This window comes from Actibacterium lipolyticum, assembly GCF_900184935.1.
Lineage (GTDB): Bacteria > Pseudomonadota > Alphaproteobacteria > Rhodobacterales > Rhodobacteraceae > Actibacterium_A > Actibacterium_A lipolyticum.
In genome coordinates this window covers 1-111,288 of the sequence record NZ_FXYE01000002.1, presented here as the reverse complement: position 1 = coordinate 111,288, position 111,288 = coordinate 1, and the positions used below count along the sequence as shown (strand labels likewise).

General features: G+C 58.3%; 112 protein-coding genes and 2 tRNA genes (1 of these 114 only partly in view). 47 read left to right on the top strand and 67 right to left on the bottom strand.

The genetic code is table 11. The annotated features are described in order from the left end of the window. From COL8621_RS09160 to COL8621_RS09150, 3 genes are all read right to left on the bottom strand, one after another. Positions 1 to 252, bottom strand: partial view of a pyruvate dehydrogenase complex E1 component subunit beta gene (locus COL8621_RS09160; protein WP_093967090.1) — the 5' end (the start) only. The gene continues 1,104 nt to the left of window position 1, outside the view; 252 of the gene's 1,356 nt are visible here — the first part of the coding sequence; the start codon lies at positions 250 to 252; its stop codon lies beyond the left edge, outside the window. A gap of 14 nt (positions 253 to 266) precedes the next feature. Continuing rightward, positions 267 to 1,277: a pyruvate dehydrogenase (acetyl-transferring) E1 component subunit alpha gene (pdhA, locus tag COL8621_RS09155; RefSeq protein ID WP_093967089.1), complete on the bottom strand. Its 1,011-nt coding sequence runs from the start codon at positions 1,275 to 1,277 to the stop codon at positions 267 to 269. A gap of 106 nt (positions 1,278 to 1,383) precedes the next feature. Further along, entirely contained in the window at positions 1,384 to 1,686 is a 303-nt protein-coding gene (locus COL8621_RS09150; protein WP_093967088.1) for an FtsB family cell division protein, read from the bottom strand. 167 nt (positions 1,687 to 1,853) lie between these two features. On the opposite strand from COL8621_RS09150, the gene COL8621_RS09145 reads away from it, so the two are divergent. Further along, positions 1,854 to 3,464 (top strand): acyl-CoA dehydrogenase family protein, encoded by a 1,611-nt coding sequence (locus COL8621_RS09145; RefSeq protein ID WP_093967087.1) that lies wholly within the window; start codon positions 1,854 to 1,856, stop codon positions 3,462 to 3,464. Positions 3,465 to 3,522: 58 nt separating this feature from the next. Here the strand turns inward: COL8621_RS09145 and COL8621_RS09140 are convergent, their stop codons facing one another. Together COL8621_RS09140 and COL8621_RS09135 are read right to left on the bottom strand one after the other, a co-directional pair. Further along, positions 3,523 to 4,416 (bottom strand): fructose bisphosphate aldolase, encoded by an 894-nt coding sequence (locus COL8621_RS09140; protein ID WP_093967086.1) that lies wholly within the window; start codon positions 4,414 to 4,416, stop codon positions 3,523 to 3,525. Between the two features lie 140 nt (positions 4,417 to 4,556). After that, a complete protein-coding gene (locus COL8621_RS09135) occupies positions 4,557 to 5,747 on the bottom strand; it encodes a phosphoglycerate kinase (RefSeq protein WP_093967085.1) in 1,191 nt (396 codons plus the stop codon). Between the two features lie 140 nt (positions 5,748 to 5,887). Between COL8621_RS09135 and COL8621_RS09130 the strand changes: the two genes are divergently transcribed. The 3 genes from COL8621_RS09130 (at position 5,888) to COL8621_RS09120 (ending at position 7,980) form a co-directional block, all read left to right on the top strand. Then, positions 5,888 to 6,394, top strand: a complete 507-nt coding sequence (locus COL8621_RS09130) for a peptidylprolyl isomerase (protein ID WP_093967084.1) — start codon at positions 5,888 to 5,890, stop codon at positions 6,392 to 6,394. After that, entirely contained in the window at positions 6,387 to 6,938 is a 552-nt protein-coding gene (locus COL8621_RS09125) for a peptidylprolyl isomerase (RefSeq protein WP_093967083.1), read from the top strand. Before COL8621_RS09130 ends, COL8621_RS09125 begins: the two co-directional genes overlap by 8 nt. A gap of 82 nt (positions 6,939 to 7,020) precedes the next feature. Further along, positions 7,021 to 7,980, top strand: coding sequence for a DUF3179 domain-containing protein (locus COL8621_RS09120; protein WP_093967082.1), 960 nt, complete (start codon positions 7,021 to 7,023; stop codon positions 7,978 to 7,980). A 100-nt stretch (positions 7,981 to 8,080) separates the two neighbouring features. Here the strand turns inward: COL8621_RS09120 and tyrS are convergent, their stop codons facing one another. Next, positions 8,081 to 9,334 carry a tyrosine--tRNA ligase gene (gene tyrS / locus COL8621_RS09115; protein WP_093967081.1) on the bottom strand — a complete coding sequence of 418 codons (1,254 nt, stop codon included), beginning with the start codon at positions 9,332 to 9,334 and terminating at the stop codon, positions 8,081 to 8,083. A gap of 69 nt (positions 9,335 to 9,403) precedes the next feature. Here tyrS and COL8621_RS09110 point away from each other — a divergent pair, with 69 nt between their 5' ends. Then, a complete protein-coding gene (locus COL8621_RS09110) occupies positions 9,404 to 10,507 on the top strand; it encodes an anhydro-N-acetylmuramic acid kinase (RefSeq protein WP_093967080.1) in 1,104 nt (367 codons plus the stop codon). 84 nt (positions 10,508 to 10,591) lie between these two features. On the opposite strand, the gene COL8621_RS09105 is transcribed toward COL8621_RS09110, so the two are convergent. The 6 genes from COL8621_RS09105 to COL8621_RS09080 form a co-directional block, all read right to left on the bottom strand. Beyond that, a complete protein-coding gene (locus COL8621_RS09105; protein WP_093967079.1) occupies positions 10,592 to 11,086 on the bottom strand; it encodes a DUF1097 domain-containing protein in 495 nt (164 codons plus the stop codon). Between the two features lie 178 nt (positions 11,087 to 11,264). Beyond that, complete coding sequence (locus tag COL8621_RS09100) at positions 11,265 to 11,693, bottom strand: cupin domain-containing protein (RefSeq protein WP_093967078.1); 429 nt, start codon at positions 11,691 to 11,693, stop codon at positions 11,265 to 11,267. Between the two features lie 34 nt (positions 11,694 to 11,727). Continuing rightward, complete coding sequence (locus COL8621_RS09095) at positions 11,728 to 12,075, bottom strand: hypothetical protein (protein ID WP_093967077.1); 348 nt, start codon at positions 12,073 to 12,075, stop codon at positions 11,728 to 11,730. 88 nt (positions 12,076 to 12,163) lie between these two features. Beyond that, the gene (locus COL8621_RS09090; RefSeq protein WP_093967076.1) at positions 12,164 to 12,385 is read right to left on the bottom strand and encodes a hypothetical protein; all 222 of its coding nucleotides are present in this window, start codon (positions 12,383 to 12,385) and stop codon (positions 12,164 to 12,166) included. Continuing rightward, entirely contained in the window at positions 12,385 to 13,659 is a 1,275-nt protein-coding gene (gene eno / locus COL8621_RS09085; RefSeq protein WP_093967075.1) for a phosphopyruvate hydratase, read from the bottom strand. Before eno ends, COL8621_RS09090 begins: the two co-directional genes overlap by 1 nt. 42 nt (positions 13,660 to 13,701) lie before the next feature. After that, complete coding sequence (locus COL8621_RS09080; RefSeq protein ID WP_093967074.1) at positions 13,702 to 14,577, bottom strand: DMT family transporter; 876 nt, start codon at positions 14,575 to 14,577, stop codon at positions 13,702 to 13,704. Positions 14,578 to 14,736: 159 nt separating this feature from the next. Between COL8621_RS09080 and COL8621_RS19020 the strand changes: the two genes are divergently transcribed. From COL8621_RS19020 to COL8621_RS09070, 3 genes are all read left to right on the top strand, one after another. Then, on the top strand, positions 14,737 to 15,015 hold the full coding sequence (locus tag COL8621_RS19020) for a hypothetical protein (protein WP_141137866.1): 279 nt from the start codon (positions 14,737 to 14,739) through the stop codon (positions 15,013 to 15,015). A gap of 155 nt (positions 15,016 to 15,170) precedes the next feature. Further along, positions 15,171 to 15,830, top strand: coding sequence for a VPLPA-CTERM sorting domain-containing protein (locus COL8621_RS19015; RefSeq protein ID WP_141137865.1), 660 nt, complete (start codon positions 15,171 to 15,173; stop codon positions 15,828 to 15,830). Positions 15,831 to 15,904: 74 nt separating this feature from the next. After that, entirely contained in the window at positions 15,905 to 18,844 is a 2,940-nt protein-coding gene (locus tag COL8621_RS09070) for an alkaline phosphatase family protein (RefSeq protein WP_093967072.1), read from the top strand. A 412-nt stretch (positions 18,845 to 19,256) separates the two neighbouring features. Here COL8621_RS09070 and COL8621_RS09065 read toward each other — a convergent pair whose 3' ends face one another. From COL8621_RS09065 to COL8621_RS09055, 3 genes are all read right to left on the bottom strand, one after another. Further along, on the bottom strand, positions 19,257 to 19,670 hold the full coding sequence (locus tag COL8621_RS09065; RefSeq protein WP_093967071.1) for a Fur family transcriptional regulator: 414 nt from the start codon (positions 19,668 to 19,670) through the stop codon (positions 19,257 to 19,259). 75 nt (positions 19,671 to 19,745) lie between these two features. After that, the gene (locus COL8621_RS09060; RefSeq protein WP_093967070.1) at positions 19,746 to 20,714 is read right to left on the bottom strand and encodes a zinc transporter ZntB; all 969 of its coding nucleotides are present in this window, start codon (positions 20,712 to 20,714) and stop codon (positions 19,746 to 19,748) included. Between the two features lie 4 nt (positions 20,715 to 20,718). Beyond that, complete coding sequence (locus COL8621_RS09055) at positions 20,719 to 21,987, bottom strand: cation:proton antiporter (protein ID WP_093967069.1); 1,269 nt, start codon at positions 21,985 to 21,987, stop codon at positions 20,719 to 20,721. A 94-nt stretch (positions 21,988 to 22,081) separates the two neighbouring features. On the opposite strand from COL8621_RS09055, the gene COL8621_RS09050 reads away from it, so the two are divergent. Beyond that, positions 22,082 to 22,990: a DMT family transporter gene (locus COL8621_RS09050; RefSeq protein WP_093967068.1), complete on the top strand. Its 909-nt coding sequence runs from the start codon at positions 22,082 to 22,084 to the stop codon at positions 22,988 to 22,990. Here COL8621_RS09050 and COL8621_RS09045 read toward each other — a convergent pair. From COL8621_RS09045 to COL8621_RS09010, 8 genes are all read right to left on the bottom strand, one after another. After that, a complete protein-coding gene (locus tag COL8621_RS09045; RefSeq protein WP_093967067.1) occupies positions 22,969 to 24,408 on the bottom strand; it encodes a protein adenylyltransferase SelO in 1,440 nt (479 codons plus the stop codon). The genes COL8621_RS09050 and COL8621_RS09045 overlap by 22 nt on opposite strands. A gap of 57 nt (positions 24,409 to 24,465) precedes the next feature. After that, positions 24,466 to 24,912 carry a GNAT family N-acetyltransferase gene (locus tag COL8621_RS09040; RefSeq protein ID WP_093967066.1) on the bottom strand — a complete coding sequence of 149 codons (447 nt, stop codon included), beginning with the start codon at positions 24,910 to 24,912 and terminating at the stop codon, positions 24,466 to 24,468. Continuing rightward, positions 24,909 to 25,853, bottom strand: coding sequence for a nucleoside hydrolase (locus tag COL8621_RS09035; RefSeq protein ID WP_093967065.1), 945 nt, complete (start codon positions 25,851 to 25,853; stop codon positions 24,909 to 24,911). Before COL8621_RS09035 ends, COL8621_RS09040 begins: the two co-directional genes overlap by 4 nt. A gap of 76 nt (positions 25,854 to 25,929) precedes the next feature. Beyond that, positions 25,930 to 26,940, bottom strand: coding sequence for a Fe(3+) ABC transporter substrate-binding protein (locus COL8621_RS09030; RefSeq protein ID WP_093967064.1), 1,011 nt, complete (start codon positions 26,938 to 26,940; stop codon positions 25,930 to 25,932). A 76-nt stretch (positions 26,941 to 27,016) separates the two neighbouring features. Next, entirely contained in the window at positions 27,017 to 27,829 is an 813-nt protein-coding gene (gene mazG, locus COL8621_RS09025; protein ID WP_093967063.1) for a nucleoside triphosphate pyrophosphohydrolase, read from the bottom strand. Positions 27,830 to 28,064: 235 nt separating this feature from the next. Then, positions 28,065 to 28,844 (bottom strand): exodeoxyribonuclease III, encoded by a 780-nt coding sequence (gene xth / locus COL8621_RS09020; RefSeq protein ID WP_093967062.1) that lies wholly within the window; start codon positions 28,842 to 28,844, stop codon positions 28,065 to 28,067. Beyond that, positions 28,841 to 29,626: a hypothetical protein gene (locus COL8621_RS09015; protein WP_235823820.1), complete on the bottom strand. Its 786-nt coding sequence runs from the start codon at positions 29,624 to 29,626 to the stop codon at positions 28,841 to 28,843. The genes xth and COL8621_RS09015 overlap by 4 nt, the downstream gene beginning before the upstream one ends. A 68-nt stretch (positions 29,627 to 29,694) precedes the next feature. Beyond that, a complete protein-coding gene (locus COL8621_RS09010) occupies positions 29,695 to 30,879 on the bottom strand; it encodes a BaiN/RdsA family NAD(P)/FAD-dependent oxidoreductase (RefSeq protein ID WP_093967061.1) in 1,185 nt (394 codons plus the stop codon). A gap of 199 nt (positions 30,880 to 31,078) precedes the next feature. Between COL8621_RS09010 and COL8621_RS09005 the strand changes: the two genes are divergently transcribed. Beyond that, on the top strand, positions 31,079 to 31,501 hold the full coding sequence (locus COL8621_RS09005; RefSeq protein ID WP_141137864.1) for a c-type cytochrome: 423 nt from the start codon (positions 31,079 to 31,081) through the stop codon (positions 31,499 to 31,501). A 34-nt stretch (positions 31,502 to 31,535) separates the two neighbouring features. On the opposite strand, the gene COL8621_RS09000 is transcribed toward COL8621_RS09005, so the two are convergent. Further along, on the bottom strand, positions 31,536 to 31,859 hold the full coding sequence (locus COL8621_RS09000; RefSeq protein ID WP_093968492.1) for a HesB/IscA family protein: 324 nt from the start codon (positions 31,857 to 31,859) through the stop codon (positions 31,536 to 31,538). Positions 31,860 to 31,942: 83 nt separating this feature from the next. On the opposite strand from COL8621_RS09000, the gene COL8621_RS08995 reads away from it, so the two are divergent. The 8 genes from COL8621_RS08995 (at position 31,943) to COL8621_RS08960 (ending at position 40,487) form a co-directional block, all read left to right on the top strand. Further along, entirely contained in the window at positions 31,943 to 33,082 is a 1,140-nt protein-coding gene (locus COL8621_RS08995) for a deoxyguanosinetriphosphate triphosphohydrolase (RefSeq protein WP_093968491.1), read from the top strand. Between the two features lie 64 nt (positions 33,083 to 33,146). Continuing rightward, positions 33,147 to 34,973 (top strand): cation:proton antiporter, encoded by a 1,827-nt coding sequence (locus COL8621_RS08990; RefSeq protein WP_093967059.1) that lies wholly within the window; start codon positions 33,147 to 33,149, stop codon positions 34,971 to 34,973. A 51-nt stretch (positions 34,974 to 35,024) separates the two neighbouring features. Beyond that, positions 35,025 to 36,770 carry an arginine--tRNA ligase gene (gene argS, locus COL8621_RS08985; protein WP_093967058.1) on the top strand — a complete coding sequence of 582 codons (1,746 nt, stop codon included), beginning with the start codon at positions 35,025 to 35,027 and terminating at the stop codon, positions 36,768 to 36,770. A gap of 88 nt (positions 36,771 to 36,858) precedes the next feature. Continuing rightward, a complete protein-coding gene (locus COL8621_RS08980) occupies positions 36,859 to 37,824 on the top strand; it encodes an SPOR domain-containing protein (RefSeq protein WP_093968490.1) in 966 nt (321 codons plus the stop codon). Further along, complete coding sequence (nagZ, locus tag COL8621_RS08975) at positions 37,821 to 38,834, top strand: beta-N-acetylhexosaminidase (protein WP_093967057.1); 1,014 nt, start codon at positions 37,821 to 37,823, stop codon at positions 38,832 to 38,834. Before COL8621_RS08980 ends, nagZ begins: the two co-directional genes overlap by 4 nt. Then, complete coding sequence (locus tag COL8621_RS08970; RefSeq protein WP_093967056.1) at positions 38,827 to 39,612, top strand: segregation and condensation protein A; 786 nt, start codon at positions 38,827 to 38,829, stop codon at positions 39,610 to 39,612. The genes nagZ and COL8621_RS08970 overlap by 8 nt, the downstream gene beginning before the upstream one ends. Further along, positions 39,612 to 40,259: an SMC-Scp complex subunit ScpB gene (scpB, locus tag COL8621_RS08965; RefSeq protein WP_093967055.1), complete on the top strand. Its 648-nt coding sequence runs from the start codon at positions 39,612 to 39,614 to the stop codon at positions 40,257 to 40,259. Before COL8621_RS08970 ends, scpB begins: the two co-directional genes overlap by 1 nt. Positions 40,260 to 40,271: 12 nt before the next feature. Further along, positions 40,272 to 40,487, top strand: coding sequence for a hypothetical protein (locus COL8621_RS08960; RefSeq protein ID WP_093967054.1), 216 nt, complete (start codon positions 40,272 to 40,274; stop codon positions 40,485 to 40,487). Positions 40,488 to 40,500: 13 nt separating this feature from the next. Here the strand turns inward: COL8621_RS08960 and COL8621_RS08955 are convergent, their stop codons facing one another. The 8 genes from COL8621_RS08955 to COL8621_RS08920 all read right to left on the bottom strand — a co-directional run bounded on the left by COL8621_RS08955 (position 40,501) and on the right by COL8621_RS08920 (position 45,939). Further along, on the bottom strand, positions 40,501 to 41,586 hold the full coding sequence (locus tag COL8621_RS08955; protein WP_093967053.1) for a 2'-deoxycytidine 5'-triphosphate deaminase: 1,086 nt from the start codon (positions 41,584 to 41,586) through the stop codon (positions 40,501 to 40,503). A 62-nt stretch (positions 41,587 to 41,648) separates the two neighbouring features. Further along, positions 41,649 to 41,725 (bottom strand) — tRNA-Pro (locus tag COL8621_RS08950). 66 nt (positions 41,726 to 41,791) lie between these two features. Beyond that, a complete protein-coding gene (locus COL8621_RS19310) occupies positions 41,792 to 42,517 on the bottom strand; it encodes a MerR family transcriptional regulator (protein ID WP_235823819.1) in 726 nt (241 codons plus the stop codon). Between the two features lie 11 nt (positions 42,518 to 42,528). After that, positions 42,529 to 42,831: an integration host factor subunit alpha gene (gene ihfA, locus COL8621_RS08940; protein WP_093967052.1), complete on the bottom strand. Its 303-nt coding sequence runs from the start codon at positions 42,829 to 42,831 to the stop codon at positions 42,529 to 42,531. Positions 42,832 to 42,928: 97 nt separating this feature from the next. Beyond that, entirely contained in the window at positions 42,929 to 43,900 is a 972-nt protein-coding gene (locus tag COL8621_RS08935) for a beta-ketoacyl-ACP synthase III (RefSeq protein WP_093967051.1), read from the bottom strand. Positions 43,901 to 43,904: 4 nt separating this feature from the next. Next, complete coding sequence (gene plsX, locus COL8621_RS08930) at positions 43,905 to 45,005, bottom strand: phosphate acyltransferase PlsX (protein WP_093967050.1); 1,101 nt, start codon at positions 45,003 to 45,005, stop codon at positions 43,905 to 43,907. A gap of 30 nt (positions 45,006 to 45,035) precedes the next feature. Beyond that, the gene (gene rpmF / locus COL8621_RS08925) at positions 45,036 to 45,242 is read right to left on the bottom strand and encodes a 50S ribosomal protein L32 (RefSeq protein ID WP_093967049.1); all 207 of its coding nucleotides are present in this window, start codon (positions 45,240 to 45,242) and stop codon (positions 45,036 to 45,038) included. A gap of 154 nt (positions 45,243 to 45,396) precedes the next feature. Further along, a complete protein-coding gene (locus COL8621_RS08920; protein WP_093968489.1) occupies positions 45,397 to 45,939 on the bottom strand; it encodes a YceD family protein in 543 nt (180 codons plus the stop codon). Positions 45,940 to 46,019: 80 nt separating this feature from the next. Between COL8621_RS08920 and COL8621_RS08915 the strand changes: the two genes are divergently transcribed. Continuing rightward, positions 46,020 to 46,478 carry an outer membrane protein assembly factor BamE gene (locus tag COL8621_RS08915; protein ID WP_093967048.1) on the top strand — a complete coding sequence of 153 codons (459 nt, stop codon included), beginning with the start codon at positions 46,020 to 46,022 and terminating at the stop codon, positions 46,476 to 46,478. On the opposite strand, the gene msrB is transcribed toward COL8621_RS08915, so the two are convergent. Further along, entirely contained in the window at positions 46,475 to 46,876 is a 402-nt protein-coding gene (msrB, locus tag COL8621_RS08910; protein ID WP_093967047.1) for a peptide-methionine (R)-S-oxide reductase MsrB, read from the bottom strand. The genes COL8621_RS08915 and msrB overlap by 4 nt on opposite strands. A 108-nt stretch (positions 46,877 to 46,984) precedes the next feature. Between msrB and COL8621_RS08905 the strand changes: the two genes are divergently transcribed. After that, on the top strand, positions 46,985 to 47,722 hold the full coding sequence (locus tag COL8621_RS08905) for a GNAT family N-acetyltransferase (RefSeq protein WP_093967046.1): 738 nt from the start codon (positions 46,985 to 46,987) through the stop codon (positions 47,720 to 47,722). 73 nt (positions 47,723 to 47,795) lie between these two features. Here the strand turns inward: COL8621_RS08905 and COL8621_RS08900 are convergent, their stop codons facing one another. Continuing rightward, a complete protein-coding gene (locus COL8621_RS08900) occupies positions 47,796 to 48,620 on the bottom strand; it encodes a hypothetical protein (protein ID WP_093967045.1) in 825 nt (274 codons plus the stop codon). A gap of 365 nt (positions 48,621 to 48,985) precedes the next feature. On the opposite strand from COL8621_RS08900, the gene COL8621_RS08895 reads away from it, so the two are divergent. Both COL8621_RS08895 and COL8621_RS08890 read left to right on the top strand, forming a co-directional pair. Next, on the top strand, positions 48,986 to 50,797 hold the full coding sequence (locus COL8621_RS08895) for an ABC-F family ATP-binding cassette domain-containing protein (RefSeq protein ID WP_093967044.1): 1,812 nt from the start codon (positions 48,986 to 48,988) through the stop codon (positions 50,795 to 50,797). Between the two features lie 24 nt (positions 50,798 to 50,821). Next, the gene (locus tag COL8621_RS08890; RefSeq protein WP_093967043.1) at positions 50,822 to 51,913 is read left to right on the top strand and encodes a CaiB/BaiF CoA transferase family protein; all 1,092 of its coding nucleotides are present in this window, start codon (positions 50,822 to 50,824) and stop codon (positions 51,911 to 51,913) included. Positions 51,914 to 51,917: 4 nt separating this feature from the next. Here COL8621_RS08890 and COL8621_RS08885 read toward each other — a convergent pair whose 3' ends face one another. Then, the gene (locus COL8621_RS08885) at positions 51,918 to 52,784 is read right to left on the bottom strand and encodes a TPM domain-containing protein (RefSeq protein WP_093967042.1); all 867 of its coding nucleotides are present in this window, start codon (positions 52,782 to 52,784) and stop codon (positions 51,918 to 51,920) included. Between the two features lie 302 nt (positions 52,785 to 53,086). Between COL8621_RS08885 and COL8621_RS08880 the strand changes: the two genes are divergently transcribed. Beyond that, a complete protein-coding gene (locus tag COL8621_RS08880) occupies positions 53,087 to 53,683 on the top strand; it encodes an outer membrane protein (RefSeq protein ID WP_093968488.1) in 597 nt (198 codons plus the stop codon). Positions 53,684 to 53,721: 38 nt separating this feature from the next. Here COL8621_RS08880 and COL8621_RS08875 read toward each other — a convergent pair whose 3' ends face one another. Genes COL8621_RS08875 through COL8621_RS08865 form a run of 3 tightly spaced genes read right to left on the bottom strand, consistent with a single transcriptional unit; the run spans position 53,722 to position 56,321 of the window. Continuing rightward, positions 53,722 to 55,104 (bottom strand): pyridoxal phosphate-dependent decarboxylase family protein, encoded by a 1,383-nt coding sequence (locus tag COL8621_RS08875; protein ID WP_093967041.1) that lies wholly within the window; start codon positions 55,102 to 55,104, stop codon positions 53,722 to 53,724. A gap of 32 nt (positions 55,105 to 55,136) precedes the next feature. Then, positions 55,137 to 55,937, bottom strand: a complete 801-nt coding sequence (locus tag COL8621_RS08870; protein WP_093967040.1) for an isocitrate lyase/PEP mutase family protein — start codon at positions 55,935 to 55,937, stop codon at positions 55,137 to 55,139. 42 nt (positions 55,938 to 55,979) lie between these two features. Beyond that, positions 55,980 to 56,321 (bottom strand): MmcQ/YjbR family DNA-binding protein, encoded by a 342-nt coding sequence (locus tag COL8621_RS08865; RefSeq protein ID WP_093967039.1) that lies wholly within the window; start codon positions 56,319 to 56,321, stop codon positions 55,980 to 55,982. A gap of 204 nt (positions 56,322 to 56,525) precedes the next feature. Between COL8621_RS08865 and cysS the strand changes: the two genes are divergently transcribed. The 4 genes from cysS to COL8621_RS08845 all read left to right on the top strand — a co-directional run bounded on the left by cysS (position 56,526) and on the right by COL8621_RS08845 (position 61,156). Further along, positions 56,526 to 57,959 carry a cysteine--tRNA ligase gene (cysS, locus tag COL8621_RS08860; protein ID WP_093967038.1) on the top strand — a complete coding sequence of 478 codons (1,434 nt, stop codon included), beginning with the start codon at positions 56,526 to 56,528 and terminating at the stop codon, positions 57,957 to 57,959. A gap of 100 nt (positions 57,960 to 58,059) precedes the next feature. Continuing rightward, positions 58,060 to 59,679 carry a citramalate synthase gene (cimA, locus tag COL8621_RS08855; RefSeq protein ID WP_093967037.1) on the top strand — a complete coding sequence of 540 codons (1,620 nt, stop codon included), beginning with the start codon at positions 58,060 to 58,062 and terminating at the stop codon, positions 59,677 to 59,679. After that, a complete protein-coding gene (locus COL8621_RS08850; RefSeq protein ID WP_093967036.1) occupies positions 59,676 to 60,392 on the top strand; it encodes a class I SAM-dependent methyltransferase in 717 nt (238 codons plus the stop codon). The genes cimA and COL8621_RS08850 overlap by 4 nt, the downstream gene beginning before the upstream one ends. Next, on the top strand, positions 60,389 to 61,156 hold the full coding sequence (locus tag COL8621_RS08845; RefSeq protein ID WP_093967035.1) for a squalene/phytoene synthase family protein: 768 nt from the start codon (positions 60,389 to 60,391) through the stop codon (positions 61,154 to 61,156). The genes COL8621_RS08850 and COL8621_RS08845 overlap by 4 nt, the downstream gene beginning before the upstream one ends. Positions 61,157 to 61,162: 6 nt before the next feature. Here the strand turns inward: COL8621_RS08845 and COL8621_RS08840 are convergent, their stop codons facing one another. Continuing rightward, the gene (locus COL8621_RS08840; protein ID WP_093967034.1) at positions 61,163 to 62,386 is read right to left on the bottom strand and encodes an MFS transporter; all 1,224 of its coding nucleotides are present in this window, start codon (positions 62,384 to 62,386) and stop codon (positions 61,163 to 61,165) included. A 154-nt stretch (positions 62,387 to 62,540) separates the two neighbouring features. On the opposite strand from COL8621_RS08840, the gene COL8621_RS08835 reads away from it, so the two are divergent. From COL8621_RS08835 to pgi, 6 genes are all read left to right on the top strand, one after another. Continuing rightward, on the top strand, positions 62,541 to 63,170 hold the full coding sequence (locus COL8621_RS08835; protein ID WP_093967033.1) for a DNA-3-methyladenine glycosylase family protein: 630 nt from the start codon (positions 62,541 to 62,543) through the stop codon (positions 63,168 to 63,170). Beyond that, complete coding sequence (locus COL8621_RS08830) at positions 63,167 to 63,844, top strand: alpha/beta hydrolase (RefSeq protein WP_093967032.1); 678 nt, start codon at positions 63,167 to 63,169, stop codon at positions 63,842 to 63,844. The genes COL8621_RS08835 and COL8621_RS08830 overlap by 4 nt, the downstream gene beginning before the upstream one ends. 468 nt (positions 63,845 to 64,312) lie before the next feature. Beyond that, positions 64,313 to 64,897: an HNH endonuclease gene (locus tag COL8621_RS08825; protein ID WP_093967031.1), complete on the top strand. Its 585-nt coding sequence runs from the start codon at positions 64,313 to 64,315 to the stop codon at positions 64,895 to 64,897. Between the two features lie 102 nt (positions 64,898 to 64,999). Continuing rightward, positions 65,000 to 66,454, top strand: coding sequence for a glucose-6-phosphate dehydrogenase (gene zwf, locus COL8621_RS08820; RefSeq protein WP_093967030.1), 1,455 nt, complete (start codon positions 65,000 to 65,002; stop codon positions 66,452 to 66,454). Beyond that, positions 66,451 to 67,122 carry a 6-phosphogluconolactonase gene (gene pgl, locus COL8621_RS08815; RefSeq protein ID WP_093967029.1) on the top strand — a complete coding sequence of 224 codons (672 nt, stop codon included), beginning with the start codon at positions 66,451 to 66,453 and terminating at the stop codon, positions 67,120 to 67,122. The genes zwf and pgl overlap by 4 nt, the downstream gene beginning before the upstream one ends. After that, the gene (gene pgi / locus COL8621_RS08810) at positions 67,123 to 68,733 is read left to right on the top strand and encodes a glucose-6-phosphate isomerase (RefSeq protein ID WP_093967028.1); all 1,611 of its coding nucleotides are present in this window, start codon (positions 67,123 to 67,125) and stop codon (positions 68,731 to 68,733) included. Positions 68,734 to 68,764: 31 nt separating this feature from the next. Here pgi and COL8621_RS08805 read toward each other — a convergent pair. The 5 genes from COL8621_RS08805 to COL8621_RS08785 all read right to left on the bottom strand — a co-directional run bounded on the left by COL8621_RS08805 (position 68,765) and on the right by COL8621_RS08785 (position 73,269). Beyond that, positions 68,765 to 68,838, bottom strand: a tRNA-Gly gene (locus COL8621_RS08805). Between the two features lie 68 nt (positions 68,839 to 68,906). Then, positions 68,907 to 70,940, bottom strand: coding sequence for an ASKHA domain-containing protein (locus COL8621_RS08800; protein ID WP_093967027.1), 2,034 nt, complete (start codon positions 70,938 to 70,940; stop codon positions 68,907 to 68,909). Between the two features lie 89 nt (positions 70,941 to 71,029). Further along, entirely contained in the window at positions 71,030 to 72,010 is a 981-nt protein-coding gene (locus COL8621_RS08795; RefSeq protein WP_093967026.1) for a methyltetrahydrofolate cobalamin methyltransferase, read from the bottom strand. Positions 72,011 to 72,019: 9 nt separating this feature from the next. After that, a complete protein-coding gene (locus COL8621_RS08790) occupies positions 72,020 to 72,946 on the bottom strand; it encodes a methylenetetrahydrofolate reductase (RefSeq protein ID WP_093968487.1) in 927 nt (308 codons plus the stop codon). A gap of 26 nt (positions 72,947 to 72,972) precedes the next feature. Continuing rightward, positions 72,973 to 73,269 (bottom strand): virulence factor, encoded by a 297-nt coding sequence (locus tag COL8621_RS08785; protein ID WP_093967025.1) that lies wholly within the window; start codon positions 73,267 to 73,269, stop codon positions 72,973 to 72,975. Positions 73,270 to 73,514: 245 nt separating this feature from the next. Between COL8621_RS08785 and COL8621_RS08780 the strand changes: the two genes are divergently transcribed. Together COL8621_RS08780 and COL8621_RS08775 are read left to right on the top strand one after the other, a co-directional pair. Further along, a complete protein-coding gene (locus tag COL8621_RS08780; protein ID WP_093967024.1) occupies positions 73,515 to 74,627 on the top strand; it encodes a Ppx/GppA phosphatase family protein in 1,113 nt (370 codons plus the stop codon). Between the two features lie 78 nt (positions 74,628 to 74,705). Then, positions 74,706 to 75,428, top strand: a complete 723-nt coding sequence (locus COL8621_RS08775) for an RlmE family RNA methyltransferase (RefSeq protein WP_093967023.1) — start codon at positions 74,706 to 74,708, stop codon at positions 75,426 to 75,428. Positions 75,429 to 75,483: 55 nt separating this feature from the next. On the opposite strand, the gene COL8621_RS08770 is transcribed toward COL8621_RS08775, so the two are convergent. From COL8621_RS08770 to COL8621_RS08750, 5 genes are all read right to left on the bottom strand, one after another. Then, complete coding sequence (locus tag COL8621_RS08770) at positions 75,484 to 75,939, bottom strand: hypothetical protein (RefSeq protein ID WP_093967022.1); 456 nt, start codon at positions 75,937 to 75,939, stop codon at positions 75,484 to 75,486. A gap of 191 nt (positions 75,940 to 76,130) precedes the next feature. Beyond that, positions 76,131 to 78,206, bottom strand: coding sequence for a DEAD/DEAH box helicase (locus COL8621_RS08765; RefSeq protein WP_235823818.1), 2,076 nt, complete (start codon positions 78,204 to 78,206; stop codon positions 76,131 to 76,133). 214 nt (positions 78,207 to 78,420) lie between these two features. Next, positions 78,421 to 79,959 (bottom strand): tripartite tricarboxylate transporter permease, encoded by a 1,539-nt coding sequence (locus tag COL8621_RS08760; RefSeq protein WP_093967021.1) that lies wholly within the window; start codon positions 79,957 to 79,959, stop codon positions 78,421 to 78,423. 12 nt (positions 79,960 to 79,971) lie between these two features. After that, complete coding sequence (locus COL8621_RS08755; protein ID WP_093967020.1) at positions 79,972 to 80,403, bottom strand: tripartite tricarboxylate transporter TctB family protein; 432 nt, start codon at positions 80,401 to 80,403, stop codon at positions 79,972 to 79,974. Between the two features lie 96 nt (positions 80,404 to 80,499). After that, the gene (locus COL8621_RS08750) at positions 80,500 to 81,492 is read right to left on the bottom strand and encodes a Bug family tripartite tricarboxylate transporter substrate binding protein (RefSeq protein ID WP_093967019.1); all 993 of its coding nucleotides are present in this window, start codon (positions 81,490 to 81,492) and stop codon (positions 80,500 to 80,502) included. A gap of 160 nt (positions 81,493 to 81,652) precedes the next feature. Here COL8621_RS08750 and COL8621_RS08745 point away from each other — a divergent pair, with 160 nt between their 5' ends. From COL8621_RS08745 to cueR, 9 genes are all read left to right on the top strand, one after another. Continuing rightward, complete coding sequence (locus COL8621_RS08745; RefSeq protein WP_093967018.1) at positions 81,653 to 82,324, top strand: response regulator; 672 nt, start codon at positions 81,653 to 81,655, stop codon at positions 82,322 to 82,324. After that, positions 82,317 to 83,705 (top strand): sensor histidine kinase, encoded by a 1,389-nt coding sequence (locus COL8621_RS08740; protein WP_093967017.1) that lies wholly within the window; start codon positions 82,317 to 82,319, stop codon positions 83,703 to 83,705. The genes COL8621_RS08745 and COL8621_RS08740 overlap by 8 nt, the downstream gene beginning before the upstream one ends. Further along, on the top strand, positions 83,705 to 84,760 hold the full coding sequence (locus tag COL8621_RS08735; protein ID WP_306345714.1) for an ABC transporter substrate-binding protein: 1,056 nt from the start codon (positions 83,705 to 83,707) through the stop codon (positions 84,758 to 84,760). Before COL8621_RS08740 ends, COL8621_RS08735 begins: the two co-directional genes overlap by 1 nt. A 220-nt stretch (positions 84,761 to 84,980) precedes the next feature. After that, positions 84,981 to 85,679, top strand: coding sequence for a MotA/TolQ/ExbB proton channel family protein (locus COL8621_RS08730; RefSeq protein WP_093968485.1), 699 nt, complete (start codon positions 84,981 to 84,983; stop codon positions 85,677 to 85,679). Beyond that, a complete protein-coding gene (locus COL8621_RS08725; protein WP_093967015.1) occupies positions 85,679 to 86,056 on the top strand; it encodes an ExbD/TolR family protein in 378 nt (125 codons plus the stop codon). The genes COL8621_RS08730 and COL8621_RS08725 overlap by 1 nt, the downstream gene beginning before the upstream one ends. Before the next feature lie 4 nt (positions 86,057 to 86,060). Continuing rightward, complete coding sequence (locus tag COL8621_RS08720) at positions 86,061 to 86,483, top strand: ExbD/TolR family protein (RefSeq protein ID WP_093967014.1); 423 nt, start codon at positions 86,061 to 86,063, stop codon at positions 86,481 to 86,483. Then, entirely contained in the window at positions 86,480 to 87,364 is an 885-nt protein-coding gene (locus COL8621_RS08715) for an energy transducer TonB family protein (RefSeq protein ID WP_093967013.1), read from the top strand. Before COL8621_RS08720 ends, COL8621_RS08715 begins: the two co-directional genes overlap by 4 nt. 170 nt (positions 87,365 to 87,534) lie before the next feature. Beyond that, the gene (locus tag COL8621_RS08710) at positions 87,535 to 90,039 is read left to right on the top strand and encodes a heavy metal translocating P-type ATPase (protein WP_093967012.1); all 2,505 of its coding nucleotides are present in this window, start codon (positions 87,535 to 87,537) and stop codon (positions 90,037 to 90,039) included. Between the two features lie 12 nt (positions 90,040 to 90,051). After that, positions 90,052 to 90,471, top strand: a complete 420-nt coding sequence (gene cueR / locus COL8621_RS08705) for a Cu(I)-responsive transcriptional regulator (RefSeq protein WP_093967011.1) — start codon at positions 90,052 to 90,054, stop codon at positions 90,469 to 90,471. Between the two features lie 25 nt (positions 90,472 to 90,496). Here cueR and COL8621_RS08700 read toward each other — a convergent pair whose 3' ends face one another. The 7 genes from COL8621_RS08700 to COL8621_RS08670 form a co-directional block, all read right to left on the bottom strand. Then, positions 90,497 to 91,876 (bottom strand): FGGY-family carbohydrate kinase, encoded by a 1,380-nt coding sequence (locus COL8621_RS08700; protein WP_093967010.1) that lies wholly within the window; start codon positions 91,874 to 91,876, stop codon positions 90,497 to 90,499. Further along, positions 91,873 to 92,187 carry an L-rhamnose mutarotase gene (rhaM, locus tag COL8621_RS08695; protein WP_093967009.1) on the bottom strand — a complete coding sequence of 105 codons (315 nt, stop codon included), beginning with the start codon at positions 92,185 to 92,187 and terminating at the stop codon, positions 91,873 to 91,875. Before rhaM ends, COL8621_RS08700 begins: the two co-directional genes overlap by 4 nt. Continuing rightward, the gene (locus COL8621_RS08690; protein WP_093967008.1) at positions 92,187 to 93,173 is read right to left on the bottom strand and encodes an ABC transporter permease; all 987 of its coding nucleotides are present in this window, start codon (positions 93,171 to 93,173) and stop codon (positions 92,187 to 92,189) included. Before COL8621_RS08690 ends, rhaM begins: the two co-directional genes overlap by 1 nt. After that, positions 93,170 to 94,153, bottom strand: coding sequence for an ABC transporter permease (locus COL8621_RS08685; protein WP_093967007.1), 984 nt, complete (start codon positions 94,151 to 94,153; stop codon positions 93,170 to 93,172). Before COL8621_RS08685 ends, COL8621_RS08690 begins: the two co-directional genes overlap by 4 nt. Next, positions 94,150 to 95,700: a sugar ABC transporter ATP-binding protein gene (locus COL8621_RS08680; RefSeq protein ID WP_093967006.1), complete on the bottom strand. Its 1,551-nt coding sequence runs from the start codon at positions 95,698 to 95,700 to the stop codon at positions 94,150 to 94,152. Before COL8621_RS08680 ends, COL8621_RS08685 begins: the two co-directional genes overlap by 4 nt. Before the next feature lie 65 nt (positions 95,701 to 95,765). Beyond that, complete coding sequence (rhaS, locus tag COL8621_RS08675) at positions 95,766 to 96,764, bottom strand: rhamnose ABC transporter substrate-binding protein (protein WP_093967005.1); 999 nt, start codon at positions 96,762 to 96,764, stop codon at positions 95,766 to 95,768. 47 nt (positions 96,765 to 96,811) lie between these two features. Then, a complete protein-coding gene (locus COL8621_RS08670; protein ID WP_093967004.1) occupies positions 96,812 to 97,618 on the bottom strand; it encodes a DeoR/GlpR family DNA-binding transcription regulator in 807 nt (268 codons plus the stop codon). 188 nt (positions 97,619 to 97,806) lie between these two features. Here COL8621_RS08670 and COL8621_RS08665 point away from each other — a divergent pair, with 188 nt between their 5' ends. Next, positions 97,807 to 99,909, top strand: coding sequence for a bifunctional rhamnulose-1-phosphate aldolase/short-chain dehydrogenase (locus COL8621_RS08665; protein ID WP_093967003.1), 2,103 nt, complete (start codon positions 97,807 to 97,809; stop codon positions 99,907 to 99,909). A 22-nt stretch (positions 99,910 to 99,931) separates the two neighbouring features. Continuing rightward, entirely contained in the window at positions 99,932 to 101,173 is a 1,242-nt protein-coding gene (locus COL8621_RS08660; RefSeq protein ID WP_093967002.1) for an L-rhamnose isomerase, read from the top strand. Positions 101,174 to 101,238: 65 nt separating this feature from the next. On the opposite strand, the gene COL8621_RS08655 is transcribed toward COL8621_RS08660, so the two are convergent. From COL8621_RS08655 to mgtE, 4 genes are read right to left on the bottom strand one after another with little or no spacing between them, the layout of a single operon-like run. Next, the gene (locus tag COL8621_RS08655; protein WP_093967001.1) at positions 101,239 to 102,282 is read right to left on the bottom strand and encodes a succinylglutamate desuccinylase/aspartoacylase family protein; all 1,044 of its coding nucleotides are present in this window, start codon (positions 102,280 to 102,282) and stop codon (positions 101,239 to 101,241) included. Then, entirely contained in the window at positions 102,282 to 103,187 is a 906-nt protein-coding gene (rimK, locus tag COL8621_RS08650) for a 30S ribosomal protein S6--L-glutamate ligase (RefSeq protein WP_093967000.1), read from the bottom strand. Before rimK ends, COL8621_RS08655 begins: the two co-directional genes overlap by 1 nt. Positions 103,188 to 103,206: 19 nt before the next feature. Next, on the bottom strand, positions 103,207 to 103,677 hold the full coding sequence (locus tag COL8621_RS08645; protein WP_093966999.1) for an ATP-dependent zinc protease family protein: 471 nt from the start codon (positions 103,675 to 103,677) through the stop codon (positions 103,207 to 103,209). After that, positions 103,677 to 105,044 carry a magnesium transporter gene (mgtE, locus tag COL8621_RS08640; protein ID WP_093966998.1) on the bottom strand — a complete coding sequence of 456 codons (1,368 nt, stop codon included), beginning with the start codon at positions 105,042 to 105,044 and terminating at the stop codon, positions 103,677 to 103,679. The genes COL8621_RS08645 and mgtE overlap by 1 nt, the downstream gene beginning before the upstream one ends. Positions 105,045 to 105,131: 87 nt before the next feature. Here mgtE and COL8621_RS08635 point away from each other — a divergent pair, with 87 nt between their 5' ends. Next, the gene (locus COL8621_RS08635) at positions 105,132 to 105,416 is read left to right on the top strand and encodes a hypothetical protein (protein ID WP_093966997.1); all 285 of its coding nucleotides are present in this window, start codon (positions 105,132 to 105,134) and stop codon (positions 105,414 to 105,416) included. 79 nt (positions 105,417 to 105,495) lie between these two features. On the opposite strand, the gene COL8621_RS08630 is transcribed toward COL8621_RS08635, so the two are convergent. The 7 genes from COL8621_RS08630 to COL8621_RS19135 all read right to left on the bottom strand — a co-directional run. Next, entirely contained in the window at positions 105,496 to 106,041 is a 546-nt protein-coding gene (locus COL8621_RS08630) for a hypothetical protein (protein ID WP_093968484.1), read from the bottom strand. A gap of 50 nt (positions 106,042 to 106,091) precedes the next feature. Beyond that, a complete protein-coding gene (locus COL8621_RS08625) occupies positions 106,092 to 106,535 on the bottom strand; it encodes a c-type cytochrome (RefSeq protein ID WP_093966996.1) in 444 nt (147 codons plus the stop codon). Positions 106,536 to 106,539: 4 nt separating this feature from the next. Further along, positions 106,540 to 106,977, bottom strand: a complete 438-nt coding sequence (locus tag COL8621_RS08620; RefSeq protein WP_093966995.1) for a c-type cytochrome — start codon at positions 106,975 to 106,977, stop codon at positions 106,540 to 106,542. Between the two features lie 47 nt (positions 106,978 to 107,024). Continuing rightward, on the bottom strand, positions 107,025 to 108,416 hold the full coding sequence (locus tag COL8621_RS08615) for a multicopper oxidase family protein (protein ID WP_093966994.1): 1,392 nt from the start codon (positions 108,414 to 108,416) through the stop codon (positions 107,025 to 107,027). A 1-nt stretch (position 108,417) separates the two neighbouring features. Then, a complete protein-coding gene (locus COL8621_RS08610; RefSeq protein ID WP_093966993.1) occupies positions 108,418 to 108,864 on the bottom strand; it encodes a c-type cytochrome in 447 nt (148 codons plus the stop codon). 90 nt (positions 108,865 to 108,954) lie between these two features. Next, positions 108,955 to 109,245 (bottom strand): hypothetical protein, encoded by a 291-nt coding sequence (locus COL8621_RS08605; RefSeq protein WP_093966992.1) that lies wholly within the window; start codon positions 109,243 to 109,245, stop codon positions 108,955 to 108,957. 422 nt (positions 109,246 to 109,667) lie between these two features. Beyond that, positions 109,668 to 111,288, bottom strand: a 1,621-nt coding sequence (locus tag COL8621_RS19135; RefSeq protein WP_207652084.1) for a leucine-rich repeat domain-containing protein, incomplete at its 5' end; no start/stop codon positions are given.

Sequence of the window (111,288 nt, the reverse complement as noted above, 5' to 3'; positions counted from 1 at the left end):
TGCGTCTTCGCCTTCTTCGATCAGCACGGCGATGGCGGTGTTTACCTTCACGCCCTCGGTGCCTTCCGCGATCAGGATCTTGCCGATGATGCCTTCATCAACAGCTTCGAATTCCATCGTGGCTTTGTCGGTTTCAATTTCGGCCAAGATATCGCCGGAGGAGACGGTGTCGCCTTCTTTGACCAGCCATTTTGCAAGTGTGCCTTCCTCCATCGTGGGGGAGAGGGCGGGCATCAGTATTTCGGTTGCCATGTGTTAAATCTCCCTCAGGCTTCTTGCGTCGCCGGTTCGGCGTAGATGTCGGTGTAAAGCTCTTCGAGCGCGGGCTCGGGGCTTTCTTTAGAGAATTCAGCAGCCTCGTTGACGATGGCCTTGATGTCTTTGTCGATGGCCTTCAGGTCGTCTTCGCTGGCGTGTTTGCCGGTCAGGATCAGTTCGCGAACGTGTTCGATCGCGTCCCGCTCTTCCCGCATTTTCTGTACTTCTTCGCGGGTCCGGTATTTCGCCGGGTCCGACATAGAGTGGCCGCGATAGCGATAGGTTTTGATTTCAAGGATATAGGGGCCTTTGCCCGCGCGGCAGTGGGCGACGGCCTTTTCGCCAGCCTCTTTCACGGCCAGCACGTCCATGCCGTCAACTTCTTCACCTTCGATGCCGTATGCTGCACCGCGTTCCCACAGGCTGGGCGATTTGGTGGAGCGTTGGACAGAGGTGCCCATCGCGTATTGGTTATTCTCGATCACGAAAACCACGGGCAGATCCCAGAGTTCCGCCATGTTGTAGGTTTCGTAAACCTGACCTTGGTTTGCCGCACCGTCGCCGAAATAGGCGAAGGTCACGTTGTCGTTGCCTTTGTATTTGTCCGAAAAGGCCAGACCGGCACCGATTGGCACCTGAGCGCCAACGATCCCGTGGCCGCCATAGAAATGCTTCTCTTTCGAGAACATGTGCATGGAGCCGCCTTTACCTTTGGAATACCCGCCTTCGCGGCCCGTCAGTTCGGCCATCACACCCTTGGGGTCCATCCCACAGGCCAGCATGTGGCCGTGATCGCGGTAAGAGGTGACGCGCTTGTCACCTTCTTTAGCGGCGGCTTCCAGCCCAACGACGACAGCTTCTTGGCCGATGTAAAGGTGGCAAAAACCGCCGATAAGGCCCATTCCGTACAGTTGGCCGGCCTTTTCCTCGAATCGCCGGATCAGCAGCATTTCGCGGTAAAAGCCCAGAAGCTCTTCCTTGGAAGTGTTTGGTTTTTTAGTGGTTTTTCGCGTGGCCATGCGGCAGGCTCCCTTTGGTCACGAGCAATAGTTTAATATTAAACTATTCATACCAAAGAGCAGAACGGATTTCGAGCGTAAATTCCGCTGCGGTGCAGCGAAGCCCTTATCGGATAACGATTTCGTCGGAACGGATCATGCCCAGAACGCTACGCGCTTGTTCGTCCAGAAGGTCAAGATCAAGGTAATCATCGGACAGTCGGCGGGTCTTGTTCTGCATCTCATCCAATTGGGCCTGAAGTGCGTCACGCTCTTGTATAAGCGTTCCCGCCTCTGCCTCGACCTGAATGCGGCGGAACAGGCCATAGTCGCCCTGTACAGCCGCAAAGGTAAAATACGTCGCCAGCGTAAACGCGATGGCGAAATATGCGACCACACCAAGGGCCGGGCGTTTGCGGGAACCACTCATAATCACTGCCTCATTACCACCTCTTGTCGGGTGGGTGTCAGCATGATGGCACAAGTGATTCGGCTTGTGAATCCCTTGCGTGCCAAAATTCGTAACAAAATGCCGTTAGGTCGTGATTTTGAAGATGAAATCCTGTGGTTTACTCTTCTCATAAGGGAGGACGTGCCATGACAGACCCGCAAAGCGATCTTGCAACCCATCAAGTGGAAAATCAGCCTGGTGCGCCGGGGGATTTTGATCTTTGGCAGGGCGATACGCCATTGCGGCAGCACATGTTTGGCGAAGCTGCCGGGTTGCCCGGTTTCGGGGCGACTTTGGGCCGTGCTGCGGTGCGAGAGCTGGGGCGGATTGCCAACCGTCAGACCCCTGAATTGGTCACGTTTGATCGCGCGGGGCGACGCGTGGATGAGGTGAGGTTTCACCCAGCGTACCATCAGTTGATGTCGCTGGGATTGGAGGCCGGGTATTCCTCGGTTGCGTGGTCCGGCGCGGCGAACGGGCACAGCGCCCATGCCGCAATGGTTTATATGATGAGTCAGGTTGAGCCGGGCGTGTGTTGCCCGATGACGATGACCTATGCGGCGGTGCCGGCGTTGCAGGCCGATGCGGGGCTGGCCGAACGGTGGCAGCCGAAGCTAACGGCGGCCTCTTACGATCCGCAGGTCGCGCCGCTGAGCGCAAAGAGTTCGGCGACGATGGGCATGGCGATGACCGAAAAGCAGGGCGGGTCGGACGTGCGTGCCAACACCACGCGGGCCGTGCGCGATGGTGACGGTTATCGGTTGAAGGGGCATAAATGGTTCTGTTCGGCGCCTATGTGCGATGGTTTCCTGACACTTGCGCAGACGGACAAGGGGCTGACCTGTTTCGTCGTGCCGCGCTGGTTAGAGGATGGCACCCGCAATTCCATCCATCTGATGCGACTGAAAGATAAGCTGGGCAACCGTGCCAATGCCTCGTCCGAAATCGAATATCACAACGCCTTTGCCGAACGTTTGGGCGACGAAGGGGCAGGGGTGCGCACGATCATTGAAATGGTCCACCATACGCGGCTTGATACCGCGATGGCCCCGGCGGGGTTGATGCGCGCGGCCTTGGTTGAGGCAAAGCACTGGTGCGAAGGGCGGCGTACGTTTCAGCGCCGTTTGATTGACCAACCGTTGATGCGGTCGGTTTTGGCCGACCTGACGCTGGATTGGGAGGGCGCGCTGGCGCTTGGCCTGCGGGTGGCGCGGGCGTTTGACGGAAAGAGGGCTGAGGATCGCGCCTTTGCGCGGATTGCGGTTGCACTGGCCAAGTTCCAATCCAACAAACGCGCGCCAGTCGTGATTTACGAAGCGATGGAGGTGCTGGGCGGCATGGGGTACGTCGAAGATACGCCGCTGCCGTTGCTGTACCGCGAGGCCCCTTTGAATTCGATCTGGGAAGGGTCGGGCAACGTCATCTGCCTTGATATCCTGCGCACATTGGCGCGTGACAGCGCCGCAGTGGACGCGTTGCAGGCAGAGTTGATGGCGGCGACGGGCACGGATGCGCGGTACGACGCGGCGCTGAAGGCGCATCAGGCGCGGTGGCCATCGTTACCAGACGAAGCAGAGGCGCGCTGGTTTGCAGAGCGGTTGGCCGTTTTGCTGACGGCGTCGGTGCTGATCCGCCAAGCGCCGGGCGCGGTGGCTGACGCCTATGTCGCGACCCGCGTGGTCGGAGAGCGTGGGCAGGTCAGCGGAGCAGTGTCTGGGTTAGACACAGAGGCGATCATCGCGCGGCTTAACGCCTAGCAGCAAAAGAAAACGCCCACCGCATTGGGTGGGCGTTGTCGCTTTATCGGCAGGCTGATCAGCCCGCGACGGATGCCGCATAGATGGAGTCGATCGTGCTGGCGAGTGTTGTGTCGAAATCGTTGTCGCTCTGCTGGGCCGAAAGCCCTTCGGTCAACGCACGAGAGAACGAGGCGATGACGCCAGTGTTCTGTGCCAGCAATGTGTTCGCCTCGTCGCGCGAATAACCACCCGACAGCGCCACAACACGCATCACGCGCGGATGATCGACCAGCGATTTATAGCGGTTGGCGACGGTTGGCAGGCTTAGCTTCAACATCACGTTCTGATCGTCGCTTAGCGCGTCCAGTTGCTTGGTGATTACGGCCAGCAGGATCTGTTCAGCCTCGTCTTTGTCGGCGATGGTGATCGTCACTTCGGGTTCGATGATCGGGATCAGGCCGTGCGACAGGATCTGTTTGCCGACCTCGAACTGCTGTTCGACGATGGCGGCGATGCCCGTGGGGTTTGCCGCATCAATGACCGAACGCATCTTGGTGCCGAAGATACCCTTGGCCACCGCACGTTCCAGTGTCGCGTCCAACCCATCGATCGGTTTCATAAGGCGTACGCCGTCTGCCTCATCCGTCAGACCCTTATCAACCTTCAGGAAGGGCACGACGCTGCGCTTTTCCCACAGATAGGTCGCGGCCGGGATGCCGTCGATTTCGGCGTCCATGGTTTTTTCAAATAGGATCGCGCCAACGATCTTGTCGCCGGTAAAGGCCGGAGACTTTACGATCCGCGAACGCATTTCGTGGATTTTGCCGAACATTTCATCATCGTTGGAATATTCGCTTTCCTCGACACCATAGAGGCGCAGCGCCTTGGGGGTCGAGCCTCCGCTTTGGTCCAGCGCGGCGATGAAGCCGTTGCCCGAGCGAACTTGGTCTGCTTGGCTCTTGATAGACATATATAACCCCTCAAATAATATGCATTTCCGTCGTGCGCGGACGCACTTCACGTTGCTTCTAAGCGAGGTCGGAAATTGAAGCAATTATGGTGGCGCTAACTCTGGCGCGGTCTTTTTCAGATCCGCGCCAGAGTATGGGGTTAGTCTTCCAGTGCGGCCACGCCTGGAAGGGTTTTGCCTTCCATCCATTCAAGAAACGCGCCGCCCGCGGTCGAGATATAGCTGAACGCATCTGCGGCGCCCGCGGTGTTCAAGGCCGCGACCGTGTCACCGCCACCGGCAACGGTGATCAATTCACCTGCGGCGGTCAGTTCTGCGGCTTTTTTCGCGGCGGCGTTGGTGGCCGTGTCGAAGGGTGGGATTTCGAACGCGCCAAGTGGGCCGTTCCAGATCAATGTCCTACATTCCTCAAACACGGCTTCGATCCGCGCGACGGTTTCTGGACCTGCGTCAAGGATCATCGCATCGGCAGGGCAGGCATCCGCCGCCACGGTTTCGTTATCAGCCCCGGCTTTAAACTCACGCGCGACAACCACGTCAGACGGAAGCAAGATCGCACAATTGGCAGTGTGCGCCTTTTCCATGATCGCTTTTGCGGTGTCGGTCATGTCGTGTTCTGCCAGTGATTTGCCGACATCAATTCCTTGCGCGGCCAAGAACGTGTTGGCCATGCCGCCGCCGATGACCAGATGATCGACCTTGGTGACAAGGTTGCCCAACAGTTCAAGCTTGGTGGAAACCTTGGCGCCGCCCACAACAGCCACGACCGGGCGCTGCGGTTCGCCAAGTGCGCTTTCCAGCGCCTTAAGCTCCACTTCCATCAATCGGCCCGCAGCGGCAGGAAGCAAATGCGCGATCCCTTCGGTCGAGGCATGCGCGCGATGCGCCGCTGAAAATGCGTCATTCACATAGACATCGCCCAAGGCAGCGAGAGACGCGGCCAGCATGGGTTCATTCTTTTCTTCGCCCGCGTGGAAACGCGTGTTTTCCAACAGCAGGACATCGCCCTGACCCAGCGCGGCAACGGCCTTCTTCGCCGGAAGACCGATGCAATCCTCTGCAAAGCTCACGTCGCGGCCAAGGGCCTCTTCCAAAGCGGGCAGAACAACCTTCAGGCTCATCTCTGGCACGACCTGACCCTTGGGGCGGCCAAAATGCGCCATCAGAACCGGCTTGCCGCCTTTTTGCAGGATGTCCGAAATCGTCGGCACAATGCGTTCGATCCGCGTCGCATCGGTGACCACACCGTTTTCGACGGGCACGTTGATATCCACCCGAACCAGCACGACCTTTCCGGCCAGCTCCATATCGTCCAGCGTTTTCCAGGCCATGATGTCTTCCTCCAATTGGGCTGCTTGCCGCCTATACAACCCGATCACACGCAGGCGTCAACATGTCTAAGGCGCTTCGGCCTTCCCTTCGGCGGGCCTGCGCACTAGGCTCCGCCCAAATTAGACAGAAGGAGCGGCCCATGGCTGATATCAAAGATCCCGAAAACACCATTCTGATGGAACTGAAAGGTGGCACTGTCACCATCGAACTGTTGCCAGATGTTGCCCCCAAACATACCGAGCGGATGAAAGAGCTTGCCCGTTCAGGTGCCTATGACAACGTTGTTTTTCACCGTGTAATTGATGGCTTCATGGCGCAAACCGGCGACGTGGCCAACGGCAACGCTGAAAAAGACTTTAACATCCGCAGCGCTGGCACCGGTGGTTCCGACCTGCCGAACCTGCCTGCTGAATTCTCTAAGCTGCCGCATGACCGTGGCACACTTGGCGCTGCGCGTTCTGCGAACCCAGATTCGGCCAACAGCCAGTTTTTCATCAACTTTAGCGACAACCACTTCCTGAACGGCCAGTACACCGTTTACGGCCGTGTGATTTCCGGCATGGAACATGTCGATGCGATCCTACGCGGCGAGCCGCCCGCGAACCCTGATCGTATGATCAGCGTTAAGGTTGCTGCTGATGCGTAAGCTGGCCCTCGCACTTGCATTGGTGGCCAGCCCCGCGCTGGCGACCGAGATGCAGATCGATGTGGCGGGCGCGGCAAGCGGGACGATCACCATTGATCTGTTCGAAGATGTGGCACCTCAGCATGTGGCACGCCTGACAGAACTGGCAGCCGCAGGGGCCTATGACAACGTGGTGTTTCACCGCGTGATCCCGGGCTTCATGGCGCAAACCGGCGATGTGGAATTCGGCAAGCTGGGCAGTGACATGCGCCTTGCGGGGCGTGGTGGTTCCGAACTGCCCAACCTTCCGGCTGAATTCTCGGACCAGTCGTTTGAGCGTGGCGTGGTCGGCATGGCGCGTTCGGCCAGCCCGGATTCTGCCAACAGCCAGTTCTTCATCATGTTCGCACCAGCACCACACCTGAACGGCCAATACACCGTTGTAGGGGCTGTGACCGAAGGCATGGACGTGGTTGATGCGATCAAAAAAGGCGAAGGCCGCAACGGCGAAGTGTTCGGCGAACCCGACATGATGTCGAAAGTGACCGTGACCGAGGCCGAGTAAACCGGCCTCAAACCCGCGTGAGCGGGGCTATCTTACCGCGGTTCCTCCTGCCATCCTGACACAAGGATAGGGGGAACCGCCAATGCGCATTGTCAGCCTGATTTTATCGCTTTTCCTGATGACGGGCGGGGCCAACGCCGACCCAAGCTTTTGGAAGCACGAATGGCCCCAGACCGATTTTTCGCGCACCTCTGTTGAAAATTGGGTTGAAATCCTGTCCGGCGGCCCTGCGAAAGACGGCATTCCCGCCCTTGATGCGCCGCGCTTCATTGCTGCGAGCCAAGAAACCCGGCTAAGCGCGCGCGAACCCGTTGTTACCGTCAAACTGGGCGAAACCACGCGGGCTTATCCGATCCGCTATCTGACATGGCATGAGATTGTGAATGACACGGTCAACGGGGTACCGGTGGCCGTTACCTTTTGTCCGCTATGCAATTCAGCGATGGTGTTTGACCGGCGCGTGAAGGGCGATGTGCTGGATTTTGGCGTCAGTGGAAAGCTGCGTAATTCGGATATGGTGATGTTTGATCGCCAAAGCGAAAGCTGGTGGCAACAGGCCATCGGCACCGGCATTGTGGGCCATTTCACCGGGGCGGAATTGGTACAATTGCCAAGCTGGATGGAAAGCTGGGCCGAGTATCAGGCCGCGAACCCCGATGGTGTCGTAATGGACGAACCTGATTGGCCGCGATCCTATGGCCGCAACCCCTATGTCGGTTACGACGGTTCTAACCGCCCGTTCCTTTATAGCGGAGAGATGCCGCCGCACGGAATTGCCCCACTTTCCCGCGTTGTGCGGGTTGGTGAACGGGCATGGCCGCTGGAACGGTTAAGCAAAGTAGGCACTTTGCGCGAAGCAGGGGTGACGATCAGCTGGTCCGCGGGCCAAGCCTCGGCATTGGATTCGGCGATCATCGCTAAGGGAAAAGACGTGGGCAACATCCGGGTTCGTGACGGGCAGGGCAAAGACGTGCCCCATGATGTGATGTTCGCCTTTGCCTTTCATGCCTTTTGGCCCGACGGGCAGTGGATGCTGAAATAGCGTGTTTGACCGTGGTGCTGGACGATCATAATTGCGCTTAGCTGAAAACAAATGTGCCGGGCATTGCCCGGCACATTGCGTTTCAAATGTCCGAAGGCAATCAGCCCACCAAGGTTACCAGCGCGTGACGCTTTTTCCCGGCGCTCAGCTTGATCGGCGTTGCAAGTGCTGCGGCGTCAATCATCAGGCCCGCGTTGGTCAGCGGTTCATCATTCATCCGTGCGCCGTTTTCGGTGATCAGGCGCTTTGCCTCTTTCCCCGATTTCGCAAGGCCGGAACGGGTGATCAGCTGCACGATGGAAATGCCATCGCCCAAGTCTTCGGCCGTAAGTTCCAGCGTGGGCAGATCGTCACCGGTGCCGCCTTTTTCAAAGACTTCGCGCGCGGTTGCTTCTGCGGCTTCGGCGGCGGCACGCCCGTGGGCAAGGGCCGTTACCTCATTGGCGAGGATGATCTTCGCCTCGTTGATTTCCGCGCCTTCCAGCGCGCCAAGGCGTTCGCATTCCTCAATCGGAAGCTCGGTGTAAAGCTTCAGGAAACGGCCTACATCAGCGTCTGTCGTGTTGCGCCAGAACTGCCAGAACTCATAGCTGGACAGCATATCTTCGTTCAGCCAAATCGCGCCAGACTGTGATTTGCCCATTTTCTTGCCATCGCTGGTCGTCAGCAGCGGCGAGGTCAGGCCGTAAATCTCATGGTCCAGCACGCGGCGTGTCAGATCGATACCGTTGACGATATTGCCCCACTGGTCCGAACCGCCCATTTGCAGCACACAGCCATAGCGCCGGTTCAGTTCCAGGAAGTCATAGGCCTGAAGGATCATGTAGTTGAACTCTAGGAACGACAGCGATTGTTCCCGGTCCAGGCGCGATTTCACGGATTCAAAGGCCAGCATCCGGTTCACACTGAAATGCCGCCCGATATCGCGCAGAAAATCCAGATAGTTCAGGCCATCCAGCCATTCGGCGTTGTTCAACATCAACGCGCCGTTGGGGGCTTCGGCATAGTCGATGTAGTTTTCGAACACTTTTTTGATGCCATTGATGTTGGCGTCAATCTGGTCAGGTGTCAGCAGCGGGCGTTCATCCGCGCGAAAGCTGGGATCGCCCACTTTGGTTGTGCCGCCGCCCATCAGGGTGATCGGCTTGTGCCCGGTCTTTTGCAGCCAGCGCAGCATCATAATCTGGATCAAACTGCCCACATGCAGCGACTTTGCTGTGGCGTCGAACCCGATATAGGCCGGAACCACGCCTTTGATCAGGGCTTCGTCCAGCCCCTGATAATCGGTGCAGTCGGCCAGAAAGCCACGTTCGATCATCACACGCAGGAAGTCTGATTTTGGGTGGTAAGTCATTCTTGGGCCTTGTCCTGTCTGACAGATTTGGCCAGAGATATATCGGGGGAGACTGTGAAGGGAAAGTCTATGTTGAAGGCAGGGCCTATTAGGGCGCTGGGGGCGATGTCTGGTACGTCTTTGGATGGCGTAGACGCAGCCGTTGTCGAAACTGATGGCGAAGTTATTTTTTCGTTCGGTGAAACTGCTTACAGGCCATATTCTGATGCCGAGCGGGAAGTGATTTCAGCCGCTCTTGGGCAATGGCATGGCGATGAAAATGTTGAAGCCGCAGCCGAGGTCGTTGAAACCGCCCATGCCGAGATTTTATCTGGGTTCGAAGGGGTCGGATTGATCGGCTTTCACGGCCAAACTTTGGCCCACGCGCCGCGCGCGCAGGGCACGCATCAAGCAGGCGATGGCCGCGTGATCGCCGAGGTGCTGGGCTGCCCCGTCGTTTGGGATTTCCGATCGTCCGATGTGGAGATGGGGGGCGAGGGCGCGCCTTTGGCGCCGTTCTTTCACTTTGCCTGTGCCAAATGGATCGGGTCCGAGGTTCCGCTGGTCTTTGTTAACCTTGGCGGTGTGGGGAATATCACTTGGGTCGACCCTTCCAAACGTTCGCCCGACAGTGACGGCGCGCTTGTCGCCTTTGATACGGGCCCGGCCAATGCGCCGCTGAACGACCTTATGCAAACGCGGCTGAAGCGCGACTTTGATGAAGGGGGCGCACTGGCGGGCGAAGGCACGGTTGACGAAGACATCGTGCAGGCGGTTCTGGCGCTGCCGTATTTCTGCAAGCTGCCGCCCAAATCGTTGGATCGGGATGACTTTACCAAGGTGCTTGGCGCGGTTGATGCGCTGGGGGATGCGGACGCGGCGGCGACGTTAACGGCGGTGGCGGCCGCCTGTGTCGCCAGAGGGTTGGAACATTGCCCGCAAGCGCCCGAATCCGTGCTGATCACGGGGGGCGGGCGGCACAACCCGGTCATGATGCGGATGTTGGAAGAACGCGCTGGCCTGCCCGTGTTGCCCGTCGAAGAGGTTGGTCTGGACGGTGACATGCTGGAGGCGCAGGCGTTCGCCTATTTGGCCGTGCGCGTAAAACGCGGCCTTCCGACCAGTTGCCCGGCAACGACAGGTGTTGCGGCGGCTGTTGGTGGCGGCCGTGTCAGCCGCCCAACGGGACTTTAGGTTGCTTAATTGAGTGGGGCGCGCAAATGCGCACCCCACAAGCCTTTGTGTCTATTGCCGCCCAAATGCGGCGGCAGGCAACACCTATTCCGATGCGGCAAGCGCGCCGGCGACTTTTTCGGAAACCAAGCCGAAGATGTTGCCCAAGACAAGCGATGCCAGAACCATACCGGCAGCTGGCACAAGTGCACCAACATCGCCAATCGCGACACCGGTCAGCAAGCAGAACGCGGCCGTCGAGGCATATCCATAGACAGCGGCTGGAATGGTCGAAAGCGCAGGCATATGCGCACCCAGCACCATCACGGCGACGGTCACACCAACAATGCAGGACGTTACGATGACCGATCCGCCAACGGTTGCAACAAGGAACAGTGCGACGGCCGCGACGAGGACACCCCAAACGTGGTTGATGGCTGATTTGGTCAGCCCCTCTGTCTTACCGCCGGTGTGATAAAAGCTTCCCCAGCCAATGAACAAGGCCCAGACCTGAAGCCCGATACTGTTGCCAAGGCACAGCCATGTTGCCACGGCTGCAAGAACACCAATTGAAATAGCTAACGCATTAATAAGGTTCATAATATTTCCTCCCGTTACGTTTAATACGTATCCCGCCCTTGTTGTTTTCCCTTGCGGGTACGCGGCAGGAGGGTAACCGGACACGGCCTTCACCACCTATGCGACGAAGGTTTGTCATCCTTAAGTCGGTATAAAAGTAAGCAATGCTGCTATAAAAATAAGCAGCGTTCGGGCCGCTCTAGGCCGTTGGAATATCAAATCCAGAAGGGGCCATTTTGAACCCCTCGAACTGAAACCCCGGCGAGACTGTGCAGCCGACAAGGGTGTATTCCCCTTGGGTCCGCGCGGCCTGCCAATGGAAAGCGGGAACGATGATCTGGGGTAATTCTGCGCCCAGGACATCCGGGCCAAGGGTCACTTCGCGGGCAGGGCCGGTTTCGGTTTCTGCCAGAGACAGGATCAGCGGCGCGCCTGCATAGAAATGCCAAATCTCGGCTGCATCCACCTGGTGCCAATGGCTGCGCTGGCCCTGTTCCAACAGGTAATAGATCGCCGTGCCAGAGGGGCGCTGCCCTTCTGGGACGTGTTCGGCCCAAGTTTCACGATACCAGCCGCCTTCTGGGTGAGGGCGCAGGTTGAGGTGTGATATGATGGTTTGGGCGGTCATGTGCCGACGCTATCACAGGTCGGCCTCATCGGCATCAGTCTGTTGTTGGCGTTGCACAGTATCTTTCATGCGCGAGCCGAACGGCAGGCCGATGTCCTACCCATCGCGTGGAAAGATGCACGCAAATGTCCTCTCCGATGGGGGCGGCGGGGGTATGCGTTGTTTTGAACCTTGCAGTATTTCCATCCTGAAGGCGCACGATCATGAAATTCTCGGCATAGGTGTCACGGGCGATGAAGCCGTGATTAACGACTGTTGCGCGTTCATAGCCAATGGCCTTTGGTAATGAAAGAACGGTTGAACCGACCCAGATTGCGATGATCGATCCAATTAATAATAGAAGCATAACAAAGGCTTCTTTGCGTGTAGGGATATCTGCCATCAGTCAAAGATGGGCGGCGCGACTGGTGTTTTCAAAGCTTTGGCCGGCGATTTGTTCGCATGTTGCTGTCGCACAACAGTGAGGGGAGCTAGCCATCAACTACATCATCATTGCCTTCGCCATCTTCGTCTAAAAGGCGGTTCATATCCCGCTTTTCTACGGTGGCTGCAAACATGCCAGCCGCCGCGAGTGTCGGAACGACATACACCATCTTATCCGTCAAATAGGCCGCCAGATATGATGGGATTAGAATGATGGCGGCCTTGATACAGGCCACCATCAGGTTTGGTGTAATGCGGTCTTTGAGCATTACTTCAAAATCGAACGGCCAGCGTATTCGGCTGTTTCGCCCAACATCTCTTCGATGCGGATCAGCTGGTTGTACTTCGCCAACCGGTCCGAACGCGACAGAGAGCCGGTTTTGATCTGCCCGCAGTTGGTGGCAACAGCCAGATCGGCAATCGTCGCATCCTCAGTCTCGCCGGAACGGTGGGACATCACGTTGGTGAACCGTGCGCGGTGGGCCATGTCGACGGCTTTCAGCGTTTCGGAAAGAGAGCCGATCTGGTTCACTTTCACCAGCATAGAGTTCGCACAGCCCTTGGCGATACCGTCGGCCAGACGGGCAGGGTTGGTCACGAACAGATCGTCGCCGACCAGCTGGATCTTGTCGCCAAGCGCCTCGGTCAGGGCTTTCCAACCGTCCCAGTCATCTTCGGCCATACCATCTTCGATCGAGATGATCGGGTAATCCGCACACAGCGCCGCAAGATAGGCGACGTTTTCTTCAGAGGTCAGCGTTTTGCCTTCGCCCTTCATCTCGTACTTGCCATCGCGGTAATATTCGGTCGATGCACAGTCGAGCGCCAGATAGATGTCTTCGCCCGGCTTATAGCCCGCTTTTTCGATGGACTTCAGGATGAAATCCAATGCCTCGCGCGAGGAGGAAAGGCCGGGGGCAAAGCCGCCTTCGTCGCCGATGCCGGTGTTGAAACCTGCGGCAGACAGCTCTTTCTTCAGAACGTGGAACACTTCTGCGCCCATGCGGATGGCTTCGCGGATGTCGCGGGCCGAAACCGGCATGATCATGAATTCTTGGATGTCGATTGGGTTGTCGGCATGTTCGCCGCCGTTGATGATGTTCATCATCGGAACCGGCAGAACACGCGCCGAAGTGCCGCCAACATAGCGGAACAGCGGCTGAGCGGTGAAATCAGCGGCAGCCTTTGCAACAGCAAGGGAAACGCCAAGGATCGCGTTTGCGCCCAGGCGGCCTTTGTTGTGGGTGCCGTCCAGTTCGATCATCGCAGCGTCGATGGCCTGCTGTTCAGTGGCGTCAAAGCCAACCAAGGCTTCGGCGATTTCGCCGTTCACGGCGTTGACCGCTTCCAGAACGCCCTTGCCAAGGTAACGGTTCTTGTCACCGTCACGTTTTTCAACGGCTTCGTGTGCGCCGGTCGAGGCACCCGAAGGCACAGCAGCGCGGCCCATGGTGCCGTCTTCAAGGATCACGTCAACCTCGACCGTGGGGTTACCACGGCTGTCAAGAATTTCGCGTCCGATAATATCGATGATGGTGCTCATGGGACCGTCCTGTTTTGCTGAAATGTCGCGGTTACCGACCTTCTAGCGCCCCTTGTTGCGGGATGAAAGAGCCCGCTCGCGTGCGAAGGTATAAAGCCCGGACCCAATGATGACCGCAGCGCCGGCAAGGGTCCATGCATCGGGGCGTTCACCAAAGATGACGATGCCGATGATAAGGGCGAACAAAAGCCGGGTGTAGCGGAAGGGGGTGATCACCGAAACCTCGCCGATGCGCATGGCTTCGACGATGGCATAATACCCTGCAACGCCAAACACCAAGGCACCGCAAAGGCGCAGGCCTGTGATGCCGTCGATTGGCTGCGCCGGAGTCGCGACATACATCATCACCAATCCGATAGGGACAAGCGACAAAAAGCCATAGGCAGACAGTTGCATCGATGTGATGCTGCGCGGGCAGGCGCGTGTTGCCACATCGCGGATGGCCAGCCCGACCACCCCTTGCACGGCAAATAGGGACGCGGGTTCGAACCCATCCAATCCCGGCTGGATGATCAGAAGAACACCCAAGAAGCCCACGCAAATCGCGCTCCATCTGCGCCAGCCGACTTTTTCACCCAAGAACAGCGCAGCCCCCAGTGTGACGGCCAGAGGTGTCGCTTGCAAAATCGCCGACGCACTGGAAAGCGGGGTCAGCGCCACAGCGGTGACAAAGCCCAAGGTTCCGAGGACCTCTCCTAGGTTGCGCAGGATGACCGGCAGGGTCAGAAGGTCGCGCGATAAAAGTCGCGTACCCCGGTGCATTGCCATCAGCGCAAAGATAAGCCCGCCTGCAGCACCCAAAATTGCCAAGATCTGACCGATTGGCAGGGGCCCACTGACATGTTTGACAAACATATCTTCGACCGCGAAGGCCGCCATCGCGGCGACCATCAATAGAATGCCGCGAAAGTTGTCCATGCGCACCTGCCTTTGATTACCCAATCGCCTTAGACCGGCTGCTCAAAAAGCAAAAGGGGCAATCGGAGGGCGGCGAATTTTCCGGGCTTGTGGAGCGCGGCGAAACTTGGCTTTGAGGTGTGCAATTTTTTTTAACCAGATCATCGGGGGCAGGCATCCATGACCCAGACGCTGGGCATCTCTGGTGTAATGTCGCCTTTGCGGGACGAAGCTGCCTTGTGCAGTCGCGGCTTTTGCTCACGCAGCAATTACTCACAACTGCAGCAGGATTATCGCTGCGATGTAGCGCATGTCACCGAAGCAGCCATTGAAAACTGGGATCAGGCTCCAAACTCAAACTGTACTTCGCTGCAGGGACTTCCAACTAGAAGGTTAATCGATCTCTCCGCCGACACCGCATGGATCAGTCAGTCATTGCCCGCAATTTCGATACAATAGCGCTGGAATCGCAGCATTGTGCGCGATGGGCTGTCTCAAATTGAGGAAATCTGCCTGCAAAGTGTCTAATTTCAATCAATAATTTGACTCAATGTGTAAACTCGCGTCTAAATTCCCGAAATAATTTTGTATTTTGGGGAGGGGAACTTTTTAATATGGCACACGCACAATCTTTGACCGCAAAGAAAGTCGCTGTAACTGGCTTTGGTGCAGCACTCGCTAGCATGGGCGCCGCGTCCAGCGCGGATGCCGCTATCGTTGAACTTTCGTTTTCACCAGCATCATTTGGCACTTTTACTTTTCGACGTGTCTCCCCTCAAACAAGTGGTGGCGGCCAAGTCGCGGGATCATTTAGTGTATCCAACTATTTCTTTCAGTCTACAAGCACGTTTAGATTCAGTTACGGCTCCAGAGTATATACCTATTTCAGTTTTACCACGTTTGTAAGTAAAAGGCTCGATGTCCATGGTGGGATGACCTTCGCTGAACTTAACCTTGGCGATGCCGTAGACGGCGCGTTGCTCGACACACGCTCTGTTAACGAGCCTCGAGGTGGAAAAACATACTTTGGCTTCTCGTCTGACGACGGTAAATTCGGCTGGGTCTTGTATGATTTTGGTACCTCATATGATAGCGGCACTAGCTTCGTGACAGGCTACCTTAACAATGTCACGGGCGGCGCGATCAATGTCGGTCAGACTGAGGCGATCAGTGCCGTTCCAGGCCCTGCTGCACTGCCACTGTTGGGCACCGGCCTGTTGGCTATGGGCGCTGCGGGCATCCGTCGTCGCCGGAAAGAACTGCAAGCGGCCTAATTTTCGTGACAGCTGAATGTTATACAAAAAGCGGCATCCTTTTGGGTGCCGTTTTTTATGAAGGAATTAGATGAATGACACAGCGCAACAAGGTGCTTTTGATCGGTTGGGATGCTGCCGACTGGAAGGTGATTAATCCGTTGATGGATGCGGGTTTGATGCCCAACCTGAACGCTTTGGTCAATCGCGGGACTGCTGGCAACCTCGCCACGCTTTCGCCTGTGTTATCGCCGATGCTGTGGAGTTCGATTGCGACGGGCAAGCGCCCGTATAAGCACGGTGTGCATGGGTTCACAGAGCCGACACCGGATGGTAAATCCGTGCGGCCCATCACCTCCTTTGCGCGTAAGACCAATGCGATCTGGAATATCGCGACGCTGCAAGGGCTGAAATCCAATATTGTTGGGTGGTGGCCCAGTAATCCCGCAGAGCCGATTAATGGTGTGATGGTGTCGAACCTGTACCAATCAGCGCCCAAGGACGGCAGCGCTGACTGGCCGATGTTGCCTGGGACTGTGCATCCCGAACGGCTGAACGATGAGTTAGAAGAGCTGCGCTGGCATCCAAACGAGCTGACAGGGCAAGATCTGGCGATGTTCCTGCCGTATGGTGATGAGATTGATCAGGACAAGGATCAACGGATCAAAAGCGTAGCCAGGATCGTGTCCGACGCGACCTCTATTCAAGGAGCGGCAACACATCTGATGGTCACAGAGCCGTGGGATTTTATGGCCGTCTATTTTGATGCCATCGACCACTTTTGCCACGCCTTTATGAAGTACCACCCACCCAAGCAAGATATTGTGTCGGACGCAGATTTTAGACTGTATCACCAAGTGGTCACGGGGGGGTACATTTACCACGACCAGATGCTTGGCCGATTGTTGGAACTGGCGGGTGAAGACACGACCGTCATGTTGATCTCTGATCACGGTTTCCACCCAGATCATTTGCGCCCGCAACAAATGCCGATGGAACCTGCAGGCCCTGCGGTTGAACACCGCGACCAAGGTATCTTTGTGTTGGCGGGCCCTGGCATCAAAACTGATCACCGGATCGACGGGGCCAACCTGCTTGATATCACCCCCACGATCCTGACGTTGCTGGGCTTGCCAGTTGGCGACGACATGGACGGCCGGACGCTGGTACAGGCTTTTGAAGCCGCGCCTGACGTTCGAAGCATCCCAAGCTGGGACGACGTTGCAGGCGACGCGGGCCGTGCGCGCGATGAAATCGAGATGGACGCGGATGAGCAGCGCGAGAACCTCGAACAACTCGTCGCCCTTGGCTATATCGACCGACCTGATGACGACACGACGGTTGCTGTCGCAGACGCCAAGCGAGAGCAGAGCTATAACCTGGCCTTGTCCTACATGGATGCCGGTATGCACCCCAAAGCCGCAGAACTGTTATCCGAATTGTACCGAACCTATCCATTGGAGTTCCGGTTTGGGCTACGGCTTGCGCTGTGCCTTCAGGCATCCGAGCAAATTGATGCCGCGGCGCAAGTGGTCGATCACTTATCGCGCAACTGGCAGCAGGCCGCAAAGCACGCAAGCGCCAGCGTCGAACAGTTCGAGGAGAAGGTCAAAGCGCGCCGTGCCGCACTTGACCCAGATGCAGACAACCTCGACGAAGCGACACGTGTAGAATTGGCAGTCGCAGTAAAAGACGTCGACGATGATGCGCCAGATAAACCGGCGCCTATCTTGATGACCCCACAAGAACGCGATGTTCTTAAGCGTTTGTCAGCCATTGCACATGGCAACCCGGCTATTTTGGAAAATCTATCCGCCAACATTGCACTATCCCGCAGAAATCCGACCTTAGCGATGGAACATTTAGCCCGGGTGCAAGACGGTCAGTTCAAATCGCCTAACTTCTGCATCCAACGCGGGAACGCCTTTCTGAGCCTAGGTGATTTTGACAAAGCCATTAGCAGTTTTGAAGCCGCTCTGGTGTTGGACAGAGAGAGCCCTACGGCATTTTTGGGGTTGTGTCGTGCCTACTTGCGCAACGATGATGCAGATAACGCGTTGCGCTGTGCTAAGACTGCCATTGGCCTCAAGTTTGCATCTGCCCCCGCGCATTACTACGCAGCACTGGCCATGCACAAACAAGGCAAGGCAGCGGATGCTGTGCAGGCGCTGAACGTTGCACTGTCGCAAAATCCCAACTTTCCCGAAGCGCATGTCTTGCTATCTGTGATTTATCGCCGCGTCTTGGGTAACAATGATGCGTCGCTGCTGCACCGCGCACAAGCGCGGGCTATTCGCATGGCGCGGCGCAAGCAAATAGATGAGGCACCCAAGTTAGAGCTTCCTGATCTTCCCGAGATTGATCTGGATGCAGAGCTTCCAAAGTGGCCACTCGATCCCAAGCTAGTGCCAATGCTGCTGAACGTCCCCCAAGACATTGGCGGTTTTGATACAAGCAAGCAGACGATCATTGTCTCTGGGCTGCCACGCTCGGGTACATCGATGGCGATGCAAATGCTCGCCGCAGGTGGCATTCCGATCCTAAGCGATGACACGCGGCCAGCCGACGAGAACAACCCGCTGGGGTATCTGGAATATGAGCCTGTCAAAGGTCTAAGCACCGATAATACGTGGCTGAATAAGGCCGAAGGGAAAGCACTCAAAGTAGTGGCGCCTCTCATGCACCGCATGCCGCAAGGACCCAACTATAAGGTTATTCTGATGCAGCGCGATGTTGGCGAGATTGTAACCTCGCAAACCAGAATGTTGGGGAGGCTGGATAAAACCGGTGCCGACATGAAGGCGGACGCCATGGCAAAGATGTATACCGAACAGCTAGAGCGTCTAGATATTCTGTTCACAGCGCACAATGTGGAGGTTCTACGTTTGCGCCACCGAGATGTCATTGCGGATCCGCTTAACGCGGCGGACCAGATCGCTCAATTCCTTGGTCGAACACTTGATACACCAGTTATGTCAAAGGTCGTCGATCGCTCCCTCTGGAGAGAGCGGTCAGACGCAGAAGCATCCGCTTAGCAATTTCATCAAGTGAAGCCTTTTGAAAGAAACTGCAAAAGCTACAGGCGAAAAGGCTGCGCAGGCCAGCCAAAGCGGCTATAATCTAGGGCTGCCAGAAGATGACCGCTGTAACTGCAAGAAGACGCGGCGGAAGCGAAAGCAGAAAATCCCTGGGCTGGTTTATCCCGCCACTAGCTTCTTGAGCATTGCGTCCAAAATGCGATGCGCATGAATGACTGGTTTTCACGCTGCATTGCGGCGCGCAAAATCACGCTTCTGGAGCAATTTCCGCGGTGCGCGCGCACGCCGCACAGCATTTAAATGCACATCCTAGGCTCCGAGTAGACCTTCTCTGAAACCGTACCCGAGTGGGTCACGTTGACTCCCGGTGCAAAGTAGCATGACATTCGACACAGCGCTAACGGTTCGGTCAGCCCTTTTTCAAAGGCACGCCGTAAAGTTCCAGCTTGTGCCCCTTAAGCTTGTACCCCAGCTTTTCGGCGATCTTTTCCTGAAGCGCCTCAATCTCGGCGTCGACGAATTCGATCACCTCGCCTGAATTCATATCGATCAGGTGGTCGTGGTGTTCCCGCTCTGCATCCTCATACCGGGCACGGCCATCGCCGAATTCCAGCTTGTCCAGAATGCCGGCCTCTTCGAACAGCTTTACGGTGCGATAGACCGTCGCGATCGAAATCTTGGGGTCCACAACCGAGGCGCGGCCATACAGTTCTTCGACGTCTGGGTGATCATCACTGTCTTGCAACACGCGGGCAATGACCCGGCGTTGTTCCGTCATGCGCAGGTTCTTTGCCTCGCAACGAGAGATGATCGTGTCTTTCATAGTCGCCCCTTAGTCGATTGTGCGGCGGGGTTTAAGCGAAGCAAGCCGGTAGTTCCACCATAGATTTAGCCGATGTCACAGCCATTTCAAAACCCGGAATAACGCGAACAATCCGACGCCGATCAGGGCCATGATCATGCTTACCACCGCGAATGCATGCGCCCATTCGGTGCCGGGCATTCCCGCGACATTCATTCCGAAAAGTCCGGTCAGAAACCCAAGCGGAAGGAAGATCGCGGCGACGACGGAAAGAACGTAACCGTTGCGCGACATGCGCGCGGAATGTTCGGCATACAGATGGTCCTGCAGCGCTGTCAGGCGTGCAGAAACGGAATCAAGTTCTTCGACGATGCGCGTGGCCCGGTTCGCAGATTCCGCCAGCAGTTGGCGTGAATGTGGCCCGACAAGAATGTTATCGCTTTGCGTGAGCCGATGCAGCGCCTCGCGTTGCGGGCCGACGTAGCGACGGATGCGAATAACCTTGCGCCGGGTTGGGGCCAGCGCAGTGGCCTGCAGGTCATCCTCCTCAAGAATGGCATCTTCCAGCGCGTCGGTCGCATCTTCCAGCGATAGGGACACGGCCTCCAGCCGGTCGGTCAGCCCTTCGACAAGGCGCTGCAGAAATGCGTCGGGGCTGGCAGGGGCGGTGCCCGCTACTGCCTCTTTACGTATCTCATCAACCGCGAAGATCTTGCGCAGCCGAGAGCTGACGATCAACCGGTCCGTCACCCACAGCCGCAGGGACACCATGTCGTCAGTTTCTTGGCCGGGGTTCATGTTCACGCCCCGCAGGTTCAAGATGATCCCACCGTCATGTGCATCGCAGCGGGGGCGGGTTTCGGCCTGAACCAAGGCGTTTGCGGCAACGGGTGGCAGATGTTCCTGAACCCAAGTGGCCATGTTCGGGTCACTCAATTCCAGATGAAGCCAGCGCCAGCGGGCACCTGTGCCAGGCTTGGCGTCTGGCCATGCTTCGGTGATGGCCGTGGCGCGGCCGTCTTCGTTAATATCAAACGCCGCCAGTGGGCTAAGAGAACGCGTCACAGTCTTACCTCAGCTCTGGTTCGCGGCCAAGTTGTTTGGCCAGCGGGGCAATCGTAAGCCCTTGAACGATAATCGAAAACACCACCACAACATAGGTGGCCGTCAGGATCAGCGGTTTCCACTCATTCTCGGGGAGGGACAGGGCCAGCGCGACAGAGATGCCGCCCTTCAACCCGCCCCAAGTCATGATCGGAATGACGTCGCGCCCGAATGAACGGAACGGGCGCATCAGCAAGATGGGCACCGACACGGCGGTCAAACGCGCGACCAGCCCAAGCGCGATGGAAAAGACGCCAGCCATGACAAACGTGGTATCAAAGGCGATGGCGAAAACCTCTATCCCGATCAGAAGGAACAGCACGGCATTCAGGATTTCGTCGATCATCTTCCAGAACGCATCGACATAGTCGCGGGTCTGTTCGCTCATCCCGTATTTCATTCCGACGTGGCCGATCATAAGCCCGGCAACCACCGCCATAATAGGCGCCGAAACATGCAGGAAAATCGCCAGTTCGTACCCACCAAAGGCCAGCGCAAGGGTGATCAGCACCTCAAGCGTATAGTCATCGATCCGGCGCATTACGCGGAAGGTGATCCAACCCAACACAGCACCAAGCGCCGCGCCGCCAAAGGCCTCTTGCACGAATAGGGTCAGCGCAGCGGCGAGTTTGCTTTCGTCGCCATGGCCACCACCGTGGTCGCCCGCCGCGCCAGTGAACGCCAGCCCGACAAGCACAAGGAATACAACATAGGCCACACCATCGTTAAACAGGCTTTCCCCGGCGATCTTGGTTTCAAGTGATTTGCGCAGGTTCGCCTCGCGCAGGACGCCCAGAACGGCCACAGGGTCGGTCGGGGAAATGATCGCGCCAAACACCAGCGCGATAATCAGCGGCATGCCCGTCAGCCAAGAAAAGCCCACGCCAACAACCGCAACGGAAAGACCCACGCCGATGGTTGCCATCAGCAAAACCACCCATGCCTGCGCGCGCAATTCTTCCAATTTCACATGAAGCGCACCGGCGAACAGCAGAAGCCCCAACATCCCTTCCAACAGCGCGTCCGAGAAATCGATCTCTAGCACCAGTTTTCTAAGGGTGCTGCCCAGTTCCAGCGCTGGATAGGCCATATCAATGCCCATCGCGACGAAAGAGGCCAACAGGGCGACGATCAAAATGCCAATCGCCTGTGGCAGGCGCAGGAAGAAATAATTGATCGCACCAAAGGCCGCGGCCAGCACGATCAACAGCGACGCGATTTGCAGAATGGACATCGGTGCCTCTTTTTAGCTTTGATCCTTCGTCTAGCACGGGTTGACACCCCGCGCGAGGCGGCAAAGGGTGGCGCGCCGGACAAAGGGGAAAAGCATGGCGCGAAAAGATCACATTGATGCGTTCGGCGCGGCCTCCCTTATCGGGTTTTCGGCGCTGTTGGGGTTCAACCAAGTTGTCATCAAAATTACCAACGTCGGCATTCAGCCGGTGTTCTTTGCAGGCGTGCGTTCTGCGGGGGCGGTGGTTTGCATCTGGCTGTTCTTGCGCCTGATGGGCAAGCGGCTGGATCTTAGGCGTGAAACCATTCCGGCGGGGCTGTTGATCGGCGCGGTGTTTTCTGTCGAATTTATCGGCCTGTTTCTGGCGCTTGATCTGACGACGGTGACGCGCACTTCCGTCATTTTCTATACGATGCCTGTTTGGCTGGCGATTGCCGCGCATTTTCTGCTCCCCGGAGAGCGGATAACCCCAATCAAAGGTGTTGGTCTGGGGCTTGCGTTTCTGGGGGTCGCTTGGGCCATCTTGGATCGCGGCAATGGCGGCGGTCAGGCAAGTCTGTTGGGCGACCTTTGTGCGCTTATGGCGGCGTTTGGCTGGGCCGGTATCGCGCTGTGCGCGCGGGCGACCAAGCTTAACCAAGTTGCGCCTGAAACGCAGCTGTTCTGGCAGGTGGCGGTTTCAGCGCCGGTTTTGTTGTTGCTGGCGCCGCTGTTCGGCCCGCTGTTGCGTGATTTGCAGCCCATCCACCTGTGGGGGCTTGGCTTTCAGATCGTCGTGATCGTGTCTGCCGGGTTCATGTTTTGGCTATGGTTGCTTAGCATTTACCCCGCCGCGGGGGTGGCCAGCTTTAGCTTTCTGTCGCCGATCTTTGGCGTCGGCTTTGGCTGGCTGATGCTGGATGAGCACATCGGCCCGTCCATCATCGGCCCGCTGGTCTTGGTTGCCGTCGGCATCCTGTTGATTAACCGGAAAGGCCGACCTCAGGTGCCGCAAAAGGTTTGATGTACCACCTCTGCCGGGGTTGGTGGCGTGGTGAACTTAGTACTCGCTGGGGTTTCTCCAAACGGTTGTGCAGTTGCCATCAGCAGGTTTTCGAATGGCGCGAAATCGTCTGACAGGGCGGCTTGAATCACCTCTTCCACGCGGTGGTTGCGCGGGATGACTGCGGGGTTTGTCGCGTTCATCTGAACCTTGCGCGCATCTGAACTCTGAGCTTCGCGCGACAGCCGCGTTTTCCACGCCTCGGCCCATGTATCAAACGCCGTTGGGTCGCTGAACTGGTCACGGGCGGCGTCCGTCGAGAGCGCGCGGAACGTGTTGGTGAAATCCGCGCCATTGGTCGCCATGCGGTCAAGCAATTGATGGATAAGTTCCGCGTCGCCGTCCTCGGCCGTTGTCAGGCCAACTTTCGCGCGAAACACCTCTAACCACGCGGCTTTGAACATGTCGGGGAAGCTGTGCAGCACCTCGGTCGCTTCGTCGATGGCGGCGTCTTGATCGTCGCCCAGCAACGGCAGGATCGCCGTGGCAAGCTGCGCCAAGTTCCACACCCCGATGTCGGCCTGTTTGTTATAGGCATAGCGCCCCTGACGGTCGATCGAACTGAACACCGTCGTTGGGTGATAGCCATCCATAAAGGCGCATGGGCCATAGTCGATGGTTTCACCCGAAATCGCCATGTTGTCGGTGTTCATCACGCCGTGAATGAACCCGACGCCCATCCATTGCGCGATCAACTTGGCCTGCGCGGCGATCACCCCCTTCAACAGCCCCAGTGGGCCGCTGGCATCGGGATAGTGGCGGGCGATGACGTGATCGGTCAGCGCGCGCAGGGCCTCTGCATCATTGCGGGCGGCGAAATACTGGAACGTACCGACCCGAATATGCGAGGCCGCAACGCGGGTCAGCACCGCGCCGGGCAGGGCGGTTTCACGCAGGATATCTTCGCCGGTCGCAACGGCGGCCAGTGCGCGGGTGGTGGGTATGCCAAGGGCGTGCATCGCCTCGGACACGATATATTCGCGCAGCACCGGCCCAAGCCACGCGCGCCCATCGCCCAGCCGGCTGTAAGGGGTACGGCCCGCACCTTTCAGCTGAATGTCACGCCGCTGTCCGTTGTGGGCGACGACTTCGCCCAGCAAGATGGCGCGCCCATCGCCCAGTTGAGGCGACCAGCCGCCGAATTGATGACCGGCATAGACCTGCGCCAATGGCTCGGCCCCTGCGGGAACTGCGTTGCCTGCCAGCATCGCGACCCCATCGGCAGAACGAAGTGCCGCCGGGTCCAAACCAAGCTCTGCGGCCAGCCCTTCGTTCAGGCGAATAAGCGATGGGCCATCAACCGGGGTTGGCGCCATCTTCGTGAAAAAACGGTCGGGTAGGCGGGCATAGGAATTGTCGAAGGGCAGGGAAAGGGTCATGCGCGGGCTCCTGTTCCATGCTGATTTAGGCGTGGCGGGGCAAGATTGCCACCCCGACTACATCGTGCGGGTCATAAGATAGTTTTGCGACCGCGCCCGGAACCCAGCACGTTCGTAAAGCTTGGCGGCGGCGGTGTTCTGATGGTCCACCTCCATATGCACGGCCTTGATGCCCATCTGTTTCAGCATAGGCAGGATCAGATGCAGCGCCTGACTGCCCATGCCGCGCCCACGCACCGCGTCGCGAATGAAAAATTCGTCGATAAAGGCATCGCGCCCGCCCAATTCGATCGAAAAGCCGAACGAAACAGCAATGTAGCCGACCGGGGCGCGCGCAGGCCCGATTAGCCAGATCGCGGCCTGAATGTCTTCGCCATAAAGCGCGGTCAGGGCATCGCGGCGTTGTTGTTCCGTGGTCTGGATGCCCGCATGCGCGTGATAGCTGGCGATCATCGGCAGGACGCGGTTGATGTCGTCAGGCCCGGCAAGGTTCAGAATGCTCATAACCGGCCAAGCCGTTCTGTCAGCAGGTCAAAAAAGCCGTCGGCGTTGATGTCGCCGATAAACAGTGAGTTCGGATCCCGCCCCGAAACGCCCCACCAATCCGCAACGGTCATACCTTGCGTGAATGTGCCTTGGGTTTCGATTTCGACATTGATGTGCCGGCCGGTGAAAAGATCGGGCTGGATTAAATAGGCCGTGACGCACGGGTCATGCAGCGGTGCGCCTTCGCTGCCGTATTTTTCTTTGTCGAAACGCTCAAAGAATTCGGTCATTTCCGCAACCGCGTGGCCGACGTGGCTGCCCAAGGCGCGAAAGGCTTCGTTTCGGGGTTTGGTCACCAGTGCCTTGTGGGTAACGTCAAGCGGCAGAACCGTCAGTGGAATTCCAGATTTAAAAACAATTTCAGCGGCTTCCGGGTCAACGTAGATGTTGAATTCAGCCGCTGGAGTGATGTTTCCCACTTGGAAATAGGCGCCGCCCATCAACACAATCTCGCGGATGCGGCTGACGATGTCGGGGGCCGTTTGCAACGCCGTCGCGATATTCGTCAGCGGGCCAAGCGGGCACAGCGTGACACTGTCTGCCGGTTCGTTGCGCAGGGTGTTGATGATGAACTCAACCGCGTGGGCGTCCTGAAGGGCCATTGTCGGGTCGGGCAACGTGGGCCCATCAAGGCCGGTTTTGCCGTGAACATGTTCAGCAGTGACAAGTTTGCGTTTCAGTGGAACGTCGCAGCCAGCAAAGACTTTTACATGAGGTTTGTTAGCTAACTCACAGACAATACGGGAGTTTTTCTGGGTAAGGGATAGCGGCACGTTACCCGCAACTGCGGTTATGCCTAGCACATCCAATTCGTCCGGTGACGCCAGCGCCAAAAGGATCGCCACGGCGTCATCCTGCCCGGGATCCGTATCAATGATAATTTTTCGTGGCGCAGTCATTAGAGTCTCCTTGTCGTGGCGGAGACTGGCAAGGGCGCCGGACAAAGTCCAGCGCCCTTAAGTTTTCGGGCGGTTATTAGCCGTCGAAATCAACCTCTTCGACCAGCTTCAGCGCAGCAGCGCGCAGTTGGGCCAGTTCCATCAGGTTCACGTTGTCTGGGCCGAAAGTACCCCAACCTTTAACAAGGTCAGATGCTTCGGTGCCTGCAACAACAGGGTATTCATAGTTAACTTCCGCATAGATTTCCTGAGCGGTCGCAGACGTCAGGAATTCCATCAGCTTCAACGCGTCTTCGCGGTTCGGCGCGGATTTGGTCATCGCAATGCCGGACACGTTCACGTGTGTGCCGCCACCTTCGAAGACAGGGAATAGAACGTTGACCGAGTTGGCCCATTCTTTCTGCTCTTCGTCGGCCAGCATTTTACCCATGTAATAGGTGTTGCCCAACGAGATGTCGCATTCGCCAGCCCAGATCGCTTTAACCTGTGCGCGGTCGTTGCCCTGTGGTTTGCGCGCAAGGTTTGCTTTCACGCCTTCCAGCCAGGTTTTTGTGTACTCTTCGCCGTGGTGCTTCAGAACAGCAGCAACCAATGCCAGTGTGTAAGAATGTGTGCCGGAACGGGTGCAGATGCGGCCCTTCCATTTTGGGTCGGCCAGATCTTCGTAGGTCGTAACCTCAGCAGGATCTACACGCTCTTTAGAGGCGTACACGATCCGTGCGCGGGTTGTGACGCCGAACCATTCATTGCCGGGGTCGCGGAAATCAGCGGGGATGTGGGCCGCCAGAACGTCGCTTTCGACGGCTTGCGTAACTTCGCCAGCAACAGCTTCGGCAAGGCGGGAAATATCAACTGTCAGGATGATATCAGCAGGGGAGCGGTCGCCCTCGGCCTGCAGACGCTCAACCAAACCTTTGTTCAGGAAGGCGACGTTGGTCTTGATGCCGGTTTCTTCTGTGAATGCATCCAGCAGGGGCTGGATCAGTTCAGGCTGGCGATAGGAATAGATATTCACATCGGCCAGTGCTGGCGCTGCAACGCCAAGAGCGGTGGTCGCAAAAATTGCGGAACGAACGAAGGATTTCATTGGAGCCTCCCATTACTTCATTTCGGGGGCGCTTAAATCCGACAATTTTACTTTGGTCAATACCTGAATTCTTTGGTCAGGATTTTTCGGCGTGTTTTGCCTCATCCCAAAGGGCATCCATTTCGGCAAGGTTTGAATCCTCTGGCCGCTTGCCGTTAGCGGCGAGTTTTTCCTCGATCGCCTCAAACCGACGGGTGAATTTGGCGTTGGCGGCGCGCAGGGCTTCTTCGGGGTCGATGTTCAGGTGACGGGCCAGATTCGCCATGACGAACATCAGATCGCCGAATTCTTCTTTGACCTCAGCCTCGCCCAGCGTTTCGCGGGCCTCTTCCAGTTCGTTGGCTTCTTCGACGATCTTATCAACCACCTGTTTCGTGTCGGGCCAATCAAACCCCACACGGGCGGCACGTTTTTGCAGCTTTACCGCGCGCGTCAGGGCAGGAAGGCCAACCGCCACCCCATCCAGCGTCCCACGCTCTGCCTTGGCTGCGCGTTCGGCGGCTTTGATCTTTTCCCAATCGGCGGTTTGCTGTTCGGCGGATTTATCGCGGCTTTCGTCGCCAAACACATGCGGATGGCGCGCGACCATCTTGTCAGAGATCGCGTTGGCGACGCTGTCAAAACTGAACATGCCACGCTCTTCGCCCATTTGGGTGTGATAAACGGTCTGCAACAACAGATCGCCCAACTCACCCTCCAGTTCATCCCAAGCCTCGCGTTCAATCGCGTCGGCCACCTCATAGGCTTCTTCGATCGTGTAGGGCGCGATGCTGGCGAAATCCTGTTCGATATCCCACGGGCACCCGGTTTCCGGATCCCGCAACCGGCGCATGATTTCCAACAGGCGGGGCATGCCGCCGTTCGGGTCGTGGATCAGGTCATTCGGCATTGTTGGCCTCTGGCGTCTTCTGGGTGACGGTGTTTTGGCGGGCAAGCCAGTGTGTGATGACGATGATCAGGCTGTCGCGGACGCCCATAACTTCTGAAGGCGACGATGACCCAGCCTAGCGCCAAAAACGGGCTGGTCACGGCCATCCAATACATCGCTTGCCGGAAAGATTGCGCTTCTAAAATCTGATAGAATTCGTTCATCTGCCACGGGCCTTTATACGTGTTGCGTTTACCTAGGCGTCCAATTCCACCCAGACTGGTACGTGATCCGATGGCTTTTCACGTGCGCGCACGTCTTTATCGATTTGGCAGTCCAGCAAAAGGTCGGCGCATTGGGGTGTCAGCAGGAAATGATCGATGCGGATTCCATCGTCTTTGTTCCACGCGCCAGCCTGATAATCCCAGAATGAATAATGTCCGGGGCCTTGGGTGCGGGCGCGAAATGCCTCGGTAAAGCCAAGGTTCAGGATTTCGCGATAGGCGGCGCGGCTTTCGGGGCGGGCAAGCGCGTCTTCTTGCCAAACCTCTGGTCGCTTGGCGTCTTCGTCTTGGGGAATGATGTTGTAATCGCCAGCCATCAGCGCCGGTTCTTCGGCGGCCATCAACTCTTCGGCCCGCGATTTCAGGCGTTTCATCCAAGCTAGCTTATAATCGTATTTGGGGCCCGGGCAGGGGTTGCCGTTGGGCAGGTATAGCCCGCAGATGCGGATCGCCTGCTTACCGACCACGGTCGCTTCTATCCAGCGGGCCTGTTCGTCTTCGTCATCACCGGGCAGGCCGCGGGTGACATCCTCTAGCGGCAGCTTGGAAAGGATCGCGACCCCGTTAAAGCTTTTCTGACCATGGGTTTCGACGTTATAGCCGCGCTCTTCGAACAGCTCGCGGGGGAAGTTTTCGTCAACCGACTTGATCTCTTGCAACAGCGCCACGTCGGGCTGCGCTTCGTCCAGCCATTCGGGAAGCGCATTAATCCGCGCCTTGATGCCGTTGATGTTGAAGGTCGCGATTTTCATTGGGATTCCCTGCTTTCTTCTTGCCGGAAATATCCCCGGCGGCGGCCAGAAAGTCCATGCCCGCCGTCACCGATAAACGCAGGTTGTGCTGCTGCAAGCCAAAGATCATCCAGCGCACGCAGTTGGGCAGCGTCGAAGCGGTCCAGCACCTCCCAATAGCGGCCCGAGGGTTCGAAATAGCCAAGCGCCTTTTCGCGGGCGAGGGCAGCTTCGCAGGCCGCAGGGTTCAGCGTCTGTGGCACAGCGGTGTGCAGGTCACGCAACCCGGCGCGTTGAAATATCAACCGGCTTGGTTCTGTCGATAGATTGACCAAGGCGCAGCCCTGCGTGGCGGCGTGGGCCATCAGCCGCGCGGATTTCGCCTCTAGTGATTGCAGGGTGATGTCGTCGCGCAATGGGTCTGGTGCGCCGGTGCCGTAAAAATGCGTATCCCCGTGGCTGGGGTAGGTCATGTCACAGCCAAGATAGGCGATCACGCGCGGACGGTAGGTGTGAAGCACCCAATAGCTGGCCGTGAACGCCATCGTGCCCCCGGCGTAGACAAAACCGCCATAGGCATTTTGCGCCGGAACATATTCGGTATGGGTGATGCTGCGCTGTGATTGCCTCAGTGATTTGGGGCGGCGATCTTCGGGGAAATCGCCCGCGTGAATGTGATCATCCCAATCATCGCGCAGTTTCCAAGCGTTGTTGATTGCAACGATCCGGTCGAACGGGGGCCGCGGCCAATTGCGGGCCTCAATGGCGTTGGGGCCGCTTCCCAGGATCAAAATGGTCGTCATTTGAATGCGCCCTGTTTCTATACCCGCGTAATGTAGGGCGCGCGTAATCGGTGGCCAGCGGCGCGGCGTTAAGCTGAAGCAATCGCAGTTCCGGCAGCAACGCCCGAAGACCACGCCCACTGGAAATTATACCCGCCAAGCCAACCGGTTACGTCAACAACCTCACCTATGAAATAAAGTCCGGGAACGGATTTGCTTTCCATGGTTTTTGAGTTGAGCCCGGCTGTATCCACACCGCCCAATGTGACCTCGGCTGTGCGGTATCCTTCGGACCCCGCCGGGGTCAGCTGCCACGCGGTCAGTTCGCGGGCAATATCCTGCAGCTTGGCGTCGGAGTAATCGGCAAGGTTGCCGGTCAGCGCCAGCCTGTCAGACGTGAAACTTGCCAGCCGGTTGGGAAGCATTTCGGCCAAAACGGTCGCGATGGATTTGCGCCCGGCCTCTGCCCGGCGCTGGCGCAGGGTTTCATAGGGGTCACTGTCCGGGAATAGGTTCAGCAAGATCGCGTCGCCCTCGCGCCAAAAGCTAGAGATTTGCAAGATCGCTGGCCCAGACAAACCGCGATGCGTGAACAAAAGCGCCTCGTCAAACGCGGTGCCGTTGCAACTGGCCCGCGTTGGCGTTGCAACGCCTGCCAGCGGTTTGAATGTGTCGCCGAATGTTAGCGGGACAAGGGCAGGGCGCGTTTCGGTAATGGCATGATCGAACTGCTCGGCGATTTGATAACCAAACCCGGTCGCGCCCATCTTTGGGATCGATTTGCCGCCCGTTGCCACCACGACGTTCTGCGCTTTGACCGTTTGGCCATTGGATAGGGTCAGGGTGAACCCGGTGTCGGCCTTGGCCACTTCGGTCACCGATGTGTGCAGGCGCAGCTCGGCACCGACTTTGGCCATCTCATCCAGCAGCATCCGAATGATGTCTTTGGCGGTATCGTCGCAAAATAGCTGGCCCAGAGTTTTTTCATGATAGGCAATGCCATGGCGCGCGACCAAGTCGACGAAATCCCACTGGGTGTATCGCGCAAGGGCCGATTTCGCGAAATGGGGATTGGCCGACAGGAAATTCGCGGGCGCGGCGTACATGTTGGTAAAGTTGCACCGGCCACCGCCAGAGATGCGGATTTTTTCGCCCGCGGCTTTCGCGTGATCAATCACCAGAACCCGTCCGCCATTGGCACCCGCATAAGCGGCACACATCAATCCAGCAGCGCCCGCGCCAAGGATTACGGTTTCAAAGCGGTCTTGGGCCATATCGCGGGTCGTTTCCGGTGGGCTGTTTCATCGGGGTTGCACCTTCGGGGCGCTGTGCCGGTTAGCCCTAATGCGAATACGCAGGAATTGCGAGGGGCGTTCGGTACCCCCCAAGATGACCGGTTGATCTGTGTCATGGTCATATTCGAATATTTTTCGTCAACATTCCCTTACGTCAACCTTATCGGGAGGAGTGAAGATGAATTTTAGAATGATCGTAGCATCCCCAATCGTTGCCCTTGCCTTCATGGCGCCGTCCTTTGGGCAGGACATCGATATCGGGCAGCGTGAATACATGAACAGTTGCGCGCAATGTCATGGTGCATCTGGGCGCGGAGATGGCTATCTGGCGGGCTTTTTGAACAGCCCAACGCCCGATCTGACCGTCCTGCAACGTGACAACGGCGGGGTTTTCCCGGTTGCGTCCGTTTATGCCGTGATTGACGGAAGCGCCGCCGCCGGTGTGCACGGAGACCGAGAGATGCCCGCCTGGGGCAACCGGTATTCGGTGCAAGCCGGTCGGCAATTGGGGCGAGAGTTCCTTAGCGATGACAGCGATACATTCGTGCGCGGGCGTATTCTTGCCCTGATCGAATATATCTCGACGCTTCAAGCGGAATAACATCAACGGGTGAGGCATCGCTGCCTCGCCCAATTTACATCGAAAAGCTGGTGCCGCAGCCACACGAACTGGTGGCATTGGGGTTTTCGATGACGAACCGCGCGCCGATCAGTTCTTCTGTGAAATCGATCACGGCGTTGGACAGGAAGGGCAGGGACACGCTGTCTACCACCACCTTTTCGCCTTCGCCCTCTAGGATCAGATCGTCGTCGGCCACATCGTCCAGTTTTATCTCATACTGAAAGCCCGAGCATCCGCCGCCTTCGACGGCGACGCGTAAGGCTTTGCCCTGATCGCCCGCACCGATTTCGGCAAGGCGTGCAAAGGCGCGTTCGGTAACCTGTGGTGGCAGGTTCAGGTCCATTGATAAAATCCCGTATCAAATCTGTGACGCGTCCAATATATGAACGCCGAAGAGACGCGACAAGCAAGGACATCATTATGTTGGCACCTTATGCCTGCAAACCCGAAGAAACACGCGGCCGCCTGTTCCCGGAAGAGGAAAGCGCCTTTCGTTCGTGTTTCCAACGGGATCGCGACCGTATTATCCACGCTTCGTCCTTTCGGCGGCTTAAACACAAGACGCAGGTGTTCATCGAACACGAGGGTGACTATTTCCGCACGCGCCTGACGCATTCCATCGAAGTGGCGCAAGTGGCGCGGACAATTTCAAACGTTCTGGGGCTGAACCTTGAACTGACAGAGGCTGTCGCGCTGGCTCATGACCTTGGCCACACGCCGTTTGGTCATACGGGCGAGGATGCCTTGGCCGAACTGATGGCCCCTTATGGTGGCTTCGATCACAACGCGCAGGCCATTCGCATCGTCACGCGGTTGGAACGTCATTATGCCGATTTTGATGGTCTGAACCTGACGTGGGAAACGCTGGAAGGGATCGCAAAGCATAACGGCCCCGTCACGGGCGACCTGCCTTATGCGCTGACCGAATATAACGAACGCCACGATCTGGAGCTGCACACCCACGCCAGCGCCGAGGCACAGGTTGCCGCCCTGGCCGACGACATCGCCTATAACAACCACGACCTGCACGACGGGCTGCGGGCCGAATTATTTTCGACTGACGAGTTGGCCGAGCTGCCGCTGTTGGATAGCTGCTTTGCCGAGGTCGATGAACAATACCCCGGCTTGAATTACTATCGTCGCCGCCACGAGGCGCTGCGCCGGTTCTTTGGTGTGCTGGTGTCAGACGTATTGGGCGTGGCGCAGGCCAACATTGCGTCGCTTAACCCGGCCTCGGCGGCCGATATCCGCCACGCCGGTCGCTCGATGGTGCAGTTCACGCCCGAGGTTTGGGAAAAGCTGAAGGTGATCCGCAAGTTCCTGTTTGAACGCATGTACCGCGCGCCAAGTGTGGTCGAGATGCGCAAAAAGGTCACCATCATGGTGAATGACCTGTTCCCACTGTTCATGGCTGATCCCAGCTTGTTGCCCAAACAATGGCGCAAGGACGTGGAAGAGGTGCAAAGCGAAACCGAATTGGCCCGTATCGTTTCGGATTACATCGCGGGAATGACCGACCGTTTTGCAATGCAGGAACACGCGCGACTTATCAGCGCGTAAGCTAGACTTGCAGCGCGCGGGCGTTTACCCGAAGCTGCACAGAACGATTTTTAGGAGCACGAGTATGGCAGTAGCGGCTGATGGGGCAATGGCCCCCGTGATGGCATTTGCTTTGGTGGGCGCGCTTGGCGTTGGTTCTCAGTGGTTGGCGTGGCGTCTGCGGATGCCGGCCATCGTGCTGATGCTGGCGGCTGGTTTGATCATCGGGCCGGTACTGGGCGTGTTCGATCCGGTGCGTGATGTCGGCCCGCTGATGGGGCCGATGATTTCCATCGCCGTTGCCATCATCCTGTTCGAAGGCGGGCTGACGCTGAACCTTCATTCGCTGCGTGATGCGGCGGAAGGGGTGCGGCGGCTGGTGATCATCGGGGCGCCGTTGGGGTGGCTTTTGTCCACGCTGGCGTTGCATTATGTGGCCGGGCTTGGCTGGTCTGCCTCTACCGTGTTTGGCGGCATCATGATCGTCACCGGGCCAACCGTGATTGCGCCGCTGTTGCGCCAAGCGCGCCTGAAACGCCGCCCCGCGCAGCTTTTGCAGTGGGAAGCGATCGTGAACGACCCCGTAGGGGCTTTGGCCGCGGTGCTGGCGTTCGAGGTTGTGTTGGTCCTGCAGACCGCCACAACGCTTACCCATGCCATGTGGGAACTTGTCTTGGGCGTGACCGTCGCGACGGTTTTGGGTGCCTTTGCTGGCTGGGGCTTGGCCCGTGCGTTCCGCCGGGCTTGGGTGCCGGAATACATGAAGGTTCCGGTGCTGTTCGCGGTCTTGCTGCTGACCTTTGGCCTGTCTGATGCGGTGCTGCATGAAAGCGGCCTGTTGGCTGTGACGATCATGGGTTTGGTCATCGCGAACGCAGATTTGCCCAGCTACACAGAGCTGCGTCGCTTTAAAGAACATGCGACGGTTCTGCTGGTTTCAGGTGTGTTCATCCTTCTTGCAGCGTCGATGAAATTCGAAACGCTGGCCCAGTTGGATTGGCGCGCGGGTGTGTTCGTTCTGTCGATCATTCTTGTCGCGCGTCCGGTGACGGTTCTTCTGTCGCTTGTCGCAACCAAGGTGCCGTGGCGCGAACGGTTGCTGGTGGCCTTTACTGGCCCACGCGGTGTGGTTCTGGTTGCAGTTGCTGGCCTGTTTGGTGAACGGCTTGCCGCGCTGGGGCTGGAAGATGGCGCACGTATCGGCCCGCTTGCCTTTGCGCTGGTTGCGGCCACTGTTGTGCTACACGGCTTTACGCTCACGCCTTTTGCCCGCTGGCTTGGTCTGGCAGGTGGAGAGATCCCGGGCGTTCTGCTTGTTGGGGGTTCCCGCTGGGCGACGGCCTTTGGGCAGGCGTTGAAAAAGGTTGAGGTGCCGGTGCTGGTGCTGGATGCCAACCGTGCGCGGCTTCGTTCGGCACGCGAAGGGGGTCTGCCGATCTTCTTTGGTGATATCCTGTCAGAAGCCGCCGAACATGGGGTAGAGATCATGAGCTATGGTAAGGTTGTCGCAGCAACAGACAACGACGCCTATAACACGCTGGTGGCCACAGACCTTGCACCCGAATTTGGCCGCGAAAACGTGCACCAGTTGAAGCGTGCCAAACAGGAAAGCACACGCCACGCGTTGCCCACGACACTTGGCGGCAAGCCGATCGGGGCGGGGCGCAGCTATTTTGAACTGAACCGCATGGTCGATGAAGGGTGGGGTTTCCGCACGACGCGCCTGACCGAAGAGTTCACGATCAAAGACTGGCGGGAAAAGAACCCCGAGGCTGTGTTGTTTGCGCGATTGTCACCTTCGGGCGACCTGCGGCTTTTGGCCGAGGGAGAGGAATTCCGATCCCCACCTGAAACCGTACTTGTCGCAATGGTGCCGCCCGGTGTCGAAAAACCCGAGCAGCCCGCCCATTGACGCCCCGATTGCCCGTGGTAAACCCCGCGGCGAAGGAATGGATGGCCAGATATGAACCTGTTTACCGAACTGCGCGCGCTTGTAATCGAAAGCCTTACGGCGATGGTGTCCGAAGGGGCGCTTCCTGAAGGGCTTGATTTTGCCAATGTGGCCGTCGAACCACCGCGCGATGCGGCCCATGGCGATATGGCCACCAACGCCGCAATGGTGCTGGCCAAACCCGCCAAGCTGAAACCGCGCGACATTGCCGATGCCTTGGCTGCGAAACTTGCCGCTGACCCTCGTGTTCAGTCGGCCGAAGTTGCTGGCCCTGGCTTTTTGAACCTGCGTCTGACGGCGCCGGTCTGGCAAAACATCGTTGGCGCGGCGCTGAACGAAGGGGTTGCCTTTGGCACCTCTAAGATGGGGCAGGGCGTTAAGATCAACGTCGAATATGTGTCGGCCAACCCAACCGGGCCACTTCATGTGGGTCACACACGTGGCGCCGTGTTTGGGGATGCGCTGTCCAGCCTGCTGGCCTATGCGGGCTATGATGTTACGCGCGAATATTACATCAACGATGGCGGCGCGCAGGTCGATGTGTTGGCGCGCTCTGTCTATCTGCGCTACCTCGAAGCGCATGGCGAGGCTGTTGAGTTTCCAGATGGCACATACCCCGGTGAATACCTGATCGAAGTGGGTGAGGCACTGGCGCGCACCTATGGTGACCGCTATGTCAATCAGCCCGAAGACGCATGGCTGGAAGAGTTCCGCGAATTCGCGACCGCCGCGATGATGGACCTGATCCGCGAAGATCTGGCCGCGCTTGGCGTCTCGATGGATGTTTTTTACAGCGAAAAGTCGCTTTACGGCACGGGCCAGATTGAAAAGGCGCTGGACCGTCTGTCCGCTGCCGGGCTGATCTATGAAGGCGTGCTTGAGCCGCCAAAGGGCAAGACCCCGGAAGACTGGGAACCGCGAGAGCAGACCCTGTTCAAATCGACCGAACATGGTGATGACGTCGACCGCCCGGTTAAAAAGTCCGATGGCTCTTGGACATATTTCGCGCCTGACATCGCGTATCACTATGACAAGATCGACCGTGGCTTTGACCAACTGATCGATGTGTTCGGTGCGGACCATGGCGGTTACGTCAAACGGATGAAAGCGGCGGTGTCTGCCCTGTCCAATGGGCGTGTTCCGCTGGATGTGAAGCTGACCCAATTGGTGCGCCTTTTCAAAAACGGCGAGCCGTTCAAAATGTCCAAACGGGCCGGGAACTTTGTGACGCTGCGCGATGTGGTCGATCAGGTCGGCTCTGACGTCACGCGTTTCGTCATGCTGACGCGCAAGAACGATGCGCCGCTGGATTTCGATTTCGACAAGGTGCTGGAGCAGTCCAAAGACAACCCGGTGTTCTATGTGCAATATGCCCATGCCCGCGTGTGTTCGGTGCTGCGCAAAGCGGCCGAGGCGGGGATCAAGGCGGACGATACCACACTGGCCGCCGCTGACCTGTCGAAGCTGGATCACGAGGCAGAGCTGGCCGTTGCCCGCAAACTGGCCGAATGGCCGCGTTTGGTGGAGATTGCGGCCCGCACGCATGAACCCCACCGCGTCGCGTTCTACCTTTACGAACTGGCATCGGATTTCCACGGTTTGTGGAACCGCGGCAACGAGTTGCCCGAGCTTCGCTTCCTGCAAGAGGGTGACATCGCGACCAGTCAGGCGAAAATTGCCCTGGCACGGGCCGTTGCCGTTGTTATTTCTGCCGGTCTTGGTATTCTTGGCGTGACCCCGGTGGAAGAAATGCGCTGACAAACAGGTGCACACCGTCCGGGGCGTTGGCAGGCAAGACGATCCGGGCGGCAACCATGTTGACCGTCCTGAGGGCAGTGAGGCGGCAATGGCTGGTATAGATTTCGACGACTTTCAGGAACAAACAGGCCCCGATTACGGGCGCAGTGTTCAAGGGCTTGTATCGTGGGCAGGGGCGCTGACCTCTGTCGCGCTTGTGGCCGGGCTTACGATCTGGGGATACAAACTGACGATGCGCGACGTATCGGGCGTGCCAGTCGTGCGCGCCCTTGAAGGGCCGATGCGCGTGACCCCCGAAGATCCTGGTGGCCGCAAAGCCGCGCATCAGGGGCTTGCCGTAAACAGCGTCGCCGCCGACGGCGAGGCCGAAGCACCTGCTGATCGTTTGTTGCTGGCACCGCGCCCCATTGATCTGACAGACGAAGATGCGCCCCTTGCCGTGCTGCGCGAAGCAACGCTGGAAGAGGCAGAGCCACAAGAGCCCGAGAAATTGCAAATGGCTTCGGTAACCAATCCGGTTGCGACCGCTGATCCGATTGCTGCGGCACTGGCCATCGCCAACAGCGTTAGCGAAGGGCAAGAACCGTTCGCCGAAACCGCCAAGATCGAAGAGCCAGCCGCGACGGCCGATCCTGAACCAACCGGCCCGAAAATCGTTTCCGCCTCTGTGCCGGGTGTTTCGCGTTCGTTGCGCCCAGCCCGCCGGCCCGCCGGTGACCTTGCCGCACGGGCGGCTTTGGCCGCTGCTGCCGCAAAGGCCGCGCCCGCACAGGCCAAAGACATCACCGTTACATCTGTGTCGGCTGGTACGAATTTGGTGCAGCTTGGCGCGTTTGACAGCGAAGATGTGGCCCATTCCGAATGGCAGCGGCTTTCCTCGCGCTTTTCCAGCTTTATGAACGGCAAACAGCGCCTTGTTCAAAAGGCGGTAAGCGGCGGGCGCACCTTCTATCGTTTGCGCGCAGTTGGGTTTAACGACATCGCCGATGCGCGGCGTTTCTGCGCGGCGCTGACGGCTGAGAACGCAGATTGCATCCCGGTGGTGGCACGGTGAGCTTGGCCGGAGTTGGGGCGTGTTTCTTCGGATGCACCGGGCTTTCGCTAAGCGAGGATGAACGTGCGTTTTTCAAAGACGCGAACCCTTATGGGTTTATCCTGTTCGCCCGCAACATTGACACACCAGACCAAATTCGCCGCCTGACGGCAGACCTGCGCGACGCGGTAGGCCGCGATGCGCCGATCCTGATTGATCAGGAAGGTGGGCGCGTGCAGCGGCTTGAAGCGCCGCAATGGCGCAAATGGTTGCCGCCGCTGGAAGAGGTTCAGAACGCGGGTGATCGCGCCACCGAAATCATGCGCCTGCGCTATCAGATCATCGCGGCCGAACTGCGCGATCTTGGAATCGACGTGAACTGCGCCCCGATGGCCGATGTGGCCCGCGCCGAAACCCATCCGTTTCTGAAGAACCGCTGTTACGGTACCGACCCTGCAAGGGTTGCTGAAATCGCGCGTGCTGTTTCGGATGGCTTGCTGGCGGGTGGGGTGCTTCCGGTTCTGAAACACATTCCCGGGCACGGGCCTGCAACCGCAGACAGCCACCTTGAGCTGCCGCATGTCGATCTTCCACGTCGCACGTTGGAGGAGGTGGATTTTGCCCCGTTCCGTGATCTGGCTGATCTGCCATTCGCAATGACCGCCCATGTTGTGTATGAATCCATTGATGCAGAGCGTCCCGCGACGACCTCGCCAACGATGGTGAACCTGATGCGAACAGACATGGGCTTTTCCGGCTTTCTGATGTCGGACGATATTTCGATGCACGCGCTTAGCGGTGATATGGCCGGGCGCTGCACGGCATCGCTTCAGGCGGGCTGTGACGGTATCTTGCATTGCAACGGCGACATGGCCGAAATGATTGTGATCGCAGAGGCAAGTGGCACCTTCACCCCAATCGCTGCACAGCGTGCCGAGGCCGCGTTGGCCGGACGTTCAGCTCCGGCCGGTGATCTGCAAGCCCTCACTGATGCGTGGGAGGCGACCTTGGCTGAGGCAAGCGATGGCTGAAAACAACGACATGTTCGAAGCACTGGATGTGGCCGACCGTTTGGCCGCCGAAGCGCTTATCGTTGATGTCGATGGCTTCGAGGGCCCGCTTGACCTGTTGCTAACGCTGTCGCGCACGCAAAAAGTGGACCTTCGCAAAATCTCTGTTCTGCATCTTGCAGAGCAATATCTGGCCTTCGTGGAACGGGCCAAGGCGCTTCGTCTGGAACTTGCCGCCGATTATCTGGTGATGGCGGCGTGGCTGGCTTTTCTTAAATCGCGCCTCCTGTTGCCACCCGATCCAGCGGACGAGGGGCCATCGGGCGAAGAGCTTGCCGCGCACCTTGCCTTTCAGTTGGAACGTTTGCAGGCCATGCGTGACGCCGCCGCCAAGCTGATGGCGCGCGACCAGTTGGGGCGTGATTTCTTTGCCCGCGGCATCCCCGAAGATGTGACCCGCGTGCGCCGCGTGACCTATACCGCGACGCTGCTGGACCTGATGCAGGGCTATGCGCGCACCCGCACCAAGGACGAATTCCGCCCCTTCGTGATGGACCGCGACTCGGTCTACACCATGGAAGAGGCGCTGGTGCGTATGCGGGGTCTGATCGGCTTTGCAGGCGACTGGACGGGGCTGTCCAGCTATCTGCCCGAAGGCTGGGAAAGCGAGCCTAAGAAGCGCCGCTCTGCCACGGCAGCCACGTTTGCCGCGTCGCTTGAACTGGCGAAACGCGGCGCGATTGAGATAAGACAGGGTGAAATATTCGCGCCCATCCAGATCCGCAGAAAGTCCGAATAATGGCTCAGGAAGAAGAACAAAGCCTGTTCGAGGCCCCGCCGCTGGCCGAACAGGAACGGATGGTGGAAGCCGTCCTTTTCGCATCCGCCGAACCCGTTACGGTGGCCGATCTGAACGCCCGCATGCCCCACGGATGTGACGCCGCAGAGGCGTTGGTGATGCTGCGCAAACGTTACGAAGGGCGCGGCGTGAACGTGGTGAAAGTGGGCGACGCTTGGGCTGTGCGAACCGCGCCGGACCTTGGCTTTTTGATGCAAAAGGAAACGGTCGAAACCCGCAAACTGTCACGCGCGGCGATCGAAACCTTGGCCATTGTGGCCTATCATCAGCCCGTGACGCGCGCGGAAATCGAAGAAATTCGTGGTGTTTCGGTGTCGCGCGGCACAGTCGATCAACTTTTAGAGTTAGAGTGGATCAAATTTGGCCGTCGAAGGATGACACCGGGCCGTCCAGTCACATATGTAGTGACACAAAGCTTTTTGGATCACTTCGGCCTTGAAAGCGCACGCGACCTGCCGGGCTTGAAAGAGCTGCGCGCTGCTGGCCTGCTGGAAAACCGCCCACCGCCCAGCCTTGGCGGCGAGGTTGGCGATGACGAGCAGGACGGTGACGAAGATCAGGTCGATATGTTCGAGGACGACGCGTAGGAGAATAGTCTAATGAATGCCAATGGACTGATTAACATGGTGGTGCGCCAGTTCTTGGGCCGCTTCATGAACAAAGGCATCGACGCCGGTATCGATTACGCGGCCAAGCGCGGCAAGCGGGGCGAAGAGTTGTCGCATGAAGAGCGTCTTCGCGCCCGAAATGCCAAACAGACTGCAAAGCGTGCTCAGCAAGCCGGACGCTTGATCCGCCGCATTGGGCGTTTCTGACGTCCGCCGGCTGTTAGCTGGCTTTGAAATGCTTGCTTAGCTTAAGACCCTGTCCTTGGTAATTTGACGCGATTCCCGCGCCATACAGCTGCGCAGGGCGTTCGGCCATGTGTTCGTACACTAGGCGCCCAACAACCTGCCCATGTTCCAGAACAAAAGGCGCTTCGTGGCAGCGTACTTCCAGCACGCCGCGCGCACCGGTGCCGCCAGCTGCGGCATGACCAAAGCCGGGATCAAAGAACCCTGCGTAATGCACGCGGAATTCACCGACCATCGCAAGATAAGGGGCCATTTCTGCAGCGTAATCTGGCGGGATATGGACAGCCTCGCGGCTGACAAGGATGTAGAATGCGCCGGGGTCCAGAATGATTTGTCCATCGGTCGAATGGATCGGTTCCCAGAATTCGGCCGGGTCGTAATGGCCGATCAGGTCCAGATCGATAACGCCGGTGTGTGGCTTTGCGCGGTATCCCAGCAGATCGCCATAAGCCGGTTTCAGGTCCACCGAAAAACCAAGCCCTTCGGAAATCACCGCCGTTCCACCAGCAACCAACCCGGTTTCGGCGTGCAACGCAGTCAGTTCCTGATCGCTTAGAATAGCCTGCCCGCGGCGGAAACGAATCTGGTTCAGCCGCATGCCGGGCCGGACCAGAACGCTGAAGGAGCGGGGGCAAATCTCGGCGTAGAGGGGGCCGTTGTACCCTTGCGGGATGCGATCAAATTCCTCGCCGCCATCGGTGATGGTTCGGGTCAGAAGATCAAGCCGCCCAGTCGAACTTTTCGCGTTTGCGACCGCTTGCAGGTCGTCAGGCAGCGACAGGTGTTCCATCAGCGGAACAACATAGACACAGCCTTTTTCCAGCACTGCGCCATCGGTCAGGTCGATGCGGTGCATCTCAAACTCTGCCAGTCGTTCGGCCACAGTGCGTTTCGAACCCGCCAAGAACGAGGCCCGCACGCGATAGGCGACCTTGCCAAGCCGCAGGTCAAGCGACGCAGGCTGAACCTGTGCAGGGTCGATCGCCGGATCGGCGGATAACGCACCGGTTTCGATCAGCTTTTCAATGGATTGAGAGGAAAGTACCCCGGTTCCGGTCATGTGCTGCCCCCTTTATAAATCAAACCGCCCGGCGCCAAGATTGGCGCGGGCGGTGATGATGTTGGTCGGGCTAGCAGGACTCGAACCTGCGACCTTCCGTCCCCCAGACGGACGCGCTACCAGGCTGCGCCATAGCCCGACGTGAGGCGTTTCATACCATTTCTTCACGCGGTGGCAAGCGGCAAATCCAGGAATTGTCACGGTATTAGCCACGGTTGGAGATGCGGTCCCGCAACTGGGTAAGCCGTGTCACGGCTTCGCGCAGCGCAACCCCCTGTGTTTCACGCATATGGCGACGAACATCACGATCACGAAGCCGCGCGGTCAAAACATAAGAGGGGCGTTCAAATTCGTCATCTGACGGATCTTCCGTCGGTAGATCAGTGCCAAGTGGCGCCGGTGCGGTTGGTGGCACTTCGACTTTAGACACATGCGATGGGGTTTCCGCCACTGGCGCAGCGACCGATTCTGCCTCAGGCTCAATGTCCTGCGGTTGGGGTTCGGAAACCTCGGCTTTTACGGGTTCTTCTACGCTGTTGGCGGCCGCTTCGCCCGTAATGGAAAACACGTTGTCGATCGGTGGCTCGTCGACAACGTTTTCAACCATGGGGGCTTCCTCTGTGTGTTCAACGATCTTGGGTGCCGCTGCGTTTTCTTCTAATGGCTGCGATAGGGTCGAGACGTATTTAACACCTTGTTCGCGCAGTATTTTCTGCACGCCGCGAATGGTCAGCCCGTCATCATGCAACAGCTTTTTGATGCCGCCCAACAGCTCCATATCGGCGGGGCGGTAGTACCGACGTCCACCAGCCCGCTTGACGGGTTTGATTTGGGTAAAACGGCTTTCCCAAAAGCGAAGGACATGGGCCGGAGTATCCAGCCACTCGGACACCTCGCTAATGGTGCGGAAGGCGTCGCGCGATTTTTCCATCGTCAGTGGTCCTAGCCTTTGTTGCCCGCGGCAACGCGATCTTTCATTAGGTGCGACGGGCGGAAAGTCAGAACGCGGCGAGGGTGAATTGGCACTTCTTCGCCTGTTTTGGGGTTCCGGCCCACGCGGGCGGCCTTGTCACGAACGCTGAAGGTGCCAAACGACGAAATCTTCACCGTTTCCCCTGACACGAGCGCATCAGACATGTGTTGAAGCACGTCTTCGACCAGCGTCGCAGATTCGTTGCGGGACAATCCGACTTCGCGAAATACGGCTTCGCTCAAATCCATACGCGTTAAAGTTTTTGCCGTCATACGTCACGTCCCCCAGAATGGCCTGATCCCCAAGATAGGGAGAAAAAAAATTCCGAGTCAATATCAATGGCTTGTCGCACAGAGTTTGAGCGGTGTTTTACCACCGCAATACGACAGCACCCCACGCCAAACCACCGCCAATCGCCTCGGTTACGATTAAATCGCCTGGTTTGATGCGTCCTTCGGATTTGCCAACCGACAAAGCCAGCGGAATAGATGCAGCCGACGTATTCCCATGATCCTGAACGGTAACAATGACGTTGTCCATCGGCACCTGCATTTTTTGCGCGGTGGCCTTAATGATCCTAAGGTTCGCCTGATGGGGCACGATCCAGTCAACATCGCCACCCGAAAGCCCGGCTTTGTCCAACGCGGTGTGCGCAGTTTTCGCCAGTTTTTCAACGGCATGGCGGAAAACCTCTTTGCCGTGCATCCGCAGGTGGCCAGTGGTTCCGGTGCTAACGCCGCCATCGACGTACAGAAGGTCACGATATGTGCCGTCAGAATTAAGATCCGTCGCCAGAATGCCGCGATCCTCTGGGGTGCCCGCGGCCTCTTGGGCCTCAATGATCACGGCACCGGCGCCGTCACCGAAAAGCACACAGGTGCCACGGTCTGTCCAATCCATGATCCGGCTAAACGTTTCGGCACCGATCACCAAAATGCGCTTGGCCTGACCGGAAACGATCAGCGCATTCGCATTGGTAAGGGCGAAAATAAATCCAGCACAGACCGCCTGCACATCGAATGCAAAGCCGCTGGTCATGCCAAGCTGGTGCTGCACCATCGTTGCGGCGGACGGAAAGGTAAGGTCAGGAGTCGAGGTTGCGACGATCACCGCGTCGATGTCATCGGCGGTTAAACCGGCATCTTTCAACGCGTTTTGCGCAGCCTTTGTTGCCAGATGCGAGGTGTTTTCACCGTCGGCGGCAAAGTGGCGGCGTTCAATACCAGAGCGAGACCTGATCCACTCGTCCGTGGTATCCAGTGTCTTTTCGAATTCTGAGTTTGGTACCACGCGCTCGGGAAGGTAATGCCCAATGCCTGCGACTACGGCCCTGATTGTCATGTTATTAATTACCGCTCTTGGCCTCGTCATGAGGCGTATCTTGACGTGCGGGTTGGGCTGATGCAACCCGCGCTGCAAGTCTTTCAGAAAAACCTGACTGTGCTAGTTGAAATGCCAACTTCACCGCCGCTGAAACACCGGTGGCATCTGCCGACCCGTGTGATTTAACAACGGTTCCGTTCAAACCAAGAAAAACACCACCATTTACGCGACGCGGATCAATGCGCTTGGAAAGTCGTTGTAAAGACGTAAAGGCCAGAACCGCGGCGATGCGCGACAATGGCGAATATTTAAATGCAGATTTCAGTAGATCACTAATAAGTTTCGCTGTGCCCTCGGCGGTTTTCAGCGCGACGTTGCCGGTGAAACCATCGGTGACGATCACGTCAACTTTGCTTGAGGGGATATCGCCGCCTTCCACGAATCCGACAAAGTCGAAATCATTGGCAGGGGCGGCTTCGGCAATAAGGTCATGCGCGGCCTTCAGTTCAGCGCGCCCCTTATGTTCTTCGGTACCGACATTCAAAAGCCCAATGCGCGGGTGGGGCAGGCGAAGCCCGTTGCGGGCATAGGATGCCCCCATAAGCGCAAATTGCAGCAAATCTTGTTCATCAGCGCGGATATCTGCGCCAACGTCCAACATCACATTAAACCCGTTTGGATTGCGGGATGGCCAAAGGCAGGCAATGGCAGGGCGGTTCACGCCCGGCACTTTACGCAAGCGCACCATGGACAACGCCATCAGCGCGCCAGTGTTCCCACAGGACACGCAAACCGTTGCTTCGCCGTTGCGCACGCTTTCAATGGCCGACCACATGGACGTGCCTTTGCCGTGACGCATGACATGCGAGGGCTTTTCGCCCATCGTCACAATGCCTTCGGCATGACGCACTTCGCAGCGCCCGTTCAGGGGTTTGCGCTTTGCGACAAGCTTATTCAGCGTGTCCTCTGGACCGTGCAGAATAAAGCCGATGTTAGGGTTTTTTGCAGCAGAACGTGAGATGCCGGCGACAACGGCCGCCGGCCCACGATCCCCACCCATCGCGTCCACCGAGATGACGGTGCGCGGCGGGGTGTAGTCTGCCTGATCAGGATGTGAAGGCATAGTTAGGCACAGCGCCCCTTACGGGGGCGCTTACGCCGCGTCTTCGTCCAGATCGATCTCGTCTGCCTTAGCAACAACCTCACGGTCGTCGTAAGTGCCGCATGCGGCGCAGACGTGGTGTGGGCGCTTTAGTTCGCCGCAGGATGGGCATTCAGCGGGGTTACCTGCAACCAGTGCATCATGCGAGCGACGGTTGTTGCGGCGGGACCGCGTGATCTTATTCTGTGGGACAGCCATGTCTCAACCTTGGTGTTCGGGGGCCATAGCCCTTGAATTTCTAGGGAATGAGCGGCCTGAGCACCAGATGGTGTGCCGTCTTATCCCACATGTAAACGAGGCCGGGAACATACTAAGTTTCTGCACCAGCGCAAGTCTTTTTCTGTGTGTCTGTCTACTCTTCTTCCAGACGCTTTTTCAACCCCGCTAAACCAGCAAAAGGTTTCGTATCTTCATCGCGCATTGGCGCAACGCCGGGTTCGGTGAAAACAGCCTCGCCCATGTCGGCTTCTGTAGCACGTGGATAAAGGGGCAGGGCAAGGGCCAAAGCCTCTTCCATCACTTGCGATAGGTCCAGCATATCGGGCAACAGCTCTAGCGTGTCATCGTCGGGCATTTCGACTTCTTCGCCCTCTACCGGTTCGGGCATTTCGGCCAGATAGGTTCGGGTAACGTCTTCGTCCAAACGCGTGGTGACAGGCGCCAAGGTCGCAACGCAAGGCTGCACGACCGTCGCGCCAAGGCGCGCGGTCAAAATCCAGTCTTGTGCGCCCTTTGGCGCGGCGCGGCCACGAAAGCTAAGCTTGCGCAGCGCATTCAGGCCCAGACGGGCCGCAATGTCAGCGCAGGTCGCCGCATCAGGGGTGATTGCGAAGTCATGGCTTTTGCCCGGCGGCAGCTGCCCAAGACGCAAGCAGGTGTTTGTGGTATCGTTCATGAGCACGTTCCATTCTTGAACAGGTCGCGTTCCTTCTGTAAGCCGATACGAGGCAAGTTGCTGCATGGCAAGGGGGGGGTATGCAAAAGACCCAACGCATAACGAAATTTGGACTGGCTGCGATTCTGGCGCTGGCGACGTCCGCTTGTGCCCCGATTGTTCGCAACCATGGGTTTGCGCCATCTGATGCAGAACTAGAAGAAGTCATCGTCGGCGTCGATACCCGCGAGACAGTCGAAGACACCGTCGGCCCGCCTTCCGTTTCGGGCGTGATGCGTGCAGATGCTTGGTACTATGTCGCAAGCAGCTGGGAAACACGCGGTGCCTTTGCCCCAAAAGAAACAGACCGTCAGGTTGTTGCCGTGTCATTTGACGAAGCTGGCACCGTTCAGAATATCGAACGGTATGGTCTGGAAGATGGCCGTGTTGTCGCGCTGAACCGTCGTGTTTCCGATGACAACATCAAGGGCATCTCGTTCATCCGGCAGCTGTTGGGCAACATCGGCAACTTCACCGCCGATCAGTTCGTAGACAACTAATCGCCACCATCCGCTTCGAATTTAAGCGCCACACCGTTCATGCAATAGCGCAGGCCGGTGGGTGCTGGCCCGTCTGGAAAGACATGCCCAAGGTGCGCCTCGCACCGGTTGCAGTGCACTTCGGTCCTGCGCATGAACCATGAATTGTCCTGCTTTTCACCAACCATTTCGGCGCTAAACGGCGCATAAAAGCTGGGCCAGCCGGTGCCGCTGTCAAACTTCGTTGCTTGTTCAAACAGGGGCGCGCCGCAGCAGACACAATGGAAAATACCGGGCTCTTTGGGGAAATTGTCATGGCTGAACGCGCGTTCGGTGCCGTGTTTGCGCGTGACTTTATAGGCCAGTGGCGAAAGCTGCGCGCGCCATTCGTCGTCTGATTTGATTATCTTATCGGTCATGGTGCCTCGTTTCTGTCAACGCAGTGTCACATCTTGTGTGATAAAGGGCGTCAAACCATATTTAGGCGAACCGCCAAAGGTTGCCAGTGGATTGAGGAGTATTGGGCGATGTTGTCATTACGCAAAGGGCGTTTCGCCGCGCGTATCGCTTCTGGCACTGCGGATGTACAGGCCGCGCAACAACTTCGCACATTGACGTTTCGCGCCGGGGGCGGGCGATTGGATGGCGATATTTTCGACGATGCGTGTGAACATGTACTTGTCGAAGAGGTGAAGACCGGCACCTTGGTGTGCTGTTTTCGGCTGCTTCCACTAAATACTGGCGCCGAGATCAGCCAAAGCTATTCCGCGCAATATTATGAACTGTCGGGCTTGGAGCATTTCAAAGGGCCGATGGTCGAAATGGGCCGATTCTGCATTCATCCCGATTGGAAAGACCCTGACATCCTGCGCGTCGCATGGGGGGCGATGACCCAATACGTCGATGAGCAAGGCGTGGAGATGCTGTTCGGCTGTTCATCGTTCAAGGGAACCGAAGCTGCGGAATACATGGATGCCTTCGCGTTGTTGAAAGACAAGCACATCGCGCCAAAGCGGTTCCTGCCACGGATCAAGGCACCCAATGTCTTTAAGTTCGCGCAAAAACTGCGCCGCGCCAAACCCGATGCTAAACGCGCACTGATCGGCATGCCACCGCTATTGCGGACCTATCTAATGATGGGCGGCTGGGTCAGCGACCACGCGGTGGTCGACCGTGACATGAACACCCTGCATGTGTTCACGGGGCTAGAGATCAAAGCAATTCCACCCGCCCGCAAACGCCTTCTGCGCGGCGTGGCCGGGTGATGCTTTTTGATGTTGCTACCAGACGCGGGGCGGCAGGTGGCTGGTAAAATACCGACCTGAATGCCCCACAGGGTTACTCTGTTTCGCTGCGCCGTTTATTGCGCCGGGCAAAGAACGACGCACATACCAATGCCACGACAGATGCCGCAGCATAGGTCAGCTCCACTTCGCCATTAATGAAGTTTCTTCCTTGGTACAGCAAATATTGCAGATTTTGTTGAATGTCGTTGAGCAGGTAGAGCAGCGCCAACCCGTGTAGCCAAGGGGCAACTTTCATATCATAGATCGCCGCCAGAAATGCCAGAAACAATACGGGCAATTCTGGCTGAGATAACAGCTTTAGCTGTACCGCTTTGGCGAAGGGCGTATCGTCCCTGACCACACCGGGGACAAGGGATAAACAGGCTATCAGCGCGATTCCGGATGCGACAATAGCGGCGGTTTTCAGTCTGCGGTCGAGGATTGAGTTCGGACCTAACAGGGCGGGTTTTCTACCTGTGCCAAAGACAGCGACCACGCATAGAACCAACGCGCCCAGCGGCAATGCAGTCCGCCACAGAATCTTCGGAGCATCCCAGGCGACCCGACCCTTTGCCCAAATCTCAAAGACAAAGGTGAGCGTCGGAAGATTGCTCAGGACGGCGACGGCCAAAAACCACAAGGCAGCAGAAGACCGCAACCAGAGAGCACCTGTTGCAAGCACAAGCGGAAGGAACCTGCTGTGTTTTTCGAAGTACTTTCCAAGCCCTGACAAGACCCCATCGTTGCCGCCAAGCCGAGATATGTTTGGGAAGAGATTCGGGGTGTTAAGAAGATAGTGGGCGAGAGCCACCACGCAAACGATCAGCGCAAGGGGCCACGCGTTGACGCGAATAAATCCAATGGAAAAGCGCAACATTTTAAGATGCCAGAGGTAAGTTCGAAGCTGTCAAAGTCTGACGGCGTTCTGTGTGGAAGATGTTTAAAGTCACTGTTTTAGCTCAATGTTTTAGAATGGTCTGATCAATCTTAGCCTTTCGGGATCGTTATCATGAACAACGTAAAATACAAAGTTCTAAGGCGCCGAATGAATGCCGACGGGTGCGGTGACAAGAGCCGACTTCCACAGAAAGCGCAGCATTTAGAAGCAATGGTGCTAAGCCTAACGTTACCATCCGCGCACCTTCATGTTCCGAAGACAAGACCGATCATGTAATCGACCCGCCACGTGTTTCCGCCCACGCGCCACGTTGACCTTTCCGCGCCGCCGCAGTAGCCGGGGGCATGGCACGCGCACCTCTTCTTCAACTCTCCGATATCTCGCTGACTTTTGGCGGTGATCCCATTTTTTCTGCCCTTGGGCTTGTGGTTCAGCAGGGCGACCGTGTCGCGTTGGTTGGGCGCAATGGTTCGGGCAAATCCACCCTGATGAAGGTGATGGCCGGCTTGGTCGAGGCCGACAGCGGCACCCGCGTTGTGCCCCCCGGCGTTACCGTTGGGTATATGGAACAAGACCCCGACCTGTCTGGGTTCGAAACCTTGGGCGATTTCGCGGCATCGGGTCTTGATCCGGCCGAGGCGTATAAGGTTGAAATGGTGGCCGAAGGGTTGAAGTTTAAACCCGAAACGCCCGTTGCAACGGCCTCTGGCGGGGAACGGCGGCGCGCGGCTTTGGCCAAACTTTTGGCCGAAGCGCCCGAATTGATGCTGCTGGACGAGCCGACCAACCACCTTGATATCGAAGCAATCGCATGGCTTGAACGTCAGCTTGCCGAAACCCGCACCGCCTATGTTCTGATCAGCCACGACCGCGCGTTTCTGCGTGCGCTGACCCGCGCGACCCTGTGGATTGATCGCGGCACCGTGCGCCGGCAGGAAACCGGTTTTGACGGGTTCGAAGCATGGCGTGACAAGCTGTGGGAAGAAGAAGACGAAGCCCGCCACAAGCTGGACCGCAAAATTAAGGCCGAAGCGCGTTGGGCCGTCGAAGGCATCAGCGCGCGGCGCAAGCGAAACCAAGGCCGCGTGCGTGCGTTGCAGGGGCTGCGCGCGGAACGTGCTGCCCAGATCCGTCGTCAGGGCACCGCAGATATGGTGCTGGAGGGCGGCCAGAAGTCCGGCAAAAAGGTGATTGAGGCGCGCGGGATCAGCAAAGTCTTTGGCGACCGCACGATCCTAAGCGATTTTTCCCTGCGCATTTTGCGGGGCGACCGGGTGGCCTTTGTTGGCCCGAACGGCGCCGGGAAAACCACGCTGTTGAAGATGCTGACCGGCGAGATGGCCCCGGATACTGGCGATGTGGTTCTGGGAACCAACCTGCAAATGGCCGTGTTCGATCAGAACCGTGCGCAGCTTGACCCGAAGATGAGCCTTTGGGAAAGCCTGACAGGCGATGCCGAGATGCGTGTTTCCGGTAAGGCCGATCAGGTTTTGGTACGCGGACAGCCACGCCATGTTGTTGGCTACCTTAAAGATTTCCTCTTTGACGAACGTCAGGCCCGTGCGCCGGTTTCCAGCCTTTCGGGTGGGGAAAAGGCGCGGTTGCTGCTGGCCAAGATTATGGCGCGGGAAAGCAATGTTCTGGTGCTAGACGAACCGACAAACGATCTTGACGTTGAAACGCTGGACCTGCTGCAAGAGCTGCTGGGCGATTATGACGGCACTGTCCTGCTTGTATCGCACGACAGGGATTTTCTGGACCGCGTCGCAAGCACCACGATTGCAATGGAAGGCGATGGTCGTGCAACCGTTTATGCCGGCGGTTGGAGCGATTATCAGTCACAGCGCTCCGAAGTTGAGACGCAGAAAAAAGACGTAAAGACAAACACTTCTGCAGCGAAGGTTAAGCCTGCTGAGAAGGCAGAGGCGGGGGGGCTGTCGTTCACGGAAAAGCACCGGCTTGAAGAGCTGCCCTCGGTGATCGAACGCTATGAGGCAGAAATTGCCAAGCTTGAAGAATTCCTGAGCGCGCCCGATCTGTTCACCAAAGAACCGCTAAAGTTCCAGAAGGCCACCGATGCGTTGGTTGAACGGCACGCGGCCCTTGCCCAAGCCGAAGAAGAATGGATGATGCTTGAGGAGAAAGCCACGCTGTAACCATCTGTTTCTGAGGAGGAAAGCATGGGCAACGGACCGCTGAACGGGGTGAAGATCGTCGAAGTAGCGGGGCTTGGCCCAACGCCATTCGCCGCGATGGTTCTGGCCGATATGGGCGCTGAAATCATTCGGATTGAGCGGCCCGGAAACAAGCATCTTCTTGGCCTTGAATACGACATCCTGAACCGTGGTCGCGGCTTTGTCGAACTTGATCTGAAATCCGAGGACGGTAAGGCCACCGCCCGCCGTTTGATCGCGCAAGCGGATGGTCTGATCGAAGGCATGCGCCCCGGCGTGATGGAACGGTTGGGCCTTGGCCCCGACGATCTCCAGTCCTTCAACCCGCGCCTTGTCTATGGGCGCATGACGGGCTGGGGCCAAGACGGCCCGCTGGCCCATGCGGCTGGGCATGACATCAACTATATCGCGCTTAGCGGCGCGTTGCATGCGATTGGCCCGGCCGAAGCCCCGGTGCCGCCTTTGAACCTGCTGGGCGATTTTGGCGGCGGGGGCATGTATCTGGCGCTTGGATTGGTCTGCGCGATGTTTGAGGCGAAAACTTCAGGCAAAGGTCAGGTGGTGGATGCGGCGATTACGGACGGCACGGCGCATCTGATGTCGATGATCTATGCGCTGCGTCAGGGTGGGCATTGGCAGGATAAACGGGGGGCGAACCTGTTGGATGGTGCCGCGCCGTTTTATGGTACTTATCGTTGCAAATGCGGTGGTTTTGTCGCCATCGGCGCGTTGGAGCCGAAGTTTTACAACGAGCTTCTTCAACGGGTTGGCCTAAGCCTTGCAGACCTGCCCAACCGCAATGACCCTGCAAACTGGCCTAGTTTGCGCAGCGCCTTGGAAGATGCGTTTTCCACCAAGTCGCGCGCAGAATGGTCTGCCGAGATGGAAGGGACCGATGTCTGTTTCGCCCAGGTTCTGACGATTGATGAGGCCGCATCGCATCCTCATAACATCGCACGGGACACGTTTGTGACCGTGGACGGGCACGAACAGCCCGCGCCAACCCCCAAGCTAAGCCGGACGCCCGGTGCAATCAGCCCGTCCAGCCAATCAATGCCTCTGGACCCAGAGGCGGTATTGGCGAACTGGGGCGCTTAGCAAATCACCACCTTCCGCTGGCGCCGCCGCCGGACGATGAGCCACCGCCAAACGAACCGCCGCCAGAGGACGATTTCGTGCGTACCATTGGAATGGTATAGCTGTGATCTTCGGAATAGTCGCAGTTGCGGCACCGCGTGTGGCGCAGGCCTTTGCCTTCGCTGGTTTTGGTGGCGGCCAGTTCGATGTCGCGGGTCCGCTTCAGCCCGCGGTGGCGGCAAGTTGGGCAGCGTCGGAAGGCATAGCTTTTGTCGCCCAATCGCTGCCTTTGCGAAAGCGCCACAAGCGCGCTGAACGCCAAGATGAAAAGCGCGGGCAGTCTGTATTCGGCAAACCTGTCGGCAAAGCTGCGTTTTTGCGGTGGCAGGCCGTCAGCAAAGGGTAGGGCAATGTTCTGAACGGTGGCGTTCACGCCTGCTTCGATCCCTTCGGAATAACGGTCTTGTCGGAAGGCGGGCAAGAAGTGATCGTCAATCACGTTTTGCGCAACCCAGTCAAAGTCGCGGTTAAGCCCGCGCCCCAGTTCGATCCGCATTTCGCGGTCACCCCTGACAACCAGAACCAAGATGCCGTTGTTTAGCGTGCTGTCGCCAACACCCCAGTCGTTGAAAAGCCCGGTCGCAAACTGTTCGATCGACGCGCTGTAGTCATAGTCATCGCGCGATTTGATCGTAAGGACGGTTGTTTCAACACCCTTATCGGCGCGCAACTCTTGCAGAAGCCCGATGATCCGCTGTTCCGCTGCGGGGTCGATAATTTCGGCATAGTCGTTTACATACACAGAGGTGTGGCTTGGGTATTGCTGTGCATTGACCGGCGTGATTGGGGCAACGAACAGGGCCAGAGTCGGCAGAACAAGGCGGAGGGACATAAAACTCTCTTTGCTGGGTGCCTACTATTTTGGCGCTCCTTTGCGGGCGCGTCAAACTTCCGTCGTGGGTTCCCATGATCTTGGTCAAGTTTACGTGAATTTTTTGGCCCATAGGCCATTTTCAGCCGACCCGCCGGGGCCAATTTTCCCTGTATTGGCAATAATTTGCGCGTAGCCAGATCACCTATTTGTGAGCCCCTTGTTCAAGCGCTATTGCGACCCAAACTTAACCCAAGCACCGGGCGAACAACGCGCTGGTGACTTTGTAAAACACAGGCAACGAGACGACATAGGAGAGTATGATGAAAAAGACATTTTCGATTGCAGCACTGGCGATTGCCGCCGCCGCCCCAAGTTTTGCGGGCAATGCTGATCTTGCACCGGCTGATCCGGTGGTTGCAGCCCCAGCACCTTATGTTGCGCCGGGTCGTGATTGGACCGGTGGATCGGTTGGTGCCCACCTTGGCTATGGCAGCATCGATACCAGCGTGAATGGCGTCGACGGTGACGGTTTCCTTGGTGGTGTGCATGCCGGTTACGACTACGACTTTGGTAATTTCATTGTTGGTGGTGAGCTGGAATATGACGCAGCAGATATTGATCTTAACGGCGTTCCGGGTTCCGTTGACAGCATCGCGCGGCTGAAGCTGCGTGCGGGTGCTGATCTGGGCAACACCTTCCTTTACGGTACGGGTGGTGCAGCCTATGCCGAAACTGAAATCGCAGGCACCAATGTCAGCGACAACGGCTATTTCCTAGGCGTTGGCGTAGAGCAGATGGTGCGCGAAAACATCTCTGTCGGTGGTGAAGTTCTGTACCACCAGTTCGATGATTTCGATGGCAGCGGTGACGACATCGACGCGACAACCGTCGCAGCGCGTGTATCGTTCAAGTTCTAAGAACAAGTTTGGGCCGGGGGATACCTCCGGCCCAACTTTTACGACAGGTCGTTCAGAACCGTTAGCACGGTCATGACGTCATCGCGCGTGCAGTCAAACTGCCCGGCCTGAAACCTAATCACGAATTGGCCATTGTGGCGCGTCTGGGTCAGGTAAATTCGCCCATCGTCGTTGATGCGCGTAAGAAGTGCTTCGTTTTTTTCATCCGTCCCGATCAAACGGAACGTGAAAAGCGACAGCATGGGGGGCGTGGTGATTTCAAACCGCGCCAGTTTTTCGATTTCGTGTGCCAATTCGCCAGCCCATGCAATGTGGTTGCGAATGCGTGTGCGCAGCCCTTCCAACCCATAGGCGCGGATCGTGAACCACAGCTTTAGCGCCCGAAACCGGCGCCCCATCGGTATGGTCCATTCGTTGTAATTGACCACTTCGTCCTGTTCGAGCGTTTCCAGAAAGACCGGGCGAAGGCCAAGAGTTTTGACCTGCGGCGTGGCATCGGCCAGAAATTGCAGCGCGCAGTCAAATTGCACGCCAAGCCATTTGTGCGGGTTGATCACGATACTGTCGGCCCCGTCGATCCCATCCCACAACGCGCGGTGTTCTGGGCAGATCATCGCGGCCCCAGCCCACGCCGCATCAACGTGGGTGAAAAGGTCATGCGTTTTGGCGACCTTGATGCATTCGGCAACCGGGTCAACCGCCCCGATCGAGGTCCCGCCGACGCACATGATAACCCCCACAGGCAGGAACCCGGCAGCTTTGTCCGCCGTGATTGCGGCCTCCAGCGCCTCTGCATCCATTGCGTTGTTGGCGTCGGTCGGCACTTTCACTAGGTTCTGTTGCCCGATCCCGGCGATCTGTGCGGCCTTATCGATTGAAGAATGGGTTTGCGCAGACGCATAGAGCCGCAGGCGGGGCAGGTCGGCCAAGCCCCGTTCGTTGCCCTGCCAATTCAACGCGCGCTCGCGCATGGTCAGAACGGCGGACAGGGTTGCGGTTGTGGCGCTGTCGTGGATCGTTCCGGTGAAATGGGGCGGAAGGCCGAATGCATCGCGCATCCAGTTGACCATCACACCTTCAATTTCGGTTGCTGCGGGCGCGGTTTGCCACAGCATCCCTTGCACGGCCATCGCATTGCACAGCTGATCCGCAAGGATAGAGGCCGGGGCCGCGTTCGCCGGGAAATAGGCAAAGAAACGCGGGTGCTGCCAATGGGTTGTCGCGCCGGGAACGATTGCTTCGAAGTCGGCGAAGATCTGTTCCATATCTTCGGGGCCTTCGGGCGGCGCGGTTGGCAGTTTCGCAGCCGTCTCACCGGGGGTGGTTTGTGCCCGAACGGGTTGGTCACGCAGATTGGCGTGATAGTTACGCGCCCAATCGGCCGCTCGTTTTGACCATTCGGCAAGCTCGTCGTGGTTCATGGATGGCTCTTATCGTTTGGAAAAAGGGGTGTTCAGGAAAGAAGCTTGTCGATGTCAGCGCCGGGGATCGAGTGGGAAAGCGGCGAAAAATCCCCTTCTTGGAACATCGACTGCGCGGCATCGTGGATAACCCGATGGGTGGCGCGCGCCAAGGCCGACCCCAGAGAGATACGCGCAACGCCCACGGCGGCGAATTCAGCGCGCGAAACCTTGGTAAACGGCCCCGCGGCCAACACGTTGACGGGTTTATCCGTCGCCGCGCAAATCCGGCGCAGATCGTTCATCGAAGGCGGCATCGGCACGTAGAGCCCATCGGCGCCAGCCGCATCATAGGCGCGGATGCGGGCCAAGGCCTCGTCGATGTCATAGTGGCCGTTCATCATGCCATCTGCGCGCGCGATCAGCACAAAGTCACCCGGTAACGCGCGCGCTGCCGCACTGGCCGCGCGAATGCGTTCAACCGAAAACGCGTGCTCATACGGGGTATCGTCGGGCAGGGCCGTGTCTTCGATGGAGATACCTGCAAGCCCAGCCTCATGTGACAGGCGCACCGTTTGTGCGCAGGTGTCGGGGTCATCCCCGAACCCGTTTTCGAAATCCCCAGACACAGGCACAGTGACAGCCGCGATGATGTCTTGGGCATGGGCCAAGGATTCATCGCGCGTGACATGGCCCATATCGGGGCGCCCAAGGGTAAAAGCATGCGCCGCCGAAGACGTGCCGATGGCTTGCGCGCCCAGCTTTTCCAGCATCTTGGCGCTGCCACGATCCCACGCGTTGGCCAGAATGAACGGATTGCCGGGCTTGTGAAGGCTGCGGAACGTCTGGGGCATGGGTGGTCCTTAGTGGGGCATATGGTGCTAATCGAGGACGGCTTAGCCCAAGCTGGCCTGTATCTTTTTCGAAAGGCTGCTGCGGATGGTTTGATAGCTTTCGCTTAGCCGTTCTTTTACCTCGTCAGGGTCGGTGCTGGTGAACGGGATCGACACCCAGCCCCCGCGCGGCAAATAGGGGGCCTTGGTTGCGCGGCCCACGTCAATCAACATCGCGGCTTTTTCGGGGTCTGCGCATTTGACGGAAACGCGCCCTTCACCATGTCCGCACAGGGCGAAGATCTTGCCCGCAACCTTCCAGCACCCGACGTCTGGCCCAAAGGGCTGTTCGTAAACGGCACCGGGCAATGCGTCGCAAAATCGCTTTAGCTCAATTTCATCCATGGCCGGATACTGGCACCGGGCCCGAGTCGGTACAAGGCGCTTGGCAGGGCATGGGCGGGCTGTTACACATCGGGCCATGACCAACCGCATCATCATCATTTGCTGCATTACCCGCTGACATTCGTTTCGCGGGCCGGTCTTACAGTTTCCAAACAAAGCTGAACTTGGTAAAGCCCGCGGCGGAAGACGCGCGAAGGATACCGCATGACCGAGATCAAGCTGCACAACACCAAGACCCGCAAGAAAGAGGTCTTTACCCCAATCGATCCGGATAACGTGCGGATGTATGTCTGCGGGCCCACGGTTTATGACCGCGCGCACCTTGGCAACGCGCGTCCGGTGGTTGTGTTTGACACGCTGTTCCGCCTGCTGCGCCATGTGTACGGCGAAGATCACGTTACATATGTGCGCAACTTCACCGACGTGGACGACAAGATCAACGCACGGGCAGAAGCGACGCGCCGCCCGATCCGCGACATCACCGACGAAACCATCGAATGGTTCCATCAGGATATGGACGCGCTTGGCGCGATGCGCCCCACCCACGAACCCCGCGCGACCGAGTATATCGGCCAGATGATCGCGATGATCGAAGACCTGATCGCCAAAGGCCACGCCTACGAGGCCGAGGGCCACGTTCTGTTCGCGGTCGAAAGCTATAAGAATTACGGCGCGTTGTCGGGGCGCAGCGTGGACGACATGATCGCCGGTGCCCGGGTCGAGGTCGCACCCTACAAGCGCAACCCGATGGATTTCGTGCTGTGGAAGCCATCATCGGACGACCTGCCGGGGTGGGACAGCCCGTGGGGGCGTGGTCGGCCCGGTTGGCACATCGAATGTTCCGCCATGAGTTACGAGCTGTTGGGGGATAGCTTCGACATTCACGGCGGCGGCAACGACCTGCAATTCCCGCACCATGAGAATGAGATCGCGCAAAGCTGCTGCGCCCATCCCGAAGGCAAGTTCGCAAACGTCTGGATGCATAACGAGATGCTTCAGGTTGAGGGGAAGAAGATGTCCAAATCCTTGGGCAACTTCTTTACCGTCCACCAGCTTCTGGAACAGGGCGTACCGGGAGAGGTCATCAGGTTTGTGTTCCTCGGCACCCACTATCGCAAGCCGATGGACTGGACCGAGAAGAAGCGGGAAGAGGCGGAGAAGACGCTATTGGGATGGAAATCTGCAGTGAGTGTCTTTTGTGACGATTTACCTGATGGGATTAAAGGGCAACAGCCGCCGGTTGATGTGGTCAGTGCGTTAGCGGATGATCTTAACACATCGCTCGCGCGGACACGGCTAAATGAGTACGCTAAATCCGCACAGAAAGGCGATCTTCAAGCGGCTATTTCGCTAGCCGAAGGGATGGAGTTTCTTGGCTTCAAGCACGACCACACGTGGGAAGTCGGTTTTGGTGCGTCATTGAACAAAATATTGGACGATCCTGTGGATCTGGGTGTCTACGAGGCGATGCTTTTCACAGCAAGAAAAGCGGCAATGGAAACCAAAGACTTTGCTGAAGTCGATCGGATAAGCTCGGTTTTGCGGGATGCCGGCTTGGAAGTACGAGCTTCGAAGACTGAAGTCGTTTTGGATTTTACGCCAGACTTCGACCCCTCCAAACTGGAGGCATTGAAATGAGCCGCGGCAAATCAAACAGCCACAGCGCCCGTCCCGTGGGTGGGCGCGCTGTTTGGGCCAGTCTCCCGAACGGTGAAACATTTGAGGCGGGAGCAGCGCTATGAGTAAAGAACGCCTCTATCTTTTCGACACCACGCTGCGCGACGGGCAGCAGACGCAGGGCGTGCAGTTCTCCACCCCCGAAAAGATCCAGATCGCCGAAACGCTGGATGCGCTTGGCGTTGATCATATCGAAGGCGGCTGGCCCGGCGCGAACCCGACCGATAGCGCGTTTTTCGACGAAGCCCCCAAAACCCGCGCCACGATGACAGCCTTTGGCATGACCAAACGCGCGGGTCGCAGTGCCGAAAACGATGATGTGCTGGCCGCGGTTCTGAACGCGGGCACACCGTCCGTTTGCCTTGTCGGCAAAACCCATGATTTCCACGTGACCAAGGCGCTTGGCATCACGTTGGACGAAAATCTAGAAAACATCGCACGGTCGTTTGAACATATCGTCGCCCAAGGGCGCGAGGCGCTGTTCGATGCCGAACATTTCTTTGATGGCTATAAGGCAAACCCTGAATACGCGGTGAAATGCCTGAAGGCGGCGTTTGACGCTGGCGCGCGTTGGATCGTTCTGTGCGATACCAACGGCGGCACCTTGCCTGACGAGATCGGGCGCATCACCGCAGCGGTGATCGCACAGGGTATTCCCGGTGATCGTGTCGGCATCCATACCCATAACGACACGGGCAATGCGGTTGCCGGGTCGTTGGCGGCCATCGACGCAGGTGCGCGGCAGGTGCAGGGCACACTGAACGGGTTGGGCGAACGCTGTGGCAATGCGAACCTGACCACGCTGATCCCGACGCTACTGTTGAAAGAACCCTATGCCAGCCAGTTCGAAACTGGTGTCACGCACAAGGCCTTGGCCGGGCTGACCCGCGCCTCGCGTCTATTGGATGATATCCTGAACCGCGTCCCCACGAAGTCTGCGCCCTATGTCGGGGCCTCGGCGTTTGCCCATAAGGCGGGGTTGCATGCGTCTGCCATTCTGAAAGACCCATCGACGTATGAACACATCGAACCGTCGATCGTGGGGAACGGCCGCATTATCCCGATGTCGAACCAGGCGGGGCAGTCGAACCTGCGTAAACGTCTGGCCGAGGCTGGGCTGAGCGTCGAAAAGGGCAACTCGGCGCTGTCGCAAATCCTTGACCAGATCAAAGAGCGTGAAGCGCAGGGGTATTCCTATGACACCGCGCAAGCCAGCTTTGAGCTGTTGGCGCGTCGGGCGCTTGGCCTTTTGCCGCAGTTTTTTGAAGTTAAACGATATAAGGTCACGGTTGAACGCCGCAAAAACCGCTATGACAAGATGATCAGCCTGTCGGAAGCGATGGTTGTGGTGAAGATCGGCGACGAAAAGATGCTGTCGGTGTCGGAAAGCCACGATGCGTCGGGCAACGACCAAGGGCCGGTGAACGCGCTGGCCAAGGCTTTGGCGAAAGACCTTGGGCCGTATCAGCCCAATATCGACGACATGAAGCTGGTCGATTTCAAGGTCCGTATCACCAACGGCGGGACAGAGGCCGTGACCCGCGTCATCATCGACAGCGAAGATGGCAAGGGGCAGCGGTGGTCAACCGTGGGGGTGTCGCCCAACATCGTGGATGCCTCGTTCGAGGCGCTGTTGGACGCGGTGACGTGGAAATTGGTCCATGATGGAGCCAAGCCGTGACCGCCTTCTTCGAAGTTCATAAAGATTTGCCACGCGAAGGGCCGGGGGAAGCCGCGGATGTGCATTGGGCGTTGAAGCGCGCGGCACTTCGGCCAGATGCCATCGTTTGTGACGCGGGTTGCGGGCCGGGCGATGACATTCAGGCCCTGTTGCGCCATCTGCCGGCTGGGCACCTTCTGGCGGTTGATCTGCATGCTCCGTTCGTGGCGCAGGCTGAAGCGCGGTTTGAAAATGAACCGCGGGTGGACGCGCGGGTTGGCGACATGGCCCAGCTTGATACCCAGCCAGATGCGCCGTTTGACCTGATTTGGTGTGCCGGTGCGCTGTACTTCCTTGGTGTAAGTGAAGGTTTAGGTGTGTTTCGCAAGGCATTGAAAGAAAATGGATATGTCGCGTTTTCTGAACCTGCGTTTTTGACCGATGAACCTTCGCAAGCGGCGCGTAGCTTTTGGGACGGGTATGAACCCAGTTCCGAGGCTGAACTGCGCGCCAAGGTTGAGGCGGCGGGCTTTAAGGTGTTGGGCATCAAGACAGTGTCAGACGCGGCATGGGAAAACTACTATCAGCCGATGGAAGCGCGAATTGCAAAGCTGCGCGCCGGTGCGAATGCAGAGCTTTCCAAAGCATTGGACGAAAACCAAGCCGAGGCTGAAAGCTGGCGAAAAGTGAAAGGCGAAACCGGGTATCTTCTGGTTTTGGCGCAAGCGGTATGAGCATTCAGGCCTGTGCAGAATTGGTTGAACGCGGCGACCCTGATCGGTTTCTGGCAACGATGGCCTCGCCGGTTGCGGCGCGTGAAAAGCTGTTCCCGATCTATGCCTTCAACCTAGAGGTCGCGCGTGCGCCTTGGGTGGCATCCGAACCTATGATCGCTGAAATGCGGCTTCAGTGGTGGCGCGATGCGTTGGAGGAAATCGGGCAGGGCGCTGTTGTGCGCCGCCACGAAGTCGTTTCCCCATTGGCCGAGGTTCTGGCTCAGCCCGACACAGATCTGTTGGACAAGCTGGTTCAGGCGCGCCGGTGGGATGTTTATCGCGATCCGTTCGAAGATGCGGCGCATTTCGACGAATATATCGATGCGACCTCTGGCAACTTGATGTGGGTGACGGCCCGCGCACTTGGTGCTGACAGTGGTGAAGATGTCGTGCGCGATTTCGGCTATGGCGTTGGCGTTGCGCAATGGTTGCGGGCCATCCCGGAACTGGAGGCGCGCGGGCGTATACCTTTGCTGGATGGTCGGGCAGAAGGGGTTGCAGCGCTTGCAAAGACTGCCTTGGCACGGTTGCGCAATGCCCGCGCCAAGCGGGGCGCGGTTCCGTCAGCGGCGCATGGTGCGATGTTGGTTGGATGGCAGGCAGAACCCATTCTGAAGGCTGCTATGAAAACGCCCGAGGCAGTGGCCGCAGGGCAGTTGGCGCAATCTGAATTTGCCCGCCGAAGCGGTCTGTTACTGCGCAGCTTTTCGGGGCGGTGGTAGGGGGCGTTATGCCTCGCGCGGGCGCATGGCCAACCAGATAAGCGCCCCGCCAGCCAGCACCAGAAATGGCACCATGGCAAGGTTCACGGCTGTCCAGCCCTGTTGAACCGATCCGCCGGAACAGTTCATCAACCCACCCGACGCGAGCGAGGCAAACGTAACCCCGCCGAACACGATCAGGTCGTTCATGCCCTGGACGCGGCCACGTTCTTCCGGGGCGTGGGCGCCGGCCAACATGGTCGTCGCGCCGATGAAGCCAAAGTTCCAGCCGATGCCAAGCAGTATCAGCGCGATGAAGAAATGCTCTAATTCGACACCCATCAGGGCGACGGTTCCTGCGCCTCCAAGAACGATCAGCCCAAGGGCGACGATCTTTTCAACGCCAAAGCGGGCGATCATGTGACCGGTGAAAAAGGACGGGATAAACATCGCCAGAACATGGGCGGTCACCACGTTCGCCGCGTCCGCCGTTTCAAACCCACAGCCAACGACCGCCAGTGGTGTGGAGGTCATAACAAGGTTCATCAACGCATAGGAAACAAGCGCGCAGATGATGGCAACGGCAATGCGCGGGGTCGCCAACAGCTCTAACCGGGAACGGCCTTTGGGCGCGTCGGCGGATGGTGTGGGTGGCTTAGGAATGTCGATAAACAGGAACAACAGCGAGCCAAGGACGTTTACGCCGATGACCACCAGATAGGTGCCCAGAAACGGCACGACCATGGATTGCGCGGTCAGTTTAACAAGTTGCGGCCCGATGATCGCCGAGGCTAGGCCACCCGCCATCACATAGGAAATCGCCTTGGGCCGGAATTCCTCGGATGCGGTGTCAGAGGCGGCAAAGCGGTAAAACCCCTGCGCCGACATATAAACCCCGGTGAAAAGCGATCCGAGCAGGAACAACGTGAACGAGGATTGCATCAACCCATACGCCCCGATCGCCGCGCCAAGGGCGCCGCCACCCGCGCCGATGAAAAAGCCAACCTTGCGCCCATAACGCTGCATGATCGAAGAAATCGGCGTGGCCGTCAGCATGGACCCAAGCACGATCATCGAAATGGGAAGTGTTGCGAAACAGGCATTTGCGGCCAGCGACTGTCCGGCAAGCCCGCCAATGGTAAAGATCATCGGCATCTGTGCGCCAAGGAACGCTTGGGCCAGAACCAGCACCAAAACGTTGCGTTTCGCGCGTTGATCGGATGCTGTCGGGGCTGCTGAAATTTCGCTCATGTGGAATGGTTAGCGTTGGCGCAAAGGCTTGGAAAGCGCGTTTTCCGGGTTTAGCGTTTTCGCCACACCTTGAGGGTTTGCGCATCCGTGCTTTGCTGCGTGACTTTCATGGCTTCGGTGACGATATTTCGAAACAGCAGAAAGCGAGGGCAAAATGGTTGGCCGGATCATCGAAACACCCGCTTGCGTGGCCGAAGGCGCAACATATCTGGCCGAGGTTGAGCCACGGTTCGCGGCCGCGCTTGAACTAACAGGGCCATTGCCGCTTCGTCGTCGCAAAGATGGGTACGAGGCGTTGTTGGATGCCATCGTCAGCCAGCAGGTTTCGGTGGCTGCGGCAAACGCCATCTGGGGGCGATTGAAAACGGCCAAGCTAACCGGCCCGCGAAAAGTCATGTGGGCCAGCGAAGAGGATTTGCGCGCCTGCGGCATGTCGCGCCAGAAAATCAGATACGCAAAGGCCTTGGCCGAAGCACGGATAGATTTCACCGGTTTGCGGACGTGCCCAACGGATGAGGTGATCTCTACCTTGGTGGAAGTGCCCGGCATCGGGCAGTGGACGGCCGAGATTTACGCGATGTTTTCACTTAGTCGGGCGGATGTGTTCGCGCCGGGTGATTTGGCATTGCAGGAATCGGTGAAGCTTCTGTTTGAACTGGACGAAAGGCCCAAGGAACGCGCATTGCGCGACATGGCCAAGGCGTGGTCCCCATGGAGGGGCGTTGCGGCGCGGGCGCTTTGGGCCTACTACCATGTCGCAAAACAGAGGGAAGGGATCCGATGAGCAGAGTTTTGGAAAGTGGCCGGCGCGGCCCCGCACAGGGCGACGCCACTTCTTTGGTGGTGTTTCTGCACGGCTATGGTGCCAATGGCGCGGATCTGCTTGGGCTTGCCGACCCTTTAAGTGAACATATGCCGGGCACCGCTTTTGTTGCGCCCGACGCGCCAGAACGCTGCGCAGGTTCCCCGATGGGGTATCAGTGGTTTCCGATTCCTTGGATCGATGGGTCCAGCGAAGAAGAAAGCGAAGCGGGCATGGTGCGCGCCGTTGATGATTTGAACGCCTATCTGGATTCCGTGATGGAAGAAGAGGGGCTGACGGCGGACCGCGTTATCCTGCTTGGGTTCTCTCAGGGAACGATGATGAGCCTGCATGTCGCCCCGCGCCGCGAAGAAGAATTCGCAGGTGTCGTCGGCTTTTCCGGCCGTCTTTTGCGCCCCGAAGATTTGGCGGATCAGGCGGTCAGTAAACCGCCGGTGTTATTGGTGCATGGGGATCAGGATGATGTTGTTCCCGTGCAGTCGCTGCCAGAAGCGGGCGAAGCACTTAGCCAGGCCGGTTTTCAGGTCTATGCCCACGTCATGAAGGGCACAGCACACGGCATCGCGCCGGATGGGCTTAGCGTCGCATTGGCGTTTATGCGCGACCGGCTGGGGCTTGAAACACCACCTGCTTGACGCGGTGGTGGCGCGCCCCTAGGTTTCTGTGGAATCGAGGAGGATTTATCATGGAACTAATGACAGTCGCTCTTGCCGCTTTGGTGTTGTCGCTGCCAGTTCTTCATGTTGTGCGCCGCGCGTCAAAGCCGGTTCCTGTTCGTGCCAGAACGGATCGTCGTTCTTAATTCCTAATGCGCGCCCATAACGTTTTGCCTGTGTGTGCGCATTTCCCATTTTAAATCAACGACCGCTCTGGAAGCTGTGCGATCAAGGCTTATTTAATGCCGTGACGCAGGCATTCCGCGCCCTGTGGATAACCGTCACATACCCGTCATGAATGGGCGGTAATTCTGGGCGCGACAAACACTGCATATAGCGGGGCTTGCATGGTGCGACGCGCCATATATAGTTATCCACAAGCTAGGGCGGGTTCGCCCGCCTTGGCACCAGAATCGGGCAGATATGGCCGGCATGGAGTCATTAAGAATGGACGGCGATTTTAGAACTCATTTTGTAAGGGAGCCGAGTTCCCTGAAACATCATCCGGCATTGGTGTTAAATGCGGATTATAGACCGCTGTCATATTATCCGCTGTCACTTTGGCCTTGGCAGGATGCTGTAAAAGCAGTGTTTTTGGACCGGGTCGATATTGTTGCCGAATACGATCATGTTGTCCGAAGTCCAACGACAGAAATCAGGATACCGTCTGTTGTTGTTCTGAAAGATTACGTCAAACCTCAAAAGCGCGTGGCCTTCACGCGCTTTAATTTATTTTTGAGGGATGAATTTTCCTGCCAATACTGTGGAACAGGCGGTGATCTGACATTTGACCATGTCGTGCCGCGCGCCCGGGGTGGGGTGACCAGTTGGGAAAACGTTGTGGCGGCTTGTTCCCGATGCAACCTTCGCAAAGGCTCTAAAAGCCTTCGGCAGGTAAATATGCACCTGCGTAAACCACCGCGCCAACCCTGCGCCGAAGAGCTGCGCAACATGGGGCGCAAGTTTCCGCCCAATTATCTGCATGATAGCTGGCTGGATTTCCTTTATTGGGATGCAGAATTGGACGCATAAGTGTAAACGAGTTTTCGCCAAAGCCTTCTAGGTGCTAGACTTCGTCGCGCGGCGTGGTTAGACAGACCGTGTTTGCGCTAACACGAATACGGTGGGCACGTTATGGTTTCACGCGTCATCCCGGTTGATCCATTCGACCTGGTTATTTTTGGCGGTACGGGCGATCTTGCCCGCCGCAAAATCCTGCCGGGGCTATACCGGCGCTTCCTGTCCGGTCAGATGCCCGAGGATGCTCGTATCATCGGGGCGGCACGCTCTGATCATGATGATACCGAATTCCGCGCGATGGTCGGCAATGCGATCAACGAGTTTGTTGATCGCGACAAGCAGGAAAAGGCGACAATCGCCGCATTTCTGGAACGGCTTAGCTATATCAAGGTCGATGCTCGCGGCGAAGAAGGCTGGAAAGAGCTTGCTGGCAAAATGCGCAAGGGCGTCGTTCATGCGTTCTATTTTTCGGTCGGGCCAAGCCTGTTCGGGGATATTGCTGAACGGCTGCATGCCTATGGGATGGCAGATGCGGAAAGCCGGATTGTGGTGGAAAAACCATTCGGTCACGATCTGAAAACGGCTCAGGCGTTGAACGCGACGCTGGCAAAGCATTTCGACGAACATCAAATCTATCGCATCGATCACTATCTGGGCAAAGAAACGGTTCAGAATCTGATGGCGGTGCGTTTCGGGAATATGCTGTTTGAGCCGCTGTGGAATGCACAGAACGTCGATCACATTCAGATCACGGTTGCAGAAACCGTGGGTGTCGGTGGCCGTGGTGGGTATTACGACAAATCCGGCGCGATGCGGGATATGGTTCAAAACCACATGATGCAGCTTCTATGCCTGATCGCGATGGAGCCACCATATGCGTTTGAACCCGACGCCGTGCGTGACGAAAAGCTAAAGGTTATTCGCGCGCTTGATCCGGTGGACCCTGATGACATCGTGCGCGGCCAATATTGTGAAGATGAAGACGGGCCCAGCTATTTTGACGATGTCGAAAACCCAGACAGCCGGACCGAAAGCTTTATCGCGCTGAAGACGCATATCTCTAACTGGCGCTGGAAGGGGACTCCGTTCTATCTGCGTACTGGTAAACGGATGCGGGCGCGGACGTCGGAAATTGCGATCGTGTTCAAAGATCCACCGCATTCGATTTTCGGTGAACAGGAACGCCAAAAAGCCAACGTGTTGGTTATTCGCCTGCAACCCAACGAAGGCATCAACCTGCGCGTGACGATCAAAGAACCGGGGCCGGGCGGTATGCGCCTTGTCGAGGTTCCGCTTGATATGTCGTTCAAAGAGGCACTGGGCCCAGAGGCCGAGGATATTCCAGACGCTTATGAACGGCTGATCATGGATGTGATCCGTGGCAACCAAACCCTATTCATGCGCGGGGATGAGGTAGAGGCCGCTTGGGCCTGGACCGACCCGTTGATCGATGGGTGGACAGACCGGGGCGACCGGCCAAAATCCTATGATCCGGGCAGTTCCGGCCCAGAGGATGCGCTGATGTTGATGCACAAAGACGGCCGCCGCTGGCGCGAGGTGAAAGCGTGATCTTCCAAGAATACCCAGACAGAGAGCTGATGATGATCAGCTTGGCAGACCACCTTGCCAGCGAACTTGGCGCGGCGCTGCGCCAACAAGGCACTGCCACGCTTGCCGTTCCCGGCGGGACAACGCCAGGGCCGATCTTTGATACGCTGTGTGCGGTCGATTTGGATTGGGCGAACGTCAACGTCATGCTGACGGACGAACGCTGGGTTCCCGAAAGTTCCGACAGGTCGAACACGCGGTTGCTGCGCGAACGGCTGTTGGTGGAAAACGCGGCGGCGGCCAATTTGGTGCCGTTCTATGCGGATGCGCCTGCGCCCGAAGACAAGCTGGTTGAGCTTTCCCAAGGGATAGAGGCGGTCTTGCCTATTTCTGTCCTTTTGTTGGGGATGGGTGCGGACATGCACACGGCCTCTTTGTTCCCCGGCGCTGACCGTTTGGAAGAGGCGATGTCGGACGACGCGCCAGTTTTGGTGCCGATGCGCGCGCCGGGTGCCCCCGAACCCCGGATGACGCTTTCCGCGCCGGTGCTTCAGGGCGCGTTGAACACTCATATCGTTATTACCGGCACGGAAAAGCGCGCCGCGCTGGAGCGAGCGGAAACGCTGGACCCATCCGAGGCACCCGTTGCCGCCGTCTTGAAAAACGCAACCGTTCACTGGGCTGAATAGATTATGGATCATTGGAAAAACCTTCGAGCTAAAGCTGAAAACGCCAAACCGCGCCGGATCGTCGATTTGTTTAAAGACGCAGATCGCGCTGGCACGTTTTCCGCCCGTCTGGGCGATATGCTGTTCGACTTTTCCAAGACCAATATCGACGATGAAACGCTGTCGGGCCTGATTGCATTGGCCGAAAGCGCGGATGTCGCCGGGCGTCGCGACGCGATGTTCGGCGGTGAAAAGATCAACGAAACCGAAGACCGTGCCGTTCTGCACACTGCGCTTCGGGCCAGCGAAGGGCCCGTGTTGGTCGATGGCCAAGACGTTATTCCCGGCGTCCATGATGTACTGAACCAGATGGAGGCGTTCGTGAACGCCGTTCGGTCAGGCAGTTTCAAAGGGCAGGGTGGTAAGATCACCGATGTGGTCAATATCGGCATCGGCGGGTCCGACCTTGGGCCGGTGATGGCGTTGCAGGCGCTTGCCTCTTATGCCGATGGTCCGCGGTGCCACTTCGTTTCCAACGTGGATGGCGCGCATATTTCACAAGTGATGCGTGGGCTTGATCTGACGACTACGCTGGTGATCGTTGCTTCAAAAACCTTCACCACCATCGAAACGATGACGAATGCCGAAACCGCCCGCACGATGATGGCAGAAGCGGTGACAGACCCAAGCGCGCAGTTCGCGGCCGTGTCGACCGCGCTGGACAAAACCAGCGCCTTTGGCATCGCTGAAGAGCGTGTGTTCGGCTTCGCCGATTGGGTCGGCGGGCGGTATTCGATGTGGGGGCCAATCGGGCTTTCCATCATGCTGGCCGTTGGCCCCGCAAATTTCCGTGCCTTCCTGAAGGGCGCCGAAACGATGGACAAACATTTCCGCACCGCACCTTTGGCTGAAAACATGCCGGTCCTTCTGGCGCTGGTTGGGATGTGGCACAATCAGTTCTGCGGCTATAGCACGCGGGCAGTTTTGCCTTACGATCAACAGCTTGCGCGGCTTCCTGCATATCTTCAACAGCTAGAGATGGAGAGTAACGGCAAGCGCGTCGCGATGGACGGTACCGACCTGACTGTTCCCGCTGGCCCCGTTGTCTGGGGAGAGCCGGGCACCAACGGGCAGCACGCATTTTATCAGCTGATCCATCAGGGTACGGCGGTTATTCCTTGCGAATTCCTTGTTGCTGCCGAAGGAAATGAAATGGGCCGTTCGCGTCATCATCAGTTGTTGATGGCGAACTGTCTGGCGCAGTCTAAGGCGCTGATGCTGGGTCGTAGCTTGGACGAGGCCCGCGCCAAGATGGAAGCGGCAGGTTTCGAAGGGGCCGAATTGGACCGTCAGGCGCGCCACCGCGTGTTCCCTGGAAATCGCCCGTCCACCACGCTGATCTATCCCAAACTGACGCCTGAAATCTTTGGCCAAATCGTTGCCTTGTACGAACACCGCGTCTTCGTCGAAGGCGTGATCCTTGGCATCAACAGCTTTGATCAATGGGGCGTTGAACTGGGCAAAGAACTGGCCGTTTCACTGGAGCCGATCGTAACGGGCGCGGCGTCGTCCGATGGCGAAGACGGATCAACCAAGCAGTTGGTAGCATTCATCCAAGCGGCGCTTAATTAAAGCGCCGTTCGTCTTTGGTGGTTTGGAAAGCTGGAGCGGGTGAAGGGAATCGAACCCTCGTCTTAAGCTTGGGAAGCTCCTGCTCTACCATTGAGCTACACCCGCCTGCGGCATTCAGATAGTCAAACCAACGAGGGCGGTCAAGCGCAAGTAAGGGCCTTGCGCAAAACCTGTTAGCGGCGTCTGCGCCGTCGTCCACCGCCTGCGTCGCCTGTGTTGAACCCGACAGCCGGAAGGCTGACCACCTGCGCCAGTTCGGGGAACGGATCGGTGGCGTGAGGGATGGCGTTAGCGTTAACGAAATGCTCTTGAAATTTCGGCTCCACGGCGGTTTCGACTTTATGGATGTTGCCGACAACCGTTTCAATTTCTGACCGCGCTGCAAGGCTGCACAGGGCGATCCGTGCGCCGGTGCCCGCGGCGTTGCCTGCGCTGGTGACTTTGTCCAACGGGGCGTCTGGGATCATGCCCAAAACCATCGCGTGTTTCGGGCTGATATGCGCGCCAAAAGCACCGGCCAAAACCACACGGTCCACCGTGTCCACGCCCATCTGGTCCATCAAAAGGCGCGCGCCCGCATAGAGCGCGGATTTTGCCAGTTGGATGGCGCGAATATCGCCTTGGGTCACGGTGATGCGCGGGCCGCCATCGGCGCTGCCATCAAAGATCAGATAGCTGTGTGTGCGCCCTTCGGGTTCGCAACGGGGCGTGCCGGTTTGTTCGGCTGATCCGATCAGGCCGGACGGGTCCAGCAATCCTGCCATCCGCATTTCGGCCACAGCCTCGATAATCCCAGAGCCGCAGATGCCAGTGATCCCGGTCGTAGCGGTGGCGGCATCAAATCCGTCTTCGTCGGACCACAGGTCCGACCCGATCACTCGGAAGCGGGGTTCTTTGGTGGCCGGGTCAATCTCTACCCGCTCAATCGCGCCGGGGGCGGCGCGTTGGCCGGAACTGATCTGCGCGCCTTCGAATGCTGGCCCGGTGGGGGAAGAGCAGGCAAGCACGCGGTCTTTGTTGCCCAACAGGATTTCGGCGTTTGTGCCCACATCGACGACAAGCATCAGATCGTCGGACTTCTGCGGCTCTTCGGAAAGGGCGACGGCGGCGGCGTCCGCGCCCACATGCCCGGCGATACAGGGCAGGATATAGACGCGGGCGGCTGCGTTCAGCGCGCTGAGGTCCAGTTCCGCCGCGTCCAGCGAAACGGAGGACGACGTGGCCAGCGCGAAGGGGGCCTGGCCCAACTCCACCGGGTCGATGCCCAGCAACAGGTGGTGCATCACCGGGTTGCAAACGAACGTTGCTTCGACAACGGCGCGCGGGTCGATTTCGGCTTCTTCGGCGATGGATTTGGCCAGTTCGTTCAGCGCATCACGCACTGCACCCGTCATCTCTACGTCGCCGCCGGGGTTCATCATCACGTATGAAACGCGGCTCATCAGATCTTCGCCAAAGCGGATTTGCGGGTTCATGATACCGGAGGAGGCTTTGACCTCGCCTGTAACCAGATCGCACAGATGCGCGGCGATGGTGGTGGAGCCAAGGTCGATCGCAAGGCCGTAAAGCCCGCCTTCGTAATAGCCGGGCCAGACATCAATCAGGCGCGGCGCGCTGCCGGTGTGATCGTGGTGCACGGCGACGGTGACCTGCCAGTCGCCCTTGCGCAGCGCGGGTTGCAGGCGGGATAGAACGGGCAGGGGCGCGGTCAGACCTTCGATGTTCCACTGTGCCTTCAGGGCGGTTTTCAGCCGTTCGAAATCGCCGGTGGGCTCGTGCATGTCTGGTTCTTCGACATCGACAAGGAACAGCCGTGTGGCCGGATCCATCGTGATGGCGCGGGCGGTGGCGGCTTTACGCACCACCTGTTTGTGCACCTGACTTTCGGCGGGCACGTCGATGACAATGTCGCCCTGAACAGTCGCCTGACAGCCAAGGCGACGCCCCGGTTTCAGGCCGCGTTTGTCGTCGTATCGCTGCTCGACCGCGTTGAATTCATTCAGCGCGTCTTTTTCGACTGTCACGCCGTGTTTGGGGAATTCGCCATAAGACGGCGTCACCTGACATTTCGAACAGATGCCACGACCACCACACACACTGTCCAGATCGACGCCAAGCTGGCGCGCCGCCGTCAGAACGGGGGTGCCAGCCGGAAACCGGCCGCGTTTGCCCGAGGGCGTAAAGATGACAAGTGGATCAGTGGTCATGTGCTGCGTTCTTCGTTTAGGGCGTATGGCAGTTCGGCGAAGGGAACCCCTTCGCCGAAACCAGTGTTACAGTATCCGGGCTGGGTGCGTTAGCCCCGGCGACGGCGGCGGCCACCGCGGCCAGCGCCTGCTTCTGCCGCCGCCTTAGAGGCTTCGGGGAAGGGTGTGCCTTCGTTCACTGCGTCCAGAACGCGGGCGAACTTGATCCACTCACCGCCATTGGCGTCGTGGTTCATCAGGAAGTTGGCGGCGCGGATCGCCTCCATCTCAACGGGGCGAACGGGGTTCATGATCGCGCTGGTCATGCCCGCGCCAATCGCCATGGGCAGGAAGGCCGCGTTGATGCCGTGACGGTGCGGTAGGCCGAAGGAAACGTTGGATGCACCACAGGTGGTGTTCACGCCCAGCTCATCCCGCAGGCGGCGGACAAGGGTGAAAACTTGCTGACCAGCGGTCGCCATCGCGCCGATGGGCATCACCAGCGGGTCCACCACGATGTCGTGGGCCGGAATGCCGAAATCGGCGGCGCGTTCGACGATCTTTTTGGCAACGGCGAAACGCACGTCTGGGTCTTCGGAAATACCGGTGTCATCGTTGGAAATCGCGACGACAGGGACATTGTATTTCTTGACCAGCGGCAGCACGACCTCCAGCCGTTCTTCCTCGCCGGTGACAGAGTTCAACAGCGGGCGACCTTCGGCGGCCTCAAGCCCGGCTTGCAGCGCCTCGGGGACCGAACTGTCGATGCACAGCGGCACGTCCACCAACGCCTGAACACGCGCGATCAGTTCGCGCATCAGCGGAGGTTCGACGAAGTTGTTATCGGCGTAACGGGGGTCTTCGGCCATCTTGTTGGAAAACACCGCACCCGAGTTGATGTCCAAAACCATCGCGCCACAGGCAACCTGTTCCAGCGCGTCTTTTTCAACGGTGCTGAAATCCCCGGCTTCCAGTTCGGCGGCCAGCTTTTTGCGGCCGGTTGGGTTGATCCGCTCGCCGATCACGCAGAACGGTTCGTCAAAGCCGATGGTCACGGTCTTGGTTTTGGATTCGATAACGGTGCGGGTCATTGGCGTTCCTTAGGTTGCCGAGGCCGGGCGGGCCGAAGCACCGCCATTTTCAATGGCCCAGTTTGCATTGGTCTTGATCCCGCCAAGCGGGAAGAAATGGACGGATTCAATGTTGAAATCCGGGTTCGCCGCTTTGTGCGCGGCCAGATCGGCGATAATCTCTGTCGGCTCGAACGGCAGGACCAGCTTGGTCACATCCTTGGCGCGTTTCTGCAGCACCTTGAGCGAAGGGCCGACGCCACAGGCCACGGCGAATTTGATCAGCGTTTGCAGCTTGGCCGGGCCCGCGATGCCGATGTGGATGGGCAGGGTGATGCCTTCGGCTGTCAGACGGTTGGCCCAGTCGATCACGGGGGCTGCTTCGAAACAGAACTGGGTGGCAAGGGCCATCTGCGCATCGGTGCGGTCGCTGAACGCTTGCTTCCAGCGCAAAGCCTCCATCACCATCGCGTCGCCGCCATCTGGGTCGATGTCGCGGTTGCCTTCGGGGTGGCCAGCCACGTGAAGCCGAGTAAAGCCCGCCTGATCGAACAGGCCGGTTTCCAGCAACTGCATGGAACTGTCAAAGTCGCCCACGGGTTCCGCAACGCCGCCGGCCAGCAGCAGCGCCTGTTTGACGCCAGCTTCGCCCTGATAGCGCGCGATCCAATCGGCCAGCGTGGCCTTGTCTTTGATAATGCGGGCAGGGAAGTGGGGCATGACGTTATAGCCATCCGCCGCCAGCCGTTTGGCGGTGGCGACCATATCGTCAATCGGGGTGCCGTCGATATGGGCGATGTAAACGCGAGTGCCTTCGGGCAGCAGTGCGCGGAAATCTTCGACCTTTTCGGCGGTGCGCGGCATCACCTCGATCGAATAGCCCTGAAGGAAGGCTTCAACATCTGCCGAAACGGGCGCTGCCCGTTCTTCGCGTTTCTTGAATTGCAAAAGTGCCATCGCGGCCTCCCAAAGCGCTGCGGGGTTTAGTCCCATCCGGAATTGGCGATCAGCGCTTTCAGTCGGTCGTTATCGTATTCGGCTTCGATCCGTTCAGCCTCGGCTGTGACAATGTCGTCGGGCGCGCCGTCAACCGCATAGGGTGCGGCCTTGCGCCATTCGGCAAGGTAAGCGTCGGTATCGCGCGCGCCTACCTTCATTGCACAACGGTCAATGGCTTGTTCGAACCGTTCCGCCAGCACGCGTTTGGACCCACGTCGGCCTTTGCCAACGATGACTTGGGCCGGAATATCGCGCCAGTAAACGATTGTGACGTCAGGCATTGCTGATTCCCTTGTATCCGTTCTTTGCTTGTAAGCCGCGCAAATGGCGCGCCGGTGCCGGTTTTCGACATGACACGCGCATGAAGCGACCTTGGGCAGGCACTGGTCTAGAACAGCGGTCATAAAAGGGCCACTGGCTGGCACCTGAAAAATACTCAACAACATTATGAGCCCTTACGGCGCGCTTGCACCGGGCGCGCCCTGACACTACCTTGGGGGTAACTTAAAGTTGGAGGGCGATAGTTATGGCGCCCAAGCGTCCCGATGGTGCGGGCGCGTTCCCAAAAGCGGTCGTAACCCCCGCGCCAAATAAGCCTGATCCGGCTGAGCTTTATGCCGCGCTGGATCTGGGCACAAACAGTTGTCGCATGCTGATTGCCCAACCCAAGGGCAGCCAGTTTCATGTGGTCGATAGCTTTTCAAAGTCCGTGCAGCTTGGCACCGGGCTTGAAGCGTCTGGCCGGTTGTCGCGCGCCTCCATTGGGCGCACTGTTCAGGCATTGCGCATCTGCAAAGGTAAGCTGGATCGCCACAATGTCAGCCGAATGCGGCTTGTCGCGACCGAAGCCTGTAGGCGGGCCAAGAACTCGCGCGATTTTATCCGGTTGGTGAAGCGTGAAACCGGTTTGAAGCTGGATATCATTGAGCCCGAGGAAGAGGCACGCCTCGCGGTGGTGTCTTGTGCGCCTTTGGTGTCCACCAAAACCGAACAGTTGCTGGTGGTCGATATCGGCGGTGGGTCCACAGAATTGGTCTGGATTGATCTGGGTTCAGTCCCGCGCCACGAACGCCCCCGCGCGATCATGCGGTTGCATGCCGGGTTCCATTCCACCGACAGCCCGTTTCAGGCGGCCAAGGTTGTCGATTGGATTTCCGTACCCCTTGGCGTGGCCACGCTGAAAGACCAGTTTGACGACGTCGAAGACGACGCCGCGCGGTTCGCCTTGATGAGCTGGTATTTCGAAGAGAACCTTTCGGAATTCTCGCCCTATTCATCGGAACAGGCGCGCGAAGGGTTTCAGATTGTCGGGACAAGCGGCACGGTGACCACGGTTGCGGCCTCGTTCCTTGGGTTGCGGCGGTATGACCGGAACAAGGTTGATGGGTTACGCATGACCTCGGACCAAATTGATACGGTGATCCGTGACTATCTGGAACTTGGTCCAGAAGGGCGGCGGACCGATCCGCGTATCGGCCGGGATCGGCACGCGCTGATCATGTCTGGTGCGGCGATCCTTCAGGCGTTGATGCGCGTTTGGCCAACAGACCGTTTATCGGTTGCGGATCGTGGTTTGCGCGAAGGCCTGCTATACGCACAGATGAGCGCGGATGGCGTGTTGGAAGACGGCCCGTTTTAATTCACCGCCTGCAACGGCAGCGCGGATCACAAAGACTGAAAGAAGAGGGCGCGCGCGAAAGCGCCGCATCGAAACGATATGGCAACGAAGAAAACAAGCGGGCGCGGGCAACGCGACCTACGGGTTAAGGTCAAAAGCGCACGTGGGCGAAAGCTTTCGTCGACGCTTTGGCTGGAACGTCAGTTGAACGACCCTTACGTGAAACGGGCGCAGGTCGAAGGGTACCGCGGCCGGGCCGCGTTCAAGATTCTGGAACTTGATGACAAGTACCGGTTCCTTGTGCCGGGCGCGCGGGTGGTTGACCTTGGCTGTGCGCCGGGGGGCTGGTGTCAGGTTGCCGTGAAGCGGGTGAACGCGCTTGGCGAAAAGAAGGGTAAGGCCGTTGGCACGATCCTTGGCGTCGACCTGCAAGAGGTTGAACCGATCGCCGGGTGCGAAATTCACCAGCTTGATTTCATGGAAGACGACGCTGACCTGAAGGTCAAGAACTGGCTGGGTGGTCAGGCGGATGTTGTGATGTCTGACATGGCTGCTGCCTCGTCTGGCCACAAACAGACCGACCACTTGCGCATCATCGCCTTGTGCGAAGCCGCCGCCTATTTCGCCTTTGATGTGCTGGACGAGGGCGGAACGTTTGTCGCCAAGGTTCTGGCCGGTGGCGCCGAGGGTGAGCTGCAGAAGCTGCTGAAGCAACGCTTTACCAAGGTGGCAAACGTGAAGCCGCCCGCAAGCCGGTCAAACAGTTCGGAAAAGTTCGTTGTGGCCACGGGGTTCCGTGGCGCAGTTGACGAAGAAGAATAACGAAAACAGGGGCCGGTTTGACCCGGCCCCCTGACGCCTGCCCAGATAGGGCAATTCACAGCCCACATTGTTCAAGAAACGCCAGACGTGCGGCGCCGGTGCCCCGCATGTCGCCGGAAAGAAAGACCTGCCGGGTTTGCGGCGAGTCCAGCTCAAAGCTTTGGGCGTTGCGGAAGAATTCTAGGTTGAAGTCCGATACCAAAAGCGCGCCAGAAATACCGGCACCTTCTTGAACCACAGTGACGGGCCAGCGGTCCGTTCGTCCATCGGGAAGCTTGACCCACATCATAAGCGACCTGACGTTCTGAAAGTCGCGTCCACTTAAGGTCAGATCCCTTAGCCAAAGTTCCAAGCCCTGACCGCGACGACAGTGAATCCAAACTTCATAGTTTCCGCTTTGGTAAACAGCGCGCGCTTTCCCGTTTGACTGAACGGTTTTCCAATCCGCAAATGACGGGGACGCGATGAGCAACAGAACAATGAAGCTGGGCAAAATCCGAAAAAGTTTCATGAATGCCTCCTTGAAAATCAGGCGGCATAAGACGGAACTGTATCGGCATATGTCGCCTTAGATAAGGTAACATATTCGACGATTTGTGTCGACAAAGCCCAGCGGGCCGTGCGTGGATGAAAAGAGGTGGGGGATCGTCAGGGGCCGACGGTTCGGCCCCTGATCTTGTTGGCCCTAGAAAAGGCTAATCCTTATTTTTTGCCGCGCTTTGGTACCGCGTTGGCACCGCGCGACACCCGAGGCTTGCCGCCCGGGCCTTTTGTCGGCTTAGCACCCGGAGGTGTGAACCGTTTCGATGTGTTCTTGGCATCGCCCTGGTATGGCTTTTTCGCCGGGGCCTTGCTGCCTTCGGGTTTGGAACCAGAAGACTTGCCAAATTTCTTATCTTTGGGGCGACCTGCCGATTTTTTCTTTCCGCCGAAGTCCTCTTTGCCATAGCGCTGCTTTGGCTTGGGGGCCTCGATCCCTTCGGGGGCACCTTGATCCGGGTTGAAATCGCTTTTGGGCTTATGCACCGGGCGATGTTCGTCACGGGGTTTAGGGCGTGGTTTGTAATCGTCGTCGCGCTTTGGGCGCGGGGCGCGGTTTTCGTCACGCTTGTAAGATCCGCGCGGGCCATCAGATTTGCCACCGCGATAAGGTTTCGAAGGGCCGGGGCGTGGCATGTTGGCCAAGTCGGGCGCTTTGTCCAACTGGGTCAGCTTTGCTTCGCCTTCAAGCTGCATGTCAGGGCCGATGGCCGCGACAAAGCCCGAAACGCAGGACTGCGACAGTTCAACAAACGTCTCTTCCTGCTGAATGCGGATCGCACCGATTTCGTCTTTAGTAATGTTCCCGGCGCGGCACAGCATCGGCAGCAACCAGCGTGGCTCTGCATTTTGGCTGCGCCCGACAGAGACAGAGAACCAAGTGCTTGGCCCGAATGCCTCGCGTTGGCGCTTGCCGTCGTCGGGGCCAGCTTTTGCCAGCTCTTCTGGGGCCGAGTGTTTGTCGCGGTAAAGGCGCATGTATGCGGCGGCGATTTGTTCGGCAGAATGCAATTCGACCAGCTTGGTTACGAATTCCTGTTCGTCGGCGGAAACGGCCTCGGTCCAGACGGGATCGGCCAACAGGCGTTCTTCGTCGCGGCGCAGAACCTCTTCGGCGGATGGGGGGGCTGCCCATTCGGCGTTGATCTTGGCGAATTTCAAAAGGCGTTCGGCCTTTTTACGGGCGCGCGCCGGTACGATCAGCGCGCTGACGCCTTTGCGACCCGCGCGGCCTGTGCGGCCAGAACGGTGCAAAAGTGTTTCAGAGTTGTTGGGCAGCTCTGCGTGGATCACCAGTTCAAGGTTGGGCAGGTCGATACCGCGTGCGGCCACATCGGTTGCCACACAAACCCGCGCCCGCCCGTCACGCATCGCCTGAAGCGCGTGGGAGCGTTCGTTCTGGCTTAGCTCGCCCGATAGGGCGACAACGGCGAAACCGCGGTTGGAAAAGCGTGCGGTCAGGCGGTTTACCATCGCGCGGGTGTTGCAGAATACGATGGCGTTTTGCGCCTCGTAATACCGCAGCACGTTGATGATGGCGTTTTCCGGATCGGGCGAGGCGACGCTAAGTGCGCGATATTCGATATCGGCGTGCTGGGATTTTTCTGCGACGGTCGTCACGCGGATGGCGTCTTTTTGATACCCTTCGGCAAGCGAGGCAATCGCGCGCGGCACCGTGGCCGAGAACATCAGCGTGCGGCGATCTTCGGGGGCTTCGCCAAGGATGAATTCAAGGTCTTCGCGGAAGCCAAGGTCAAGCATCTCATCAGCTTCGTCCAGAACGACGGCGCGCATGGCCGACATGTCCAACGAATTGCGGCGGATGTGATCGACCAAACGGCCGGGCGTGCCAACGACGATGTGCGCGCCACGGTCCAGCGCGCGGCGTTCGTCGCGCATATCCATCCCGCCAACGCAGGATGTCACGATGGCGCCGGTCTTGGCATAGAGCCAATCCAGTTCGCGTTTCACCTGCATCGCAAGTTCGCGGGTTGGTGCGATCACCAAGGCCAGCGGCGTCGCCGCCGGGCCAAAGCGTGTTTCTTCGCCAAGAAGGGTTGGCGCGATGGCCAAACCAAAACCGACGGTTTTACCTGACCCGGTCTGGGCCGAGACCAAAAGGTCGGCGTTGCCCAGATCGGGTTTCACAACGGCTTTTTGAACCGGTGTCAGGTCTTCGTAACCGCGTGCTTCAAGAGCGTCGGCGAGAGGTTGGATAATTTCGGGTGCGTCTGTCATTTGTGGCCTTGCTTGGGTCCTGTCCATCGGCATGTCGCCAGTGCCCGTCATTGGGTCAGAGCGTAGGGCCATAAATGGAGAAGCTGCGGACTTACTTGTGAAACCGCGCTTAGTCCAGCCGGTAATACGCCATATTGGCCTTGGTTTCGACCAAGAAACAAAAAAGGCGCGCCCAAAAGGGCGCGCCAAGTCACATGTGAGTGGAAATGTGCACTTAGTCTTGGATCGCGCCTTCTTCGTCGCGTGCCATCCGCATCCGGCGTTTCATCATTTTGCCGAAGATGATCGGCAGGATGAAACCGATGGCCGCGATGGACCAAAGCAGGATGGACAGCGGAGAGTCGATCAGCGTGCCCCAATTGCCGTTGTCGATGGTGATCGCACGGCGCAGGTTGGATTCCATGGCGTTGCCCAGCAACGTGCCAAGGATGATCGGTACCAACGGCACGTCCAGTTTACGCAAGACCCAGCCCAGCACACCGAAGGCGATCATCACCAGCAAATCGAAGCTAGACCCCGAAATGCCGTAGATGCCTACGAACGACACCATCGCAACAACCGGCATCAGGATGCGCGGCGGCACCAACAGAACGCGGGTGAACAGGCCAACCATCGGGATGTTCATCGCCAGCAGCATAAAGTTCGCGATGAACAGCGCGGCGATCAGGCCCCAGACAACGTCAGGGTTCTGTGTGAACAACAACGGACCCGGCGTGATGTTCAGCGCAAGAAGAACCGCCAACAGAACCGCCGTCGTGCCAGACCCGGGCACGCCAAGCGCCAGCATTGGCACCAACGCACCGCCTGCGGCGGCGTTGTTGCCAGCCTCGGGTGCGGCAACGCCACGTGGATCGCCCGTGCCAAAGGTGCCTTCTTTATCCACCAGCCGTTTTTCCATGGAATAGGAAATAAACGAACCAAGGGAGGCGCCAGCACCCGGCAGAACACCCGCGATAAAGCCAAGGCCCGTTGTGCGGAACATCGTTGGGATACAGGATTTGACAAGGCTGAGACTTGGAACAATCTTGCCGATTTTCATCTTCGGCGCGGCGCTGTCGCGTTTCAGGTTGCCGTGCTCAAGGAACACGAACACCTCGGACAGGGCGAATAGGCCGACGATGGCAACAAGGAAGTCGATGCCGTCATAAAGATGCACTTCGCCAAACGTGAAACGTGGTACGCCGGTTTGGGTGTCAATGCCCACCATCGCAAGGCCAAGGCCAAGCGCAGCAGCGAAAGCAGACTTCGCTTGGTTCGTGGAAGAGATGCCGCCAAGCGTGGCAAAGGCCAACGTGAACAATGCAAAGTATTCCGCAGGGCCGAACCAAAGCGCGACCTTAACCAGCTGTGGTGCCAGCAGAACCAGACCCCAAGTCGCGAAGAACGACCCAAAGAAGGATGCGATGCCGGACAGGGCCAGTGCTTCGCCAGCGCGGCCCGCTTTGGCCATCGGATAGCCGTCAAGACAGGTCATCATTGCCGGTTCGTCACCCGGAATGTTCAGCAGGATCGAAGAAATCCGCCCGCCATACATTGCCCCATAATAGACCGAGGTCAGCAGGATAAGCGCAGGCGTCGCGCCTAGACCCAGTGTGAATGCCAGCGGGATCAGGATTGCCACACCGTTTGATGGGCCAAGACCGGGCAGGGCACCCATGATCGTGCCAAGAAAGCAGCCCATGAAGGCCAGCAACAGGTTTTGCCACGTGATGGCGATGAAAAAGCCATCTCCTAAAGAAGCGAGAGTTTCCATGCGTTCCGCTCCTTAGAAACCGAAGGGACCCTTGGCCAAGGACAGGCCAAGAATAAGGTGAAAGACGACGTAGATGCCGACCGATGTCAGAACGCCTACGATGATGGATTGAACGGGTGCTGTGCCCAGACGCCATGTCAGATACGTGGCAGCCAGCGCGGTTGCGATAACGAACCCAAGTTCAGGCAGCATGATCGCATAGGCGACCATTACCGCGACCGCCAAGCCGATTTCGGCGACGCGACCAAAGGTGGGCCAAGTGGGTTCTGCATCGGGTTTCAGCAGAAAATACAACGACGAAAGGCCAAGCACCGCGGCGATGATCAGCGGAAAGGCTTTGGGGCCAACTGCATCGCTGAGAAAGCTTTCCTCAATGACCGTTGCCTGCCAGGCAAAGATCAGCGCTAAGATTACGCCAACGCCGCCGAAAATGCGGTCACTCATAGTTTCCTCCCAGGGTATTGGATTGGTGGCGGGCGGCCGTGCGGCCCGCGCAATAGAAAACGGGGCGCCGAATGGGCGCCCCGATCTGTAAGCTGATTACTTGATAATACCGATTTCGCGAGAGATCGCTTGGATCTGCGCAACGGAGTCACCAACGAACGACTGGAACGCGTCGCCCTGAAGGTCGAGAGGAGCAAGACCGTTGGCGGTCATGATCTCTTTCCATTCGTCGGATGCGTACAGTGTTGCGATGTCGTTTACCCAGTAGTCATAGGCCGCATCGGACATGTTGCCCGGTGCATAGAAACCGCGCCAGTTCGCGCCGATTGCCTCTACGCCTTGCTCTTTCGCGGTGGGGATATCCGCGAATTCGCCTGGCAGACGCTCTGGCGACAGAACAGCAAGGATCTTAACGTCGCCGCTGTCTACAAAGCCTTTGGTTTCGGATAGATCGCCGGTGAAGGCCTGAACCGAACCAGCCAAAAGCTGGGTAACAGCTTCGCCGCCGCCATCGAACGCGATGTATTTAACGGAACGTACATCTTCGATGCCGTAAGCGTTGGTTGCGATCAGAACTTTCAGGTGATCCCAGCCACCAACAGCCGAACCACCGGCAACCGAAACGGATTTCGGGTCAGCCTTGATTTGGTCAAGCAGATCAGGAAGCGAGTTCAGTTCGCTGTCAGCGGCAACCGCGATTACGCCATAGTCAGCACCGATGGCTGCAAGCCAGCGAACCTGATCCATGGAGTTACCAGGATATGCGCCCTGAGCCAAACGAGTCGCCGTGGCGGAAGATGCAGCGACGATCAGGTCGTTGCTGTCAGAACGCTTGTTCACAACTTCAGCGAACGCAACGCCACCGCCGCCGCCAGCAAGGTTCACAACCTGCATGGTCGAAGGGATAAGGCCCTGATCCTGAAGCGATTTACCAACCTGACGGCATGTGAAATCCCAACCGCCACCGGGGTTTGCCGGTGCGATACATTCTGGGTTCTCGGGGGTGAAACCCTCAGCATGTGCGCCAAAAGCGGTACAGGTAAGGATTGCCGCTGCCGTAAAGGCACGACGGGTGAGAGTGAGTGTCATGGTATCTCCTCCGATACGATATTGGCCGCAGACCTCCCTGTCTGTGGCAGGAGTTCACTATAGCGCGGGTGTCTGTCATGAACCTGTCACGGGGCGCTTGGGGTCTTCACGCGGTCGCTGGGCTTGCATAGACTGGCCCTGTCTTGGGAGGGGCAGACAAGTGCGGTTGTTATTGGTCGAAGATACCGGCGATGTGGCTGATGCGATTTCGGCCAGCTTCGAACGGGCAGGCATTGCCTGTGATATCGCGCCCACTTTGGCCGATGGGCAGGCCTGTCTTGATGTACAGCGTTATGATGTTGTGGTGCTGGATATTCACCTTCCTGATGGGCTGGGCACCGACATTCTGCTTCGGTTGCGGCGCAACAAAGACACCACTCCGGTTCTTATGCTGACAGCGCAGTTTGCTGTGGATGATCGGATTACGGCGCTTAATCAGGGCGCCGATGATTATCTGGTAAAACCATTTGATCTGAGAGAGTTAGAGGCAAGAGTTCGCGCACTTGTTCGCCGTGATCAAAACCAAAAAGGGGCCGAGATTGCGATTGCCCGGCTGGCCTTCGACCCTGCGGCGAAAGTGGTGCGCATTGACGGTAGCCTTGTCACAATGACCCGCCGCGAGATGGCGCTTTTGAACATCTTCATGCGCAACCCCGGTGCAGTGCTTAGCAAAGAGCGTTTGTTCGACGGTCTCTTCTCGTTCGAGGATTCCGAGGTCAGCCTGAACGCTGTGGAACTCTACGTCGGGCGTTTGCGCAAAAAGCTGGTGAACAGCGGCACCTCTATCGAAACGTTGCGTGGGCTGGGTTATCGGCTGAACGCAGATGCGTAGCGCGCCACATGAAAAGGTCAGCCTGTCGTTAACCGCGCGGGTGGCGCTTGCCGTGACGGGCGTTTTGTTGATCGGCGGGGTGTTCGTATCGCTGGCCGCGTTCGCATACGGGCGCCAAGCCGCGCGCGAAGCATATGACCGGCTGCTGATCGGGGCAGCCAATGACATTGCGGCGTCGATCACGGTACGAGACGGGCAGGCGGTTGTTGATCTGCCGCGCTCGGCGTTTCAATTGCTTGCCCTCGCGCCGGATGATCGCATCATCTATCGCGTGGTTGGCCCGGCTGGGCAAACACTGACGGGGTATGAAACTGCGCCATTGCCCAAGGAAAGCATGGGCAAGGATCAAAGCTTTTTTGATGCGGATTTCGGGGGGGAACCGGCACGCTATGCCACGGTTATTCGCCGGTTCGCTGAACGCAGCTTTTCGGGGAATGTCCATGTGATCGTGGGCCACACAACGCTGGCACGACGCGACCTTGCGCTTGATCTAACGCGTAACGCGCTGTTCGTTTTGTCGATAACGGGTGCGGTGATCGCGGTTTTGGCCGTGCTTGCAGTACGTTCCGCACTGCGCCCGCTGGACAATATCGGCGAAGTGTTGGGGCGGCGTGATCCGTATGACCTGACCCCGATCGAGATGACCGTCCCCCGCGAAGCGGCGGTTATGATGTCTTCGTTGAACGGCTTTATGGCGCGTTTGGACCGTCAGGTTTCATCCATGCGCAACCTGATCGGCGATACGGCGCACCAGTTGCGCACCCCGGTGGCAGCCATTCGCGCTCAGGCGGATTTGGCTGCCGAGGAACAAGATGAAACCCGGCGGCAGAAGATCGTGGAACGTATTCATCGCCGGTCTGTTGGGCTTGGGCGTCTGTTAGACCAAATGCTAAGCCGCGCGCTGGTGATCCATCGTTCCGATACGGTCCGGCGCGAGGTGATAGACCTGCGCGACATTGCGGTTGAGGTGCTGGAAGACAGCGACCATGACGTTCTGTCGGTTGGCGATGACGTTCGGCTGGACCTTCCCGAAGATCCGGTTTTGGTGATGGGTGATGCGTTGTCGTTGACCGAAGCGTCCAAAAACCTGCTGAACAACGCGATGCGCCACGGCAAGAAGCCCATCACGGTGGGCGTGTCCGTTCAGGCGGGCCAAGCGCGTTTGTCTGTGACGGATGCCGGGCAGGGGCCGCCTGCTGAAATCCTAAGCCGCGCGGGGGAACGGTTTGCACGTTCCGCAGCGTCGAAATCGGAAAGCGCAGGTTTGGGGTTGGCTATCGCCTATTCCGTGGCGCGGGCGCATGACGGGCAAATGCTGATGGAACCACAGCCCAGCGGTGGTTTTGTGGCCGCGATCATTCTGCCAGCGACGGAGGTATGATGAAAGCGTTTCTGACAGCTATGATGACGATGTGCGTGGTTCCCGCATTCGCGCAGGAAGCAACAGCCGTGTTCGGCCCGGATGATCCAAAACAGCTGATGACCATACGCAGCACAACGGACATCGCCGTTTTCGGCCCCGTGGTTGACGCCTTTCTGGAAACCCAGACCGATATTGGCATTCTTTATGAGCAGTGGGGCTCTAACGATCTGTTTGCGCTTAGCAAAGCGGATTGCGCGGCGGGGCGCGCCAGTGCCGATATGCTGATCAGTTCCGGTGTGCATCAAATGGTGCAGCTGGTGAATGATGCCTGCGCACAGGCGCATCGATCGGACGCAACTGCCGGTGTGCGGGATGAACTGATTTGGCGCGACGAACTGTGGGGGGTGACGCGCGAACCGGCGGTCATGGTCTATAACCGGGACTTGGTTCCCTATGACGAGGTGCCCCAATCACGCTTTGACCTGCTTGATTTACTGCGCCCGGATCAAAGCCGGTATGCGGGCCGCGTGGCGACCTATGACATCGAAGCATCGGGCCTTGGGTTTCTGTTTGCCTTCATCGATTCCCAAGAAGCCACGACATTCGGTGGTTTGCTGGAATCGCTGGGCCGGACTCATGCCATTGCCACCTGTTGTTCTGCCGAGATCATCGATGGCGTCGCGAATGGCCAGTATCTGGTGGCCTATAACGTCCTTGGTTCATACGCGCTGGCCCGGGCCGAGAAGGACACGCGGATCGGGGTGATTGCCCCGAACGATTACACCTTGGTGCTGTCGCGCGCCGTGATGATCCCCCGTGGGGCAGAAAACGCCGGGCTGGCAACGGCGTTTCTGGATTTTCTGTTATCCGACACTGGCCGTGCGCAATTGCGCGAGGCTCTTTTGATCGTTCCAATCGACGGGGAAGAGGGCGAGCTGGAAGCGGGTCAGGCCAGCGGTGGCGTTGTGCGTCCGATCACACTTGCGCCGGGGCTTTTGGTGGCCCTTGATCGTCAAAAGCGCGAAAGCTTTATCCGCCGCTGGCGCGAAACGTTTCCCAGTAACGCGCAATAGGGTGTGAAACGCCGTTGGATACGCGTGACGGTTGCATTTGGGCTCACTTTCCTGACGAAAATACTCGGATTGACAATTCTGGTGCAAAGGGCCAGTTTCCAAGCGTAGCCTAGCCACTGCGCCTTCACCGGCCGCGGAAGCCATTCTCTGCCAGAAAAAGGATTTCCGCCGTGGTATCGACCCGTTCCCTGTTCTGTTGTCTAACGCCTTCGGTGGCGCGATGAATCCCGCTGAAGCCCTGCAAATGGTTGGCCCAGCATTCGACGCAGCCCGTGGTTTTCTGGCGACGGGTGGCCCGTCGATCTGGGCAATTGGTCTGCTGTCGGTGATCACGGTCGCCCTGATCCTGTGGCGGATCTGGCGTTTGGCGCTGCTTGGTGCATGGAGCGGTGGCAACACGGTGCGCCGCGCCGTTGCGCATTGGTCAGAGGGTCGCGAAGAACAGGCACTGTTATTGTTGGCCCGCCGTCGCACTTTGCGTGCCGGGTTGGCCCGCGCCGCGATGGCCGCGCGCCGCGACGCATCGCTTGATGATGTTGCTGCACGCGCGGAAACGGGGCGCGTTGCGCGCGGACTTCTGGCGCGCGCGCGTGCCGGTCTGCGCCCGCTGGAACTTATCGCAACAATCGCGCCGTTGCTTGGGCTGCTGGGCACGGTGTTGGGCATGATCGCCGCGTTCCAAGCCCTGCAAGAGGCCGGTTCGCGCGCTGACCCCGCCGTTCTGGCCGGTGGCATCTGGGAGGCGCTTTTGACCACCGCCGCCGGTATGGCCGTCGCGATTCCGGCGTCGATGGCTCTGACGTGGTTCGAAAGCGTCACCGACCGGCTAAGGCTTGAAATGGAGGATGCGGCAACAACGATCTTCCTGCGCCCACTGGCCCAGACAAAACCCGAGGGTCACGCGCTGGCGGCAGAGTGATGTTTGCCTTTTCAGAACCACGCCCGAAACGACGGCCAAGCCTGACACCGATGATCGATGTCGTGTTCTTGCTGCTTGTGTTCTTCATGCTGGCATCGCGTTTCGGCACCGACATGCAGCTGCCGTTGGTGATCGCGGGTCAGGGTGGCGAATACTCTGGCCCGCCAAGGTTGATCGAGGTCCGCCCGGACGGCGTCACGCTGAATGGCGTCGCGGTGGCGCTTTCGGCGTTGGCGGCAGAGTTGGCGCAGTTGACCGAAGCACCCACCGACGCTGTTGTCCTGCGCGCGCGGGATGAGGCGTCGTTGCAGCGTTTGGTCGTTGTGATGGACACGCTTTCGGCCGCTGGTTTTTCGCGTATCGCGATTGTGGAGTAATCCGATGGATTTTGCGCCGCCCGCCCGTCGCCCTCAGGGGGAAAGCATCATACCGATGATCAACGTCGTGTTTCTGCTGCTGATCTTTTTCCTGATGACGTCCGCAATCGCGCCGCCTGAACCCGTGGATGTTACTCCGCCCGAGGCCGCATCGGAAACGCAGGCTGATGGGATGTTTCGCCTGTTCCTTGATGCGGATGGCGCGTTGGCGTTTCAAGAAACACAAGGGGCTGATCCCGCGCTGGCGGCGTTGGGGGCGGCGCGCGATGCCTATTGCGCGCAAAACGGCTGTGACGCGGGCGCAAACGCGCCGCAGCTTTTGGTGCGCGCGGATCAAAGCGTCCCTGCGGCGGAATTGGCAAAGCTTTTGCCACGGTTGGCCGCCCTTGGGTTTAGCAACGCGCAGCTTGTGACCGCGCTGCCATGAGAACCCTTGCCGAAATATGCGTGTTCCTCTGCTTGGCGGTGGGGCTGCACCTTGGCCTGTTGATGGCCCGGCCCGCGGACAGCGGCGCAGAGGCCGCTGGCGACGGTGGGGAAGAGCTTGTTTCATTGATCGCGGCCGATGCTGTCCTTGAAGAACTGGTCGCAGAGTGGGACCGCCCGCCCGAAACCGCAGCACCCGAAGTGGAAACTTTTGCGCCAGCCCCACCTGAAATGATCCAGCCAGAGATGCCTCAGGTGGCGGCAATGCAACCCGTGGCCACGCCGGTTTCACAGCCACCCGCGTTTGCGCCAAGCGTGCCGGATTTGGCCCCTGACATGGCCGTAACCCTAAGCCCGCCACCGCCCGCGCCCGTTGCCAAGGCAGCGCCACCCGAAGCAACGCGCCCCTTAAAGCGCCCAGAGCGGCCAGTTGCGAAAAAAGAGCCACCCAAGAAGACCGCGAAGAAACCCGCCAAGACCGCGCCGAAGAAGCCATCGGCACCATCGAAGGCACAGAAAGCTGCGGGCGCGGGCGCAACGTCGAATGCCGGGGTTGCCAAAACCGCCCAGAACGCAAGCCGTGACAAGGCGCGCGCCAAAAGTGAGCTTGCCGCATGGGGCAGCGCAATTCGAAGCCGCATCGAAAGGCGCAAACGGTACCCATCCGGGGCGCGTGGCGCATCGGGTTCGGTACGCATTCAAATATCGGTGTCGCGCAGCGGCGCGTTGTTGGGGGCGTCTATCGTCAAAAGCTCGGGCAACGGCGAGATCGACGCGGCTGCATTGCGTGCTGTGCGTGCGGCCAAGAAATTCCCTGCTGCGCCCAAGTCGGTCACCAAGCAAAGCCACGTGTTTGGATTGGATATGCGGTTCAGCCGTTAGAATACAGCGCGGGCAAACGGCCAACCCCGCCGTGGTCGGGTTTGCGGTTCAAATTTGGCTGATAAACGGGCGGGAAGGGGCTGAGGGCCGGGAATTGTTGTCTTAGGCTCTTGACCTTCCCCCCACTGGAACCCCCATGTGCAGGTGAGAGCCAACTGATGGAGTTTCTCATGTCCGGCAAATCCGCCACGTTTCAGGTTTCGGGGATGAACTGCGCGTCCTGCGTTGGGCGTGTGGAAAAGGCATTGTCTGGGGTGCCCGGCGTATCTGACGCATCGGTGAACCTTGCGCTTGAAACGGCACAGGTCAGCTTTGACGCGCCTGCGGATATGGCGACGCTTGCCAGAACGCTAAGCGACGCGGGCTATCCTGCGGTCACGACAGAGGTAACATTTGCTGTCCGCGGGATGAGCTGCGCGTCATGCGTGGGTCGTGTAGAGCGTGCCTTGGCCGCGACGCCAGGGGTGATCAACGCCTCGGTCAATTTGGCTGCGGAAACGGCGACGGTGGGCTATGCGGTCGGCGCGGTGATGCCCAAAGTACTGGCGCGGGTTGTGACAGACCTTGGTTATCCTGCGACCCTGAAGCAGGACATCAATACCGACAGAACAGATGAAAAAACCGCCGAGATGACGCGGTTGGGTTGGCTGACGCTGATCGCCGCCGCGCTGGCCTTGCCGGTGTTTGTGATCGAAATGGGAAGCCATGTTATCCCCGGTATGCATGCGCTTGTTGAACGCACAATCGGGATGCAGGCCAGCCGAATGTTTCAGTTCGTTCTGACCACATTGGTCCTGTTTGGCCCCGGATTGCGGTTTTTCCAGAAAGGTATCCCGCTTCTGTTCAAAGGCGCGCCTGATATGAACTCGCTTGTCGCGCTGGGAACATCCGCCGCGTATGGGTTTTCGGTCGTGTCGACCTTCGCGCCGGGGGTTTTGCCCGCTGGAACGGCGCATGTGTATTTCGAGGCCGCGGCGGTGATTGTCGTGCTGATCCTGCTGGGGCGCTGGTTAGAGGCGCGCGCCAAAGGGCGCACTGGCGAAGCGATCAGAAAGCTGGTCGGGCTTGGCGCAAAAGTCGCGCGGGTTGAACGAGTAGGCGAGGTTGTCGAACTTCCGATCGACGAGATTGTCGTTGGCGATGTGATCCATGTCCGCCCAGGCGAAAAGATTGCGGTCGATGGGGTTGTTCAGACAGGTCACTCTTACGTCGATGAAAGCATGATCACCGGAGAGCCTGTTCCCGTCGACAAGACCACCGGCGCAACGGTTATTGGTGCAACGGTGAACGGGACCGGCGCGTTGACGTTCAAGGCAACCAAAGTCGGCGCTGATACGATGCTGGCGCAGATTATTCAGATGGTCGAACGCGCTCAGGGGGCGAAGCTGCCTATTCAGGGGGCCGTTGATAAAATCACCGCATGGTTTGTGCCCGCCGTAATGGGGGCCGCCGGGTTGACGGTGCTGATGTGGTTGCTTTTCGGTCCTGACCCCGCGCTAAGTTTTGCTTTGGTTGCGGGCGTTGCGGTTTTGATCATCGCGTGCCCCTGTGCCATGGGGCTTGCTACGCCGACATCCATCATGGTGGGTACAGGGCGCGCGGCCGAAATGGGTGTGCTGTTTCGCAAGGGCGACGCGTTGCAGATGCTACAGGAAACCCGCGTGATTGCCGTTGATAAGACCGGAACCCTGACGGCAGGCCGGCCAGAAGTAACTGAATTGATTACCACCGATGGGGCCGACGAAGACGCCACCTTAGCCGCCATCGCTGCGGTCGAGAATTTGTCAGAGCATCCAATCGCAGAAGCCATTGTTCGCGCAGCCGTTGCGCGTGGGATCGAATGTGGCGAGGTTACTGATTTCACCTCGATTACCGGGTTTGGGGTACGGGGGCAGGTGAGCGGTCAAACCGTGCTGGTGGGCGCTGATCGACTGATGGCGCGCGAAGGCGTTGAGATCGGCGCACTGGCAGACACCGGCGCTAGCTTGGGCCAAAAAGGGCGCACGCCGCTTTACGCGTCTATCGACGGCAAAATAGCGGCCGTTATCGGGGTGTCCGATCCTATCAAGCGGACCACGCCACAGGCCATCGCGGCGCTGCAGGGGCTGGGCGTGAGGGTTGCGATGATTACGGGCGACAACAAAAGCACCGCACAGGTTATCGCCGCCGAGCTGGGGATTGATACCGTCATTGCAGAGGTCTTGCCCGAAGGCAAAGTTGCCGCCCTGTCAGAGTTGCGCAAGATCGGAAAGCTCGCATTCGTCGGGGATGGAATTAACGATGCGCCGGCGCTTGCGGCTGCGGATGTCGGCATTGCCATCGGCACCGGCACGGATGTTGCGATAGAAGCGGCCGACGTGGTGTTGATGTCTGGTGACCTAAGCGGTGTGGTGAATGCGTTTGACATCAGCCAGCGCACGATGCGCAATATCCGTCAGAACCTGTTTTGGGCCTTCGGCTATAACACGGTGTTGATCCCAGTTGCGGCAGGGGTGCTGTACCCGGCGTTTGGGCTTATGCTGTCACCCGTTCTTGCAGCGGGGGCAATGGCGATGTCTTCGGTTTTTGTGCTGACCAACGCGCTGCGGTTGCGTTGGGTCCAGCCGGTTTTGAACGACCGCACGCCCGCCATCGCGCAGCAGGTGATGACCCCCGTCGCAGCGCCCGCTGAATAAGGAATAGGCAACATGAACATCGGAGAAACCGCCGCCCGCGCAGGCTTACCCCCGAAAACGATCCGCTATTACGAAGAAATCGGTCTGGTGAAACCGATGCGCGACAACAACGGCTACCGTGCCTTCCGCGAGGCGGACTTGCACAAGCTTACCTTTCTGGCACGCGCCCGCGCCTTGGGGTTTACGATTGACGGTTGCCGCGCGCTTTTGGCGCTGTACGAAGACGACGCCCGCGCCAGCGCCGACGTTAAAACCATCGCCAACAAACATCTGGAAGAGATCGAAAAGAAGATCGTCGACCTAAAGTCCATGCACGCGACACTGACCCATCTGGTAAAAGAATGTGCTGGCGATCACCGGCCAGATTGTCCGATCTTGAATGGGCTAAGCTCTGTCGCGGAGCCGGTTGATACGGCCAAGTCTGAGCCATGAAATTCAAACGTATCCGGGCGTTGAATTAGACACCCGCGTGATCGGCCCAAAGCGTCGCATAACGCTGCATTAAGGCGTTCAACTGGCCCGTTCGCGGAAGGTGAACATTGCTTGCAGCAGGTTGATGGGGCTGATTGCTGGCCAACAAGGCGGCCCCTTGGCTGGTTCCGGTGGTGCCGGTCATTGCTCTAACTTCGGACCCGGTGGTGGCGGCCAGCATCGTGCAATAGCATTCGTTTCGTGCAAATGGCCCTTCGACGATGATGGGGCCGTCATGGCCGATTAGCGACAAGCAGTGCGCGGTGACCAAGGCAAGATAGAAAGCCACTGCCGCGCCGCGAGCGGGCGAACCGATTGGCGGCTCTGCGCCGACCCAACGGGCGGATTGGCCCGCAAACGGCCCCGAATTGGCGACAACGGCGGGCAGCAACAAGATGCCCGCGCGCAGAACTTCGGCCATGTCTGCGGCTGTGGGGGTGTCGTAAGGGCCAGCCGTTGCCAAGTCATGTTCGCGCCCGCCCATGAAACGGGCCGACGGCACCGGGGCACCATAGGCGTTGACGTTGATCAGGGTATCGCGCGCGGGGTCCAGCGTAACCGGCTTTCCCGCCATCGCCATCGCGATCACCCATGTGCCGGTCGATACGACGCTGAACGGGGTTTGCTGGCTTAGAATGTGGGGCACAAGCGACGCGTTGGAATCGTGGATGCCGCAATAGACCTGCGTGCCTTGGGGCAACCCAGTACGATGCGCAATCTCGGGCAGGATCGTTCCTAGGATGTCGCCCGACGGACGGGCCGGCGCGATTTTGTCAGCGATGCCCAAGCGATCCACAAGCGACGAAAAGCACCCTTTGTGTGGGTTCCACAGGTCAGTGTGGCAGCCAAGCGATGTAACGTCGGTTGCCGCGATGCCCGTCAGGCGATGGCCCCAGTATTGGGGATAGGTCACGATGGTCTGGGTGCGCTCTTTCAACGTCGGGTCGGTCTGAAATTGCCAGTACAGCTGGGCGCCGATGTTAAGGCCCATTTCAAGGCGCGGCGAACCTGTTTCGGCGAATTCTGGGCGGATGGCGTTATAATCCTTCGCCACCTCATCCGGGCCGGAGTGTTCATAATCAAGGATCGGCGCAGCAAGCTGCCCATCAGCCCCAATCAATGCCGCACATGCCCCATGGGTGGTCACAGAAATCGCGTGTACCCCGTGGCTTGCATGAAAAGAGGCAAGAGCCTCCAGCAGGAAATCCCAGTGGCCTTCGACGTCGAAATGTGGCCAAGGGTGACCGTTCAGGACGTTATTCGGGCGCGTAACGACAGCGATTTCCGACAGGTCGGACAGATCCACCAGCGCCAGTTTGGCGTTGGTTTTTCCGATGTCGATAACGGCGACGTTGGTACGTTTCATGGCAAGTGAAAGACGGTTGTCAGTGGCGTGACAACGGGGGCGTTGTCGGGCTGGGTTTCCATGATGTCGGCCATAGAGGCCCACCATTTCTGCATGATTTCGGTTTCAGGCAGTGTGTCCATCCCGTGATCGTCTGTCCGCCACAAAACGCCAAAAAGGATGTTCGTTTCTGGGTCCAGGTGGATCGAATAATCTGAAACGCCCGCCTGTTTCAACAATGTCACAAGCTCTGGCCAGATTTCGGTGTGGCGCTTGCGATATTCATCTTCGCAATTGGGGTTCAGGCGCATTTTAAACGCGAATTTCTGCATCAGCGTTGCCTCCACTGGGACCAAAGACGGGGCAGGGCAATGACCCCGATCAACAGCGCACCAACGACGATGGACATCACGATGCCGGGAACATTCAACAGGCCCAGCCCGAAGGTCACCAGCCCGATAACGAAGGCCGCGATGACCACACCCGGAATGGTGCCAGAGCCGCCCAAGATGTTCACGCCGCCAAGCACGACCATGGTCACCACCTCTAATTCCCAACCGAACGCGATGGAAGGTCGCGTGGAACCAAGGCGCGAGGTCAGGCAGATCGCCGCGATGCCAGCCATCAGCCCGGTCAGCAGAAACAGGATGAACTTAACGCGATTGACGCGGATGCCCGAAAACAGCGCGCCGGTTGGGTTGTTCCCAATCGCATAGACAGAACGCCCGAAGTTCGTCTTGTGCAGGATCACAAAGTAGATCACCGCGATAATCGCAAAAAGCACAAATTCGAACGAGATCACCCACCAAACATAGCCCTGACCGAAGAAGGCAAAATCGGATGGGTAGCCGCGATAAGCCTGATCCCCAAGCACGATATAGCTGATGCCGCGAAACAGGCTCATCGTGCCGATCGTCACGACGATAGACGGAAGTCCCATCCGTGTGACCAGCACCCCGTTAAAGGCACCGCACAGAAGGCCCGTGCCAAGGCCAACCAAGATCAGCACAGGCGTGCCCGCGCCAGCCTGCACAGCAGCGCCCATAGCGGTCGAGGCAAGCGCGATGATCGCGGCAACCGACAGGTCGATTTCACCGGAAATAATCAACAGCGCCATGGCGAAGGCGATCATCGCCTTTTCGGTGAAGTTGAATGTTGCGTCGCTTAGGTTCCACGCGTTCAGGAAGTAGGGGGAGGCAAAGCTGTTCGCGATGAAAATCGCGATGGCGACCAGCAAAAGCAGTGCCTCCCAGCTTTTTAGGCGGCTTTCCCATGGTGTTTGCAGGCGATCCGGGATCGCGTTGGCAGGTGTGGTCATGCCGCTTGCTCCGCTGATTTAAGAATGATCCGGCCCTTTTCACGGTTTGCCCGTGCGTTAACGGCGACCGCGATGATGATGGCGCTGCCTGAAATGGCCAGCTGCCAGAAGGGCGAAATGTTGATGACGGGCAGGGCGTTTTTGATGACGCCAAGGAAAAGAGCGCCCAGCAACGCGCCGCCGATCGACCCAAGGCCGCCAGCGATGGACACGCCGCCGATCACGCAAGCAGCAACCACATCCAGCTCAAACCCGCTGGCAATGTCGACATAGGCCACCGCGTATCGTGACACCCACAGATACCCGGTTAGCCCGGCCAGCGCGCCAGAAATTGTAAACGCCCAAAACTGGGTCTTTCCAACGTTGATGCCGGTATAGGTCGCCGCGTGGGCATTGCCGCCCACGGCATAGAACGCACGACCAAGTGTGGTTCGCGTCATGACGATGGTGAAGACGATCACGGCCAATATCGCGGTCCAGCTTAGAACCGGTAGGCCCAGAAATTCGGCGCGGGGAAAGGCTTTGAATGTCGCGCTCATCTCGTGGCTGTTGACCCATTTGCCGTCGGACAGAAGAAAGATGATGCCGCGGAAGATTGTCATGGTGCCAAGCGTCACGACGATGGGGGGAATGTCCAGCTTCCACACCAGCAGGCCGTTGATCATGCCCAGCAGCGTGCCAAGGCCAACCGCGATCACAAGGATCACAGCAACAGGAACACCGGGCATGGCGACGTTGATCATCGCGACGACCATGCCGGTCAGGGCAAGGTTTGCGGCGACGCTTAGGTCAATGCATTTGGTCAGGATGACGATCATCTGACCAATCGCCAGCAGGATCAGCGGAGAGGTGTCGTTAAACACATCCGCCAAGTTCGATGGCGCAACGAAACCCGGGAACCGCGTTGCAATTAGGCCCAGCAGAACAGCAATGGCTGCGAATAAAAGAACCTCGCGCGAGGTGGTCAAAGATTTGATCATGTCGTTGCACCCTGTGAGATACCCGCAGCATGGCGGACAAGTGTTTCTGGGGTGAGGTCATCCCCGTCCAGTTCCGCGACGATCCGCCCTTCGCGCATGATGATCGCACGATCAGACATCCCAAGAATTTCAGGGATCTCAGAGCTTACCATGATCACGGCAAGGCCCTGTGCGGCCAGTTCAGCCATGAATTCGTGCACCGCAGCCTTTGACCCGATGTCGATACCTTTCGTCGGTTCATCAAGGATGATGACGCGTGGCTGGGTTGCCAGCCATTTGGCAATGACGACCTTTTGCTGGTTGCCGCCGGACAGGTTTCCCACATTGGTATCCAAAGACGCGGCCCGCAGGTCCAGACGTTCGGTATATTCGCGGGCCAGCTTGAATTCCTCGGCAAGTCTTAGAAACCCGTTCTTAGAGGTTTTGCCAAGCGACGGCAGAGTGACGTTTTGAAAGATGGGCAGGGCGGTGATGGCACCCTGTTTGCCACGGTCCTCGGGCACATAGACGATCCCGTTGGCGACGGCGTCGGCGGGTGAACGGATAACGCGCACTCTGCCGTCGATCCGCACAACGCCTTTGGATGGGCGCGTGATGCCGAATAGCGATTGCATGAATTCGGATCGGCCAGCCCCGACCAGCCCATAAAACCCAAGGATTTCACCGCGCTTTAGGTCAAAGCTAATTTCGGCAAATTCGGTTGGGTGGTCGTAGCCGACGACTTTCAGAACCTCGTCTCCAATATGGCTTTCGCGTTTTGGGAAGATGTGGTCAACGTCGCGACCGACCATCATCTTTACCAGCTGCCCTTCGTTGACTTGGTCGATCATTCCCTCGCCAATGAACTGGCCGTCGCGAAACACGGTGTAACGATCCGCGATGTGGAAAATCTCGTCAAACTTGTGGCTGATGAACAAAATGGCCTTGCCTTGGGCCTTAAGCTTTTCGACCAGCTCGTAAAGCTCTTGGATTTCTTTATGCGAAAGCGCGGCGGTCGGTTCATCCATGATGACGACGCGCGCGTCGATGCTTAGCGCGCGGGCGATTGCGACAAGGTGTTTGCTGGCAATCCCCAGATCGCGCAGTTTTTGCGCGGGGTCGATGGTGGCGCCAATACTTTTCAGAATTTCGTTGGAGCGGCGTTCCATCGCGGCCCAGTCGATAAGCCCAAACCTGCCGCGCGGTGCGTGCCCGATAAAGATGTTTTCAGCCACGGAAAGGTCGTCGAACAGAACCGTTTCCTGATGGATGGCGGTGATGCCTGCGTCACTGGCCGCGCGTGCGGTTGGGAACTGCGTGGCGTGCCCGTCCACACGGATCGCGCCGCCGTCGGGTTGATAGATGCCAGTCAGGATCTTAACGACCGTCGATTTCCCCGCGCCATTTTCGCCAACAAGGGCGGTGACCTGACCGGGATAAAGGTTCAACGCCACTTCCGAGAGCGCCTTCACTCCGGGAAATGTCTTTGTGATCCCATCCAGTGAAAGGATAGGGGGCGTGTTAGCCTCGGGTGCGGTGGGCACCTGTGACTGCGAATGCATCAACATAGATAGGATCCGGGTTCAGGGGGTACTCCCGGCGCGCAGATGGCGCCGGGATCACGTGGTTTGGATCAGAAGATCGACTTGAACGCATCGATGTTCGAGCTGTCATAAACGAACGGATCAGCCATCGCGCCGGAATTGGTGTCGTCCAATGTAACGCTGCCCATCCGACCCATGGGGATTGCGGCGCCCGGTTCGGCTGTGGCCGCTTCGGTAGCCAACGCATGAGCGATCATCGCGGCAGAATATCCCAGATCAATTGGGTTCCAGATCGCGAAGGATTTGGACGCGCCACTTTCGATCGCACCCGCCATTTCCGAGGGAAGGCCCAAACCGGTCACGTTGATCTGACCGGCCTTACCAGCGTCTTCCACGGCCTGTGCCGCAGCCACGATGCCGACCGAAGTCGGAGCAATAATGGCGTCAAGGTCGGGGTGGGATTGCATCAGGCCCTGTGCTTCGCGGTAAGACTTGTCAGCCAAGTCATCGCCATAGACGGTCGCCACAACTTCGATCCCGGGATAGTTGCCCATGACCTTGTTCATCTCTTCGATCCAGATGTTCTGGTTCGTTGCGGTGGCGGATGCGGACAATACTGCAACCTCTCCGCCGTCGGGCAGATGGTCAGCGGCCAACTTGATGATCATGTTACCGATCAGCGGGTTGGACGACGGGTTAAGGTGCATCTGACGGCCTTCCGGTGCCACGCCGGAATCCCACGAAATAACCGTGATCCCACGCTGCATCGCTTTTTTCAGGGCAGGCACCAAAGCGTCAGGGTCATTGGCGGAAATGGCAATCGCGTCAACGCCCTGTGCGATAAGCGAATTGATAACTTCGATCTGGCCTTCTGCGGTGGTGTCCGTTGGGCCGGTGTAAATGATTTCGACCCCGCCAAGTTCTTGCGCGGCTTCTTCTGCGCCTTTTGCTGCGGCTTCGAAGAAACCGATGCCAAGGGCCTTCACCACCAACGCGATGCGCATATCATCCTGCGCCATTGCGCCCGTGCCGATAAGGCTTGTGGCCAAGCCAAGCCCGGCGGCCTTTATAAATTTGCGACGGATCATAATTATTCCTCCCAGTTTTTATATCCGTGGTTGTTGATTGAGGTTTGTTACGAGGCAGCCTCACCCTCTCGTTGCGCGGCGCCGGTTTCGGCGACGATCAACGTCACGTCTGCAGCCTCAAGCATCGCGGCTGTCTTGTCTGAAATTCCATCGTCGGTGATCACCGTATCGATCCGGTTGAGCGGACAGAGCACAAGGCTTGAGCGGTTCTCAAACTTTGAACTATCGACAAGCACGACAAGTTCGTCCGCCTGTCCGATCAGCTTTTCCTCTGCCTGGATCAGAAGGGGGTCGGCCTCCATCAGGCCCAGTGGGCCAACGCCTTGCGCCCCCATGAACATCCGCTTTGCATAGAAATTGCGGGTCACATCGTTATCGAACGGGGACAGAATGATGTTCTGTTCGCGATAGATCGTGCCGCCAGACAGCATCACCGTGTTTTTCGAATGCTTCAAAAGATGTTCGGCAATCGGGAAAGAGTTGGTGAACACCTGCAACCGGCGCGAGGCCAGCGGGTGAACCATTTGGAACGTGGTCGTTCCGCCGTTGATGATGATCGAGTCGCCGTCTTCGCAAAGTTCGACCGCCGCGCGTGCGATGGCCTGTTTTTCCCTGCTACGCATGCTTTCGTTTACGGCAAAAGGCCGGCCCGCCAGCCCGACGAACTGCGGGGGGCTGATTGCTTCGGCCCCGCCACGAACACGGCGCAGCTTTTTCTGCATGTGAAGGGCGGCGATGTCCCGACGGATCGTTGCTTCTGACGCACCGGTCAGATTGCAAAGCTCTATCACGGTTAGGACTGGGCGGTCCTGGACGGCAGATAGAATAATCCTGTGGCGCTCTTTTTCGTGCATTCGACCCTCCCTTGAGCATTGACGGTGCGCAGATTCGACGCTCATGTCAATCAGAAACGATCACAAGCAATCAGTATATGTCATTTTGTGATTGATGTTGATCGATAGTGATTGACAATTCGACGCATCACTCGCAGGTTCACATCAACAAGTAAAAGAAGACGCATTATGCCCGATGGGAGGATATCATGCTGAAAACAATTAAAAATCAGCTGCTCGACAACCGCTGGAACAGTGATAAAGCCGCCGGTATGAGCGAGTCGGAGCTGTTGCTTTACCGCTCAAACATTCTCGGATCGGACAAACGCGTGACCAATTACGGTGGCGGAAACACGTCGGCCAAAGTGATCGAAACGGACCCGCTGACTGGTGACGAGGTTGAGGTTCTTTGGGTCAAAGGGTCGGGGGGTGACATCGGCTCTATGAAGATGGACGGCTTTTCCACGCTTTATATGGACAAGTTGCATGCGTTGAAAAAGCTTTACCGTGGGGTCGAATTCGAAGACGAAATGGTGGGTTATCTTCCGCATTGTACGTTCAAATTGAACCCACGCGCGGCGTCCATCGATACGCCGCTGCACGCATATGTGCCCCGCAAGCATGTGGACCATGTGCACGCAGACGCGATTATCGCGATTGCGGCGTCAGAGAATTCAGAGGCGCTGACAAAGGAAATTTTCGGTCAACGTATCGGCTGGCTTCCGTGGAAGCGGCCCGGTTACGAACTTGGGCTTTGGCTTGAAAAATACTGTCTGGAAAACCCGGATGCAGACGGTGTCGTTTTGGAAAGTCACGGGCTTTTCACATGGGGTGACACGGCCAAAGGCTGTTATGACACCACAATTGATGTAATCAATGCGGCCACGGCTTGGCTTGGCGAGAAAACCAAAGATGTTCCGGCATTTGGCGGCCCGGTGCACGAAAACCTATCAGGTTCCGCGCGGCGCCAAGTTGCGGCCCGTTTGATGCCAGCGATCCGTGGTTTTGTTTCGGGCAATCAGCACATGGTTGGTCATTTCAATGACTCCGAGGCGGTTCTGGAATTCGTAAACTCTAAGAATTTGGCACCGCTGGCGGCGCTTGGAACTTCCTGCCCTGACCATTTTCTGCGCACGAAAATCCGGCCGTTGGTCGTGGACTTCGACCCAGCCAAACACAACCTTGATGAGGTGATGTCAGGCCTGCCAGCCCAAATCGCGGCATATCGCGAGGATTATGCAGCCTATTATGACCGCTGTAAGCGCGACAACAGCCCGCCAATGCGTGACCCGAATGCGGTTGTCTATCTGATCCCCGGCGTTGGCATGATCACCTTTGCCAAAGACAAAGCGACCGCCCGCATTTCTGGCGAGTTCTATGTGAATGCGATCAACGTCATGCGCGGGGCATCGGCCATTTCGCAGTATCAGGGGCTTCCTGAACAAGAGGCCTTTGACATCGAATACTGGCTGCTGGAAGAGGCAAAGCTTCAACGGATGCCCAAGCCCAAATCGCTGGCAGGGCGGGTTGCGTTTGTTACAGGCGGAGCGGGCGGCATCGGTACGGCAACGGCCGCGCGGTATCTGACGGATGGGGCCTGCGTCATGCTGGCCGACATCAACGAGGACAGCTTGAAAGCCACCTCGGACCACTTGGTTCAGCGTTTCGGTGCAGATGTGGTGCGCACTGTCGTGATGGATGTCACCAACGAACAGGCCGTCGCCGCGGCCTATGCCGATACGGCGGTAGAATTCGGTGGCGTCGATATTCTTGTGTCCAACGCGGGCATCGCATCTTCGGCGCCGGTCGAAGAAACCTCGTTGGATCTGTGGAACAAGAACATGGATATCCTTAGCACTGGATATTTCCTTGTCAGCCGCGAGGCCTTCAAGATGCTGCGCGCGCAGAACATCGGCGGGAGCATCATCTTTGTGGCGTCTAAGAACGGTCTGGCCGCGTCACCCAATGCAACGGCCTATTGCACCGCCAAAGCGGCAGAGATTCATCTGGCGCGCTGTCTTGCACTTGAAGGCGCAGAGGCCGGAATTCGCGTTAACGTGGTCAACCCAGATGCGGTTTTGCGCGGGTCAAAGATTTGGGAAGGCGAATGGCTGGAACAGCGCGCGGGGACATATGGCACGGACAAAGACGGGCTGGAAGAAATGTATCGCCAGCGTTCCTTGTTGAAACGGTCAGTCCTGCCAGAAGACATTGCCGAAGCGGCCTATTTCTTTGCGGCTGATACATCGGCAAAGTCGACGGGTAACATCCTGAATGTCGATGCTGGGAATGTTCAGGCATTCACGCGCTGAATTGGGACGGGGGGACACAAGAATGAGTAGTTATGAAAGCGCCAAGGCCATCTTCGCAGACTGGGGCGTTGATACTGAGGCCGCGATTGATCGGCTGAAGACGATCCCGATTTCGATGCATTGCTGGCAGGGTGACGATGTTGTCGGGTTTGAACGACAGACCGGCAATTCGGGCGGCGGCATTCAGGCAACGGGCAACCATCCTGGGCGTGCTCGCACGCCGGATGAATTGCGGGCCGATCTAGAATTTGCCTATTCCATGATACCAGGAAGCCATCGCCTGAACCTGCACGCGATGTACCTTGATTCCGAAGAAGCACCCGACCGGGACGAGATTGAATACAGGCATTTCGCGCCGTGGGTCGATTGGGCGAAGGATCAGGGCCTTGGACTTGATTTCAACCCGACGTTTTTTGCCCACGCCAAGGCCGACGATAACCTAACGCTATCGCATCCCGATCAAGGCATTCGCGATTTTTGGATCGAACACGGCAAACGAACCCGAGAGATTGCCGCAAGGATGGGGGCCGAACTTGGATCCGCCGTCGTTAATAACATCTGGGTGCCTGACGGGTACAAGGATATCCCGATCGACCGCATGTCTGCGCGAAAGCGGCTTGAGGCATCGTTGGACACGATGCTGTCAGCGCCACAAGACAAGGCGCAGATGTTGGATGCCGTCGAAAGCAAGCTGTTCGGAATAGGGGTCGAAGCCTGCACTGTTGGCAGTCACGAATTCTATATGGGTTATGCCATCCGCAGGGGCACGGTTCTGTGTCTTGATATGGGCCATTTTCACCCGACAGAAAACATCGCCGACAAACTCAGCGCCGTAGCGCTGTCAGTTGAGGAGATTTTGCTGCATGTGTCGCGCCCCATGCGTTGGGATAGTGATCATGTGATCCTGTTGAACGACGATATTCTGGCAATGGCGCAAGAAGTGGTCAGCACAAACCTGTTGGAGCGAACCCACATTGGGCTCGACTTTTTCGATGCCACGATCAGCCGCACGGCCGCTTGGGTTATTGGCACGCGAAACATGCAAAAGGCATTGCTGCGCGCGCTGCTTTTGCCGCTTGAACGGTTGAAACAGGCCGAGACTGATCTGGATTTCACAACCCGCTTCGTGATGACAGAAGAGCTGAAAGACCTGCCATTTGGCGCCGTGTGGAACGAGTTCTGTAAGCGCATGGATCGACCAACCGGGCTGACGTTAGGCCAAGAATTGGACACCTATCAATCTGCGGTGGCAGGGCGTGGGTGAACCAAATATCCCGGTTGGCTGAAAGTGGGGCGATGCGTTGGGGGTGAAGTCGAAGGCCGGCGGCTTTAGATGATTTCATCCTCATCGAAAAGCGGGTCGTCGACCAGCTGTGACTGCAGGTCTTCAACGGTGTCTTCGACGGCTTGCATGGATTTGACCTTGCCCAGATGGAACACAGCGTCGCCTTCGTTGACGATGGGCATTACGGCCCGGCCGATGACAATGCCGTTAAAGGGGGCGGTGACCTCTTTTTCGGATTCGCCAAAGGGGTCGGCGACAATGGCCATCACGTCGCCGGTTTTAACAACGTCGCCATCCGCCCTGAACGTCCGCAGGAGCCCGCCAGCCGGGGCGCGAAGCCACTTGCTTGACTGGCAATGATGCGGGCTCGATTTGGGCTTGGCGATGCCGCGGGCCGGAACCATGTTCAAATGGCGCAACACGCGCATAATGCCAGCCACGCCCGCGCGTGCTGAAAGTTCGTCAAACCTAAGCCCTTCGCCCGCTTCGTAAAGCAGCACGTCCTTGCCCAGTACTTTGGCCTCGCCGCGCAGTGAACCTTCGCGCAGAGGCGAACGCAAGACCACGGGGGCGCCGAAGACTTCGGCCAGTTCCGCCGTCACCGGGTTGTCCGGTGAAATCCGAATTTGAGGAAGGTTAGTGCGATGAATCGCGGCAGAGTGAAGGTCGATCCCAAGGTCAGATCGGGCCACGATTTCGTTCAGGAACAAATGCGCCAATCGCGACGCCAACGACCCACCTGCGCTGCCCGGAAAGGATCGGTTAAGATCCCGCCGGTCAGGCAGATAGCGTGAGTGGTTGATAAAGCCGAAAGCGTTCACAATCGGAATTGCAATCAAGGTTCCGCGCAAAGAGCCGACCTTGATCGTGTTCAGGATGCGCCGCACAATCTCGACCCCGATCACCTCGTCCCCGTGGATACCCGCACTGACGAAGACCGTCGGGCCATCCTGTTTGCCGTGAATGATGTGAACGGACATCGACACCGGTGTGTGATCAGAAAGAACACTTACCGGAAGGTCGATGGTCTGCCGGGTGCCAGCCGCAACGGACTGGCCCCCGATCTTGAATGCAGGGCGCTTTGGCATTAGCCTTTGCCTTTCGTGCGTGTGGCTCCGGGTTTGGCGGATTTTTCGATATATTCGATGATCTTACCAGCCACGTCCAAGCCTGTCGCTTTTTCCACGCCCTCAAGACCGGGAGAGGAGTTAACCTCCATCACGACGGGGCCATGGTTAGCACGAAGCATGTCAACGCCACAGACGTTCAGGCCCATGGATTTTGCCGCGCGCACCGCGGTAGAGCGTTCTTCGGGCGACAGTTTGATCACTTGGGCCGATCCGCCTCGGTGCAGGTTCGACCGGAAGTCGCCTTCGGCGCCGGTGCGTTTCATTGCTGCGATAACTTTACCGCCAACAACGATTGCACGAATGTCGGTACCGCCAGCTTCTTTGATGAATTCCTGCAGAAGGATGTTCACGCCCGCACCGCGGAACGCCTCAACAACCGAAGTGGCAGAGCGTTTGGTATCGGCAAGAACCACACCAATGCCTTGGGTGCCTTCAAGCAGCTTGATGACCACGGGCGCGCCACCGGCCAGTTCCAGAACCTCTTCGGTCTGTTTGGGGTCGTGGGCAAATGTCGTTACCGGCAGGCCGATACCATCACGCGCCAGCAACTGCATGGAGCGCAGCTTGTCACGGCTACGGCCAATCGCGACGCTTTCGTTCAGGGGGAAGGTGCCCATCATTTCGAACTGGCGCAGAACGGCCAGGCCATAGAACGTGACCGATGCACCAATCCGCGGGATCACAGCATCATAGCCTTCCAGCTTTTCGCCGTTGTAATAGATTTCCGGGCGACGCGAGGCGATGTTCATGTAACAGCGCAGCGTGTTGATGATGTCGAGTGTGTGGCCTCGCTCTTCTGCGGCGGCCTTCAGGCGTTTGTGCGAATACAGATCGGCGTTACGTGCCAACATTGCAATTTTCATAATAGTATCCTTTCCGCGATTAGGCGTTGCCGGCTTTGCCGGTGGTCAGATAAGCGCGGCGCGTGTGCACTGCGATGTTACGGTTCTTGAGCGCAGAGCGCCCGACGATCATCGGAAAGCGCATGTTGCTGCGATCCGTGAGGGACACCGCGATTGGCCAAGTTTTGCCCGCGATCTCTAGCTCGGTTCGAATGACATACCGTTCTTCGGGAATGCCGCTTGTGTTCTTGATGTGCCGCTGATCATGCAGCGGAGTTTCAACCCATTGGCCCGGCGCGTCCTCTGACAGTTGCACCTGAAACCGGACCCATTCTTCGCCATCGTTGTCGAACGGTTCGATATAAAGTGCGTGCAGGGCAGAGGTGCGTGCCCCCGTATCGATCTTGGCCTTAATGCCGCGCAGATCGATTTGTGGCAGGGCGACGGACTCCATCCAGCCAATCACCGACAGTTCCGGCCGTGGGGTTTTGAGTTTCGTTTTCTGTTTCATTAGATCAGCCATGGCATCATCAGCGTTGCGAGGCTGAGCACGAAGAAGAACCCAGCCATGTCGGTTACAGTCGTCAGCAAGGGGCCGCTGGCGGCGGCGGGGTCTTGGCCCAACCGTTTCAGAAGCAGCGGCACAACCCCACCAATGGAGACGGCAAGCATCGTGTTCAGCGCCAGCGCAAGGCCGATCACCAGACCCAACGCGGGTTGGCCTTTCCAGATCCAGGCGACGATGCCGATCAGGATGCCAAGCGCGATGCCGTTGATTACGCCCACGCTGATTTCTTTCATCCAGACACGCATCGCATCGACAGGGCGGACAAGGCCCAAGGATAGTTCGCGCATGGTAACACCGACGGCTTGGTTGCCCGAACAACCCGACATGTCAGACACCATCGGCAGGAAGATCGCGATGGCGATCACCGCCGTCAGCGTTTCTTCGTAGGCCGAGATGACCGAGGCCGCGATGATGTTCAGCACGATGTTGGCCGACAACCACGCCAAACGGCGTTTGGAACGAAGCCATGTCGGCATGGAGCGTAGCTCATCCCCGACAACACCCTGCAGCTTTAGCGTTTCACTTTCGGAACGCTCTAGCAGGGCCTGGCTGACAGCGGTGCGCAAGACCACACCAACAAGGCGGCCGTCCGCTTCGACAACGGGAATGCCAAGGAACGGATGTTCGTTGAAGATATCATCCAGCGTTTCCAGCGACGTGCTGACGTCGACCGTCATCGGCTCGACCATGATACTGGTCAAAGGCATCGAACGTTTGGCCGTCAACAAGCCCCGCAAGGAAACGACGCCAACAGGGTGGCCTTGGGCATCCATGATGTAAGGATGCTGGCCGCGGTAACGGTCAAAATCCTCGTCATCACTGGCAAGTTGTTTCAGGACGTTGCCGACGGTCTGCGTGTCCGAAAATTTGAAGACTTCGGACATCATCAGGCCACCGGCCGTGTCGTCGTCATATTCAACCAGCCGGCGCACATCCGCTGCGTCCTCTGCGTCCATTTCGGACAGGATCGCTTCGGCATCTGCATCTTCCATGTCGCCCAGAAGGTCGGCCTGAATGTCGGAATCCATTTCGTCCAGAATTTCGACGGCACGGGACGCTTCAAGACGTTCGATCAGGTCGGCACCCATTTCATGTGGGGCTTCTTCGACCAGTTCGGCGGCCAGTTCGGGCGAGACCAGCGACAGCACGACGTCACGCTCTTCCGGCGCAAGGTTCAATAGCTCGCGCAGGGCCTCGCTGTAGGGCAGCGGGTCAAGCAACGCGTTCAGAGTTTGCGCGTCTTTTGCGTCCGCCGCAGCGCGAAGCTGAGGGGACAGGTCCAGATGATCTATTTGCGTTTCAGTTTGCATGGCGAATCCACCTTAGTGATTGACGCTTCTTTAAATGGGCAATATATATTTGTCTATAGGCAATAAATAATCACACATGAGGATCGCATGGCCGACAGAACAGCCTTTACGGCGGAAACATTGGCAGAGCTTTATGCGCAGTCGTTTGGCGGGAAATCATCCGGTCGTTACCGGATCCCACAAAAGCTGTTACGTGAAATGCTGGGTGTAAGACGGCTGTATAGCGACGACATCGTCGGCCTGACGCGCGCCCTTTTCGAAAAGGGGTATGTGCTGATCGACATGGACAGCTTCTATGTCGTGATGAGCGCGAATTCGTTTGTGAATTACCGACGCCTAAGCAACGACGCGATCAAAGAGGTTGTTCACTGATCGCGAAGACAGGGTTCCGCCCGGTCGGGCGAAAATAGTGCAACCTGCACAGATCCCAACTTAGGAAAAGCGCGCGCCCTTAGTTATGGGGCGCGTTTCCCGTTGCGATCGCAAGGTGATGTTCTTGGTGATGGGCGCCGATGGTCATGAGGCCGTGAAAGCCCAGCGCCAGTATCAGATCTTGATCGCCGGTCACGACCCATTCAGCACCGTTGTCGGTTGGGGTTGCGTCGATTTTCAGGGGCATCTCTGCCTCGGCAAACGGGGGGTGGGCGATTGCCATCGCTTGGATGGCCTCAATTTCGCGCCCGATGCCCGTGATGACAAACCGCGCGCCGCCTTCCGTGGGGACGGTGTCAACTTTGGCCTGCGTTGTGACAAGCTCCATATCTACCAGATGCTCGCGAAGGGCGGGAATATCGGCGCGTGACCAATCGGTGGCCGGGTCCGCACGCAACAGGCCGACGATTTCGGCCAAGGCGGCAAACGCGGATTGCCCCGGTTCGGTCGGAACCGGTTGTGCAACTGCCGCTGGGGCGGGGCTGCCACCATGCGCGGTATGGGAATGTTGAGCGGATACGGGCAGGGCGGTCATCGTTAGCAGTAAAGCAAAGCCCAATTTCATGATCTCTTCCTCCAAAGCAATTGTAGTTGAAAACCCTTGATGTGTGAACGTCACTCAAGCGCGTGCGAACGCTCTGCCTGCATGCGCTGAATGCGCGTTGGCCACTGGGCCCGAATATAGGCTAGGACGTCATAAATATCGTCATCGGTTAGGGCATCGTCGAAGGCGGGCATGCCGCTTTGAAACCCTGTGACGCCGCGTGCCTCTAGGGTCTTGGCGCCACCGAACTTGGTATAGTTAAACAAGAGCGCCGTGTCGTGATGCCATGTGTGGCCGCTTGCATCGTGGGGCGGGGCGGGCAGGGTGCCGTCGTCTCGCGGTGTGCGCCAATCAGGTTGCCCCTCTAACTTTGCACCATGACAGCTTGCGCAGCTTTCACCATAGATCTGCGCGCCGTTATCCAGATCACGCCCTTCGAACAGATGGTCCGCCCACAGCGGGGACACCGACGCGGCAAATAGGCCCGTGGCGATTATTGGAAGAAGCGCCCCCATCTCGTTACTCCCGGTATTTGGAGTGGCATGACTTGCAGGTCTTGCCCAACTTCGCCAGCGTCGCGCCCGCGTCTTCGGGGGTGGTGATCGTGTCGGGAAGGTCCATCACAGTGGTGCGCAGGACCTCGGCGCTTGCGGCGAAGTTGTCCCAGTCCGTCCAAATCAGATCAAGCGCTTCGGATTTCGCGTCGGTTTCTTTGGCTTCGAATAGGGCGGGGATTTGCCCGGCCTCTGCTTCGATCACGCTAAGTGCGTCCTGAATGGTGGCAGCATCAAATGCGGTTTGGCCTTTTGCCATCGTGGCGATGGTCTTCATGTTTTTCGAAATTGCCACCATGCCGTCCATGCGGGCCTTCACAGCTGGGTTCTGAACCCCGCCATGGGCGAATGCAGAGGTGGCAAAAGCAAAAGTGGAAACAGCGAGCAGTTTGTTAAAGCGCATAAGGTGTCTTTCGATTGGGTGTCGGTCTTAGATGCGGGCCGCGATGATTACGCGACCTCGATCCATGTGGTCATGCCCGAGGCCGCATGGGCAAGCATGTGGCAATGCAGCAGCCATTTTCCGGGGTTGTCGGCGATAAATCCGATTTCGATTGGCTCGTTCGGGATGCTTAGGATCGTGTCGCGCATCGGGCCGAATGTTCCGTCTGCGAAGATTTGCCTGAAATGCATCCCATGAAGGTGCATCGCATGTGGAAACACCGTGTCATTGGCCAATTTGATGCGCACATGTTCGCCATTGGAAAACCGTGCGAACGGTGCGTCGCCCATCCCGGATTGACCAGATAGCGCCCAGAATTGTCCCTGTTGCGCAAGCGCGCGAAAATCCATGTCTTGCCCTTGGTAACGCGCAGACCTTAGGCCACTCATCGCGCCACCCTCCATTCGCATTTCAAGCTGCGTGGCCTTCGCCAGATCAGGCAACGCCATGCGCGGGTTCGCAGGAAGCGGGGCAGGCGCGTCGCGCGCTGGGTCAGGGGCGGCGTCTGTCACATCAAAGATTATTTGGGCGTACCAAGCGTCGTCATCGCCCGCGCGCAGCAACGTGGCCTGTTCGCCTGGCGCGGCGGTGACATCGACGATCAGGTCAATGCGTTGCGCGGGGGCAAGGATCAGCTCACCCTCGACGGGTTCCGGGTTTTCCAACGGCATCCCGTCCAGCGCGACGGTCCAGCCGGTCAAACCGTCAAGCCGCAACACGAAAATCCGCGCGTTGGCAGCATTGATGATACGTAGGCGCAAGCGTTCGCTTTGACGGGCCTTCAGGTCGTCGGCATAGCGTCCGTTCGTCCCGATAAGGTTGCCGAAACGCCCCCCATGGCTAAGTGCCATCGGGTGATCAAACTGCAGATCAAGTTGTGCTGTTTCAGGATCAAGCAGCCAGTCATCCAAGATCAAGACCTCGTCGCGGTCCACATCGGGCGGTGAATCTTCTTCGACAATCAGCGCGCCATAAAGCCCGCGCGCAACCTGCTCCATAGAATTGGTGTGGGCGTGGTACCAATACGTTCCGGCGTCAGGCAGCGCGAAGTCATAGGCAAAGCTTTCTCCTGTGGGGACGGCCGATTGGGTCAGGCCGGCGACCCCATCCATTGCATTGTCGATGCGAATGCCGTGCCAGTGGATCGAGGTTGGCGCGGGCAGTTCATTCACCAGCGTCCGTTGAAGCCGCGCCCCTTGAGCAAGGCGGATTTCAGGGCCGGGGAAGCCGCCGTTATAGCTCCAGACTTCGGTGGGGTCATATCCTTCGGGTGCGATCTGCGCGTGGGTGACGCGCGCGGTCAAAGGGGGGAATGATTGCGCACCTGCAAGGGTAGGCAGGGCAACACCTGCAACACTGCCCAGACAGAACGCACGGCGGGTCATTGGAAAGTCAGCCATATCAATTGATCCCATTTGCCTGTTGAAGCTCACGGACATAGGCGGTGATCGCTTTTACGTCCCCCTCAGTCAGCCCTTGTTGTGGCGGCATATTCCCAAACGGCCAATGGTGGGCGCGAACGCCCCGTTGCACGGCCATCAGAAACGCCATGTCACCGTGGTGCGACGGTTCGTAAATCTTGTGGACCAGTGGCGGCCCCATGCCTTGGCGACCGGAGCCATTTTCGCCGTGGCACGCAGCACAAACAGCATCGAACCCGCGTTTGCCAAGCTTTGCCGATGCTGAAAGATCCGCCGGTAACGCGACCTCTACGATTGGTGCGCCCGCCAAAGGTTCAGCCGCGGTCGCAATAGCGTGTGTATCGGTTTGGGGCGCCGGGCGCAGATAGACATACGCCCCAACGCCAAGAACTATTGCACCGATTGCCGGATAGATAAGGTTTTTCAATGTTATACCTGTGTTTTCGCAAAGCGCGCATTAAGGCGGCCTTGGTCCTGAACTTCGTCATTGCATTGCGCCCTGACGGCCGAAAGCGGTTCAGATTACACGTGGCGGGGGCAGCACGAGCGACACATCAGCCGGCGCCGTCATTCGGTCATCCAGATATGGGAAAACTTCGCGAAATGGATTCGCGACATGTGTGTCGATGGCCAAAGGCAAAAGCGCGACGGCCATGCAGGTCACCCCGTGAAAGCAGTTAGATGGGTCCATATCATGATGTTCTGCGGACTGACCGGCGTCGGGGCACTCAATGCAATCATGCATCCCGATACCGTCATGAGGCATCGCCGAAACCGGCGCCGCCGCGAGCGCAAAAAGGCCCAACATGAGAGTGATCAAGAGGTGTCGCAATGGGTGTCCTTGTTTGGGGCTACTCCCGACTGTTGAGAATGCACATTTAGGAGTCAACACACAGTTTATTGAAAGACATCCTACAACACTGGCGACAAGGCGCGTGCGTTGGTAAGGCCCGCAGCGGCGCATGCCTGCGGTTCCGAACCTCATCTGCGCAAGCGCAATGGAGCATTGTCAGGGGAATAATGGCGGAGAGACAGGGATTCGAACCCTGGGTGGGCTTGCACCCACAACGGTTTTCGAGACCGTTTTTCGGTCGAGGGATGCACTCAGAGGGTCATATTTTATTGACTCCGCAATGGCGGAATCCGCGATTTCGGCGGGCTGAGCGGGGCAAGACGGCATAGTCGGACGGCATAGCGGACTTCGCTCGCGACACGGACACAGGAATGTCGTCAAGATTGGTCAAGGAGTGTCCGAAGTCCTTGGAACGCACTCACGACCTCGTCCCGCATGAACTCTGGAATAGACGTCGCCAAGGTCTCCCCCTCGTCGACAAATACTGCGGCTTCGTCCAGCCGGGCCATTTTTATGTGCAGCGAACTATTCAAATACAAGGCGACGCACAGGTCCCGCAGGCTCTCCGGCGTCTTCAGGCGCTCCACCAGATCGCGCGCGACCTCCAGGCTCTCGCCGTAGGCCTTCGTGGCCGCGGCATGATCCCCGGCGACCTGCGCCGCGCCGCCCACGTTGTTCAGCGACACCGACAGGTCCCGCAGGCTCCCCGGCGTCTTCAGGCGCTCCGCCAGATCACGCGCGACCTCCAGGCTCTCCGCGTAGGCCTTCGCGGCCGCGGCATGATCCCCGGCGACCTGCGCCGCGCCGCCCACGTTGTTCAGCGACACCGACAGGTCCCGCAGGCTCTCCGGCGTCTTCAGGCGCTCCGCCAGATCACGCCGCACCTCCAGGCTCTCCCCGTAGGCCTTCGCGGCGGCGGCATGATCCCCGGCGACCTGCGCCGCGCCGCCCACGTTGTCGAGCGACACCGACAGGTCCCGCAGGCTCCCCGGCGCTTTCAGGCGCTCCGCCAGATCACGCCGCACCTCCAGGCTCTCCCCGTAGGCCTTCGCGGCGGCGGCATGATCCCCGGCGACCTGCGCCGCGCCGCCCACGTTGTCGAGCGACACCGACAGGTCCCGCAGGCTCTCCGGCGTCTTCAGGCGCTCCGCCAGATCGCGCCGCACCTCCAGGCTCTCCGCATAGGCCTTCGCTGCCGCGGCATGATCCCCGGCGACCTGCGCCGCGCCGCCCACGTTGTTCAGCGACACCGACAGGTCCCGCAGGCTCTCCGGCGTCTTCAGGCGCTCCGCCAGATCGCGCCGCACCTCCAGGCTCTCCGCATAGGCCTTCGCGGCCGCGGCATGATCCCCGGCGACCTGCGCCGCGTCGCCCACGTTGTCGAGCGACACCGACAGGTCCCGCAGGCTCTCCGGCGTCTTCAGGCGCTCCGCCAGATCGCGCGCGACCTCCAGGCTCTCCGCGTAGGCCTCGGCGGCGGCGGCATGATCCCCGGCGACCTGCGCCGCGCCGCTCACTTTGTCGAGCGACACCGACAGGTCCCGCAGGCTCTCCGGCGTCTTCAGGCGCTCCGCCAGATCGCGCGCGACCTCCAGGCTCTCCGCGTAGGCCTTCGCGGCCGCGGCATGATCCCCGGCGACCTGCGCCGCGCCTCCCACGTTGTTCAGCGACACCGACAGGTCCCGCAGGCTCTCAGGCGTCTTCAGGCGCTCCGCCAGATCGCGCGCGACCTCCAGGCTCTCCGCATAGGCCTTCGCGGCCGCGGCATGATCCCCGGCGACCTGCGCCGCGCCGCCCACGTTGTTCAGCGACACCGACAGGTCCCGCAGGCTCTCCGGCGTCTTCAGGCGCTCCGCCAGATCGCGCCGCATCTCCAGGCTCTCCGCATAGGCCTTCGCGGCCGCGGCATGATCCCCGGCGACCTGCGCCGCGCCGCCCACGTTGTTCAGCGACACCGACAGGTCCCGCAGGCTCTCCGGCGTCTTCAGGCGCTCCGCC

What these genes read in the sequence shown, in the direction of transcription:
- COL8621_RS08700 (WP_093967010.1), bottom strand. Translation starts at nt 91,876, where the DNA reads ATGAAACGTACCAACGTCGCCGTTATCGACATCGGAAAAACCAACGCC.
- COL8621_RS08760 (WP_093967021.1), bottom strand. Translation starts at nt 79,959, where the DNA reads ATGGAAACTCTCGCTTCTTTAGGAGATGGCTTTTTCATCGCCATCACG.
- COL8621_RS08790 (WP_093968487.1), bottom strand. Translation starts at nt 72,946, where the DNA reads ATGGCACTTTTGCAATTCAAGAAACGCGAAGAACGGGCAGCGCCCGTT.
- COL8621_RS09030 (WP_093967064.1), bottom strand. Translation starts at nt 26,940, where the DNA reads ATGAAATCCTTCGTTCGTTCCGCAATTTTTGCGACCACCGCTCTTGGC.
- COL8621_RS08960 (WP_093967054.1), top strand. Translation starts at nt 40,272, where the DNA reads ATGAATGCCAATGGACTGATTAACATGGTGGTGCGCCAGTTCTTGGGC.
- rhaM (WP_093967009.1), bottom strand. Translation starts at nt 92,187, where the DNA reads ATGCAGAAATTCGCGTTTAAAATGCGCCTGAACCCCAATTGCGAAGAT.
- COL8621_RS08885 (WP_093967042.1), bottom strand. Translation starts at nt 52,784, where the DNA reads ATGTCCCTCCGCCTTGTTCTGCCGACTCTGGCCCTGTTCGTTGCCCCA.
- COL8621_RS08990 (WP_093967059.1), top strand. Translation starts at nt 33,147, where the DNA reads ATGGCAGTAGCGGCTGATGGGGCAATGGCCCCCGTGATGGCATTTGCT.
- COL8621_RS19020 (WP_141137866.1), top strand. Translation starts at nt 14,737, where the DNA reads ATGACCCAGACGCTGGGCATCTCTGGTGTAATGTCGCCTTTGCGGGAC.
- COL8621_RS09100 (WP_093967078.1), bottom strand. Translation starts at nt 11,693, where the DNA reads ATGACCGCCCAAACCATCATATCACACCTCAACCTGCGCCCTCACCCA.
- COL8621_RS08770 (WP_093967022.1), bottom strand. Translation starts at nt 75,939, where the DNA reads ATGAAACTTTTTCGGATTTTGCCCAGCTTCATTGTTCTGTTGCTCATC.
- COL8621_RS08725 (WP_093967015.1), top strand. Translation starts at nt 85,679, where the DNA reads ATGTTTGCCTTTTCAGAACCACGCCCGAAACGACGGCCAAGCCTGACA.
- COL8621_RS08755 (WP_093967020.1), bottom strand. Translation starts at nt 80,403, where the DNA reads ATGAGTGACCGCATTTTCGGCGGCGTTGGCGTAATCTTAGCGCTGATC.
- COL8621_RS08635 (WP_093966997.1), top strand. Translation starts at nt 105,132, where the DNA reads ATGGCCGACAGAACAGCCTTTACGGCGGAAACATTGGCAGAGCTTTAT.
- COL8621_RS08935 (WP_093967051.1), bottom strand. Translation starts at nt 43,900, where the DNA reads ATGACAATCAGGGCCGTAGTCGCAGGCATTGGGCATTACCTTCCCGAG.
- COL8621_RS08680 (WP_093967006.1), bottom strand. Translation starts at nt 95,700, where the DNA reads ATGTTGATGCATTCGCAGTCACAGGTGCCCACCGCACCCGAGGCTAAC.
- COL8621_RS08720 (WP_093967014.1), top strand. Translation starts at nt 86,061, where the DNA reads ATGGATTTTGCGCCGCCCGCCCGTCGCCCTCAGGGGGAAAGCATCATA.
- COL8621_RS09145 (WP_093967087.1), top strand. Translation starts at nt 1,854, where the DNA reads ATGACAGACCCGCAAAGCGATCTTGCAACCCATCAAGTGGAAAATCAG.
- pdhA (WP_093967089.1), bottom strand. Translation starts at nt 1,277, where the DNA reads ATGGCCACGCGAAAAACCACTAAAAAACCAAACACTTCCAAGGAAGAG.
- COL8621_RS09005 (WP_141137864.1), top strand. Translation starts at nt 31,079, where the DNA reads ATGAATTTTAGAATGATCGTAGCATCCCCAATCGTTGCCCTTGCCTTC.
- COL8621_RS09010 (WP_093967061.1), bottom strand. Translation starts at nt 30,879, where the DNA reads ATGGCCCAAGACCGCTTTGAAACCGTAATCCTTGGCGCGGGCGCTGCT.
- mazG (WP_093967063.1), bottom strand. Translation starts at nt 27,829, where the DNA reads ATGCCGAATGACCTGATCCACGACCCGAACGGCGGCATGCCCCGCCTG.
- COL8621_RS08630 (WP_093968484.1), bottom strand. Translation starts at nt 106,041, where the DNA reads ATGAAATTGGGCTTTGCTTTACTGCTAACGATGACCGCCCTGCCCGTA.
- COL8621_RS09095 (WP_093967077.1), bottom strand. Translation starts at nt 12,075, where the DNA reads ATGGCAGATATCCCTACACGCAAAGAAGCCTTTGTTATGCTTCTATTA.
- COL8621_RS09055 (WP_093967069.1), bottom strand. Translation starts at nt 21,987, where the DNA reads ATGTCCATTCTGCAAATCGCGTCGCTGTTGATCGTGCTGGCCGCGGCC.
- COL8621_RS08665 (WP_093967003.1), top strand. Translation starts at nt 97,807, where the DNA reads ATGCTGAAAACAATTAAAAATCAGCTGCTCGACAACCGCTGGAACAGT.
- COL8621_RS08800 (WP_093967027.1), bottom strand. Translation starts at nt 70,940, where the DNA reads ATGACCACTGATCCACTTGTCATCTTTACGCCCTCGGGCAAACGCGGC.
- COL8621_RS08645 (WP_093966999.1), bottom strand. Translation starts at nt 103,677, where the DNA reads ATGAAACAGAAAACGAAACTCAAAACCCCACGGCCGGAACTGTCGGTG.
- COL8621_RS09070 (WP_093967072.1), top strand. Translation starts at nt 15,905, where the DNA reads ATGACACAGCGCAACAAGGTGCTTTTGATCGGTTGGGATGCTGCCGAC.
- eno (WP_093967075.1), bottom strand. Translation starts at nt 13,659, where the DNA reads ATGAGCACCATCATCGATATTATCGGACGCGAAATTCTTGACAGCCGT.
- COL8621_RS08955 (WP_093967053.1), bottom strand. Translation starts at nt 41,586, where the DNA reads ATGACCGGAACCGGGGTACTTTCCTCTCAATCCATTGAAAAGCTGATC.
- COL8621_RS08905 (WP_093967046.1), top strand. Translation starts at nt 46,985, where the DNA reads ATGTTGTCATTACGCAAAGGGCGTTTCGCCGCGCGTATCGCTTCTGGC.
- COL8621_RS08625 (WP_093966996.1), bottom strand. Translation starts at nt 106,535, where the DNA reads ATGGGGGCGCTTCTTCCAATAATCGCCACGGGCCTATTTGCCGCGTCG.
- COL8621_RS08895 (WP_093967044.1), top strand. Translation starts at nt 48,986, where the DNA reads ATGGCACGCGCACCTCTTCTTCAACTCTCCGATATCTCGCTGACTTTT.
- COL8621_RS09140 (WP_093967086.1), bottom strand. Translation starts at nt 4,416, where the DNA reads ATGTCTATCAAGAGCCAAGCAGACCAAGTTCGCTCGGGCAACGGCTTC.
- COL8621_RS08785 (WP_093967025.1), bottom strand. Translation starts at nt 73,269, where the DNA reads ATGCCTGACGTCACAATCGTTTACTGGCGCGATATTCCGGCCCAAGTC.
- COL8621_RS08775 (WP_093967023.1), top strand. Translation starts at nt 74,706, where the DNA reads ATGGCAACGAAGAAAACAAGCGGGCGCGGGCAACGCGACCTACGGGTT.
- COL8621_RS08970 (WP_093967056.1), top strand. Translation starts at nt 38,827, where the DNA reads ATGGCTGAAAACAACGACATGTTCGAAGCACTGGATGTGGCCGACCGT.
- COL8621_RS09130 (WP_093967084.1), top strand. Translation starts at nt 5,888, where the DNA reads ATGGCTGATATCAAAGATCCCGAAAACACCATTCTGATGGAACTGAAA.
- COL8621_RS08870 (WP_093967040.1), bottom strand. Translation starts at nt 55,937, where the DNA reads ATGCCCCAGACGTTCCGCAGCCTTCACAAGCCCGGCAATCCGTTCATT.
- rhaS (WP_093967005.1), bottom strand. Translation starts at nt 96,764, where the DNA reads ATGATCCGTCGCAAATTTATAAAGGCCGCCGGGCTTGGCTTGGCCACA.
- COL8621_RS09120 (WP_093967082.1), top strand. Translation starts at nt 7,021, where the DNA reads ATGCGCATTGTCAGCCTGATTTTATCGCTTTTCCTGATGACGGGCGGG.
- COL8621_RS08660 (WP_093967002.1), top strand. Translation starts at nt 99,932, where the DNA reads ATGAGTAGTTATGAAAGCGCCAAGGCCATCTTCGCAGACTGGGGCGTT.
- COL8621_RS08655 (WP_093967001.1), bottom strand. Translation starts at nt 102,282, where the DNA reads ATGCCAAAGCGCCCTGCATTCAAGATCGGGGGCCAGTCCGTTGCGGCT.
- COL8621_RS09035 (WP_093967065.1), bottom strand. Translation starts at nt 25,853, where the DNA reads ATGACTGCGCCACGAAAAATTATCATTGATACGGATCCCGGGCAGGAT.
- COL8621_RS19310 (WP_235823819.1), bottom strand. Translation starts at nt 42,517, where the DNA reads ATGGAAAAATCGCGCGACGCCTTCCGCACCATTAGCGAGGTGTCCGAG.
- COL8621_RS08830 (WP_093967032.1), top strand. Translation starts at nt 63,167, where the DNA reads ATGAGCAGAGTTTTGGAAAGTGGCCGGCGCGGCCCCGCACAGGGCGAC.
- plsX (WP_093967050.1), bottom strand. Translation starts at nt 45,005, where the DNA reads ATGCCTTCACATCCTGATCAGGCAGACTACACCCCGCCGCGCACCGTC.
- COL8621_RS08710 (WP_093967012.1), top strand. Translation starts at nt 87,535, where the DNA reads ATGTCCGGCAAATCCGCCACGTTTCAGGTTTCGGGGATGAACTGCGCG.
- COL8621_RS09065 (WP_093967071.1), bottom strand. Translation starts at nt 19,670, where the DNA reads ATGAAAGACACGATCATCTCTCGTTGCGAGGCAAAGAACCTGCGCATG.
- tyrS (WP_093967081.1), bottom strand. Translation starts at nt 9,334, where the DNA reads ATGACTTACCACCCAAAATCAGACTTCCTGCGTGTGATGATCGAACGT.
- COL8621_RS08605 (WP_093966992.1), bottom strand. Translation starts at nt 109,245, where the DNA reads ATGTTGGGCCTTTTTGCGCTCGCGGCGGCGCCGGTTTCGGCGATGCCT.
- COL8621_RS09080 (WP_093967074.1), bottom strand. Translation starts at nt 14,577, where the DNA reads ATGGACAACTTTCGCGGCATTCTATTGATGGTCGCCGCGATGGCGGCC.
- COL8621_RS08620 (WP_093966995.1), bottom strand. Translation starts at nt 106,977, where the DNA reads ATGCGCTTTAACAAACTGCTCGCTGTTTCCACTTTTGCTTTTGCCACC.
- COL8621_RS08780 (WP_093967024.1), top strand. Translation starts at nt 73,515, where the DNA reads ATGGCGCCCAAGCGTCCCGATGGTGCGGGCGCGTTCCCAAAAGCGGTC.
- COL8621_RS09150 (WP_093967088.1), bottom strand. Translation starts at nt 1,686, where the DNA reads ATGAGTGGTTCCCGCAAACGCCCGGCCCTTGGTGTGGTCGCATATTTC.
- COL8621_RS08980 (WP_093968490.1), top strand. Translation starts at nt 36,859, where the DNA reads ATGGCTGGTATAGATTTCGACGACTTTCAGGAACAAACAGGCCCCGAT.
- scpB (WP_093967055.1), top strand. Translation starts at nt 39,612, where the DNA reads ATGGCTCAGGAAGAAGAACAAAGCCTGTTCGAGGCCCCGCCGCTGGCC.
- COL8621_RS08890 (WP_093967043.1), top strand. Translation starts at nt 50,822, where the DNA reads ATGGGCAACGGACCGCTGAACGGGGTGAAGATCGTCGAAGTAGCGGGG.
- COL8621_RS08840 (WP_093967034.1), bottom strand. Translation starts at nt 62,386, where the DNA reads ATGAGCGAAATTTCAGCAGCCCCGACAGCATCCGATCAACGCGCGAAA.
- COL8621_RS09050 (WP_093967068.1), top strand. Translation starts at nt 22,082, where the DNA reads ATGGCGCGAAAAGATCACATTGATGCGTTCGGCGCGGCCTCCCTTATC.
- COL8621_RS09045 (WP_093967067.1), bottom strand. Translation starts at nt 24,408, where the DNA reads ATGACCCTTTCCCTGCCCTTCGACAATTCCTATGCCCGCCTACCCGAC.
- argS (WP_093967058.1), top strand. Translation starts at nt 35,025, where the DNA reads ATGAACCTGTTTACCGAACTGCGCGCGCTTGTAATCGAAAGCCTTACG.
- COL8621_RS08915 (WP_093967048.1), top strand. Translation starts at nt 46,020, where the DNA reads ATGCAAAAGACCCAACGCATAACGAAATTTGGACTGGCTGCGATTCTG.
- COL8621_RS08750 (WP_093967019.1), bottom strand. Translation starts at nt 81,492, where the DNA reads ATGACACTCACTCTCACCCGTCGTGCCTTTACGGCAGCGGCAATCCTT.
- COL8621_RS08825 (WP_093967031.1), top strand. Translation starts at nt 64,313, where the DNA reads ATGGACGGCGATTTTAGAACTCATTTTGTAAGGGAGCCGAGTTCCCTG.
- msrB (WP_093967047.1), bottom strand. Translation starts at nt 46,876, where the DNA reads ATGACCGATAAGATAATCAAATCAGACGACGAATGGCGCGCGCAGCTT.
- cueR (WP_093967011.1), top strand. Translation starts at nt 90,052, where the DNA reads ATGAACATCGGAGAAACCGCCGCCCGCGCAGGCTTACCCCCGAAAACG.
- xth (WP_093967062.1), bottom strand. Translation starts at nt 28,844, where the DNA reads ATGAAAATCGCGACCTTCAACATCAACGGCATCAAGGCGCGGATTAAT.
- COL8621_RS08715 (WP_093967013.1), top strand. Translation starts at nt 86,480, where the DNA reads ATGAGAACCCTTGCCGAAATATGCGTGTTCCTCTGCTTGGCGGTGGGG.
- COL8621_RS09090 (WP_093967076.1), bottom strand. Translation starts at nt 12,385, where the DNA reads ATGCTCAAAGACCGCATTACACCAAACCTGATGGTGGCCTGTATCAAG.
- COL8621_RS09110 (WP_093967080.1), top strand. Translation starts at nt 9,404, where the DNA reads ATGTTGAAGGCAGGGCCTATTAGGGCGCTGGGGGCGATGTCTGGTACG.
- COL8621_RS08740 (WP_093967017.1), top strand. Translation starts at nt 82,317, where the DNA reads ATGCGTAGCGCGCCACATGAAAAGGTCAGCCTGTCGTTAACCGCGCGG.
- COL8621_RS09040 (WP_093967066.1), bottom strand. Translation starts at nt 24,912, where the DNA reads ATGAGCATTCTGAACCTTGCCGGGCCTGACGACATCAACCGCGTCCTG.
- COL8621_RS09015 (WP_235823820.1), bottom strand. Translation starts at nt 29,626, where the DNA reads ATGACGACCATTTTGATCCTGGGAAGCGGCCCCAACGCCATTGAGGCC.
- COL8621_RS08920 (WP_093968489.1), bottom strand. Translation starts at nt 45,939, where the DNA reads ATGAACGATACCACAAACACCTGCTTGCGTCTTGGGCAGCTGCCGCCG.
- rimK (WP_093967000.1), bottom strand. Translation starts at nt 103,187, where the DNA reads ATGAAAATTGCAATGTTGGCACGTAACGCCGATCTGTATTCGCACAAA.
- COL8621_RS09135 (WP_093967085.1), bottom strand. Translation starts at nt 5,747, where the DNA reads ATGGCCTGGAAAACGCTGGACGATATGGAGCTGGCCGGAAAGGTCGTG.
- COL8621_RS08995 (WP_093968491.1), top strand. Translation starts at nt 31,943, where the DNA reads ATGTTGGCACCTTATGCCTGCAAACCCGAAGAAACACGCGGCCGCCTG.
- COL8621_RS08900 (WP_093967045.1), bottom strand. Translation starts at nt 48,620, where the DNA reads ATGTTGCGCTTTTCCATTGGATTTATTCGCGTCAACGCGTGGCCCCTT.
- COL8621_RS08865 (WP_093967039.1), bottom strand. Translation starts at nt 56,321, where the DNA reads ATGGATGAAATTGAGCTAAAGCGATTTTGCGACGCATTGCCCGGTGCC.
- COL8621_RS08735 (WP_306345714.1), top strand. Translation starts at nt 83,705, where the DNA reads ATGAAAGCGTTTCTGACAGCTATGATGACGATGTGCGTGGTTCCCGCA.
- COL8621_RS09125 (WP_093967083.1), top strand. Translation starts at nt 6,387, where the DNA reads ATGCGTAAGCTGGCCCTCGCACTTGCATTGGTGGCCAGCCCCGCGCTG.
- COL8621_RS09105 (WP_093967079.1), bottom strand. Translation starts at nt 11,086, where the DNA reads ATGAACCTTATTAATGCGTTAGCTATTTCAATTGGTGTTCTTGCAGCC.
- COL8621_RS08615 (WP_093966994.1), bottom strand. Translation starts at nt 108,416, where the DNA reads ATGGCTGACTTTCCAATGACCCGCCGTGCGTTCTGTCTGGGCAGTGTT.
- COL8621_RS08875 (WP_093967041.1), bottom strand. Translation starts at nt 55,104, where the DNA reads ATGAACCACGACGAGCTTGCCGAATGGTCAAAACGAGCGGCCGATTGG.
- COL8621_RS08880 (WP_093968488.1), top strand. Translation starts at nt 53,087, where the DNA reads ATGAAAAAGACATTTTCGATTGCAGCACTGGCGATTGCCGCCGCCGCC.
- zwf (WP_093967030.1), top strand. Translation starts at nt 65,000, where the DNA reads ATGGTTTCACGCGTCATCCCGGTTGATCCATTCGACCTGGTTATTTTT.
- COL8621_RS08765 (WP_235823818.1), bottom strand. Translation starts at nt 78,206, where the DNA reads ATGACAGACGCACCCGAAATTATCCAACCTCTCGCCGACGCTCTTGAA.
- COL8621_RS08690 (WP_093967008.1), bottom strand. Translation starts at nt 93,173, where the DNA reads ATGACCACACCTGCCAACGCGATCCCGGATCGCCTGCAAACACCATGG.
- COL8621_RS08845 (WP_093967035.1), top strand. Translation starts at nt 60,389, where the DNA reads ATGAGCATTCAGGCCTGTGCAGAATTGGTTGAACGCGGCGACCCTGAT.
- COL8621_RS08730 (WP_093968485.1), top strand. Translation starts at nt 84,981, where the DNA reads ATGAATCCCGCTGAAGCCCTGCAAATGGTTGGCCCAGCATTCGACGCA.
- ihfA (WP_093967052.1), bottom strand. Translation starts at nt 42,831, where the DNA reads ATGACGGCAAAAACTTTAACGCGTATGGATTTGAGCGAAGCCGTATTT.
- cysS (WP_093967038.1), top strand. Translation starts at nt 56,526, where the DNA reads ATGACCGAGATCAAGCTGCACAACACCAAGACCCGCAAGAAAGAGGTC.
- COL8621_RS08685 (WP_093967007.1), bottom strand. Translation starts at nt 94,153, where the DNA reads ATGATCAAATCTTTGACCACCTCGCGCGAGGTTCTTTTATTCGCAGCC.
- COL8621_RS08835 (WP_093967033.1), top strand. Translation starts at nt 62,541, where the DNA reads ATGGTTGGCCGGATCATCGAAACACCCGCTTGCGTGGCCGAAGGCGCA.
- COL8621_RS08795 (WP_093967026.1), bottom strand. Translation starts at nt 72,010, where the DNA reads ATGACCCGCACCGTTATCGAATCCAAAACCAAGACCGTGACCATCGGC.
- COL8621_RS19015 (WP_141137865.1), top strand. Translation starts at nt 15,171, where the DNA reads ATGGCACACGCACAATCTTTGACCGCAAAGAAAGTCGCTGTAACTGGC.
- mgtE (WP_093966998.1), bottom strand. Translation starts at nt 105,044, where the DNA reads ATGCAAACTGAAACGCAAATAGATCATCTGGACCTGTCCCCTCAGCTT.
- cimA (WP_093967037.1), top strand. Translation starts at nt 58,060, where the DNA reads ATGAGTAAAGAACGCCTCTATCTTTTCGACACCACGCTGCGCGACGGG.
- rpmF (WP_093967049.1), bottom strand. Translation starts at nt 45,242, where the DNA reads ATGGCTGTCCCACAGAATAAGATCACGCGGTCCCGCCGCAACAACCGT.
- COL8621_RS08670 (WP_093967004.1), bottom strand. Translation starts at nt 97,618, where the DNA reads ATGCACGAAAAAGAGCGCCACAGGATTATTCTATCTGCCGTCCAGGAC.